Source organism: Hephaestia mangrovi, assembly GCF_019880555.1.
GTDB classification, from domain to species: Bacteria; Pseudomonadota; Alphaproteobacteria; order Sphingomonadales; family Sphingomonadaceae; genus Sphingomonas; species Sphingomonas mangrovi.
In genome coordinates this window covers 226,855-337,354 of the sequence record NZ_JAINVU010000004.1, presented here as the reverse complement: position 1 = coordinate 337,354, position 110,500 = coordinate 226,855, and the positions used below count along the sequence as shown (strand labels likewise).

General features: G+C 65.8%; 112 protein-coding genes, 1 tRNA gene, 1 other RNA gene and 1 riboswitch (1 of these 115 cut by a window edge). Of the genes, 57 read left to right on the top strand and 57 right to left on the bottom strand.

What is annotated here, in order from left to right:
- The 3 genes from K7G81_RS12025 to K7G81_RS12015 all read right to left on the bottom strand — a co-directional run.
- Positions 1-874: HEPN domain-containing protein (locus tag K7G81_RS12025; RefSeq protein ID WP_223031029.1), on the bottom strand; the 874-nt coding region annotated here is incomplete at its 3' end.
- 70 nt (positions 875-944) lie between these two features.
- The gene (locus tag K7G81_RS12020) at positions 945-1,214 is read right to left on the bottom strand and encodes a sigma-70 region 4 domain-containing protein (RefSeq protein ID WP_223031028.1); all 270 of its coding nucleotides are present in this window, start codon (positions 1,212-1,214) and stop codon (positions 945-947) included.
- A complete protein-coding gene (locus K7G81_RS12015; RefSeq protein ID WP_223031027.1) occupies positions 1,211-2,101 on the bottom strand; it encodes an ArdC family protein in 891 nt (296 codons plus the stop codon). Before K7G81_RS12015 ends, K7G81_RS12020 begins: the two co-directional genes overlap by 4 nt.
- Before the next feature lie 503 nt (positions 2,102-2,604).
- Between K7G81_RS12015 and K7G81_RS12010 the strand changes: the two genes are divergently transcribed.
- A complete protein-coding gene (locus K7G81_RS12010; protein ID WP_223031026.1) occupies positions 2,605-2,808 on the top strand; it encodes a helix-turn-helix transcriptional regulator in 204 nt (67 codons plus the stop codon).
- A gap of 142 nt (positions 2,809-2,950) precedes the next feature.
- Positions 2,951-3,487: a hypothetical protein gene (locus K7G81_RS12005; RefSeq protein WP_223031025.1), complete on the top strand. Its 537-nt coding sequence runs from the start codon at positions 2,951-2,953 to the stop codon at positions 3,485-3,487.
- Positions 3,488-3,647: 160 nt separating this feature from the next.
- On the opposite strand, the gene K7G81_RS12000 is transcribed toward K7G81_RS12005, so the two are convergent.
- From K7G81_RS12000 to K7G81_RS11970, 7 genes are all read right to left on the bottom strand, one after another.
- The gene (locus K7G81_RS12000) at positions 3,648-3,944 is read right to left on the bottom strand and encodes a hypothetical protein (RefSeq protein ID WP_223031024.1); all 297 of its coding nucleotides are present in this window, start codon (positions 3,942-3,944) and stop codon (positions 3,648-3,650) included.
- Positions 3,945-5,008: 1,064 nt separating this feature from the next.
- Complete coding sequence (locus tag K7G81_RS11995) at positions 5,009-6,238, bottom strand: tyrosine-type recombinase/integrase (protein WP_369412098.1); 1,230 nt, start codon at positions 6,236-6,238, stop codon at positions 5,009-5,011.
- 353 nt (positions 6,239-6,591) lie between these two features.
- Positions 6,592-6,873: a terminase small subunit gene (locus K7G81_RS11990; protein WP_223031023.1), complete on the bottom strand. Its 282-nt coding sequence runs from the start codon at positions 6,871-6,873 to the stop codon at positions 6,592-6,594.
- 58 nt (positions 6,874-6,931) lie between these two features.
- Positions 6,932-7,330: a DUF1801 domain-containing protein gene (locus K7G81_RS11985; protein ID WP_223031022.1), complete on the bottom strand. Its 399-nt coding sequence runs from the start codon at positions 7,328-7,330 to the stop codon at positions 6,932-6,934.
- 10 nt (positions 7,331-7,340) lie between these two features.
- Complete coding sequence (locus K7G81_RS11980) at positions 7,341-7,850, bottom strand: 2'-5' RNA ligase family protein (protein ID WP_223031021.1); 510 nt, start codon at positions 7,848-7,850, stop codon at positions 7,341-7,343.
- A gap of 78 nt (positions 7,851-7,928) precedes the next feature.
- Positions 7,929-8,339 carry an NAD(+)--rifampin ADP-ribosyltransferase gene (gene arr / locus K7G81_RS11975; protein ID WP_223031020.1) on the bottom strand — a complete coding sequence of 137 codons (411 nt, stop codon included), beginning with the start codon at positions 8,337-8,339 and terminating at the stop codon, positions 7,929-7,931.
- Positions 8,340-8,406: 67 nt separating this feature from the next.
- Positions 8,407-8,607, bottom strand: coding sequence for a dodecin family protein (locus tag K7G81_RS11970; RefSeq protein ID WP_223031019.1), 201 nt, complete (start codon positions 8,605-8,607; stop codon positions 8,407-8,409).
- On the opposite strand from K7G81_RS11970, the gene K7G81_RS11965 reads away from it, so the two are divergent.
- The gene (locus tag K7G81_RS11965) at positions 8,600-8,968 is read left to right on the top strand and encodes a type II toxin-antitoxin system Phd/YefM family antitoxin (protein WP_255586960.1); all 369 of its coding nucleotides are present in this window, start codon (positions 8,600-8,602) and stop codon (positions 8,966-8,968) included. The genes K7G81_RS11970 and K7G81_RS11965 overlap by 8 nt on opposite strands.
- On the top strand, positions 8,965-9,231 hold the full coding sequence (locus tag K7G81_RS11960) for a Txe/YoeB family addiction module toxin (protein WP_223031018.1): 267 nt from the start codon (positions 8,965-8,967) through the stop codon (positions 9,229-9,231). Before K7G81_RS11965 ends, K7G81_RS11960 begins: the two co-directional genes overlap by 4 nt.
- Before the next feature lie 34 nt (positions 9,232-9,265).
- Here K7G81_RS11960 and K7G81_RS11955 read toward each other — a convergent pair whose 3' ends face one another.
- Positions 9,266-10,204, bottom strand: a complete 939-nt coding sequence (locus K7G81_RS11955) for a hypothetical protein (protein ID WP_223031017.1) — start codon at positions 10,202-10,204, stop codon at positions 9,266-9,268.
- Positions 10,205-10,354: 150 nt separating this feature from the next.
- Between K7G81_RS11955 and K7G81_RS11950 the strand changes: the two genes are divergently transcribed.
- Positions 10,355-10,696 carry a helix-turn-helix domain-containing protein gene (locus tag K7G81_RS11950; RefSeq protein WP_223031016.1) on the top strand — a complete coding sequence of 114 codons (342 nt, stop codon included), beginning with the start codon at positions 10,355-10,357 and terminating at the stop codon, positions 10,694-10,696.
- Positions 10,697-10,700: 4 nt separating this feature from the next.
- Positions 10,701-11,231, top strand: coding sequence for an ImmA/IrrE family metallo-endopeptidase (locus K7G81_RS11945; protein WP_223031015.1), 531 nt, complete (start codon positions 10,701-10,703; stop codon positions 11,229-11,231).
- A 48-nt stretch (positions 11,232-11,279) separates the two neighbouring features.
- On the opposite strand, the gene thiC is transcribed toward K7G81_RS11945, so the two are convergent.
- From thiC to K7G81_RS11905, 8 genes are all read right to left on the bottom strand, one after another.
- Positions 11,280-13,154 (bottom strand): phosphomethylpyrimidine synthase ThiC, encoded by a 1,875-nt coding sequence (gene thiC / locus K7G81_RS11940; protein WP_223031014.1) that lies wholly within the window; start codon positions 13,152-13,154, stop codon positions 11,280-11,282.
- A 46-nt stretch (positions 13,155-13,200) separates the two neighbouring features.
- A riboswitch (TPP riboswitch) is annotated at positions 13,201-13,310 on the bottom strand.
- 36 nt (positions 13,311-13,346) lie between these two features.
- Positions 13,347-13,538 (bottom strand): hypothetical protein, encoded by a 192-nt coding sequence (locus tag K7G81_RS11935; protein WP_223031013.1) that lies wholly within the window; start codon positions 13,536-13,538, stop codon positions 13,347-13,349.
- 94 nt (positions 13,539-13,632) lie between these two features.
- Positions 13,633-14,640, bottom strand: a complete 1,008-nt coding sequence (locus K7G81_RS11930) for a ferritin-like domain-containing protein (RefSeq protein WP_223031012.1) — start codon at positions 14,638-14,640, stop codon at positions 13,633-13,635.
- A 28-nt stretch (positions 14,641-14,668) separates the two neighbouring features.
- Positions 14,669-15,628 carry a ferritin-like domain-containing protein gene (locus tag K7G81_RS11925; RefSeq protein WP_223031011.1) on the bottom strand — a complete coding sequence of 320 codons (960 nt, stop codon included), beginning with the start codon at positions 15,626-15,628 and terminating at the stop codon, positions 14,669-14,671.
- Between the two features lie 119 nt (positions 15,629-15,747).
- Positions 15,748-16,893 carry a GGDEF domain-containing protein gene (locus K7G81_RS11920; protein WP_223031010.1) on the bottom strand — a complete coding sequence of 382 codons (1,146 nt, stop codon included), beginning with the start codon at positions 16,891-16,893 and terminating at the stop codon, positions 15,748-15,750.
- A 120-nt stretch (positions 16,894-17,013) separates the two neighbouring features.
- Entirely contained in the window at positions 17,014-17,874 is an 861-nt protein-coding gene (locus K7G81_RS11915) for a MipA/OmpV family protein (RefSeq protein ID WP_223031009.1), read from the bottom strand.
- Between the two features lie 60 nt (positions 17,875-17,934).
- On the bottom strand, positions 17,935-18,348 hold the full coding sequence (locus K7G81_RS11910) for a DUF2141 domain-containing protein (protein ID WP_255586958.1): 414 nt from the start codon (positions 18,346-18,348) through the stop codon (positions 17,935-17,937).
- A complete protein-coding gene (locus K7G81_RS11905; protein ID WP_223031007.1) occupies positions 18,296-19,075 on the bottom strand; it encodes a sterol desaturase family protein in 780 nt (259 codons plus the stop codon). Before K7G81_RS11905 ends, K7G81_RS11910 begins: the two co-directional genes overlap by 53 nt.
- 184 nt (positions 19,076-19,259) lie before the next feature.
- Here K7G81_RS11905 and crtY point away from each other — a divergent pair, with 184 nt between their 5' ends.
- From crtY to K7G81_RS11885, 4 genes are all read left to right on the top strand, one after another.
- Complete coding sequence (crtY, locus tag K7G81_RS11900) at positions 19,260-20,420, top strand: lycopene beta-cyclase CrtY (protein ID WP_223031006.1); 1,161 nt, start codon at positions 19,260-19,262, stop codon at positions 20,418-20,420.
- Positions 20,417-21,892, top strand: coding sequence for a phytoene desaturase (locus K7G81_RS11895; protein ID WP_223031005.1), 1,476 nt, complete (start codon positions 20,417-20,419; stop codon positions 21,890-21,892). Before crtY ends, K7G81_RS11895 begins: the two co-directional genes overlap by 4 nt.
- A gap of 147 nt (positions 21,893-22,039) precedes the next feature.
- A complete protein-coding gene (locus K7G81_RS11890; RefSeq protein WP_223031004.1) occupies positions 22,040-22,624 on the top strand; it encodes an LOG family protein in 585 nt (194 codons plus the stop codon).
- 46 nt (positions 22,625-22,670) lie between these two features.
- A complete protein-coding gene (locus K7G81_RS11885; RefSeq protein WP_223031003.1) occupies positions 22,671-23,633 on the top strand; it encodes a phytoene/squalene synthase family protein in 963 nt (320 codons plus the stop codon).
- A 131-nt stretch (positions 23,634-23,764) separates the two neighbouring features.
- Here the strand turns inward: K7G81_RS11885 and K7G81_RS11880 are convergent, their stop codons facing one another.
- Positions 23,765-24,028: a hypothetical protein gene (locus K7G81_RS11880; protein ID WP_255586957.1), complete on the bottom strand. Its 264-nt coding sequence runs from the start codon at positions 24,026-24,028 to the stop codon at positions 23,765-23,767.
- 80 nt (positions 24,029-24,108) lie between these two features.
- Between K7G81_RS11880 and K7G81_RS11875 the strand changes: the two genes are divergently transcribed.
- Positions 24,109-25,932, top strand: coding sequence for an ABCB family ABC transporter ATP-binding protein/permease (locus K7G81_RS11875; RefSeq protein WP_223031053.1), 1,824 nt, complete (start codon positions 24,109-24,111; stop codon positions 25,930-25,932).
- A gap of 66 nt (positions 25,933-25,998) precedes the next feature.
- Here the strand turns inward: K7G81_RS11875 and K7G81_RS11870 are convergent, their stop codons facing one another.
- Positions 25,999-26,283: a GNAT family N-acetyltransferase gene (locus K7G81_RS11870; protein ID WP_223031002.1), complete on the bottom strand. Its 285-nt coding sequence runs from the start codon at positions 26,281-26,283 to the stop codon at positions 25,999-26,001.
- A gap of 62 nt (positions 26,284-26,345) precedes the next feature.
- Between K7G81_RS11870 and K7G81_RS11865 the strand changes: the two genes are divergently transcribed.
- Genes K7G81_RS11865 through K7G81_RS11835 form a run of 7 tightly spaced genes read left to right on the top strand, consistent with a single transcriptional unit; the run spans position 26,346 to position 32,579 of the window.
- Positions 26,346-27,287 (top strand): hypothetical protein, encoded by a 942-nt coding sequence (locus K7G81_RS11865; RefSeq protein ID WP_223031001.1) that lies wholly within the window; start codon positions 26,346-26,348, stop codon positions 27,285-27,287.
- Positions 27,284-29,056, top strand: a complete 1,773-nt coding sequence (gene recQ / locus K7G81_RS11860) for a DNA helicase RecQ (RefSeq protein WP_223031000.1) — start codon at positions 27,284-27,286, stop codon at positions 29,054-29,056. The genes K7G81_RS11865 and recQ overlap by 4 nt, the downstream gene beginning before the upstream one ends.
- The gene (locus tag K7G81_RS11855; RefSeq protein ID WP_223030999.1) at positions 29,053-29,481 is read left to right on the top strand and encodes a protein tyrosine phosphatase family protein; all 429 of its coding nucleotides are present in this window, start codon (positions 29,053-29,055) and stop codon (positions 29,479-29,481) included. Before recQ ends, K7G81_RS11855 begins: the two co-directional genes overlap by 4 nt.
- A 10-nt stretch (positions 29,482-29,491) precedes the next feature.
- Positions 29,492-29,893, top strand: coding sequence for a hypothetical protein (locus K7G81_RS11850; protein WP_223030998.1), 402 nt, complete (start codon positions 29,492-29,494; stop codon positions 29,891-29,893).
- Between the two features lie 10 nt (positions 29,894-29,903).
- A complete protein-coding gene (locus K7G81_RS11845; protein WP_223030997.1) occupies positions 29,904-30,866 on the top strand; it encodes a sterol desaturase family protein in 963 nt (320 codons plus the stop codon).
- A complete protein-coding gene (locus K7G81_RS11840; protein ID WP_223030996.1) occupies positions 30,800-32,386 on the top strand; it encodes a GMC family oxidoreductase in 1,587 nt (528 codons plus the stop codon). The genes K7G81_RS11845 and K7G81_RS11840 overlap by 67 nt, the downstream gene beginning before the upstream one ends.
- Before the next feature lie 43 nt (positions 32,387-32,429).
- The gene (locus tag K7G81_RS11835; protein WP_223030995.1) at positions 32,430-32,579 is read left to right on the top strand and encodes a hypothetical protein; all 150 of its coding nucleotides are present in this window, start codon (positions 32,430-32,432) and stop codon (positions 32,577-32,579) included.
- A gap of 115 nt (positions 32,580-32,694) precedes the next feature.
- Here K7G81_RS11835 and K7G81_RS11830 read toward each other — a convergent pair whose 3' ends face one another.
- From K7G81_RS11830 to K7G81_RS11820, 3 genes are all read right to left on the bottom strand, one after another.
- Entirely contained in the window at positions 32,695-34,032 is a 1,338-nt protein-coding gene (locus K7G81_RS11830; protein ID WP_223030994.1) for an ammonium transporter, read from the bottom strand.
- Positions 34,033-34,048: 16 nt separating this feature from the next.
- Complete coding sequence (locus tag K7G81_RS11825) at positions 34,049-34,387, bottom strand: P-II family nitrogen regulator (protein ID WP_223030993.1); 339 nt, start codon at positions 34,385-34,387, stop codon at positions 34,049-34,051.
- Positions 34,388-34,577: 190 nt separating this feature from the next.
- On the bottom strand, positions 34,578-35,447 hold the full coding sequence (locus tag K7G81_RS11820; RefSeq protein ID WP_223031052.1) for a 3-hydroxybutyryl-CoA dehydrogenase: 870 nt from the start codon (positions 35,445-35,447) through the stop codon (positions 34,578-34,580).
- Between the two features lie 55 nt (positions 35,448-35,502).
- Between K7G81_RS11820 and K7G81_RS11815 the strand changes: the two genes are divergently transcribed.
- Entirely contained in the window at positions 35,503-36,624 is a 1,122-nt protein-coding gene (locus K7G81_RS11815; RefSeq protein WP_223030992.1) for a DUF1176 domain-containing protein, read from the top strand.
- A gap of 146 nt (positions 36,625-36,770) precedes the next feature.
- On the opposite strand, the gene egtD is transcribed toward K7G81_RS11815, so the two are convergent.
- From egtD to gluQRS, 5 genes are all read right to left on the bottom strand, one after another.
- Positions 36,771-37,748 carry an L-histidine N(alpha)-methyltransferase gene (egtD, locus tag K7G81_RS11810; protein ID WP_223030991.1) on the bottom strand — a complete coding sequence of 326 codons (978 nt, stop codon included), beginning with the start codon at positions 37,746-37,748 and terminating at the stop codon, positions 36,771-36,773.
- A 58-nt stretch (positions 37,749-37,806) separates the two neighbouring features.
- Complete coding sequence (egtB, locus tag K7G81_RS11805; RefSeq protein WP_223030990.1) at positions 37,807-39,066, bottom strand: ergothioneine biosynthesis protein EgtB; 1,260 nt, start codon at positions 39,064-39,066, stop codon at positions 37,807-37,809.
- A 67-nt stretch (positions 39,067-39,133) separates the two neighbouring features.
- On the bottom strand, positions 39,134-39,694 hold the full coding sequence (locus K7G81_RS11800; RefSeq protein ID WP_223031051.1) for a cob(I)yrinic acid a,c-diamide adenosyltransferase: 561 nt from the start codon (positions 39,692-39,694) through the stop codon (positions 39,134-39,136).
- A gap of 52 nt (positions 39,695-39,746) precedes the next feature.
- The gene (locus tag K7G81_RS11795) at positions 39,747-39,977 is read right to left on the bottom strand and encodes a twin transmembrane helix small protein (RefSeq protein WP_223030989.1); all 231 of its coding nucleotides are present in this window, start codon (positions 39,975-39,977) and stop codon (positions 39,747-39,749) included.
- A gap of 9 nt (positions 39,978-39,986) precedes the next feature.
- Positions 39,987-40,856 carry a tRNA glutamyl-Q(34) synthetase GluQRS gene (gene gluQRS, locus K7G81_RS11790; protein WP_439649545.1) on the bottom strand — a complete coding sequence of 290 codons (870 nt, stop codon included), beginning with the start codon at positions 40,854-40,856 and terminating at the stop codon, positions 39,987-39,989.
- Positions 40,857-40,964: 108 nt separating this feature from the next.
- On the opposite strand from gluQRS, the gene K7G81_RS11785 reads away from it, so the two are divergent.
- The 3 genes from K7G81_RS11785 (at position 40,965) to ppc (ending at position 44,799) form a co-directional block, all read left to right on the top strand.
- A complete protein-coding gene (locus K7G81_RS11785) occupies positions 40,965-41,531 on the top strand; it encodes an HNH endonuclease (protein WP_223030987.1) in 567 nt (188 codons plus the stop codon).
- A gap of 83 nt (positions 41,532-41,614) precedes the next feature.
- A complete protein-coding gene (locus K7G81_RS11780) occupies positions 41,615-42,052 on the top strand; it encodes an EF-hand domain-containing protein (protein WP_223030986.1) in 438 nt (145 codons plus the stop codon).
- Between the two features lie 71 nt (positions 42,053-42,123).
- On the top strand, positions 42,124-44,799 hold the full coding sequence (ppc, locus tag K7G81_RS11775; RefSeq protein ID WP_223030985.1) for a phosphoenolpyruvate carboxylase: 2,676 nt from the start codon (positions 42,124-42,126) through the stop codon (positions 44,797-44,799).
- Between the two features lie 103 nt (positions 44,800-44,902).
- Here ppc and K7G81_RS11770 read toward each other — a convergent pair whose 3' ends face one another.
- The 4 genes from K7G81_RS11770 to K7G81_RS11755 are packed head-to-tail and all read right to left on the bottom strand — an operon-like array spanning position 44,903 to position 48,471.
- Positions 44,903-45,391 (bottom strand): methylated-DNA--[protein]-cysteine S-methyltransferase, encoded by a 489-nt coding sequence (locus K7G81_RS11770; protein ID WP_223030984.1) that lies wholly within the window; start codon positions 45,389-45,391, stop codon positions 44,903-44,905.
- Between the two features lie 49 nt (positions 45,392-45,440).
- On the bottom strand, positions 45,441-45,833 hold the full coding sequence (locus K7G81_RS11765) for an acyl-CoA thioesterase (RefSeq protein ID WP_223030983.1): 393 nt from the start codon (positions 45,831-45,833) through the stop codon (positions 45,441-45,443).
- Positions 45,833-46,402 carry a DedA family protein gene (locus tag K7G81_RS11760; RefSeq protein WP_223030982.1) on the bottom strand — a complete coding sequence of 190 codons (570 nt, stop codon included), beginning with the start codon at positions 46,400-46,402 and terminating at the stop codon, positions 45,833-45,835. Before K7G81_RS11760 ends, K7G81_RS11765 begins: the two co-directional genes overlap by 1 nt.
- Positions 46,403-46,410: 8 nt before the next feature.
- A complete protein-coding gene (locus K7G81_RS11755; protein ID WP_223030981.1) occupies positions 46,411-48,471 on the bottom strand; it encodes a S9 family peptidase in 2,061 nt (686 codons plus the stop codon).
- A 435-nt stretch (positions 48,472-48,906) separates the two neighbouring features.
- Here K7G81_RS11755 and rplJ point away from each other — a divergent pair, with 435 nt between their 5' ends.
- Complete coding sequence (rplJ, locus tag K7G81_RS11750) at positions 48,907-49,422, top strand: 50S ribosomal protein L10 (protein ID WP_223030980.1); 516 nt, start codon at positions 48,907-48,909, stop codon at positions 49,420-49,422.
- A gap of 72 nt (positions 49,423-49,494) precedes the next feature.
- Positions 49,495-49,878, top strand: coding sequence for a 50S ribosomal protein L7/L12 (rplL, locus tag K7G81_RS11745; RefSeq protein WP_223030979.1), 384 nt, complete (start codon positions 49,495-49,497; stop codon positions 49,876-49,878).
- A gap of 317 nt (positions 49,879-50,195) precedes the next feature.
- On the opposite strand, the gene K7G81_RS11740 is transcribed toward rplL, so the two are convergent.
- Positions 50,196-51,371, bottom strand: a complete 1,176-nt coding sequence (locus K7G81_RS11740) for a hypothetical protein (protein WP_223030978.1) — start codon at positions 51,369-51,371, stop codon at positions 50,196-50,198.
- A 345-nt stretch (positions 51,372-51,716) separates the two neighbouring features.
- On the opposite strand from K7G81_RS11740, the gene rpoB reads away from it, so the two are divergent.
- From rpoB to dcd, 6 genes are all read left to right on the top strand, one after another.
- Entirely contained in the window at positions 51,717-55,865 is a 4,149-nt protein-coding gene (gene rpoB / locus K7G81_RS11735) for a DNA-directed RNA polymerase subunit beta (protein ID WP_223030977.1), read from the top strand.
- A 75-nt stretch (positions 55,866-55,940) separates the two neighbouring features.
- The gene (rpoC, locus tag K7G81_RS11730) at positions 55,941-60,215 is read left to right on the top strand and encodes a DNA-directed RNA polymerase subunit beta' (RefSeq protein ID WP_223030976.1); all 4,275 of its coding nucleotides are present in this window, start codon (positions 55,941-55,943) and stop codon (positions 60,213-60,215) included.
- Between the two features lie 268 nt (positions 60,216-60,483).
- A complete protein-coding gene (locus K7G81_RS11725) occupies positions 60,484-60,717 on the top strand; it encodes an HP1242/YdcH family protein (protein ID WP_223030975.1) in 234 nt (77 codons plus the stop codon).
- Between the two features lie 4 nt (positions 60,718-60,721).
- Complete coding sequence (locus K7G81_RS11720; RefSeq protein ID WP_255586949.1) at positions 60,722-61,423, top strand: Bax inhibitor-1/YccA family protein; 702 nt, start codon at positions 60,722-60,724, stop codon at positions 61,421-61,423.
- 152 nt (positions 61,424-61,575) lie between these two features.
- Positions 61,576-63,828, top strand: a complete 2,253-nt coding sequence (locus K7G81_RS11715; protein WP_223030974.1) for a glycoside hydrolase family 3 N-terminal domain-containing protein — start codon at positions 61,576-61,578, stop codon at positions 63,826-63,828.
- A gap of 69 nt (positions 63,829-63,897) precedes the next feature.
- Positions 63,898-64,452: a dCTP deaminase gene (gene dcd / locus K7G81_RS11710; RefSeq protein WP_223030973.1), complete on the top strand. Its 555-nt coding sequence runs from the start codon at positions 63,898-63,900 to the stop codon at positions 64,450-64,452.
- A gap of 200 nt (positions 64,453-64,652) precedes the next feature.
- Here dcd and K7G81_RS11705 read toward each other — a convergent pair whose 3' ends face one another.
- The 5 genes from K7G81_RS11705 to K7G81_RS11685 form a co-directional block, all read right to left on the bottom strand.
- Positions 64,653-65,021: a tetratricopeptide repeat protein gene (locus K7G81_RS11705; protein WP_255586945.1), complete on the bottom strand. Its 369-nt coding sequence runs from the start codon at positions 65,019-65,021 to the stop codon at positions 64,653-64,655.
- A 156-nt stretch (positions 65,022-65,177) separates the two neighbouring features.
- Complete coding sequence (locus K7G81_RS11700) at positions 65,178-65,600, bottom strand: ExbD/TolR family protein (RefSeq protein ID WP_223030972.1); 423 nt, start codon at positions 65,598-65,600, stop codon at positions 65,178-65,180.
- Between the two features lie 30 nt (positions 65,601-65,630).
- Positions 65,631-66,107 carry an ExbD/TolR family protein gene (locus tag K7G81_RS11695; RefSeq protein WP_223030971.1) on the bottom strand — a complete coding sequence of 159 codons (477 nt, stop codon included), beginning with the start codon at positions 66,105-66,107 and terminating at the stop codon, positions 65,631-65,633.
- Positions 66,108-66,189: 82 nt separating this feature from the next.
- Complete coding sequence (locus K7G81_RS11690; RefSeq protein ID WP_223030970.1) at positions 66,190-66,984, bottom strand: MotA/TolQ/ExbB proton channel family protein; 795 nt, start codon at positions 66,982-66,984, stop codon at positions 66,190-66,192.
- A 48-nt stretch (positions 66,985-67,032) separates the two neighbouring features.
- Positions 67,033-67,692, bottom strand: a complete 660-nt coding sequence (locus K7G81_RS11685) for an energy transducer TonB (protein ID WP_223030969.1) — start codon at positions 67,690-67,692, stop codon at positions 67,033-67,035.
- A gap of 224 nt (positions 67,693-67,916) precedes the next feature.
- Here K7G81_RS11685 and K7G81_RS11680 point away from each other — a divergent pair, with 224 nt between their 5' ends.
- On the top strand, positions 67,917-68,786 hold the full coding sequence (locus K7G81_RS11680) for a hypothetical protein (protein WP_369412096.1): 870 nt from the start codon (positions 67,917-67,919) through the stop codon (positions 68,784-68,786).
- Between the two features lie 53 nt (positions 68,787-68,839).
- Here the strand turns inward: K7G81_RS11680 and K7G81_RS11675 are convergent, their stop codons facing one another.
- Complete coding sequence (locus K7G81_RS11675) at positions 68,840-69,214, bottom strand: dihydroneopterin aldolase (RefSeq protein ID WP_223030968.1); 375 nt, start codon at positions 69,212-69,214, stop codon at positions 68,840-68,842.
- A 74-nt stretch (positions 69,215-69,288) separates the two neighbouring features.
- Positions 69,289-69,918 carry a glutathione S-transferase family protein gene (locus tag K7G81_RS11670; protein WP_223030967.1) on the bottom strand — a complete coding sequence of 210 codons (630 nt, stop codon included), beginning with the start codon at positions 69,916-69,918 and terminating at the stop codon, positions 69,289-69,291.
- Positions 69,919-70,022: 104 nt separating this feature from the next.
- Between K7G81_RS11670 and K7G81_RS11665 the strand changes: the two genes are divergently transcribed.
- Positions 70,023-70,568, top strand: coding sequence for a GNAT family N-acetyltransferase (locus tag K7G81_RS11665; RefSeq protein WP_223030966.1), 546 nt, complete (start codon positions 70,023-70,025; stop codon positions 70,566-70,568).
- On the opposite strand, the gene K7G81_RS11660 is transcribed toward K7G81_RS11665, so the two are convergent.
- The 4 genes from K7G81_RS11660 to K7G81_RS11645 form a co-directional block, all read right to left on the bottom strand.
- A complete protein-coding gene (locus K7G81_RS11660; protein WP_255586941.1) occupies positions 70,538-71,287 on the bottom strand; it encodes a ZIP family metal transporter in 750 nt (249 codons plus the stop codon). The two genes, K7G81_RS11665 and K7G81_RS11660, sit on opposite strands and share 31 nt — an antisense overlap.
- A gap of 263 nt (positions 71,288-71,550) precedes the next feature.
- A complete protein-coding gene (locus K7G81_RS11655) occupies positions 71,551-72,378 on the bottom strand; it encodes a class I SAM-dependent methyltransferase (protein ID WP_223030965.1) in 828 nt (275 codons plus the stop codon).
- Between the two features lie 339 nt (positions 72,379-72,717).
- The gene (locus K7G81_RS11650) at positions 72,718-74,703 is read right to left on the bottom strand and encodes a TonB-dependent receptor (RefSeq protein WP_223030964.1); all 1,986 of its coding nucleotides are present in this window, start codon (positions 74,701-74,703) and stop codon (positions 72,718-72,720) included.
- 96 nt (positions 74,704-74,799) lie between these two features.
- Entirely contained in the window at positions 74,800-75,258 is a 459-nt protein-coding gene (locus tag K7G81_RS11645) for a hypothetical protein (protein WP_223030963.1), read from the bottom strand.
- Positions 75,259-75,404: 146 nt separating this feature from the next.
- Here K7G81_RS11645 and K7G81_RS11640 point away from each other — a divergent pair, with 146 nt between their 5' ends.
- Genes K7G81_RS11640 through K7G81_RS11630 form a run of 3 tightly spaced genes read left to right on the top strand, consistent with a single transcriptional unit; the run spans position 75,405 to position 77,745 of the window.
- On the top strand, positions 75,405-75,959 hold the full coding sequence (locus K7G81_RS11640) for a DUF1285 domain-containing protein (RefSeq protein ID WP_223030962.1): 555 nt from the start codon (positions 75,405-75,407) through the stop codon (positions 75,957-75,959).
- Positions 75,956-76,552, top strand: a complete 597-nt coding sequence (locus K7G81_RS11635; protein WP_223030961.1) for a CoA pyrophosphatase — start codon at positions 75,956-75,958, stop codon at positions 76,550-76,552. Before K7G81_RS11640 ends, K7G81_RS11635 begins: the two co-directional genes overlap by 4 nt.
- The gene (locus tag K7G81_RS11630; protein ID WP_369412094.1) at positions 76,540-77,745 is read left to right on the top strand and encodes a CCA tRNA nucleotidyltransferase; all 1,206 of its coding nucleotides are present in this window, start codon (positions 76,540-76,542) and stop codon (positions 77,743-77,745) included. The genes K7G81_RS11635 and K7G81_RS11630 overlap by 13 nt, the downstream gene beginning before the upstream one ends.
- Here K7G81_RS11630 and K7G81_RS11625 read toward each other — a convergent pair.
- Both K7G81_RS11625 and K7G81_RS11620 read right to left on the bottom strand, forming a co-directional pair.
- Positions 77,709-79,430: a putative bifunctional diguanylate cyclase/phosphodiesterase gene (locus K7G81_RS11625; RefSeq protein ID WP_223030959.1), complete on the bottom strand. Its 1,722-nt coding sequence runs from the start codon at positions 79,428-79,430 to the stop codon at positions 77,709-77,711. The two genes, K7G81_RS11630 and K7G81_RS11625, sit on opposite strands and share 37 nt — an antisense overlap.
- 130 nt (positions 79,431-79,560) lie before the next feature.
- Positions 79,561-79,746 (bottom strand): hypothetical protein, encoded by a 186-nt coding sequence (locus K7G81_RS11620; protein ID WP_223030958.1) that lies wholly within the window; start codon positions 79,744-79,746, stop codon positions 79,561-79,563.
- Between the two features lie 106 nt (positions 79,747-79,852).
- Here K7G81_RS11620 and gcvA point away from each other — a divergent pair, with 106 nt between their 5' ends.
- Both gcvA and parC read left to right on the top strand, forming a co-directional pair.
- Entirely contained in the window at positions 79,853-80,749 is an 897-nt protein-coding gene (gene gcvA, locus K7G81_RS11615) for a transcriptional regulator GcvA (protein ID WP_223030957.1), read from the top strand.
- Between the two features lie 574 nt (positions 80,750-81,323).
- A complete protein-coding gene (gene parC / locus K7G81_RS11610; RefSeq protein WP_223030956.1) occupies positions 81,324-83,585 on the top strand; it encodes a DNA topoisomerase IV subunit A in 2,262 nt (753 codons plus the stop codon).
- Between the two features lie 49 nt (positions 83,586-83,634).
- Here parC and K7G81_RS11605 read toward each other — a convergent pair whose 3' ends face one another.
- A complete protein-coding gene (locus tag K7G81_RS11605; protein WP_223030955.1) occupies positions 83,635-83,907 on the bottom strand; it encodes a hypothetical protein in 273 nt (90 codons plus the stop codon).
- A 287-nt stretch (positions 83,908-84,194) separates the two neighbouring features.
- Here K7G81_RS11605 and purC point away from each other — a divergent pair, with 287 nt between their 5' ends.
- Positions 84,195-84,974, top strand: a complete 780-nt coding sequence (gene purC, locus K7G81_RS11600; protein ID WP_223030954.1) for a phosphoribosylaminoimidazolesuccinocarboxamide synthase — start codon at positions 84,195-84,197, stop codon at positions 84,972-84,974.
- 7 nt (positions 84,975-84,981) lie between these two features.
- Here the strand turns inward: purC and K7G81_RS11595 are convergent, their stop codons facing one another.
- Positions 84,982-85,131 (bottom strand): hypothetical protein, encoded by a 150-nt coding sequence (locus K7G81_RS11595; protein ID WP_223030953.1) that lies wholly within the window; start codon positions 85,129-85,131, stop codon positions 84,982-84,984.
- Positions 85,132-85,254: 123 nt separating this feature from the next.
- Here K7G81_RS11595 and purS point away from each other — a divergent pair, with 123 nt between their 5' ends.
- The 6 genes from purS (at position 85,255) to K7G81_RS11565 (ending at position 90,085) form a co-directional block, all read left to right on the top strand.
- On the top strand, positions 85,255-85,485 hold the full coding sequence (gene purS / locus K7G81_RS11590) for a phosphoribosylformylglycinamidine synthase subunit PurS (protein WP_223030952.1): 231 nt from the start codon (positions 85,255-85,257) through the stop codon (positions 85,483-85,485).
- Positions 85,482-86,150: a phosphoribosylformylglycinamidine synthase subunit PurQ gene (gene purQ / locus K7G81_RS11585; RefSeq protein WP_223030951.1), complete on the top strand. Its 669-nt coding sequence runs from the start codon at positions 85,482-85,484 to the stop codon at positions 86,148-86,150. The genes purS and purQ overlap by 4 nt, the downstream gene beginning before the upstream one ends.
- 259 nt (positions 86,151-86,409) lie before the next feature.
- Positions 86,410-88,131 (top strand): 30S ribosomal protein S1, encoded by a 1,722-nt coding sequence (gene rpsA, locus K7G81_RS11580; RefSeq protein ID WP_223030950.1) that lies wholly within the window; start codon positions 86,410-86,412, stop codon positions 88,129-88,131.
- A gap of 237 nt (positions 88,132-88,368) precedes the next feature.
- Positions 88,369-88,647, top strand: a complete 279-nt coding sequence (locus tag K7G81_RS11575; protein WP_223030949.1) for an integration host factor subunit beta — start codon at positions 88,369-88,371, stop codon at positions 88,645-88,647.
- A gap of 176 nt (positions 88,648-88,823) precedes the next feature.
- A tRNA-Leu gene (locus K7G81_RS11570) sits at positions 88,824-88,909 on the top strand.
- Between the two features lie 81 nt (positions 88,910-88,990).
- A complete protein-coding gene (locus K7G81_RS11565) occupies positions 88,991-90,085 on the top strand; it encodes a transporter substrate-binding domain-containing protein (RefSeq protein ID WP_255586938.1) in 1,095 nt (364 codons plus the stop codon).
- A gap of 57 nt (positions 90,086-90,142) precedes the next feature.
- Here K7G81_RS11565 and ssrA read toward each other — a convergent pair.
- Positions 90,143-90,491: a transfer-messenger RNA gene (gene ssrA / locus K7G81_RS11560) on the bottom strand.
- A gap of 47 nt (positions 90,492-90,538) precedes the next feature.
- Positions 90,539-90,997, bottom strand: a complete 459-nt coding sequence (gene mscL / locus K7G81_RS11555) for a large conductance mechanosensitive channel protein MscL (RefSeq protein WP_223030947.1) — start codon at positions 90,995-90,997, stop codon at positions 90,539-90,541.
- A 94-nt stretch (positions 90,998-91,091) separates the two neighbouring features.
- Between mscL and K7G81_RS11550 the strand changes: the two genes are divergently transcribed.
- The 5 genes from K7G81_RS11550 to topA all read left to right on the top strand — a co-directional run bounded on the left by K7G81_RS11550 (position 91,092) and on the right by topA (position 96,343).
- Complete coding sequence (locus tag K7G81_RS11550; protein WP_223030946.1) at positions 91,092-91,685, top strand: LemA family protein; 594 nt, start codon at positions 91,092-91,094, stop codon at positions 91,683-91,685.
- A gap of 10 nt (positions 91,686-91,695) precedes the next feature.
- Positions 91,696-92,526: a TPM domain-containing protein gene (locus tag K7G81_RS11545; protein ID WP_223030945.1), complete on the top strand. Its 831-nt coding sequence runs from the start codon at positions 91,696-91,698 to the stop codon at positions 92,524-92,526.
- Complete coding sequence (locus tag K7G81_RS11540) at positions 92,526-93,200, top strand: TPM domain-containing protein (protein WP_223030944.1); 675 nt, start codon at positions 92,526-92,528, stop codon at positions 93,198-93,200. Before K7G81_RS11545 ends, K7G81_RS11540 begins: the two co-directional genes overlap by 1 nt.
- 11 nt (positions 93,201-93,211) lie before the next feature.
- Complete coding sequence (locus K7G81_RS11535) at positions 93,212-93,727, top strand: NUDIX hydrolase (protein WP_223030943.1); 516 nt, start codon at positions 93,212-93,214, stop codon at positions 93,725-93,727.
- A gap of 87 nt (positions 93,728-93,814) precedes the next feature.
- Positions 93,815-96,343: a type I DNA topoisomerase gene (topA, locus tag K7G81_RS11530; RefSeq protein WP_223030942.1), complete on the top strand. Its 2,529-nt coding sequence runs from the start codon at positions 93,815-93,817 to the stop codon at positions 96,341-96,343.
- A gap of 245 nt (positions 96,344-96,588) precedes the next feature.
- Here topA and K7G81_RS11525 read toward each other — a convergent pair whose 3' ends face one another.
- Positions 96,589-96,885: an SEL1-like repeat protein gene (locus tag K7G81_RS11525; RefSeq protein ID WP_223030941.1), complete on the bottom strand. Its 297-nt coding sequence runs from the start codon at positions 96,883-96,885 to the stop codon at positions 96,589-96,591.
- A gap of 75 nt (positions 96,886-96,960) precedes the next feature.
- Positions 96,961-97,815, bottom strand: a complete 855-nt coding sequence (gene panC / locus K7G81_RS11520; protein ID WP_223030940.1) for a pantoate--beta-alanine ligase — start codon at positions 97,813-97,815, stop codon at positions 96,961-96,963.
- A 76-nt stretch (positions 97,816-97,891) separates the two neighbouring features.
- Between panC and K7G81_RS11515 the strand changes: the two genes are divergently transcribed.
- The 7 genes from K7G81_RS11515 to K7G81_RS11485 all read left to right on the top strand — a co-directional run bounded on the left by K7G81_RS11515 (position 97,892) and on the right by K7G81_RS11485 (position 104,327).
- Complete coding sequence (locus K7G81_RS11515; protein ID WP_223030939.1) at positions 97,892-98,692, top strand: division plane positioning ATPase MipZ; 801 nt, start codon at positions 97,892-97,894, stop codon at positions 98,690-98,692.
- Complete coding sequence (locus K7G81_RS11510; protein WP_223030938.1) at positions 98,692-98,955, top strand: J domain-containing protein; 264 nt, start codon at positions 98,692-98,694, stop codon at positions 98,953-98,955. The genes K7G81_RS11515 and K7G81_RS11510 overlap by 1 nt, the downstream gene beginning before the upstream one ends.
- A gap of 52 nt (positions 98,956-99,007) precedes the next feature.
- Positions 99,008-100,390, top strand: a complete 1,383-nt coding sequence (pgmG, locus tag K7G81_RS11505; protein ID WP_223030937.1) for a phosphoglucomutase/phosphomannomutase PgmG — start codon at positions 99,008-99,010, stop codon at positions 100,388-100,390.
- 113 nt (positions 100,391-100,503) lie between these two features.
- Entirely contained in the window at positions 100,504-101,259 is a 756-nt protein-coding gene (locus K7G81_RS11500) for an exonuclease domain-containing protein (protein ID WP_223030936.1), read from the top strand.
- A gap of 87 nt (positions 101,260-101,346) precedes the next feature.
- Positions 101,347-102,846, top strand: a complete 1,500-nt coding sequence (locus K7G81_RS11495) for a sensor histidine kinase (protein ID WP_255586935.1) — start codon at positions 101,347-101,349, stop codon at positions 102,844-102,846.
- Positions 102,843-103,283 carry a response regulator gene (locus K7G81_RS11490; protein ID WP_223030934.1) on the top strand — a complete coding sequence of 147 codons (441 nt, stop codon included), beginning with the start codon at positions 102,843-102,845 and terminating at the stop codon, positions 103,281-103,283. Before K7G81_RS11495 ends, K7G81_RS11490 begins: the two co-directional genes overlap by 4 nt.
- Positions 103,284-103,298: 15 nt before the next feature.
- The gene (locus K7G81_RS11485) at positions 103,299-104,327 is read left to right on the top strand and encodes a sensor histidine kinase (protein WP_223030933.1); all 1,029 of its coding nucleotides are present in this window, start codon (positions 103,299-103,301) and stop codon (positions 104,325-104,327) included.
- Between the two features lie 59 nt (positions 104,328-104,386).
- On the opposite strand, the gene K7G81_RS11480 is transcribed toward K7G81_RS11485, so the two are convergent.
- Together K7G81_RS11480 and msrB are read right to left on the bottom strand one after the other, a co-directional pair.
- Entirely contained in the window at positions 104,387-106,648 is a 2,262-nt protein-coding gene (locus K7G81_RS11480; protein ID WP_223030932.1) for a transglycosylase domain-containing protein, read from the bottom strand.
- A gap of 82 nt (positions 106,649-106,730) precedes the next feature.
- The gene (msrB, locus tag K7G81_RS11475; RefSeq protein WP_223030931.1) at positions 106,731-107,144 is read right to left on the bottom strand and encodes a peptide-methionine (R)-S-oxide reductase MsrB; all 414 of its coding nucleotides are present in this window, start codon (positions 107,142-107,144) and stop codon (positions 106,731-106,733) included.
- A 171-nt stretch (positions 107,145-107,315) separates the two neighbouring features.
- Here msrB and acs point away from each other — a divergent pair, with 171 nt between their 5' ends.
- Positions 107,316-109,259, top strand: a complete 1,944-nt coding sequence (acs, locus tag K7G81_RS11470; RefSeq protein WP_223030930.1) for an acetate--CoA ligase — start codon at positions 107,316-107,318, stop codon at positions 109,257-109,259.
- A 14-nt stretch (positions 109,260-109,273) separates the two neighbouring features.
- On the opposite strand, the gene K7G81_RS11465 is transcribed toward acs, so the two are convergent.
- Both K7G81_RS11465 and ada read right to left on the bottom strand, forming a co-directional pair.
- On the bottom strand, positions 109,274-109,741 hold the full coding sequence (locus K7G81_RS11465) for a DUF1203 domain-containing protein (RefSeq protein ID WP_223030929.1): 468 nt from the start codon (positions 109,739-109,741) through the stop codon (positions 109,274-109,276).
- Positions 109,738-110,500, bottom strand: partial view of a bifunctional DNA-binding transcriptional regulator/O6-methylguanine-DNA methyltransferase Ada gene (gene ada / locus K7G81_RS11460; RefSeq protein WP_223030928.1) — the 3' portion only. The gene runs 278 nt beyond the window's last position; 763 of the gene's 1,041 nt are visible here — the last part of the coding sequence; its start codon lies beyond the right edge, outside the window; the stop codon is at positions 109,738-109,740. Before ada ends, K7G81_RS11465 begins: the two co-directional genes overlap by 4 nt.

Below are 110,500 nucleotides of genomic sequence, written 5' to 3'. Positions count from 1 at the left end.
CTTCCTGCACCGCGCGGCCGAGTTCCTCGACGCGCTCGCCGAGCCACGTAAGCTCTTCCTCGGTGATGCGATAGTGCTTGGAGTAGCGCGCTTTCACATAGGCGTCCTTGAGCTTCTCGAACCGCGCGCGATCCTGGCGCGTGGTGCGCGGCCAGACGTGCACCAGCCGCGCGTCGAGCTTGTCGGCCTGGGTGCGCAGGAAGCCGATATTGTGGACGTGCGGCGTGTAGAAGGTGCTGACGAGCAGGACGCAATGATAGAGCCGCTCGACGGCTTGGTGGAGGATGAAAGCCGCGTCCTTCGTCCATCCTCGCGCTAGATCTTCGCCGAAGTTGACGTAGCAACGCATCGCGCTCGGAAACCACTCCTCGAAATACTCCCGCGCCATCTCCAGCGCCTGCTCGGGCGTCTTGGGGCGCGGAGTGTGAAATGGCTTGTCGTCCGCCTGATAGAGCGCGACGCCGTCACGCGCGATGTCCATGAAGAAGAACCGGCCGTGCGCGAGCGCGTCGTTCACTTCCTGAAGCGTGTGGACGATAAAGTTGACCGGCGTGCGCAGCGTCCTGGTGATCGTCATCTCACGCATCAGCCGCTCGTCGGCGCGGTACCAATAGGTGGCGCGATCGGTGAGCTCGGCCTGATTGACGATGATCAGCAGGTCGTAGTCGGACTGATAGCCCTTTTCGGTATGCGGCTCGTCGACCCAGCCGCCGCGTGCGTAGCTGCCGAACAGGATGATCTTGAGAATGCGCCCGACTTTGCGCTTGCCGGTGGCGAGCTTGGTCGCGTCGCCGAACTCTTCGAACAAGATCTCGACGACGCGCTCGAGCTCGCGCTGCTTGGCGGGCGGCAGATGGTCGAGATCGGTGCGCATCGGCAATGATCCTAACGGCATGACAGCGCAGCGAACAGCCTCGCCAGCAATGCGGGCGAGGCGGTTACAGTCATTTTGACCCTTTCCGGCCGATCCAGCGAGCAAGCCGGTACCGCCACAGCGTCGCCGGCTTGTCGATCGCCTCGGCGAGCGTCGCCAGCGCGGCGGCGAAATCGCGTTCGATCTCGTCAGCACCAACGCCAAGCCGTTCGGCAAGCGCTTCATAGGTCAGCCCGTCGCGGGCAAGCGCAACGTAAACCGCGCGTTGCCGCTCGGGCAGCTGCGCCAGCGCCGTGACCAGTCGGCGGCGAACGCGGGCATTGCCCGCCCGCGCGCTCACGCTTCCCCCTCCGGTGCGAACGCGAGCAGGTAATCCGCCGCCTTGCTGGCCGCGCTCGCTGCGCGGAAAATCGCGCGCTCGTCGTCGCGCAGCACCTTCAGCCAGCTGGCGATGTAATCGGCATGCCGCACGGTCGGCCGGATCGCCAGCGAAGCGCAAGCGAACGCGCTCGCCATCTCCGCCACAAGCTCCTCACGCGCATAATCGGCGCTGCCGAACCGTCCGCGTTGGTCACGGTCGAGCCGAGTTGCATGTCCGGTCCAATGGCCAAGCTCGTGAAGCGCGGTGCGATACCAGTTGATCGGCTCGCCGAACGCTGCTTGCGGCGGCACCGCGACATAGTCGCCACCCGGCGAATAATAGGCCTCGCCGCCGCCGATCCTAAAATCTGCGCCGCTCGCTTCGATCAGCGTCTGCACGTCCGGCAGGATATCCTCCTCGGCCGGAAGCTCGGGCAGTTCGGTCAACCGCTCGGGCAGACCCTCGCACTGCGCAACATTGAACACGGTGAACCGCTTCAAGAATGCCCGCTGCCGCGCCTCGCGATCCTCGTCGCGCGCGCGTTCCGCCTCAATCCTCGGCGTGAAGCGATCTGCATAACAGACCGTCGTTCCCCGCTCGCCCTTGCGGACATTGCCGCCCGCCTTCTGCGCCTGTCGGTAGGTCAACCAGCGCTGAGACGCATAACGTCCTTCGATGACCGCCGCCCACAGGATCAGCACGTTGATCCCCGAATAGCGCCGCCCGGTTACCGCATTGGCAGGCATGGCGCACCCGCACGCCGCCGCATCCCAAGGCTGAACCCAGGGGAGCCGCCCTTGCTCCAGCTCGGCGATTACCCGCGCGGTCACTTCGGCATAGAGGCTTTGCCGCTCGCTCTTTTCCATCTTCCTTACTCCCAACCGCAACCGGCGCCGGAATGGCGAGGGGGGCGGCAGGAGCGGACCGGCGATCCCGCCGACTAAGGCGGGCCGCACCCGAAGGGCCGAAATGCAATGGAGGACCCCGGCGCAGCCGGGGTTGCGGCACGTCGCGGCGGGTTCAAAGGGTAGCGACGCCCCCCTCGCCAGATCGACGCGCGGTCAGCGCCAGACGCCACCCGCCAAGCGGGTGTCCCCATGCCGGGGCGCAGCACCGGCCACAGCGTCATGCGATCGTCATCCGAACGGACCGAGACGCGCCAGCGGCCCGGCGGCGCGCACAGGGACGTAGAGCGCGGTCACGCCATCGGCGGGAGACGCCGAAGCTACCTCGGTCGGAAAGCCAAGGGTACGTTTGTGGTGCAGCCCGGTACCCGTCGGGTGCCACTCAGCTTCCGCCCTCTTGCACTGAGAGCTGATGAGCCAATTCTGCCTGTCAAACCTCACCACAGACTAGATAGGACCACGCCATGAACGACACCCCCGACCGCATCCTCAGGCTCAACACAGTGCTCGACCGTACTGGGCTCAGCCGCTCGACTCTTTATCGGAAGATCGAGGCTGGGACGTTCCCTCGCCAGGTGCGGATCGCGGTGCGATGTGCAGGATGGCGTGAGTCCGCAATTCGCGAATGGCTCCAGAACCCGATGTCCTATCGGGCTGGCGATTGCTGACGGACCGGTCGAAGGCAGCGCCGCTAGACAGCCGCCGTAGATCCGCGCAGCCGCGCGCTCAAGCCACAGCATGGTATTGTAGCAAGGAAATGAGTCAGACTTTAGCTCGACAAGCTGCCAGTCGTTCGCATAGCGTGTAACCATGAGCAGCGGTGCGGTTGAAGATTTGGTGGTCCAAGTAAGAGATCACTACGTCGATCAGTTTCGGGTTTTCGTTGCGCAGCAACGAAAAACCTGCCGGACGGGATGTCCCGAAGTAAAGTTCAGCCTTCCGGAGGATAATGCTGCGTTTCAACGCCTGGTAGTTGTAGATTTCGTGCGCAACGACGCCGGACCAGAAGCCGTTTTCTTTGAGCCGAAAAATGCGCTGGCGTTCAATGCGATCGAATGCAACATCGAAACAACAAAGCTGGTTGTAGAGGAACTGCAGTGGGATCAAGTTCTGATAAAGCACGATGCGCCGCAAGTTGAAGATATTATAAGAAATTGGTTTGATAAGTGGTTTGACGTTGAGGAACGCCGTTTCGATAGTTCTTCGGACATATCTAATTGTATCCACTCGATATATATCGAACCTGGCGAACTTCAGGTCGATCTCGGAACAGCACCTCCCGAAGCGTTCTGGGAGCTATTGCACGGCTTGGCTGCGGGGAACGCGAACCGCATTACCGTCCGCTAGCGGGCTTAAGATAACGCCGACATTTTGGCTGACATTGGGGCGCTTGCTGACCGGCCGCTGCTGGCACCGGCTTGCCCGGTCGCAAATGGCGGCCATTGGGTGGTTAGCTGATGGTCGGCCTTCGGACGATGGCCACGGGAAAGTCGACATGAGCGTCAACCTATCGAAGCATCATCGAATCTGGGCCTCTCACCTCAACCCACTCACTAACGCCCAGGGTCTCTGACATCATCTTTAGCAATTTCGCTGCGTTGATGTTTGCGTCGTCCGGCAGAACGATATTCATACCGGTCACTCCGCTGTCCCAGCGCACGCCATTTCGGACACCGATGAGTTTGATACCTTTGGCCTTGTGAGCCGTGATAACTTGCCAATCTTCTCCTTGAAGCCGGTAGCAGCCTTCCGCGAAAGCCATGTCTTCCGACATGACCAAATCCCATGTGATTTCTGCAATCATTTCAATAGCGCCGCATGGCGATGCACAGTTGCAAATGGCTATTTGCCTCATCGTCGCAATGTCAGCAGTCAGACTTCGCACGGTTTCGCCGGAATGGCTGGGTTTGGGGCGTTAGCCGTCGTCCGATCCATCTCGGTCCCTTGTGCGAATGTGAGCCGCAAGTTGGACGAGGCCGCCGATAGAAGCGCAGACGGCAATAACCACCGCCAAGTTTAGTAACTTCATCCAGCCCCAACTGACGGTGCAAGGTGGGCCAATGTGCATGTCGCAGGAGCGCTCGCCCAGCATCATGACAGCGAGAATTGGGATACCTAGAAATACGAATAGAAGAGCCGATACGGCACATCCGGAATAGCTCGATGGTCTGTAAGCCATCCTGTCATTTTGACGGAGACTATGCGCTTCCGCAACGTCCGCTGTCAGGCGATCGGTATCGCCTCGCCATCGGCTGATTATGGGGCGGGCGCGGACCGGCAGCTGTTGGCTGCCACTCGCTTGGCCGCCAAAGGCCAAGCCGTGGGTGGATTTGAAAATGTCCAGTCTTGGCGACCGCCAAAAGCAAGTGGACTATAAAGGATTGCCCCGATCGGCATGCCACGCCAGCAATGTTCCAGCTAGCGCAATTAGTCCACCGACGGCCATTGCGATCCCAACGGCATTCTCAATGCGCGTGTGATCCGAACCGATGAAGAGGCTTGCGCTCAGCAACACTATGCCGACTGATGGGAAAAGGACAGCAAGGCGACGGTTCCGGACAGGCACCTTCTCAGATTGGCTATGCTAGCAGCGAGGGTCAAGCGGCCATTCCAAAAGCATTCGTGATGACTCGTCGTGACCACTTCACTTACACCGCGGGGTCGATTGTCCGCCCGCTGTCGGGATTAGGGAGACGAGCGTCTGATGACGGATGTGGGGCGACTGCCGACTAACCGCTTTAACGAGCCTAAGATCTTGCGGGTTGTTGCCGCGCCGGGCCAACAGCCTCAGCGAGGAGGTAGCCGCTGTGGAGGCGTCGTCTTTATCCAGCTTGTAGAGCATGTTCGCGATCGGCACGTCTCGGTTGATCACAGTGCAAGGCCAGCAAGCGCTTCGGCGGCCGCGTGACGGCTAAGATGCCCGTAATGTCGTTCGATCATGTCCGCGCTCGTGTCGCTGATTTGAGCAACGGTCAGCAACGGTAGTCCTCCATTCACCAAGTCGGTGATCGTACTGTGTCTCAGCGTGTAGGCGGTCGTACCAGCTGGCAATTGAGCCTTTGCGACGGCCGCGGCGATCGGCTTCTTCCAAGCATCCTTGTTCCAAGCCTTGCCGTTCGCCTGCCTCAATAGAGCCGCGCCAGGGAGCTGCCCCTTTGCCTGTTCAGTGAATAACTTGACGGCAGCGGCGGGAATGAGGATTCGGCGAGGCTTGCCGCTCTTGTCTTTGCCAATACTCAGCTCGGAAGTCCGCTTGTCGAAGTCCGCAACCGTGAGATTGGCAACTGCGCCCGGTCGAAGTGGAAGCAGACATAGCGCTTGTAGAAACGGCACCGCGTCAGCGTCGACAGCGGCGAGCAGCTCGCGGCGCTGCTCGCGATCGAGGTAAAGCGTTCGCTGCCGATCCGCGTTCCGGATTGGCCGCAAAGCTTCCTGCCAGGCAGCTTCTGTATCGGGGGCACCGGGCGCAAGTATCTTGTTCAGCGCTGCCCGCAGCATTGCCATGTCACGGTTGATCGAAGCTGGCGCACGGGGCCGAGTGACCTGATTTCCCTTCTTGCGCCGGCTAACCAAGGCCGGTTTCGCCTCCAGCCGGTCACGCCACTGCTTTAAATGTTGACGGCGCAATCTTGTGAGCTTTACCTTTGCAATAGGGTCCGAATACACGTGCCTTATGAAACGTCCCGCGGCTTCGGTATTCGCCTCGGCATAGCGGCGGCACGCTTCCTCGACCGTTTCGATCTTTTCTTCGGCATGACCGCCCGACTCAATTAGCTCGACGAAGGCCTCAACTTCTTTCTTCGCGGCGGCAAAGCGGTCCCGGCCTGGCAGAGCTCCAAAATCCCCAAGTGCCTTCAGCCGATAAGCGCGCTGATCTTCGTCATAAGCGCGCCCAATCCACGTCCCCGCGCCTTCACGAACCGACGGACGGTAACCTAGAAAGCAACCGGGTCGAATCCGCTGCCAGTGCGGCTCGCGCTGTGGACGGAGCGCCTCTCGTTCCTTCACCTTGCTCAAGTCCAGCGCCATCGCCGATCCCCGTAAAAAATTCCGTACGGAAAAAGTACGGAAAACATAGTCGGAGATTGCTGAACTCATTGAGACAGGAAATCAAGCTTTTCTGCGGGTTTCTGAATTCCAAAAGGTCCGAAGGAACCCCATTTCTCTGCCTTCGGGAGGCAGGGGCCGGAGGTTCGAATCCTCTCTCCCCGACCATCGCATCGCGCCGCCGCTCGTGCGGGCGAAGTTGACGAAAATGACGGCGCGGAGCCCCTTCCCCACGACATGCGCCGGCGACGCGACGGCGCGGCACCGCGAGGCGCCATGACCGCGACACCGGCGCGTCACTGACGCGACATTCCGGCGACATGCGTGCGCCCAGCCCGCGCGCCTTTGCGACGGAGTCGCTCCGGGGTCGCGACGGAACCGCACCGGCACGCGTCCACCGCGCATCAGCCGCGCGACGGCGGTGGTGCGGACCGCGCGAAGGGATCGGCGAGCTGGCGGGCGTGGAGCGCGAGCGCCTGATCCCAGGCGCGATCGAACGGCGTGCCCGCCAGCCGCGCGCGGAGGCGATGCGCGCTCGATCGCGACATGCCGGCGGCACGGGCCGCGCGGGCGATGCTGCCGGTCTCGACCAGGGCGGCAAGGAAGATGCGCTGCCTGGCCGGCGTCCATTGCGCGCGGAGCGGCGGCTCGGCCGGCGCAGCGGCGGGGATACGATCCTGTTCCATCGGACAGGGTAGATCAGATGAAATCCAACATTGAAAGGGGGTTGCGACCGCCCCCACCTCACCCAGAGGCGCGCCGGGCGGCGTGATAGGCGGCGTGGATCAGCGCGGCCAGCGCGGCGTCGTCGCGCGGTTCGCCGAGGCGCAGCTTGACGTGGCGCATCCGCACGCCGCTGCCTTCGAGCAGGCGCGCGGGATCGGGCAGCCAGGCGCCGTGAAAGAAGCCGATCGCGGCATGGGCGCGATAGGCGGCGACATAAGCGAAGGCGGCCGCGCCGGCGCAAGCGGTGGGGCAGCGATCGTGAATGATCTCGCGCACGTCGTCCCCGCAGGCGCGCATCCGGGCAAACCAGTCGGCGAGCATGGGGCGGAACGGATCGGCGACATCGAACCACGTCGCGACGGCGGGATCGTGGCGGACGGCACCGGGGAGGAGAAAGGGCGCGTCGGAGGCGAGCATGGGCGGCTCCTCAATCGGCAGGGCGCAGCGGCCAGCGGCCGTGCTCGATATGCGCGGCCTTGCCGACTAGGCTTTCGACCAGCAGGATTTCGGTGACCGTCCAGCCGATCGGCGCGGTCTTTTCCGCGCGCAGACGGTCGCCATGATAATTGATGGTGAGGTGCGGCTCGGGCGTGGTGCCGAGCATCATCGGCGCGCGCGCCTCCAGCAAATGGCGGACGAGCGCGGCCTGGAAAGCGCGGGCTTGCGCGAGCGGATCGCGGGTGCGCAGCGTCACCGCCTTGCGGTTCTCGATGCGATCGAAGGCGAGCGGGAAGGCGGCGCCGTCGAAACTGTCGAGCGCGGCGATCACTTTGGCGAGCCAGTCAGGCGGAGCGCGGTGGAGATCGAACAGCGACAGCAGGGTGACGTGGAGCAGATCGGGCGCGCGGCCGGGATCGTTGCGCGGCAGGGCGGCGATGGCGGCGGCGACCGCCGGCGGCGGCTTGGCCATGACGTAGAGCGGATTGCGCGCGCGCATCGCCTCACGCCCGTCACCAGGGGGCGGGCGCGACTCCCGCCGCGGGGCGGACGATCGCGGCGACAGGCGCGCGCGGCCTCAATCGATGATCCCCATGTCGCCGGTGGCCGCGCGGCGGGCGAGCATGTCCTTCATCTCCTGCAACCGCTCGGGCGGATGCCCTTCCCATTCGGCGACCTCGCCGACGATGCGCAAGGGATCGCGCGAGCGATAGGAGCAGGTGATGTTGCCGGGGAACTTCTTGTCGGTGAGGTTGGGATCGTCCTCGAAAGCGCCGGTCGGCTCGACGATGTAGATGCGCTCGCGGCCCGCGCCGCGCGCCAGCTCGCAACCCCAGATCGCCGCGTCGAGCGTGGCGGTGAAATAGATCCAGCTGAGCTTCTGCGCCTGAAAATTGGACGCAAAGCCGGGGGCGAGCAGATCGCCCGGCTGCAGATCGGCGCGGGTGCCGTGGTAGAAGGGCGGTTCGGCGTCGCGGGCGTAGGTCATCGAGGGCGGGCTTAGCGGCTTGCGGCCACCGGGTCATCCCTGGCGTGGCCGGGCGCGGCGCGCCGGATCAGGCTACGATGAACGTCACCGCCAGGATGACGCGCCATTCGGTGACCTTGTTGTCGCGAACCACGCCCTTGATGTCCTTCACCCAGAAGCCTTCGATCCGGCTGACTGTTTCTCCGGCCTTGGCGATGCCCTGCTTCACCGCATCCTCGACGCCGGTGGCCGACGCGGCGATGATCTCGATCGTCTTGGCAATGGCCATGATGGTCTCTCCTTTGCTCGAGGATATGAGTGCACCGCATCGGGCGGCGGGAGTCAATGTCGGGGCGTTGACAATTGTACGAAACATTGTACATATTCGCAGCATGAACGCGCTCAGCTTTTCCGAGACCCGCGCCAATCTGAAGGCGGTGATGGACCGTGTGGTGGCCGACAAGGTGCCCATCGCAATCACGCGCCAGCGCGGGCAGGAAGGCGTGGTGATGATTTCCGAAAGCGAATGGGCGTCGATCGAGGAGACGCTCTATCTGCTGCAATCGCCGAAGAACGCCGAGCGGCTGCTCGAGGCGATCCGCGGACTGGAGGCGGGCAAGGGTGAAGAGCACGAGCTGATCGAGCCATGAAGCTGACGTTCTGGCCGACCGCCTGGGAGGATTATCTCTACTGGCAGGCCGAGGACGCCAAGATGCTCGATCGCGTCAACGCGCTGATCAAGGAATGTTCGCGTGATCCGTTTCGCGGCACAGGCAAGCCCGAGCCGCTGAGCGGCAATCTGGCGGGCTGGTGGTCGCGCCGGATCAATCGCGAGCATCGGCTGGTCTATCGCGTCACCGGCAAGGGCGAGGCACAGGCGCTCGAAGTGGCGCAGTGCCGGTATCATTATTAACATTAGCGAGATACTAGAATAGGCTACCGCTTGATTAACGGACCGGATCAATTGGCCGGAACGAATAGGCCGCTCTCATATCTGGCCAAATTCTCCACCTGTTTTGCGCGGCGTTCAAGACTACAGCGGGCACATTTCGATTGCTGTAATTTGTCCTGAATAAGCGTTTAAATTCTGCCTGAGCTGCTTGTTCATCGACCAATAGGTCTGAAGCAAGGTGGCAGTCGCGATAACGCTTACCAGACGAACAGCCACAAAACTCGTTCGGCTGAAATTCCGTTTTTCGATAAAGCGCACCTAAACCCAGTTGTGGCCCCGGCCACCACCCGAAAACCTCGTTGTGCAATTGCCTAAGCGCCCAAACGGAATAGATATCAACGAGAGCGACCAGCCCATCAGAATAATCCCAAGTGCGATCCTCTTTTACAAAAGCGCATATAGAAGCGTCAGGGAAATTTGTGTGCCGCAAGCCAAGCGGTTTGGAACCGTTTCCGATTCCAGCAAAACACCAAGATCGCGGCATAATCTCTTGATTGAAAGGTAGAGCGATCAGGAAATGCACTGAGGGGCCGCGGCTACCGAGTGGTCGGCTTTTTGCCGCGACCCAAATGCCCAATTGCGTTTCGGCACAGTTAATATCGTACTCTTGAGCTAGAGATCGAGTTTCAGCTGCGTAAAGCGATCGGGCCTGCTCGGAGCTGAACGCCCCGGGTTCACCGGCCGGCCGCCGCCGTGCCCATGCCCCCCGTGACCATGACCCCCCTGACCGTGACCATGATCGTTGTCCTTGCCGTGACCCGGCTGAGGATCCTTGTGTTGCTTCTGATGTGACATTTTTCACTACCTCGTTGCGATCGGCGTCCGTGATACGAATCCGACCGCCGCCGTACGCGGAAACGGATTGCTCGATGTCGAGCGCTCGCCCCAACTCTTCCAATCGTTCCACGAGATCAGGAGGCAGCGATTCGATCATCGACTCGCCTTGTAGGATTTGGAGGTACTGCAGTCAACTGCCAACACGCCTTTTTTTGTTTGTTTTACAAACATCGTGTCCGGCGGTTTGCATTCAGTAGAATGTTTGTGAGATTGACACGAACGGACGGATGGGCCTATGCCACGCTCCGTGGCCATCGACAGTTTCTATCAGCGGTTTGGCGAGGCGGTCGCTCGCCATCGGAACGTCAAAGCTATGACCCAAGCGGATTTGGCGCGGAAACTAGGTATGTCGCGCGCCTCGCTCGCCAATATCGAGCGCGGCGAGCAGCGCGTGTATTTGCACCAGGCTATCCAAATGGCGGGTGAGCTGGATTTGGAAGATATGTCTGAATTGATACCACATAACAAGCGATTAGAGGCCCCGCCCCTCGCCGACGTATCGCACTCCGGTGATCGCGTGAACAGGACGCAGGAGAGGGTCATTAAGCAATTAGTGTCATCGATTACATCTTCGACAAGGAAACAATGACGTAATGTCAGTAACTTTAAGCACTATACCGCAGGAAGCTGCTAAGTTGGCCCGACGCGGATTCAATAGTCAGTTTCCCGTGCCGGTCGAAGCAATCATCAAGCGGCATAAAATCAAGATCGAGTTAGCGTCTCTTCCTGACGATCTGTCAGGAATGTCCTTTGTAAAGGACGGCGTGGCCGCGATTGTCGTCAACTTATCTCATCACATTAATCGACGTCGGTTCACGTTAGCCCATGAACTTGGGCATCACCTGCTTCACGCTAGCTATCTAAACGATAATGTACATGTAGACCGGCTAGTTTTGAACCGGGACAAAATGTCTGCCACTGGTGAAGATCAGAAAGAGCGTGACGCAAATGCTTTTGCAGCAGAACTACTGATGCCTCTCGCAGAGATAAAGAAAATTTGTCACATTGATATCAACGATGATGAGATTATCGCGCAATATGCTAAGCGTTTTAAGGTCAGCGCGTCTGCATTGACCTATCGCATAATGAATGTAAGCGATACGATTATAGAGAAGGCGATGTGATCCGGTTGCACGATACCGCCCTCCCCAAATTGCCGATATAATGAAGCGTCAGTCCTCCGCTGGCATGTAGAGGTCACCGCCCCCGCGATATTTCTCCGCCATCTCCTCCATGCCCGCGTCCGCGCCCTCGGCCTTCCCCGGATTGGCGGCGAGGAAGCTGTCGGCGCCCTGGTTCTGCTTGGCGGCGAAGTCGCGGACTTCCTGCGTGATCTTCATCGAGCAGAATTTGGGGCCGCACATGCTGCAGAAGTGCGCGGTCTTGGCGCCTTCGGCCGGGAGCGTCTGGTCGTGATATTGCTCGGCGGTGTCGGGGTCCAAGCTTAGGTTGAACTGGTCGCGCCAGCGGAACTCGAAGCGGGCGCGGCTCAGCGCGTCGTCGCGCAGCTTGGCGGCGGGGTGGCCCTTGGCGAGATCGGCGGCGTGGGCGGCGAGCTTGTAGGTCACCACGCCGACCTTCACGTCGTCACGGTCGGGCAGGCCGAGATGCTCCTTCGGCGTGACGTAGCAGAGCATCGCGGTGCCGTACCAACCGATCATCGCCGCGCCGATGCCGCTGGTGATGTGATCGTATCCCGGCGCGATGTCGGTGGTGAGCGGCCCGAGCGTGTAGAACGGCGCCTCGCCGCACGCCTCGAGCTGCTTGTCCATATTCTCCTTGATCTTGTGCATCGGCACGTGGCCGGGGCCCTCGATCATCACCTGCACGTCCTGCGCCCAGGCGCGTCTGGTGAGCTCGCCCAGCGTGTAGAGCTCGGCGAACTGGGCTTCGTCATTGGCGTCGGCGATCGAGCCGGGGCGCAGGCCGTCGCCCAGCGAATAGGCGATGTCATAGGCCTTCATGATCTCGGTGATGTCGTCGAAATGCTCGTAGAGGAAGCTCTCCTTGTGGTGCGCGAGGCACCATTTCGCCATGATTGAGCCGCCGCGCGACACGATGCCGGTGACCCTTTTTGCTGTCATGGGAACATACGGAAGCCTTACGCCGGCGTGGATGGTGAAATAGTCGACGCCCTGTTCGGCCTGCTCGATGAGGGTGTCGCGGAAGATTTCCCACGTCAGGTCCTCGGCGATGCCGCCGACCTTTTCGAGCGCCTGATAGATCGGGACGGTGCCGATCGGCACGGGGGAATTGCGCAGGATCCATTCGCGGGTGTCGTGGATGTTGCGGCCCGTCGAGAGGTCCATCACCGTGTCGGCGCCCCAGCGGATCGACCAGACCATCTTGTCGACCTCGTTCGCGACGTCGGAGGCGACGGCGGAGTTGCCGATATTGGCGTTGATCTTGACGAGGAAGTTGCGGCCGATCGCCATCGGCTCGGTTTCGGGGTGGTTGATGTTGTTGGGGATGATCGCGCGGCCGCGGGCGACCTCGTCGCGGACGAATTCGGGGGTGACGAAATCGGGGATGGCGGCGCCCCAGTCGTTGCCGTCGCGGATTGCGTCGCGGGCGATCTCGCGGCCGAGATTCTCGCGTTCGGCGACATATTCCATCTCGGGGGTGATGATGCCGCGGCGGGCGTAGTGCATCTGGCTGACGTTGTGGCCGGATTTGGCGCGCAACGGGCGCTTCACGACGTTGGGGAATTGCGGCACGCCGGCAGAGCGGTCGGGGCCGGTGAGGCCGTTATCCTCGGGCCGGATTTCGCGGGCGTCGTAGGATTCGACGTCGCCGCGCGCGAGAATCCAGTCGCGGCGCAGCGCGGGGAGGCCGGCCATGATGTCGATGCGGGCGTTGGGATCGGTGTAGGGGCCGGAGGTGTCGTAGACGCGCAAGGGCGGTTCGCCGGAGGAGGGCTCGAGATCGATCTCGCGCATCGCGACGCGGACGCCGCTACCGGTGCGCGCGGGCACGTGAACCTTGCGGCTGCCGCGGATCGGGCCGGTGGTGACGCCGATTTCGGTCTTGGCGGGGATGTCGGCCATGGGATGTCGCTCCTTTACGTGCCGGAGCGAGGCCACGGATTTCGCGAGTGAAAGCCGCTTCCCTCCCTCCGCCGGCGCTAACCGGATCAGGTTCGGCGGGTCGCGGGCTCGTGCCCGCCTCTCAGCTGCCGCTCAGCAGCCCCCCGGGGATGTGAACAGAGTCTAGTGCGTCCGGGCGCCGGATGCAAAGCGTCAATCGTCGGCCGGGCGCGCCCTGCCCCGCCACGCGACCGCATAACCGGCAATCGTCGCCAGCACGCCGCCGAGGACGATCCAGCCGGCGATCTGCGGCACGCGCTCGGGACGGGCGATGTTGTGGATCGCGAGCAGCGCGATCACGGTCTGCAACGGGATCAGGGCGACGAGGCGGCGGCGCGTATCCATCGAGCGAGCCTAGGCAGGTGGCCCCGCCAACGCAAGCGGCCCGCCGGCACCATCGCGCCGGCGGGCCGCCCGAATGCGAAAGGGTGGCGCCGGATCAGGTGGTGGCGATCGTCCCGTTGATGCCGCTGGGGAAGAAGCCGCCCTTGGTCACCCCGGTCGACGCCGTCTGGAACAGGATGTTGAGCACCTGGTTGGGTAGCCGCCCGAACACGATGCCGTTGGCATCGTTCGGCGCGATCTGCGAGGCGCCGCCGGTGCCGTCAAGCCCGCGATCATCGTCGGTGGTGCCGTCAAGGCTGTCGCGCCAGTCCGAGATCTTGTTCGCGTTGGCGATCAGCGTGCTGTTTCCGGTGGCGTAGATCGTCGAGCGGACCAGCCCCGCGTGATAGGATTCGGTGGCAAGGATGCCGGCCAGCGCCTCGATCAGCACGCTGTTCGCCATATAGCCAAGGCCGCCGCGATAGGCGGTCGGGCCGATATCCTCGAGCAGGAAGGCGGCGAGCAGGAAATTGTCGTCCGACGCATAGGGATCGAACGTGCTGCTCGATCCGACCAGCCCGGCGGCACGCGCGAAAGCGGTGAACGCGCCGCTCGCGCTGCCATCGATGTTGATATCGGGCTGCGCGATCACCGCGGTGCCGAGCTGGGTGCGCAGGAAAGTGATGTGCGCGACCTGATCGGCCGCCATCTCGCGCGCATATTCGCCGATCGCACTGTCGGTGAAGGTCATCTTCTTGCCGCCGGTGACGGTGCCGACCGCATCGGTATCCGCCGCGCCCTTGGTGAGATCGGCGTCGAGGCCGGCGCCGGACACCGCCTGCAGATAGAAATTGGCCTGCAGATATTCGATGTTGAGCGCCATGGCGAGCACGTCGGCATCGTCGTAGCTCACCGTCGCGGAGGGCGTCGGCGTGGGCGAGCTGCTGCTCGACGGCGTCGGCGTCGGCGCCTTGTTCTTGTTGCCGCTGCCGCACGCGGCGAGCAGCGAGGAGCCGCCGATCGCGAGCCCGGCGACGCTGGCCGAACGCAGGAAGCGGCGGCGTTCGAGGCGGCGCTGTTCGGCCGCGTCGAGCACCCGGGCGATGGTGTCAGGATCAGTCATCGATACTCTCCGTCGAATACGCGCCGGGTCAGGCGTTGTCGCTGCTGGTGGTGACGGTGCCGTTGAGCCCGTTCGGGAAGAACCCGCCCTTGGTCGCGGCCGCCTTGTTGAGGAAGGCGATGTTGAGCACCTGGCCGGTCGAGCGGCTGTAGCAGATGCCGTTGGCATCGGTCGGCGTGATGTTCGACGCCGTGCCGTAATCGTTCGTCGTCGGCGAGATGCCCTGATCGTCGTCGCTGGTCCCGTCGAGCGCGTCGCGCGCGTCGGAAATCTTGTCGGCATTGGTGCGGAGCGCCGGGGTGGCGATGCCCTTGCGATAAAGCGTGCCGCGGATCAGCGAGGCATGATAGGCCTCGCTTGCCAGGATGCCGGCCGCGGCCTGCATGTAGACGGTGGTGCTGATCGCCGCGACTGCGCCCTTGTACGCGCTGACGCCGACGTCTTCGAAAATGAACGCGCCGAGCAGGAAATTCTCGTCGCTGGCATAGGGATCGAACGTGCCCGAGCTGATCACCCCGGCCGCCATCGCCGCCGCAGTGAACGCGCCCGAGGGGCTGAGATCGATCGTCGGCTGGGCGACCCCGCTCGAGCCCAATACGCCGCGCAGGAAGTTGACATGCTGCAGCTCGTCCTGCGCGATTTCCAGCGCATAGGCTTTCACCACCGGATCGGTGAAGCTGACCGCGCGGCCGCCGGTCGCCTGGCCGAGCGTGCCGGTGCCCGAGATCGAATCCGACGAGATCGCGCTGCCGGTGGTCGCGAACGAATAGAAATTCGCCTCGAGATATTCGAGATTGAGCGCGAAATTGAAAATGTCGGCATCGGTGACGCTGGCTGCGCCGGCCGATTCGGCGAGACCGATCGCGGCCGCACCCGCCGCGGCGATCGCAGTGGCGCCGAGCGCGGTCTTGAAGAACTCGCGCCGCTCGTTGCGCCGGGCGACGCGTGCGTCGAGCGCCTCGATAAGCTCCTGGCTGGTATCGGTCATCGGTTACGAACTCCTGCAACGAATGCTGCGACGCTCGATAGGACGGCGAGGGCCGCGCTGTCGATGGCGAAAGCGCCTATTCCGCTCGATTTTGCGCAAAAAAGCGCGGCGGCCACGCCTCAGGCGGCGACGAAGCGTGCATTCGCCACGGCGACCGCCTCTCGCCCGCCGCCCGCCCGCTTGGCGAGATATAGCGCGGCATCGGCATCTGCGAGGATACGCTCAGGATCGTCATAGACCGACGAGCCGAGCGCGATGCCGACGCTGGCGCCGGCAACGATCGCCTCTTCGGCAAGACCAGTAACCGGTTCGGCGAGGACGTCCGCGATCCGCCGCGCCATCGGCGATGCCGCGGCAACCGCGGCGCCTTCGACCATCACGACGAACTCGTCACCGCCCAGGCGGCAGACGAAGTGTGGCGCCGCGACCTCGCCCAGCCGCCGGGCCAAGGCGACGAGGATGCGATCGCCCACGGTGTGGCCGTAGCGATCGTTGATTGCCTTGAACCGATCGAGATCGACGAACAGCAGGGCCATGCCCGAATCGGTGCCCGGCGCAACGGTCGCCCGGCGCGTGGCGAGCCGATCGAACAGCGCGGCGCGATTGGGCAATCCGGTGAGCGCGTCGGTCATGGCGAGCTCGCGGGCATGATGGCCGGCGCGCCATGACGCGACGAGCGTGCGATGGTTTTGCAGTGCAAGCGTCGCGGTGCCCGCGGCGACCATGCCGAACTGCACCGCGCCGATCGCGAACGCGCCGTGATCGGTCAGCGCGATCGCGACGCAAAACGGAATCGAGACCGCGGTGATCGCCGGAATCGCCAGCCGGGGCAGCGCAGCCCAGCGAGTCGCCAGCCCCGCTATCAGCGCCATCATCGACGTGGTGGCGAGCATCGGCATCGGCCTGAGACCCGTAAGAAAGCTGGCACAGCAGCCGAAACCGAACAGGACGAACGTAATCCCCGCCAGGCTGATGGTGAGCCGGGCAATCCGTTCGGGCATGACCACGCCGCGCTGGAACCGCCAGGCAACCCAGAAGCGCAGCGACATCAAGAAGAGATCGGCAGCGAACCAGGCGATCGCCCAGGGCGCAGCCAGAAACAGCGCAGCCGTGCCGCTCATCAACAGAATACCGCAGCTCGACAGCAATAGCGGCACGGGGCGCAGCATCACCGAGTTCACGATTTCCCGGCGGTGACGGACGGCTTCGGCACGCGGCAATCCCGAAAACCAGTCGAACAACGCCGGCAGCCAATCCGTCGCCATTCTCTCGTTCCCAGCACCCATTGCCGCCCTACGTCCCTTCCCTTTTGCAAGGACTTAAGAGGACAGGGTTACCAAAAGCCTGAAGCGGGAAAATTTATTGCCGAGGCCGCGGGTTCGGGATCAGAAGGTGTAAGCGAGGCCGACCGCGCCGAACCATTGGCTGGGCGAGCCGGCGACGCGCGTCACCGGACTGTATGACGCGCTGTTGAGCAGCCGCTTGTAGGTGCCGCCCGCAAACACCTTGACGCCGTGAAGCAGATCGCCGGTCAACGAATAGGTAACCGCCGCGCCGAGCGTGTAATCGTGCCACCCGCCGTGCGCCGAATAGGCCGGCAGGCCCGACGCGATCGCATCATCCGGCGTGATGCCGAAATAGGTCTGGTTATAGCCGCGCCCGACGTGCTGCATCGATCCGAACAGCGCGACCGCCGCCTTGGTGCTGAGCGGGGTGATATAGCTGACCGACGGCTGCCAAATGCCGCTGTCATGCACCCCGGAAACGTCATGGCGATAGCTGACCGAGACCGATAGCTTGTCGTAGGGGCTGGTGATCACCCCGGTCTTGCCGATACCGACATAGCCGCCGAGCTCGACCGCGGTATCGCGTTCGGGCAATGCCGCGACGCGATCGTCATCAATGCTCTTGTGATTGGTGCGGTTGAAATTGACCACCGCGATCGGGCCGAGCTGCAGGTCGAAATTGGGCCCGGGCTTGTTGGGAATGAGATCGATGCTGGCGCGATTGCCGAGCACCGCGAAGCTGAAGCCCTTGATCGACCCGATCGCAGCTGGGCCGACCGCGAAATGGCTGTCGTTCGAGCCTTCGTAATCGGGCAGATAGGCGCCGGCGATGCCGACGGTTACGGTATCACGATAAAGATCGGAGGGATCGCCCCCCGCCGGGGAATTACCGTCCTGCGCAAAAGCGGGGGTGGCGAGCGCCGCGGCCGGGGCGGCGAGAAGAAGCGTAAGAGGACGCACACATGGCTCCGATGATATTGGTTACAGGGGCGAAACGCAGCTGCGCGGTTTTAGGTCCAGTCACAGCAGGTAACGCAGCCGCACCTGTTGCATCGCAGCATCACCGTCGACCGGGAAGCGCGCGGCGCTGAATCGCGGCGGGCCGAAACCGAGCGGCGGATTGCGCGAGAAGCCGAACCCCTCCCGCGGAATCCCCGCGAAACGATCGAGTCGCGCATTGTCGTTTTCGTCGTGGATCACCGCCACGGCATAGTCGCCGCTCGGCAGGCCCTCGAACCGGACCGTTCTGACGCTCGCCGCCACGGTGCGCGTCACCGCCCGCGCGTCATCGGTGCAGTTCGGGAAATTGTCCGGATCGGAGGTCACGCACAGCCGCAGCACGCCACGATCCGAGCGGACATTGGCAAGCGTGACGGAAAGATCAGTGATCGGCGCCGCGCCCGGCAGGACGGCGAGCAGCAGAGCGGCCAGCAACGGCCGGCGCAAACGTGCCGAGGCCATCATCGGTGCCGCAGAGACGATCCCAGAACCGGAAATAAAGCCCATAATTACACCTGTACCGATCGTGATGACGTTGATGATGGCTGGCGGTGATGAGAATCCGGCCCAGCGGCCCGTTCCAGACGAAGCGGGGGAAGATTTCCCAGCCCATATGGTTGGTCACCCCCATCACCGTCATGATCGCCAGAACCAGCGCCAGCGCGGCGACGTGGATCGGCACGAGCAGCACCAGCGCGGGGATCACCACGGCGCCGGTCAGCGATTCCAGCGGCGAGAACGCCATTGCCGCCCAGGCGGTCGGCGGGCGGCTGGCGTGATGCACGGCATGCGCGAGGCGAAACCAGCGCGGCCGGTGCATCAAGCGGTGCGTCCAGTAGAACCAGCTATCGTGCAGCACGAGGTAGATCAGCACCGACAGCGGCCAATACCATAAGGGCCAGGCGTGGAGATCGGTGTAGATCCGCGTCCAGCCGCGATTGGCCCAGCCCCAGGCCACGATCCCCGCGGGCACGCCGTAGATTGCCGCCGCCGCCAGGCTCCAGCCGATCTCCCGGCGCATCTGCCGGTCGAGGCCGGCATAGAGGCCGGGGTGCCGCAGCCGCGTCGCCAGCGCGAAGCCGCCCGAGGCGACGAGATAGCGCAGCCCGACGATCGCCGTCATCGCGGCGGCGGAGGCAAGGATGGCGAGCGCGACCGGCATGGTCGTGGCTTACGCGTTCGCCGGGGCGGAAGCCAGCGGCCGAATGCGGGCAGGATCATGGATCAACAGCTGTCGGGAGCGGCGCAAGCGTTGCGCCATGGATGCTGACACGAGTTCAGCATGACGAAGGGAGACATGCGAAAGCGGTTTCGTTCGCGCGGCGCATCGTCTAGCGCTGACGGCGATGGCGACGACGATCCGATGTGACATGGCGATCGTCGGCGGCGGGCTCGCCGGCGGGCTGATCGCGCTGGCGATGGCGGAGATGCGGCCCGCGCTCGACGTCCGGCTGATCGAAGGCGGCGCCGCGGTCGGCGGCAATCACCTCTGGTCGTTCTTCGCCAGCGACGTCGGCCCCGGCGACCAGTGGATCGTCGAGCCGCTGATCACACATCGCTGGCCGCGCTATCAGGTCGCCTTTCCCGGCCATGCGCGGGTGATCGATACCGGCTATCGCTCGATCGATTCGCGGCGGCTCGATGCGGTCTGCCGCGGCGTGCTCGGCGCGCGGCTGATGCTCGGGCGCAAGGCGCTGGCGGCGAGCCCGACCGCGGTGGTGCTCGACGACGGCACCCGGATCGAGGCGACCGGCGTGATCGATGCGCGCGGCACCGGCGACCTGTCGCTGCTCGAGCTCGGCTGGCAGAAATTCCTCGGGCAGGAGCTGGCACTTGCCGCCCCCGCCGACGACCCGCCGCCGATGGTGATGGACGCCACCGTGGCGCAGCATGACGGCTATCGCTTCGTCTATGCCCTGCCCTTCGCGGCGACGCGGATGTTCGTCGAGGATACCTATTACAGCGACGGGCGCACGCTCGATCACGCGGTGCTGCGCGAACGGATCGCCGCTTATGCCGCCGCGCGCGGCTGGCAGGTGGCCGCGGTGGCGCGCGAGGAAGCGGGCGCGCTGCCGGTTGCGCTCGACGGCGATTTCGCGGGCTATTGGCACTCCGGCGGCAGGCATGTCGCCAAGGCAGGGATGCGCGCCGGGCTATTCCACCCGACCACCGGCTATTCGCTGCCCGACGCGGTGCGCACCGCCGCGCTGATCGCCCGGCAGCGCGATTATTCGGGCGCCGCGCTGCACGACCTGCTGCACGATTTCGCAGCCAAGGCATGGAAAGAACGGCGCTTCTACCGAATGCTCGACCGCATGCTGTTCCGCGCCGCCGAGCCCGATGAACGCTATCGCATACTCGAACGGTTTTACCGGCTCGATTCGCGACTTATAGGGCGGTTCTATGCAGCCCGTTCTTCCTATCGAGACCAAGCGCGGATTCTGGCCGGCAAGCCGCCGGTGCCCATCACTCGCGCGATCCGCGCGATCGTGAGGCGCCCGGCATGAGCAGCGCGATCGTCATCGGATCGGGGTTCGGCGGGCTGGCGCTCGGCATCCGGCTGCAATCGGCGGGCGTCGCCACGACGATCGTCGAGGCGCGCGACAAGCCCGGCGGCCGCGCTTATTATTGGCAGAAGGACGGCTATACGTTCGATGCCGGGCCGACGGTCATCACCGATCCGAACTGCCTGAAGGAGCTATGGGCGCTGTCTGGCGCGGACATGGCCGAGGATGTGACGCTGGAGCCGGTGACGCCGTTCTACCGGCTCAACTGGATCGACGGCACGACCTTCGATTACACCAATGACGACGCGCAGCTGATCGCCGAGATCGCCAAGCTGGAGCCGGGGGACGTCGCGGGATATCGCGATTTCCTCGATTATTCGGCCGGGGTCTATGCCGAGGGCTATGAGAAGCTCGGCCAGGTCGCCTTCCTCGATTTCGCGTCGATGGTGAAGGCGGCGCCGGCGCTGGCGAAATACGAGGCATGGCGATCGGTCTATTCGATCGTCTCGAAATTCGTGAAGAACGAGAAGCTGCGCGAGGCCTTCTCGTTCCACACGCTGCTGGTCGGCGGCAATCCGATGACGACCAGCGCGATCTACGCCCTGATCCACAAGCTGGAGCGCGACGGCGGGGTGTGGTTCGCGAAGGGCGGTACCAACCGACTGGTCGCGGCGATGGTCACGCAGTTCGAGCGACTGGGCGGGACGATCCGGCTGAGCGACCCCGCCGTGCGGATCGAGACGCTGGGCGACCGCGCGACCGGCGTCACGACGGCAAGCGGCTGGCACGGCGAGGCCGAGATGATCGCGACCAATGCCGACATCATGCACGCCTATCGCGACCTTCTGGCGGGATCGCGCAGCGCGCAGCGGATCCGGGCACGGCTCGAGCGCAAGAAATATTCGCCCTCGCTGTTCGTGGTGCATTTCGGGATCAAGGGCACGTGGCCGGGCATCCCGCATCATTCGATCCTGTTCGGCCCGCGCTACAAGGGGCTGCTCGACGACATTTACGACCATGGCGTGCTGCCGCGCGATTTCTCGCTCTATTTGCACCACCCGACCGTCACCGATCCGAGCATGGCGCCGGAGGGGCATTCGACCTTCTACGCGCTGGCGCCGGTGCCTCATCTCGGCAAGTTCCCGGTCGACTGGGATCAGATCGGGCCGATCCTCGAACGCCGCATCCTCGACGAGATCGGCCGCCGCCTGATCCCCGACATCCACGAGCGAATCACGACCAAGTTCAGCTACGCGCCGAGCGACTTCGCGCATGACCTGAACGCGCATCTGGGCAGCGCCTTCAGCCTGGAGCCGGTGCTGACGCAAAGCGCCTGGTTCCGCGTCCACAACCGCGATCCGAACATCCCCAACCTCTATTTTGTCGGCGCCGGCACGCATCCCGGCGCGGGGATTCCCGGCGTGGTGGGAAGCGCCAAGGCAACCGCGGCGCTGATGCTTGAGCAGCGGTGATCATCCACCTCGTCATGCCTGACTTATTCCGACATCCAAGGTGCCGCGGGCTGCAGCGCTCGTAGAGGGTTGGACCCCGGAACAAGTCCGGGGTGACGATGCGTGTGGTGCTGGCAATTCGCCTCCGCTTCGCCTAGCCCGGCGGGCATGAATCGTATTGCTGTTTATTGTGGCTCCGCCACGCCTGCCGACCCCGTTTATATCGACACCGCGCGCGCGGTGGGGCGCGGGCTGGCGGAGCGCGGGATCGGGGTCGTTTATGGGGGCGGCAAGCTCGGCCTGATGGGTGCGGTTGCCGATAGCGCGCTCGAGGCGGGCGGCGAGGTGATCGGGGTGATCCCCGATGCGCTGGTCGAGGCCGAGGTGGCGCATCGCGGGTTGACCGAGCTGCATCCGGTGCGGACCATGCACCAGCGCAAGCAGCTGTTCACCGATCTTTCCGACGGATTCATGACGATCCCCGGCGGCACCGGCACGATGGACGAATTGTGGGAAGCGATGAGCTGGGCGCAGCTCGGCTATCACGCCAAGCCGGTCGGGCTGCTCAACGCCGCGGGCTATTACGATCATCTGATCGCATTCGTCGCGAAGATGGCCGAGGTGGGCTTCCTGAGGCCGCAGCATCGCGCGCTGCTGATCGTCGACGATACGATCGACGGGCTGCTCGCCAAGATGGCGGCGCACCGGCCGCTGGAGGCGACGATCACCCGGATGAGCCAGGCGGATTTGTGAGACGCGCTATTTTGATCCCGCGCCACCCTTCATCGTCATTCCAGCGATGAGGCCGAAGCGCGCCGATCTCGTCGCCCATGCGCGCGCATCGATCATGCGGGGATCGAAGAGTTTCGGCGCGGCATCGCGATTGTTCGATCGGGTCACGCGCGAGCGGGCCTGGCTGCTCTATGCCTGGTGCCGGCGCTGCGACGATCTCGCCGATGGGCAGGATCACGGGCGCGACACGCGCGCGGTCGCCGATCCGGCAGCGCGGATCGCCGAGATCACCGCCAAGACCGAGACCGCACTGGCCGGCGGGACGGTGGGCGATCCGGCGTTCGACGCGCTGGGGCAGGTTGCCGAGGAGGTGGGGCTGCCGCACGGCTTCGCCCGCGACCTGATCGCCGGCTTCGCGCTCGACGCCGAGGAATGGCGTCCGCGCAGCGAGAACGACCTGCTGCGCTATTGCTATCACGTCGCCGGCGTGGTCGGCTGCATGATGGCGGTGGTGATGGGGGTCGCCCCCGACGACGAAGCGACGCTGGACCGGGCGTGCGACCTCGGCTTCGCGTTCCAGCTCGGCAACATCATGCGCGACCTGGAAGAGGACGACCGGGCCGATCGCTGCTACCTGCCGCTCGAATGGCTCGCCGAAATGGATATCCCGCCGGGCGAGCATATGAAACCATGGTGCCGCGAACGGCTGGTGGTGCTGGTCGGACGGCTCGGGCGGCTGGCCGAAGCGCATGAAGCGAGCGCGCGGCTCGGCACGCCGGCCCTGGCGTTCCGATCGGCCTGGGCGGTGCTGGCGGCGGCGGACATCTATGGCGGGATCGCGCGCAAGGTGGTGGCGCTCGGCCCGCACGCCTGGGACCATCGCGTGACGACATCGGCGGCCCAGAAGCTGGCGGCGATCGCCCGCGCCGCCGGGCAGGCATCGGCGCGCTCGCGGCTCTATCCGCCGGCGCCGCGCGATGGGGCGTTATGGACGCGGCCGAGGCACGCTAGCCCGACGGCCACTTGGTGAGGGTCATGCTGAACTTGGTTCAGCATCCGTGGAGTAACGCCGGCCGCCGCGCTCGAGGGCGATGGAGCACCATGGACCCTGAAACGAGTTCAGGGTGACGATTCATGTGTGGCGAACGGTGCGTCCGGCAGTTAGCCGCGCTGCTGGGCCTTGCTGCCGTTATCGACCATGATGTTGCCGCTCGCCCGGCAAGCGGCCTCGATGGTCGGATAATCGAGATCGGTATTGCGGCCGAGCGCATCGGGCACGGCGGCCTGGCATGCCGCCGGGGTGACATAATGGATCCGCTCGACACGCTGCTGCTGGCAGGCCTGCCCGCCATCGGTGCAGCCCATGATCGCGATGACGTAAAAGATCGGGTGCATCAATTGTCTCCAGTCAAGCCGATCAACCATCGGACCGCCGCGGCGGTTCCACGGCTCGTCGTTCCGGCGGCAATGGCGAAGTCGTGGTGCAGCGCCTATATTCGGCGGCGATGCCACCCGATCAGATCACCAAAACCCGCGCCGATCAGCCGCTGTGGCCGACGCTGCGCCGCTTCCTGCCCTATCTCTGGCCGGCCGGAGAGACGCGGCTGAAAGCGCGGATCGTCGGCGCGATGCTGTTCGTGCTGGCGTCCAAACTGGTCCAGGTTTTCGGCGCCGCCTATACGTTGAAATACGCGGTCGACCGGATGGCGAGCGGCGATCGATCGCTGGGGCTGCTGGTGATGCTGCTGGTGGTGGGCTACGCCGCCTCGCGCTTCTCGACCACGCTGTTCGACAATCTGCGCAACGTGACCTTCGAGCGTGTGGGGCAGGACGCGACGCGGCGGCTGGCGGCGACAGTGTTCCGTCACCTGCATCAATTGAGCCTGCGCTTCCACCTCGAGCGGCGCACGGGCGCCGTGACCAAGGTGGTCGAGCGCGGCACCAAGAGCATCGATACGATGCTCTATTTCATGCTGTTCAACATCGCGCCGACGGTGTTCGAACTGGCGCTGGTACTCGGCATCTTCTGGACCAATTTCGGGCTGTGGCTGGTCGGATCGACGGTGGTGATGGTGGCGGCCTACATCACCTTCACGCGGATCGTGACCGATTGGCGCAACGCATTGCGCGCGCGGATGAACGACCTCGATACCGGCGCCGTGGCGCACGCGGTCGATTCGCTGCTCAATTTCGAGACGGTGAAATATTTCGGCGCCGAAGCGCGCGAGGGCCGACGCTACGAGCGCGCGATGGAAGCCTATGCCGACGCCGCGGTGAAGAGCGAGAACTCGCTGGCGTGGCTCAATATCGGCCAAGCGCTGATTACCAACGCGATGCTGGGCGGCGGGATGGCGTTCGTCGCCTGGGGCTGGAGCCAGGGGCGCTTCTCGGCGGGCGACGTGGTGTTCGTTTCGACGCTGTTGTCGCAATTGTTCCGGCCGCTGGACCTGCTCGGCATGGTCTATCGCACCATCCGCCAGGGCGTGATCGACATGGCGGCGATGTTCGACCTGATCGATACGCCGAGCGAGGTGGTCGACGTGGCGGGCGCCAAGCCACTCGACGTGAGCGACGGGCACGTGCGGTTCGAGGACGTGCGGTTCGGCTATGAGGACGGGCAGCCGATCCTGAAGGGAATCGATCTCGATATTCCCGCCGGGCACACCGTGGCAGTGGTCGGGCCGTCGGGCGCGGGCAAGTCGACGCTGGCGCGGCTGATGTACCGTTTCTACGATTTGACCGGCGGGCGGATCACGATCGACGGGCAGGACATTTCGCAGGTGACGCAAGCGAGCCTGCGCGCCGCGATCGGCATCGTGCCGCAGGACACCGTGCTGTTCAACGACACGATCGGCTATAACATCGCCTACGGCCGCGAGGGCGCGACGCATGACGAGATCGTGCGCGCGGCGCGCGGCGCGGCGATCGCGGGGTTCATCGAGCGCCAGCCCGAGGGTTATGAGACGCGCGTCGGCGAGCGCGGGCTGAAGCTGTCGGGCGGCGAGAAGCAGCGCGTGGCGATCGCGCGAACGCTGCTGAAAGACCCGCCGATCCTGATCCTCGACGAAGCGACCAGCGCGCTCGACAGCCGCACCGAGGCGGAAATCCAGACCACGCTGCAATCGATCGAGCGCGGGCGAACGACGATCGTCATCGCGCATCGCCTGTCGACAGTGGTCGAGGCCGACGAGATCGTCGTGCTGGAGGCCGGCGCGGTCGCCGAGCGCGGGACGCACGCCGATCTGCTGCGCAAGGGCGGCCTTTATGCCGAGATGTGGAACCGGCAAGCGCAGGAGCGCGAGGACGGCGAGGCGCTGGCGGCGGAATAGCCCGCGCCTTCGCTACTTCCGTTCGCCCTCCGACAGGCTCGGGGCGAACGGAAACCGGGCAGGCGGTCAGCTTGCGGCCAGCAGGTCGCGATATTCGGGGTGGCGCTCGATATAGGCGGCGACGAACGGGCATTGCGGCACGACCTTGAGGTGCTGGTCGCGCGCCGAATCGAGCGCGGCGCGGATCAGCCTGCTCCCCACCCCGCGCCCCTCGATCGCGCGCGGCACGAGCGTGTGGGTGAAGACGATGCGGTCGTCCTCAAGCTGATAGGCGGCGATGGCGCGGTGGCCGTCGACCTCGAGTTCGAATTCCTGCTCGGCGCGATTGTCGCGGACGGTGCCTGCGGCCATGGACGTGGTTCCTTTCGGGCGGGGGCTTGCCCTCGGCGGGCGATCGGACGCAAGAGGAGATCATGCGCCAGCGATCGAAATTCATCCGCCGTGCGGTGGCTTGCCTGTTGGTGGCGGTCGTCGCCGGCGCCGCCGCGCCGCCGCCGCAGACGGCCACGCCCGGCCAGTTCATCGACTGGTCGCGCAAGGACGGGCCGAAGACGATCGCGATCGGCGATACCAAGGCGACGATCAGCGCGGCCCCCTGCGACGACGGCGGCGATGTCGGCGAGGATTGCTATCGCGCCAGCGTGGCCGTCACCAGCGGCGGCCGGCCGTCGATCACGCTGCAGGGCGAGCCGGGAATCGCCTATCGCGTCGCGATCGGGCGGCTGAATGCGGCGGCCCCGGGCGCATCGGTAATGCTCGACAGCTTCACCGGCGGGGCGCATTGCTGCGATGTGTTCGCGATCGCCGAGCCGGCGGGCGACGCCATGCGCATCGTGCCGGTGTCGTGGCAGGCGCCGGGCAGCGACGGCGGCGATCCGCAGACCATGTTCGACACCGGCAGCATCCCCTTTCCCGCCGACCTTTCGGGCGACGGCCATGCCGATATCGTGCTGCGCGACGATCGCTTCCTTTACGAGTTCGCCAGCTATGCCGGCAGCATGGCACCGCCGGTGGTGCTCAGCGTGATCGACGGCAAGACGGTCGATCGCTCGGCCGATCCGGCGTTCGCATCGCTGTTCGCGGACGCCATGCGGCAGGCGAAAACTTATTGCGCGGCGGCGAAATACGAGCGCAACGGGGCATGCGCCGCTTATGTCGCCGATGCCGCGCGGATCGGGCAATTGGATGCGGCGTGGCGCTTCATGCTCACGCATTACGACCGCAAGTCGATCGCGGGGCTGACCCGCTGCACCACCGCCTATGTCGGCGATAGCTGCCCGCACGAGGAGCATTTCGCCGATTATCCCGCCGCGCTGCGCGCCTTCCTGATCCGGACGGGCTATATCGCCGGATGACCGCAGCCGATCCCCGGACAATATTGCGCGAGACGTTCGGCTTTGCCGATTTCCGCGGCGTGCAGGAGCGCGTGGTGCGCCGCGTGCTGGCTGGTGAGCGCACGCTGGCGGTGATGCCGACCGGCGCGGGCAAATCGCTATGCTATCAATTGCCGGCGGTGATGATGGCGGGAACGTGCGTCGTCGTCAGCCCGCTGATCGCGCTGATGCACGATCAGTTGCGCGCGGCCGAGGCGGTGGGCATCCGCGCGGCGACGCTGACCAGCGTCGACGATAATCGCGCCGAGACGATCGCGCGGTTCCGCGATGGCGCGCTCGACCTGCTGTATGTCGCGCCCGAGCGGGCGTCATCGGCGCATTTCCGCGAGCTGCTCGGCCGCGCGCCGCTGTCCTTGTTCGCGATCGACGAAGCGCATTGCGTGTCCGAATGGGGGCATGATTTCCGGCCCGATTACCGGCTGCTGCGGCCGCTGCTCGACAGCTTTCCGCAAGTGCCGCGCCTCGCGCTGACCGCGACCGCCGACGCGCATACGCGCGCCGACGTGCTGGAGCAGCTCGGCATTCCGCAGGACGGGCTGATCGTCGCCGGATTCGATCGGCCCAACATCCGCTATGCGATCAGCCCCAAGGCAGGGACGACGCAGCAGATCGCCGATCTGATCCGCGCCACGCCCGGCCCCGGCATCGTCTATGCGCCGACCCGCGCGGCGACCGAGAAACTGGCCGAGGCGCTCGCGCGAACCGGGCGGCCGACGCGAGCCTATCATGCCGGGCTCGATGCCGGCATTCGCGCGAAGAACCAGGCCGATTTCGTCGCCTCCGAGGATATGGTGATCTGCGCGACGGTGGCGTTCGGGATGGGGATCGACAAGCCCGACGTGCGCTTCGTGGCGCATGCCGCTTTGCCCAAATCGATCGAGGGCTATTATCAGGAAACCGGCCGCGCGGGGCGCGACGGCGATCCGGCGGTGGCGCATCTGTTCTGGGGGGCGGAGGATTTCGCCAAGGCACGGCAGCGGATCGGCGAGGTCGAGCCCGAGCGACAGGCGGGCGAACGCGCGCGCTTGACCGCGCTGGGCGCGCTGGTCGAGACGGCGGGATGCCGGCGCGCGATCCTGCTCAGGCATTTCGGCGAGGATCCGCCCGAGCGATGCGGCAATTGCGACAATTGCCTCAACCCGCCCGCCGCGATCGACGCGACCGAGACGGCGCGCAAATTCCTGTCCGCCGTGTTCCGCACCGGGCAGATGTTCGGGGTGGGCTATATCGAAGAGGTGCTGACCGGGCGATCGAGCGAGCGCAGCCTGATGAACGGGCACGAGCGGCTGTCGGTGTGGGGAATCGTCGAAGGTGAGGAGACCGCGCTGCTCAAGCCGGTGGCGCGGGCGCTGCTGCTGCGCGACGCGTTGCGCACCAATGCGCATGGCGGGCTGGAGTTCGGCCCCGGCGCGCGCGCGCTGATCAAGGGCGAGGCCGAATTGCGGCTGGTGCTGCCGCCGAAGCGCGAGCGCCGGCGACGCGGCGGCTCGGGAGCGACAGCCAATCCGGTCGGCGATCCGCTGTTCGAGGCGCTGCGCGAGAAGCGCCGCGACCTCGCTCGCGAGGCGCAGGTGCCGCCCTATATTGTCTTCGCCGACGCGGTGCTGCGCGAGATGGCGACGCTGAAACCGGCCAGTCTGGCACAGATGAGCAATATTTCGGGTGTTGGCGCGAAGAAGCTGGAGGCCTATGGCGACGCTTTCCTGCAAGTGATCCGAGACGCGGCATGATGGACATTCGAAAGATCGACGACACGATTTCGGTCTCCCCGCAGATCGATCCGGCCGATGTTACCGAAGCCGCGCGGCAGGGCTTCGCGGCGATCATCAACAACCGGCCCGATCATGAGGAAGCCGGCCAGCCCGAAGGTGAGCCGATCCAGCGCGTCGCCGATACGCGGGGCCTCGCTTACACAGCGATTCCCGTCTCGGGCGGCTTCTCGCATGAACAGATCGATGCGATGCGCGCGGCGCTGGATGCCGCGAAGGGCCCGGTGCTCGCTTTCTGCCGCACCGGCACGCGCTCGACCAATTTGTGGGCGCTGGCCGAAGCCAAGGCGGGCGGCGATCCCGACGCGATCGTCGCCAAGGCGGCCGCCGCGGGCTACGACCTCGCCGGCCTGCGGCCGACGCTAGAGGCGCTGGCGAAGGCTTGAGCGCATTCCCATGACCTGGCTGCAACTGGCGGGCTCGCTCGCCGCGATCCTGATTCTCGCCGGGCTGGCCTGGCTGCTCAAGCTCGGCCGCGCCGGGCATGAAGGCACGATCGACGAGCCCGATCAAGCCGCCGAGGCCGCCGAGCAATCGCTTGCCGGGTTCCGCACGATCGGCGCGTTGGTGGGCGACGATCGCGCCGCCGCGCTGGTCGCGGGCGAGCATGGCCGCGTTGCCGTCATCAAGCGCCACGGCGCGCGGCTGGCGGTGCGCGAGGTGCGCTGGGAGCAGGTCCGCGCCACCCATGAAGGCATGCTGGTCGAAACCGGCGACCGGCGGTTCGGCGCGGTGACCGTCACCGGCATCAATGTGCTCGATGTGAGACGGCTGGCGCCCTCGCTGACATCAGTGTAAACAAGCGGGCATGGAATTGCCCGATCCGGTCACTTACGCGATTCCCGCTTTCGTGCTGCTGGTGGCGGCCGAGATGCTGGTCGCGTGGGCGAAGGACCGGCGGCGCTACGAACCCAAGGACACGCTGACCTCGCTGGCGCTCGGCACCGGCAGCACGGTGGCCGGGGTGATTACCGGCGGCGCGGTGTTCGCACTGGCGATGTGGGTGTGGCAATTCCGCCTGTTCAATATCGGCTGGCAATGGTGGTGGTTCGTCGTCGCGTTCGTGCTCGACGATTTCGCTTATTACCTGTTTCATCGCTCGGCGCACCGCGTGCGGTGGTTCTGGGCGAGCCACGTCATCCACCATTCGAGCCAGCATTATAACCTGTCGACCGCGCTGCGGCAGACCTGGACCGGGTTCATCAGCCTCGCCTTCCTGTTCCGCCTGCCGCTATTCCTGATCGGCTTTCCGCCGGCGATGATCTTCTTCGTCGCAGGCGTGAACCTGATCTACCAGTTCTGGATCCATACCGAGGTGATCGGTCGCATGCCGCGCTGGTTCGAAGCGGTGATGAACACGCCCTCTCACCACCGCGTCCACCACGCCACCAACGCGCGCTATCTGGACCGCAATTATGCCGGGGTATTCATCGTCTGGGACAAGCTGCTGGGCACCTTCGAGCCCGAGCGCGACGATGACGCGCCGCGCTATGGCATTGTCAAGAACCTCGGCAGCTTCAACCTGATCTGGGCGGCGGTGCACGAATGGGTGGGGATCGCCAGGGACGTCTGGACGGCACCGGGAATCGCCAACAAGATCAACTACATGATCCGCGAGCCGGGCTGGAGCCATGACGGCAGCCGCGACACGAGCGCAACGATACGAGCACGCTGGCAGCAGCGGCTGGAATTAGGAGAGCATGCGTGGAAGAAGCCGACATCGTCGTCGTCGGAGGCGGATCGGGAGGCAGCGCCGCCGCGGGCCGCCTGAGCGAAGGCGGGAAATATATTGTCGCATTGCTGGAAGCAGGCGGGCCGAACCGATCGATCCGCACGCATTGCCCCGGCTTCATGGCGTTCCAGACGCCGGCGACCAATTACCAGTTCGAAACGGTGCCCCAGCCCGGGCTCGGCGGGCGGCGCGGCTATCAGCCGCGGGGCAAGGGGATGGGCGGATCGTCGGCGATCAACGCGATGCTCTATATCCGCGGCAATCCGTGGGATTACGACAATTGGCAGCGGCTCGGCGCGAGCGGCTGGGGGTGGCGCGACGTGCTGCCCTATTTCATCCGATCCGAGCATAACGAACGCGGCGGGGATGCGTATCACGGCGCCAACGGGCCGCTGTGGGTCAGCGACCAGAAATGGGCGAACCAGGGCGGCCGCGATTTCATCGAGGCGGGGCGGCAACTCCAGATCCCCGAGAATGACGATTTCAACGGCGCGCGACAGGAAGGGCTCGGTCTCTATCAGGTGACGCAGAAAGGCGGTGAGCGCTGGACCGCGGCGCGCGCCTATCTGGGCGACGGCAAGCCGCCCGCCAACGTCAACATCATGACCGACGTGCTGGCGGAGCGCGTGCTGTTCGACGACGGCCGCGCGTGGGGCGTCGCTTATGCGCGCGGCGGCCAGGCGCACGTCATCCGCGCGCGGCGCGCGGTCGTGCTGGCGGGCGGGGTGTTCGGCACGCCGCAATTGCTGATGCTGTCGGGCGTCGGGCCAGGCGCGCATCTTGCCGAACATGGCATTCCGGTGCGGCTCGAGCGCGACGGCGTGGGCAAGAACCTGCAGGACCATATCGATTACGTCGCGAGCTTCGAAACGCCGGGGAAGGATTTCATGGGGCGCTCGCTGGCCGGCACCGTCGGCGTCGCCAGGGCGATCGGGCGCTGGATCAAGTCGCGATCGGGCATGATGACGACGCCTTATGCCGAGGCCGGCGGCTTCCTGACGGTGATGCCCGACAGCCCGGCGCCCGACGTACAGTTCCACTTCGTCATCGCCCCGCTGGAAGATCATGGCCGCGCGCCGGTCAAGGCGCATGGTTATTCGTGCCACGTCTGCGTGCTCAGGCCCGAAAGCCATGGCACGGTGACGCTGGCCTCGAACGACCCACGCGCGGCGCCGCTGATCGATCCGGGATTCCTGACCGACGATCGCGATATGGCGGTGCTCAAGGCAGGCGTGCGGGCGATGTATCGCATCCTCGAGACGCCGCCGATGACGCGGCACCAGGGGCGCGACCGCTATCCGATCGACCTTGCCGACGATGCCGCGCTCGAGCGGCTGATCCGGGCGCGAGCGGACACAGTCTACCACCCCGTCGGCACGGCGCGGATGGGATCGGACGAGGAGGCGGTGTGCGACCCGCATCTGCGGGTGCGCGGGATCGACGGGCTGTATGTCGCCGATGCCTCGGTGATGCCCAAACTGGTTTCGGGCAACACCAATGCGCCGTCGATCATGATCGGCGAGCGCTGCGCCGATTTCGTCCGCGCCGATCTGGGCTGAGCCGAGCAAGGCGCGGTTCAGGTCGACCGGCTAGACCGCGCCGATGGACCGCAAGACCCTGAACCGCGTCGGCATCGCCGCGCTTATCCTGCTCGCGCCGGGCGGGTTCGTGCTCGGCGCCAGCCTTGCCGCGCGGGCGTGGCGCAAGCGCCAGGCGGGCGAGCCCCCTGCCCCCGGCGCCGAGCAACCGTGACGATTGCGGACCGGGCCGCATAAAAATCGGCCGGTGCGTCGCCGCACCGGCCTTAGGTGGTCCGCAGGAGGAACCTCAGGTGGAGCGCCGCCGTCGCGTCGGCGCCCCGATCTCGTCAATAATTGTACGCACGCTCGCCATGCTCGCCGAGGTCGAGGCCTTCGCGCTCGACTTCGGGGCTGACGCGCAGGCCGGTAACCAGCTTGGCGATGAAGATCGCGATCGCGGTGCCGACCGCGGCCCAGACGATCGTCGTCACCACGGTCTGCAACTGCACCCAGAGCTGATGGCCCATCTGCCAATCGGCGCCGCCCGGGCCGCCGAGATAGGGTGCATAGACCACGCCGGTGCCGAGCGCGCCGATCATCCCGCCGATGCCGTGGACGCCGAACGCGTCGAGCGCATCGTCATAGCCGAGCTTCGGCTTCACCACCGAGACGGCATAGTAGCAGATGATGCTGGCGATCGCGCCGAGCACGATCGCACCGAACGGGCCCGAATTGCCCGCCGCCGGCGTCACAGCGACGAGGCCGGCGATGATGCCCGAGCAGAAGCCCAGCGCCGAGCCCTTGTGGCCGTTGACCCGTTCGGCAAGCATCCAGAACAGACCGGCCGACGCGGTGGCGACGAAGGTGTTGATCATGGCCAGCGCGGCCGAGCCATTGGCTTCGAGCGCCGAACCGGCGTTGAAGCCGAACCAGCCGACCCACAGCAGGCCGGTGCCGATCCCGGTCATCGTCAGCGAGTGCGGCGCCATATATTCGGTCGGGTAGCCGATCCGCTTACCGAGGATCAGCGCGGCGACCAGCGCCGAGACGCCGGCATTGATGTGCACCACGGTGCCGCCGGCGAAATCGAGCGCGCCCTTGGTGAAGAACAGGCCGTTGCCCGCCCACACCATGTGCGCGACCGGGAAATAGACGATCGTCAGCCAGACCAGGGCGAAGACCATCGCAGCGGAGAATTTCATCCGCTCGACGACCGACCCCAGCACCAGCGCGACGGTGATCGCGGCGAAGGTCATCTGGAAGCAGATGAAGACATATTCGGGGATCGCGACGCCTTCGGTGAAGGTCGCCGCCGTGCTTGCCGGCGTCACGCCCGCAAGAAACGCCTTGCCGAATCCGGCGATGATCGCGTTGCCGCCGTCACCGAACGCTTCGGTATAGCCCCACATCACCCAGATCAGCATCGCGAAGGCCGCGATCGCGCCGATCTGCGTCATCACCGACAGCATGTTCTTGGTGCGCACCAGGCCGCCGTAGAACAGCGCGAGGCCGGGGACGATCATCATCAGCACGAGGATCGTCGAGGTCATCATCCAGGCGGTGTCGCCCTTGTCGACCGTCGGTGCCGCGGCAGCCGCGGCGTCCTGCGCCCAGGCGGGCACGGTAGCGAAGAGCGCGAGGCCGGTCGCGGCGGTGGCGCTGGAAAGTCGGGTCAATAGCGTCATCTGTTCCCCCCTCAGCTCAAATTGCGTTATTGTCGGTTTCGCCGGTGCGGATGCGCACCGCCTCGCCGACGTCGAGGACGAAGATCTTGCCGTCGCCGATCGCGCCGGTGTTGGCCGAGGACTGGATCGCCTCGACGACACGCGGCGCCAGGCTGGAATCGCAGACGATCTCGATCTTGATCTTGGGCACCATGTTGGTGCTGTATTCGGCACCCCGGTAGATCTCGGTCTGCCCCTTTTGCCGACCGAAGCCCTTGACCTCGGTGACCGTCATGCCGGCGACGCCGACCTCGGTCAGCGCTTCACGCACCTCGTCGAGCTTGAACGGTTTGATAATCGCGATGATCAGCTTCATGCGCGCCCCCTTGCTAAGTGCAAATGCGAACGACGCAAGGCGCGTGCCAAACAAGAAACGGCGCAGAAACGCGCCGCTTCACGACAGCAAATATTAGCGAAGGGTAAAAATTTGTGCAGCCGCGAATGTCTGCCCAAATTTTGGGCAGACGATATGCCGGAACACGCGCGGCGTGACGACTGTCGGCCGCCTACCGTGTCGGGACGGGTTCCTCGCCGGTGTAATCGTAGAAGCCGCGCCTGGTCTTGCGGCCGTACCAGCCGGCTTCGACATATTTGACCAGCAGGGGCGCGGGGCGGAACTTGGGATCGCCGGTGCCTTCGAACAGCACGCGGGTGATCTCCAGGCAGGTGTCGAGCCCGATGAAATCGGCGAGCGTGAACGGGCCCATCGGATGATTGAGGCCAAGCTGGCAGGCGGCGTCGATATCCGGGATCGTCGCCACCCCCTCGCCGAGCGCGAAGCACGCCTCGTTGAGCATCGGCATCAGCACGCGATTGACGATGAAGCCGGGCGCATCGTTGGCGTGGACGACGCGCTTGCCGAGCTTTTGTGCATAAGCCTCGACCGCGGCGACCGTCGCGTCCGAGGTGGCGAGGCCGCGGATCAGCTCGATCAGCCCCATGACGGGAACCGGATTGAAAAAATGCACCCCGACGAAGCGCGCCGGATCGGGCGTCGCCTGGGCGAGCCGGGTGATCGGGATCGACGAGGTGTTCGAGGCGAGGATGGCATCCTCGCGCAGCACCTTGCCGACATCGGCGAAGATCGCGCGCTTGATCTCCTCGCGCTCGGTCGCGGCCTCGATGACGAGATCGCACGGCGCCATCGCGGACACGTCGCCGACGCATTCGATGCGCCTGAGCGTGGCGTCGCGCGTCGCGGCGTCGATCTTCTCCTTTTCGACCGCGCGGGCGAGCTGCTTGGCGATCCCCGCCTTGCCGGCCTCGGCGCGCTCGTAGGAGACGTCGCCGAGCAGCACGCGATAGCCCGCCGCGGCCGAAACCTGGGCGATGCCCGCGCCCATCTGGCCAGCGCCGATCACGCCAACAATCTGCATCATTTCTCTCCGTCGATTGGGTTTCGGTGCGCCGCGTAGCACGTTAGGATGGGCTATGCACCGATCGATCCTGCTCGCCGCTCCGCTGGCGCTCGCCGCCTGCTCGTCCTCGACGCCCGAGGGCAATGCCGCGGCGGCCCCGGCGCCGAGCGCGACTGCCGCCGCCGCGCCCGATGCGGTCGCCGCTGCCGCGCCGGCCGACACGCATAGCGCGCCCAAGCCCGGCGCGCTCAAGACCTTCGGCGACTGGGCGGTCGGCTGCGACAACGTCAATAACTGCGAGATGGCCTCGCTCGGCCCCGATGGCGGCGACTTTCCGGCGATCAACATGATGGTTTCGCGCGCTGCCGGGCCGCAGGGCGGCATTACCGTGACGCTGCTGCCCAATGACGGGCTGGCGCCCAAGGCAACCCCCGCGGCGGTGGCGGTCGATGGCCATGCGATCGGCGGCAGCTTCGCCGCGGGTGACACGCCGGAAGCCACCGGCGACGCGGCGATGGCAATCGCATCGGCGATGGCCAACGCGCACACGCTCGATATCCGCGACGCCGGCGGCAAGACGCTGGCGACGCTGTCGCTCAAGGGCGCTTCGGCTGCGCTGCGCTATATCGATGCGCAGCAGGGCCGCGCCGGGACGACGACGGCGATCGTCGCCACCGGCGACAAGCCCGCCACCGCCGTTCCTGCCGCGCCGGCAGCGCCGCAGATCATTGCGCTGACGCCCGCCGGCACGCCGTTCACGCCCGACGCAGCGGCGATCGCCGCGATGAAGAAACAGGCCGACTGCGACGACAGCGCAGAAGGCGATGTCGAGACGCGGGCGCTGGGCGGCGGCGCGACCGTCGTGCTGGTGCCGTGTGGATCGGGCGCGTACAACGTCATCTCGGCGGTGTTCGTCGCGCGCGACGGCAAGGTAGCGCCGGCGAAGATGGACGCCGTATCGGGGTTCACCGAGGATGGCGAACCCGAAGCGGTGCCCTCGATCGTCACCGGCGATTTCGACAAGGGCGTGCTGACCAGCTACGCCCGGGGCCGCGGGCTCGGCGATTGCGGCGTGATCCAGAACTTCGTGTGGGACGGCACGATGTTCCGCCTGAGCGAGCAGCAGGAAATGGGCGAATGCCGCGGCGATCCCAATTATATCACGACGTGGACGGCGAACGTCTCGCGGCGCTGACATGACGGGAATCGACGTTCGCGGCGTCAGGATCGACCCCTAGCCGGCGACCTTGTTTCGAGGGCCGTGCTGCTCCATCGCCGCCGCGCGCGCGGCGGTTGAGAGGCGCTATGGATGCTGAACCAAGTTCAGCATGACGATGTTTATTACGGCGCCGGGCGTTCCTCCTGCGCTTCGGCGAGGTAGAGCGCGAAGCGGTCTTTCGCGTCGGTCCATTCGGCGATCGGGGTCCAGCCGCCCGAGCGCAACAGGATGCGCGCGTCGCGGGGGCCGTATTTATGGCTGTTTTCGGTGTGGATCGTCTCGCCCTCGGCAATCGAGAAAGCGCGGCCGTCGACCGTGAAATCGGCCTTCTCGGTCGCTTCGAGGTGCATCTCGATCCGCGCGCGGTCGTCGTTCCAGATCGCGCGGTGGCGGAAAGCCTCCAGCGGGATCGTGCCGTCGAGCTCGCGATTGATGCGATCGAGCAGGTTCATGTTGAACGCGGCCGTCACGCCGGCGGCGTCGTCATAGGCAGGCACGAGCACGCCCGGATCCTTGATCCGGTCCATGCCGATCAGCAGCATCGCGCCGACGCCGAGCGAGGCCCGCATTGTCCGCAACAGATCGACCGCCATCAGCGGGATCATGTTGCCGATCGTCGAACCGGGGAAGAAGCCGAGCTTGGGCGTGTCGACGATCGTGCGCGGCAAGGTGAGCGGGCGCATGAAATCAGCCTCGAACGGGAGGACGAGGAGATCGGGGAAAGCGTGGCTCAGCTGCTTCGACGAGGCGCGCAGGAAATCGCCCGAAATGTCGATCGGCACATAGGCGGAGGGCGATGCCGCGCGCAGCAGGATCGGCGTCTTGGTCGACGAGCCCGAGCCGAACTCGACCACCGCGCGGCCCGTGCCGGCGATCTCGGCGACCTCGGGACAGGCTTGTTCGAGAATCGCCATCTCGGTGCGCGTGGGATAATATTCGGGCAGCTCGGTGATCTGCTCGAACAGCTCCGAGCCGCGCCGGTCGTAGAACCAGCGCGCCGGGATCGCGCGCGGGCGGCGCGCGAGCCCGTTCAGCACATCGGCGCGGAAATGCGGGTCGGCGAGGCTGGTCTGGCCGTCTTCGGCTTCCTGCTTGAGCATCGATAATCTCCGTTTGCAGTGCCGGCCCGCTCCACACGAGCAGGCCGATGCCACTCCATCAAAGGTCCTTGGCGAGGCGTACGCCGGTGAACTGCCAGCGCTGGTGCGGATAGAAGAAGTTGCGATAGCTGGCGCGGACGTGCCCGCGCGGCGTGGCGCAGGAGCCGCCCTTGAGGACGAACTGCCCGCTCATGAACTTGCCGTTATATTCGCCGACCGCGCCTTCGGCGGGGCGGAAGCCGGGATAGGGGCGATAGGCGCTGCCGGTCCATTCCCAGACGTTGCCGAACAGCGCGGGCGCGTCACGCGCCGGCCGCGGCTCGACCGCCCGGGCGGCATCGAGCTGGTTGCCGGCTTCGGGATCGTGGCCGGCGGCCGCGGCTTCCCATTCGGCCTCGGTCGGCAGGCGCGCGCCGGCCCAGCCGGCATAGGCATCCGCCTCGAAGAAGCTGACATGGGTGACGGGCGCGGCGGGATCGATCGCGCGGCGGCCGTCCAGCCCGAAGCGGGTCCAGCCCTTCGCCTCCTTCTCCCAGTAAAGCGGGGCGCAGACACCCTCGCGCTGCACCCAGGACCAGCCGTCGGACAGCCAGTGGCGCGGATCGGCATAGCCGCCATCCTCGATGAACGCGATCCATTCGCCGTTGGTGACGGTACGGTCGGCGACCGCATGGGGGTGAAGCAGGGCGGCATGGCGCGGGCCTTCGCAATCGAAGGCGAAGCCGGTGCCGTCATGCCCGAGCTCGATCGTCCCGCCGGAATGCTCGATCCAGCCGATGTCGCCGGGCATCTCGACCGGCACCTTGCGCTCGGGCGGCCAGATCGCCGGCTCGATCGGGTTGCGGCTGAACAGGTGGAGGATATCGGTGAGCAGCAGTTCCTGATGCTGTTCCTCGTGATGGCAGCCGAGCTCGACCAGCGCCAGCGCAGCGGGCGGCAGATCGCGGAGCGCCGGGACCAGCGCCTGATCGACATGGTGGCGATAGGCGCTGACCTCATCGAGGCTCGGCCGCGTTACCATGCCGCGATGATGGCGCGCGTGGCGCCGCCCCTCGGCCTCGTAATAACTGTTGAACAGGAACGGAAATCGCTCGTCATACAAGCGATAGCCGGGGACGTGATCGCGCAGCACGAAGGTTTCGAAGAACCAGGTGGTGTGCGCGAGGTGCCATTTCGCCGGCGAGGCGTCTTCCATCGACTGCACCGTGGCATCGGCATCGCTGAGCCGGCCGGCGAGCGCGAGCGTCAGCCCGCGCACCGCCGAAAAGCGGCCGGACAGCGCGGAAAGGTCGCCGTTCGTGGCTCGGTTGGGTTGCATCGTCGGCCTCTCCTTGTCGAGGCGACGGCCTCTCGACCGCCCGTTCGGCGCACCAAACTGATCGCGATTAGCCCGCGGGCGTGCGCGTCACCCCCGGTTGCCATAGAACGTCGCCAGTGCCGCTTTTGTTCACATGCCGCGCGGCGACGAAGAGAAGATCGGAAAGGCGATTGAGATATGCAAGCACCGCGTCGCTCGCCGGCCCGGCCGCGACCGCCGATCGCTCCGCGCGACGCGTGATCGCGCGCGCGAGATGCAACGCCGCTGCGGCCGGATCGCCGCCGGGCAGGATGAAACTTTCCAGCGGATCGAGATCGGCGTTGAGCCGGTCGATCGCCGCCTCCAGCCGGGCAACCTGATCGGCGGTGATGCGCAGCGCGCCGTCGATGCCCTGGGGCGTCGCGAGATCGGCGCCGAGATCGAACAATTCGTTCTGGATCAGGCCGAGATCGGCGGCGAGCGGCGCGCCACCGAGCGCGGCGATGGCGACGCCGATCGCGCTGTTCGCTTCATCGACGTCACCGATCGCGACCATCAGCGGATCGGCCTTGGACACGCGGCTGCCGTCGACCAGCCCGGTGGTGCCGGCGTCGCCGGTGCGCGTGTAGATCTTGTTGAGCTTGACCAGTTTCCTGCTCCCTCGGGATTGCCGCACCGGGACGCGCGTCAGCGCATCGACCTCAGCCGTTATGGCCGGCGGCGAACAGGATCAGCACGACGATCAGGATGGCGATTGCCTGAAAGAAGATGCGCGCCTGCATCAGCTTGTTCGAGCGGATGCTCGCCTCGCTCGGCCCGGTGCCGCGCACTTCGGCATCGGCGTTGCGCATGAAATTGACCACGCCGCGCACGAGCGCGACCACCGTGGCGATCATCGCGGCAACCAGCAGAATGACGAGAAACGTGTTCACGTCTCCAACCTAGTCCTTTCTCGCCAGGAATCCAGTGGGCAGTCGCCCCGCGCGCAGATCGTCGGCCAGCGCGCGACCGTCCGCCCCGGCGAGGCGCAGCGACTCCAGCGTCGGCGCACCATGACGTTTGGCGAGGCGATTGCCATCGGCATCGATGAGCAACGGATGGTGGCGATATACTGGAGTCGGCAGTCCGAGCAGCGCCTGCAGCACGCGATGGACATGCGTCGCGGCGAACAGATCGGCGCCGCGGACGATATGGGTCACGCCCTGCGCCGCATCATCCACGGTAACCGCGAGGTGATAGCTCGACGGCGCATCCTTGCGCGCGAGCACGACGTCGCCGAACACCGCCGGATCGGCGACCTGTTCGCCGGCGATTTCGTCATGCCAGGGGAGCAGGCCGGCCTGACGCACGGCGCGCGCCATGTCGAGCCGCCAGGCGTGCGGCTCGGCGAGCCGCGCGACGCGCTCGGCCGCGCTCACCGCCCGGCACGTCCCCGGATAGACGGGGCCATCGGGCCCATGCGGCGCCGATCCGGCAGCGGCGATCTCGCGCGCGATCCCGGCGCGGGTGCAGAAGCAGGGATAGACGAGCCCCCTCGCCTTCAGCGCATCGAGCGCGGCCTGGTAGCGATCGAGCCGTTCGGACTGGAACACCACATCGCCGTCCCAGGCCAGCCCGAGCCATGCGAGATCGGCGAGGATCGTCTCGACATGCTCGGGCCGGCTGCGCGTGCCGTCGATATCCTCGATCCGCAGCAAGAAGCGTCCGCCGCGAGTTCGCGCATAATCATCGGCCGCGATCGCCGAGAAGGCATGGCCGAGATGGAGGCGTCCCGTCGGGCTCGGCGCGAAGCGGGTAACAACTCGGTTCATCGCATCCATGACTCACGCTGACTCTTGACGGCGATTCATCGCTTGTGCTGTCATCATCGCGTCATCCGGATGCGCGAAAGCGCGGCCGAACAAGGCGGGGGAGAAGGCGTGTACCATCCCGATCTGATCCGACATCCGGACGGCTGTCCCGCACTCGTGCTCAACGCCGATTATACCCCGCTCAGTTATTATCCGCTGAGCGTGTGGCCGTGGCAGACCGCGGTCAAGGCGGTGTTCCTCGATCGCGTCGATATCGTCGACCATTACGAGCGCGAAGTGCGAAGTCCCACCGCGAGGCTGAAGCTCCCTTCGGTCATCGCGCTCAAACAATATGTCAAACCGTCCCAATTCCCCGCCTTCACCCGTTTCAATCTGTTCCTGCGCGACAAGTTCGCTTGCCAATATTGCGGATCGCCCCGCGACCTCACCTTCGATCACGTCGTCCCCCGCGCCCAGCGCGGCCGCACCACCTGGGAAAATGTCGTGACCGCCTGCGCGCCATGCAACCTGAAGAAAGGCGGCCGGACGCCGCAACAAGCGCATATGCCGCTCCGCGTGCCGCCGATCCGCCCGACCAGCTGGCAATTGCAGGAGCATGGCCGCTCGTTCCCGCCCAATTTCCTGCACGAGACGTGGCGGGATTGGCTTTATTGGGACATCGAACTCGAAGCCTGATTGATTTCGTGATGCGGTTTCAGCCTATTGAATCCGTCCAAGCGTGCGCCACATGAGGCGAAACCAGTCAAGGACTCCCCCCGATGCGCCGCGTTTCGATCATCGCCATTACACTGGCCCTGGGCGTCGCCACCGCGGCCTGCTCCAGCCACAAGGAAGAGAAAGCCGCTGCGAACAGCACCGTGGCACCCGCCGGGTTCGTCCCGCCGACCGCGCTCAACCGCACCGATTTCGTCGACTTGCTCGACAAGCGCTTCACCCAGCTCGATCTCAATCACGATTCGATCCTCGAGGCGAGCGAGGTGCCGGAACGGCACCATGACCAGATCCTGGCTGCCGATGCCAATCACGACGGCAAGATCACGCTCGACGAATTCGAAAAACACGGCCTCGCCCGTTTCGACGCGGCGGATAGCAATCAGGACCAGGTGCTGACCGGCGAGGAACGCCGCGCCGCGCTGGGTTCCGAGATGAACAACGACGCCGCCGCAGCCAACGATAGCGCCGCGAACGCCGACTAAACCGTAATTGGGGCCGGCCTAAACACCTGCTGCGGTTGACGCTCGCGCTGGTGCAGTGCAGCAAGGCGCGCATGGCTGAACTTCCCCCCATCACGAACAATCCCGACATCCGTTTTCTCGGCGCACTGCTGGGTGACGTCATCCGCGCCTATGGCGGCGACGCACTGTTCAGCCGAATCGAATATATACGATCGACCTCGGTCGATCGCGCGCGCGGCGTGGCCACCGCGGATGCCATCGATCCGGGGCTCGATCGCCTCTCGCTCGACGAGACGCTGGATTTCACGCGCGGTTTCATGCTGTTTTCGATGCTCGCCAATCTGGCCGAGGATCGTCAGGGCGTCAGTGCCGAGAAGGGCGCCGACGTCGCCGCAGCAATCGCCCGGCTGGAAGGCCAGGGCATCGATCGCGCCGCGATCGTCGACCTGTTCGCGCACGGGCTGATCGCGCCGGTACTGACCGCGCACCCCACCGAAGTCCGCCGCAAATCGATGATCGACCACCGCAACCGCATCGCCGAGCTGATGGCGATGAAGGATCGCGGGCTGGCGACGACGCCCGATGGCGACGATGTCGACCAGGCGATCGTCCGTCAGATCGCCTTGTTGTGGCAGACCCGCGTGCTGCGCCGTGAAAAGCTCTATGTCACCGACGAGATCGAGACCGCGCTGAGCTATTTTCGCGACGTTTTCCTGGTCGCCCTCCCGGCGCTCTACCAGCGTTGGGACCGCGCGATCGGCGAGCGGCTGCCGAGCTTCCTCAAGCCCGGTAGCTGGATCGGCGGCGACCGCGACGGCAATCCCTTCGTCACCGCCGATTCGATGCGGACCGCGCTGGCCCGCGCCTGCGAGACGGTGTTGACCGCTTATATGGCCGGCGTCCACGCGCTGGGCGCGGAGCTATCGATCTCGGCGCGATATGCCACCGTCACCGATGATATCCTGGCGCTGGCCGAGGCAAGCCACGACGATGCCGAGAGCCGCTCCGACGAGCCCTATCGCCGCGCGCTGACCGGGATTTACGCCCGGCTGGCGGCGACCTTCACCCATTTCACCGGCAAGGCCCCGCCCCGCCACGTCGCGCACGAGGCCGAGCCCTATGCGACGCCGCAGGACTTGCGCGCCGATCTCGCCGCGATCGCGCACGGGCTGGCCGCGAGCGGGCACGGCACCTTGGGATCGGGCGGCTCGCTGGGACGGCTGATCCGATCTGTCGAAACCTTCGGCTTCCACCTCCACACGCTCGACATGCGGCAGAATTCGGCGGTTCACGAGCGCGTCGTCGCCGAGCTGCTGAAGGTCGCCGGCGTCGAAAGCGATTATGCCGCGCTCAGCGAGGGCGCGCGGCTGACCTTGCTGCGCCAGGAACTCGCCTCGCCGCGCCCGCTGATGAGCCGGTTCAGCGACTATAGCGACGAGACGCGATCGGAACTCGCCATCCTCGAAGCGGCGGCGGAAGCGCACAAGCGCTACGGCAAGGCCGCGATCGTCAATTACATCGTGTCGATGGCGACCTCGGTCTCCGACCTGCTCGAGGTCAATCTGCTGCTGCGCGAAGTCGGGCTTTATCGCCCCGGCGACACGCCGGAAGCCGACATCATGGCGGTGCCGTTGTTCGAGACGGTCGGCGATCTCGAAGCCGCGCCGGAAGTGATGGCGGACTGGTTCGCGCTGCCCGAGGTCAAGACGATCACCGCCGCGCGCGGCTATCAGGAAGTGATGATCGGCTATTCGGACTCGAACAAGGACGGCGGCTATCTCACCTCGACCTGGCAGCTTTCCAAGGCATCGAGCGCGCTGGCGCCGGTGTTCGAGGAAGCGGGCGTGCGCATGCAGCTGTTCCACGGCCGCGGCGGCGCGGTGGGGCGCGGCGGCGGCTCGGCCTTCGCGGCGATCCGCGCGCAGCCGCCGGGCACGGTGCAGGGCCGCATCCGCATCACCGAGCAGGGCGAAGTGATCGCGGGCAAATACGGCACGCCCGAAACGGCGATGACCAATCTGGAGGCGATGGCATCGGCGACACTGCTCGCCAGCCTCGAGCCGGAGCGGCTATCCGACCGTGATTACGCGCGCTTTTCCGGCGCGATGGACGCGCTGTCCGACACCGCGTTCAAAACCTATCGCGATCTGGTTTACGGCACCGAGGGCTTCACCACCTTCTTCCGCCAGATGACCCCGATCGCCGAGATCGCGGGCCTGAAGATCGGCTCGCGGCCCGCCAGCCGCAAGAAATCGGACGCGATCGAGGATCTGCGCGCGATCCCCTGGGTGTTCTCATGGAGCCAGGCGCGCGTAATGCTGCCCGGCTGGTTCGGCGTCGGCCATGCGATCGCGGCGTTCGACGACAAGGCGCTGCTCGCCGATATGGCGCAAGGTTGGCCACTGTTCGCCGCGACGCTCGCCAACATGGAGCAGGTGCTCGCCAAATCGGACATGGGTATCGCTGCGCGCTACGCGACGCTGGTCGAGGACGCCGGGTTGCGCGACGGCGTGTTCAGCCGCATTCGCGACGGCTGGCAGAAAACGCATGACGGGCTGCTGGAAATCACCGGCCAATCGCGGCTGCTGGAAAAGCACCCGGGCCTGCAGAATTCGATCCGCCTGCGCCTGCCCTATATCGAGCCGCTCAACCTGCTGCAGATCGAACTGATGAAGCGCCACCGCGCCGGCGAGACCGACGAGCGGATCGGCGAGGGCATCCTGCTGTCGATCAACGCGATCGCGACAGCGCTGCGGAACAGCGGCTAACAGATACGCGTCATTGAGAGCGAAGCGAAGCAATCCAAGGCAGCGCAGAGTCGCTAGATTGCTTCATCGCTCCGTTCCTCGCGATGACGAGGCCGGACGCTGGTCACAGCAATCGCGGCGCTTGCTCCAGATCGAGCAGGAAGGCCTTGTTCTCGAGCCCGCCGCCGAAGCCGGTGAGACTGCCGTTGGCGCCGATCACGCGGTGGCAGGGCGCGACGATCGGGATCGGATTGCGGCCGTTCGCCGCGCCGACCGCGCGCGTCGCGCTCGGCTGGCCGAGCTGGACCGCGATGTCGCGATAGCTGCGCGTTTCGCCGAACGGGATCGTCAGCAGCGCGTGCCACACCCGCCGCTGGAAATCGGTGCCGCGGAAATCGAGCGGCAGATCGAAATCCTGCCGCTCGCCGGCGAAATAGGCGGCGAGCTGACGTTCGGTCTGGTCGAGCACGGGATGCGGCGCGGTTTCGGGCGCTGCGCCGAACGGCGGCGCCGCGGCGTCGTCCTGCCAGGCGATGGCGACGAGGTGACGGTCGCTGGCCACCAGCGTCAACCGGCCGACGGGGGATTCGATGCGGCGATAGACGTCAGTCATGGCGCCTTCCTGCCACATCGCCGCGCCCTCGACATCCCGCCGCTTGCGCTCAACGCTCGAGGAACGGCGCGGCGATATCGTCGCGCACGCGCAGCAGCCGGCCGCTGGCACGATCGAGCAGCGCCCAGGTCGTCACCGCCTCGACCATCACCTTGCCGTTGGCGCCGACGAAGCGGACATGGCGATCGAACCGCGCGCCCCTGGGCGGATCGGGCACCCAGGTCTCGGCGGTGACCGTCTCGCCCTCGCGCAGATTGCCGCGATAATCGATCTCGTGCCGCGTTACGACCCAGATATAGGCGTCGCGATGCGCCGCCGGCGCCACCGCCTGCCAGTGCGCGACCGCGATCTCCTGGATCCACTGCACCCACACCGCATTGTTGACGTGGCCGAGCTCGTCGATGTCTGCCGGGGTCGCGGTGAACGAGCGGGTGAAGCGCATCACTCGGTCTCCCGCATTCGCCACCTGCGGATCGTCTGCACCGCACCGATCGCGATCACCGCCGCGACGATCGCGAGCAGCACGACATGGCGCACGCCATGGACGTGGCCGAATGCCGCCTCGATCGCATGCCCAAACAGAAAGCCGAGTCCGACGAACAACGCCCCCCACACCGCAGCAGCGACCGCGTTCATCGCGATGAAGGTTCGCGTCGGGACGTTGCTGGTGCCGATCGCGACGGGGCTGACGGTGCGAATGCCGTAGATGAAGCGGAACGCGAAGACGAACGCGCGCGGATAGCGTTCCAGCAGACCAAGAGCGCGGGCAAATGCCGGGCGTTGCTGCGCCTTGCGAACCCAACGCCGCTCCCGGAAGCGGCGACCGAGCAGGAAGAACAGCTGATCCGCGACGAACGATCCCAGGGCAGCCGCCGCCATCGCCGCCGGCAGCGTGAAATAGCCCTGGTGCGCCAGCAGCCCGCCGGCAATCGCCGCAGTCTCGCCCTCGAAGCCCGCGCCGGCGAACACCGCAACGATGCCGTAGCGCGCGATGATCGCCTCGATCGGCATCGGTGACGTCAGCCCTCCACCCCCAGCTGCCATAGGACGAAGGCATGTTCCTCGGCCGCCTCGCGCAGGCTTTCGAAGCGACCGGACTTGCCACCGTGGCCGGCGCCCATGTTGGTTTTCAAAAGCAGCACATTGTCGTCGGTCTTGGTCGCGCGGAGTTTGGCGGCCCATTTGGCGGGCTCCCAATAGGTCACGCGCGGATCGTTGAGGCCTCCGCTGATGAACAGCGGCGGGTAAGCCTGCGCCGTCACATTGTCGTAGGGCGAATAGCTGCGGATCAGCTCGAACGCCGCCTTGTCGGTGATCGGATTGCCCCATTCGGGCCATTCGCCGGGGGTGAGCGGCAGATCGGGATCGAGCATCGTGTTGAGCACGTCGACGAACGGTACGTCGGCGATTACCGCGCCCCATAGTTCGGGGTCCGAATTGACGATGGCGCCCATCAGCTCGCCGCCGGCCGAGCGGCCCGCCGTCGCGATGCGCCCGGCGCTGGTCCAGCCCTGTGCGATCAGGCCACGCGCGACGTCGACGAAATCGTTGAAGGTGTTGGTGCGCTTGTCGAGCTTGCCCTGGTGATACCAGTCTTGCCCGAGGTCGTCGCCGCCGCGGATGTGCGCGATGGCATAGGCGAAGCCGCGGTCGAGCAGGCTCAGCCGGCCGGTGGAGAAGCCCGGCGGGATCGCCATGCCATAAGCGCCATAGGCATAGAGGAACAGCGGGCGCGACCCATCCTTGGGAAAGCCGTTCGGATAGACGATCGAGACGGGCACCTGCGTCCCGTCGCGCACGGTGATCTTGAGCCGCTCGGTGGCGTATTTCGAGGCGTCGTAGCCGCTCGGGATTTCCTGCACCTTGAGCGTTTCGAGCTCGCCGGTAGCGAGGTGATAATCGAACACCGTTCCAGGCGTGACCATCGATTCATAGCCCATCCGCAGGCTCGTCACGGCATATTCGGGATTGCTGCCGAGGCCGGCGGCGTAGCTCGCTTCGGGGAACAGCACGCGGCGCGGCGCGATCGTCGGGTCATACGAGTGGATGTCGACCTGATCGAGCCCGTCCTCGCGGCCCTCGACGACGAAGAAATCGGCGAAGCAAGCGACGCCGGTCATGTAGAAATGCTTCGACGGCGCGATCAGCTCGCGCCACTCGCCGGGCGTGTCGATCGACGCGATGCACAGGCGCCACATCGGATCGGTGTCGTTGGTGTGGATGAACAATGTGCCGTCATGCTCGTCGACATCATATTCGCGGCCCGGTTCGCGCGGCGCGACGAGGATCGGCTCGGCGGTGGGATCACTCGCCGGGACGAGGCGGACCTCGCTCGTGACATGATCGCCGGTGGCGATGATGATCCACTTGCGCGACTGGGTTTCGGAAACGCCGACGCGATAGCCCTCGTCATCCTCGTGATAGAGCTCGATATCGTCCTCGACAGGGGTGCCGAGGCGGTGGAGGCGGGCATTGTCGGTGCGCCATTGCGCGTTGGCGAGGCCGTAGAGGAAGGCCGAATCGTCGGCGGTCCAGACGATCTCCGACAGCATGCCGGGGATCACCTCGGGCAGATGCTCGCCGGTCTCGAGATTCTTGACGTGAATGGTGAAGCGTTCGGAGCCGTTGTCGTCGATCGCATAGGCAAGCAGCGTGCCGTCGTTCGACACCGAGAAGGCGCCGAGGCGGAAATACTCCTTGCCCTCGGCCAGCGCCGGCTCGTCGAGCAGCAACTGGTCCGCGCCGCCAGCAACCGGCTTGCGCCACCATTTGCGATATTGGCCGCCGGTCTCATAGGCCGTCCAGTAGAGCCAGTCACCGTCCTGCTGCGGCACGCTCGAATCGTCTTCCTTGATGCGGCCCTTCATCTCTTCGTAGAGCCGGTCGACGAGCGGCTGGTGCGGCTTCATCGCCGCCTCGAAATAGGCGTTTTCGGCTTCGAGATAGGCGAGCACGTCCTTGTCGGAGACGTCCGGATAGTTCGGGTCCTTGAGCCACGCCCAGGGGTCGTGGATCGTGTGGCCATGGGCAGTGAAGCTGTGGGGGCGAGTCGCCGCGACGGGCGGTTTGAGGTCGATCATGGCTGGCAGCCCTATCGCGAGGCTGGTGGCCTAGTCGAGGGGTATCAATACCACTCGTCACCCTGAACTCGTTTCAGGGGCCATGGCCCAACATCAGCGACGCCCACGGCGCCAGCGTTGCACCATGGATGATGAAACAAGTCCAGCATGACGGGGAAGGAAGGCGCGCGGTTGACTTTTCCGCGCACGCCTGTAGAGTGCCGGCCACCTCGTCCTGCGCGTGCGTGGGCCGAGTCTCGTCCGAGACAGCGAGTGGGCCTTGCGCCCTTGATTTCTCGCCGAGACGGGGAAAAGGATTTCAAGGCCGGCGCTTGCCGGTCTGCCGCGTCCATGCGGCGCCCTTCCCCATCGCAAGGACAAAACCGGGTGCGGCGTTCGCGCCTTGCCCGGCGTGTAACCGGCGGTTCTTCGGAGCCGCCAAACGTGGAGAATGGCATGGATCGTGCTCAAAAGACCGAGGCCGTTGCCGAGCTGAACCGCACCTTCAACGAGGTCGGCGTGGTGGTCGTCACCCGCAACCTCGGGCTCACTGTCGCGCAGTCGACCGAGCTTCGGATCAAAATGCGGGAAGCCGGCGCGACCTACAAGGTCTCGAAGAACAAGCTTGCCAAGATCGCGCTCAAGGACACCGATTATGCCGGGCTCAGCGACCTGCTGACCGGGCCGGTGGCCCTGGCTACCTCGACCGATCCGGTCGCCGCCGCCAAGGTGGTGTCGGATTTCGCGAAGACCAACGACAAGTTGGAAATCGTCGGCGGTGGCATGGGAACGACCGTTCTCGACGTCAAAGGTGTGAACGCACTCGCGTCGCTGCCGTCGCTCGACGAGCTGCGGGCCAAGATCGTGGGCCTCGTCCAGGCGCCCGCGACCAAGCTCGCCCAGCTTTCGAATGCGCCTGCCGCGAAGCTCGCGCGCGTGTTCGGTGCCTATGGCGCCAAGGATGCCGCCTGACAGCGATCGTCAAGCGAACAGCTTTTGTTTTGAACCGATTGGGGCAGTTGAGCCCCGCATGGAGACTTAAAAATGGCAGACCTGAACGCGCTGGTTGACCAGCTTTCCGAACTGACCGTCCTCGAGGCGGCTGACCTTGCCAAGCTTCTCGAAGAGAAGTGGGGCGTCTCGGCTGCTGCGGCCGTCGCCGTCGCCGGCCCGGCCGCCGGCGGTGCCGGTGGTGGCGCCGCGGCCGAAGAGGCCAAGGACGAGTTCGACGTGATCCTCACCGGCGACGGTGGCAAGAAGATCAACGTCATCAAGGAAGTCCGCGCCATCACCCAGCTCGGCCTGACCGAGGCGAAGGCCCTCGTCGAGGGCGCGCCGAAGGCCGTCAAGGAAGGCGTGAACAAGGAAGAGGCCGAGAAGATCAAGGCCCAGCTCGAAGCCGCCGGCGCGACCGTCGAGCTGAAGTAAGCCGCAAGGCTTGCGTGGCCTCGGTGCAAGCCGGGGCCGAGAGCAAAAGAAGGGGCGGCTCCCGCGCGGGGGCCGCCCTTTTTTGTGCCCGTCATACTGAACGTGTTTCAGCATCCATGGCGCATCAGTCGCGTCGCGCGTGTCGCCGGCGTTGGTCCGTGGACCCTGAAACAAGTTCGCCGGTGACGATGTGTGGAGACACGTTATCAACCAACCCGTCATGCCGGACTTGTTCCGGCATCCAACCATCCACGAACGATATAGCTTGAGGCGCATTGGACCCCCGGAACGAGTCCGGAGTGACGGTCAGCTCGGGGCTATCGCCTCACCCCCACCGCATGCGGGCGCGCCGTCACCGCGTCATACATGCGCGGTGCGCCGTCGAGCCAGAACGGGCGCATCCGCTCGCCTGCCTTCGGCGCGATGCCGATGACGAAGCTCCCGGCGGTCTGGGCCTCGCCGCCGGGCCAGCGGTATCGCAGGTCGACGGCGACGATCGGCACGAACATCGGCCGCCCCTGCACCGCCACGACGTTGATTGCGGCCTTGGGCAATTGCGCGAGCGCGCGAATCGGGCGGGCCTGGCCGGCAGCGAGTGTGAACGGCGCGATCATCGGCTTTTCGATCGGGGCATCGAGCCGCGCCTGCAACTCGGCATCGTGGCTGTTCCCCGCCGTGACCAGCTCGACGCGCATCTGCACGCCCTCCGCCGCGGCATTGCCGGTGTTCCTGACGACGAGATCGTAATCGACCGCGGCGCGACCGCCATCGGTGCCCGCGCTGCGTGGGGTGAAGCCGATTTCGAGGCGCGGCCGCGTCGCGGTGCCGGGGGGCTGGCGCGGCGGGACAACCGGACGCGGCGCGGGCGCCGGGACAAGCTGATCGGGCGCGATCCAATCCTCGTCATCCTCGTCCCATGCCGCGTCGGCCGGCACGGCACCGGCCGGGCTGCGGCGCAGGAACCACAAGACGACGCCAAGCGCAGGCAGCAGCAACAGGACGATGAACAGCGCGATCCACAACAAGGAATGGCCCGGTGCGGCGGCGGGCGCGGGCGCCGGGACCGCCGCGGGCGTCGCGGTTTCAGCGGGAACCGGCGTTGCGGCCGCGGACGGCGTGGCACTTGACGTTGCGCCAGGGGTAGCGGTCGGGGTGGCAGCCGGCGTCGGTGATGGCTTTGGCACAGGCGCCGGACTGCGGGCCGCGCGAGAAGGCGCAGCACGCGGGGTCGGCGTCGGGCTCGGCAGCGGCTGGACGGTCAGCGGCGCCGCCGGACTGGGCGTGGGCGTCGGGGTGGGAACCGGCATCGGCATCGGCGTGCGCGGCGCGATCGAGAAATTGTCGAGGCCGGGAAGCGTCTGCGGCGCCTGGCTGTTGGCCGGCGGCTGCGCCGGCGTGGTCTGGGCGGCGACCGGCGCGGCGCCGGCGGCGAGCGCGATCAGCGCCGGGCGGCGGCGCGGTCGTGGCGTGTTGAACGGCGGGAAACGCATCATCTGTCCGACAGGAAACAATCAGCCGCCCTAATCGCCGCAAGCTGAACGCTTGCCAACCGGCGAATGGGCCGACACGCGCCAGGACGCATTTCACGCGCGAGGTGTCGCACAATTGACACGCGTGCCCCGCGATCCTATATCGCCGTCCATATCCACGACATCCGGGAAATGATGCGTCGTCGCGCAACGCATCGGGCGAATGGGATGGCGATGGTTTCACGACGCTGCAAGCTGCGGTTTTCCTCCCCGAAGGAGGCGAACACGCGGCTTTTTGCGTCGTCTTGCGCGCCCCCTTCCGGTGGCATCCGGATGCGACATTCTGATCGACGAGGGCGAATCTAAAACATGGCGACCAAGGCAATCGAGGGCGGCACGCGCAAGCGCCGCATCCGCAAGATCTTCGGCAACATCCACGAAGTGGTGCAGATGCCGAACCTGATCGAGGTTCAGCGCGAATCCTACGAACAGTTCCTGCGGAGCGACCCGTCGATCGGCTACGTTTCGGGCCTGGAAAAGACGCTGCGCAGCGTGTTCCCGATCCGCGACTTCGCCGGCACCGCCGAGCTCGATTTCGTCAATTACGAGCTCGAGCCGCCCAAGTTCGATACCGATGAGTGCCGCCAGCGCGGCATCACCTATGCCGCGCCGATGCGCGTCACGCTGCGCCTGATCGTGTTCGAGGTCGATCCCGATACCGAAGCCCGTTCGGTGCTCGATATCAAGGAGCAGGACGTCTACATGGGCGACATGCCGCTCATGACCGAGAACGGCACCTTCCTGATCAACGGCACCGAGCGTGTCATCGTCTCGCAGATGCACCGCTCGCCGGGCGTGCTGTTCGACCATGACCGCGGCAAGACGCACTCGTCGGGCAAGTATCTCTTCGCTGCCCGCGTAATCCCCTATCGCGGCTCGTGGCTCGATTTCGAGTTCGACGCCAAGGACATCGTCAACGTCCGTATCGACCGCAAGCGCAAGCTACCGGTCACCGCGCTGCTCTACGCGCTGGGCCTGAACAGCGAGGACATCCTCAACCAGTTCTACAACCGCGTCACTTATGTGCGCGGCGAAGGCGGCTGGCAGATCCCGTTCGCAGCCGAGAACTGGCGCGGGGTGAAGCCGATGTTCGACATCGTCGACGCCGCGTCGGGCGAGGTGGTGTTCGCCGCCGGCCAGAAGATCAGCCCGCGCGCCGCCAACAAGGCGGCCAAGGACGGCCTCGAGACCCTGCTGATCCCGACCGAGGAAATCTTCGGCCGCTATTCGGCCTATGACCTCATCAACGAGAAGACCGGCGAGATCTATATCGAGGCGGGCGACGAAGTGTCGGCCGAGAATCTCGAAAAGCTCGACAAGGCCGGGATCGATCGCGTCGAACTGCTCGACATCGATCACGTTTCGACCGGCCCGTGGATCCGCAACACGCTGAAGGCCGACAAGGCCGAGGATCGCGAGCAGGCGTTGAGCGACATCTATCGCGTGATGCGCCCCGGCGAGCCGCCGACGCTGGAGACGGCCGAGGCGCTGTTCGCCGGCCTGTTCTTCGATCCCGATCGCTACGATCTGTCGGCGGTCGGCCGCGTCAAGCTCAACATGCGCCTCGGCCTCGACGCCGAGGACACGGTGACGACGCTGCGCACCGAGGATATCCTCGCGGTGGTCAAGGAACTGGTCGACCTCAAGGACGGCAAGGGCGAGGTCGATGATATCGACAACCTCGGCAACCGCCGCGTCCGCTCGGTCGGCGAGTTGCTCGAGAACCAGTATCGCGTCGGCTTGCTGCGCATGGAGCGCGCGGTGAAGGAGCGCATGTCGTCGATCGACGTGTCGACCGTCATGCCGAACGACCTGATCAACGCCAAGCCCGCGGTCGCCGCGGTGCGCGAGTTCTTCGGCTCGTCGCAGCTTTCGCAGTTCATGGACCAGACCAACCCGCTCTCCGAAGTGACGCATAAGCGTCGCGTTTCGGCGCTCGGGCCGGGCGGTCTCACCCGCGAGCGCGCGGGCTTCGAGGTCCGCGACGTCCATCCGACGCATTATGGCCGCATCTGCCCGATCGAGACGCCGGAAGGCCCGAACATCGGCCTGATCAACAGCCTCGCGACCTTCAGCCGCGTCAACAAATACGGCTTCATCGAGACGCCGTACCGCAAGGTGGTCGACCACAAGGTGACCAACGAGGTGATCTACCTGTCGGCGATGGAGGAGCAGAAGCACACCATCGCGCAGGCCAATGCCGAGCTCAATGAGGACGGCAGCTTCGTCGAGGAAATCGTCTCGTCGCGTCAGGCGGGCGAATTCCTGATGGCGATGCGCGACACGATCACGCTGATGGACGTCAGCCCCAAGCAGCTCGTGTCGGTCGCCGCGTCGCTCATTCCGTTCCTGGAAAACGACGATGCCAACCGCGCGCTGATGGGTTCGAACATGCAGCGCCAGGCGGTGCCGCTGGTTCGCGCCGAGGCGCCGTTCGTCGGCACCGGCATGGAAGAGACCGTCGCGCGCGATTCGGGCGCGGCGATCGCGGCCAAGCGCGCCGGCGTGGTCGATCAGGTCGATGCGACGCGTATCGTCATCCGCGCGACCGGCGACATTGATCCGACCGAGCCGGGCGTCGACATCTACACGCTGATGAAGTTCCAGCGTTCGAACCAGTCGACCTGCATCAACCAGCGTCCGCTGGTGAAGGTGGGCGACGTGGTCGAGGCCGGCGACGTGCTCGCCGACGGCCCGTCGACCGAGTTCGGCGAGCTGGCGCTGGGCCGCAACGCGCTGGTCGCGTTCATGCCTTGGAACGGCTACAACTATGAGGATTCGATCCTGCTTTCCGAGCGGATCGTGAAGGATGACGTCTTCACCTCGATCCACATCGACGAGTTCGAGGTGATGGCCCGCGACACCAAGCTCGGGCCGGAGGACATCACCCGCGACATCCCCAATGTCGGCGAGGAAGCGCTGCGCAACCTCGACGAGGCGGGCATCGTCTATGTCGGCGCCGAAGTGGAGCCGGGCGACATCCTGGTCGGCAAGATCACGCCGAAGGGCGAAAGCCCGATGACGCCGGAAGAAAAGCTGCTCCGCGCGATCTTCGGCGAAAAGGCGTCGGACGTGCGCGATACCTCGCTGCGTCTGCCGCCGGGCGTCGCCGGCACGATCGTCGAGGTCCGCGTGTTCAACCGTCACGGCATCGACAAGGACGAGCGCGCGCTGGCGATCGAACGCGAGGAGATCGAGCTCCTCAAGAAGGACGCCGACGACGAACGCTCGATCCTCAACCGCGCCACCTGGTCGCGGCTGAAGGAAATGCTGCTCGGCCAGGTCGCTACGGCCGCGCCGAAGGGTGTCAAGAAGGGCTCCGAGATCACCGACGAGCTGCTCGACGGCGTCGATCGTCACGAATGGTGGAAGTTCGCCGTTCAGGACGATGCGGTGCAGTCGGCGCTCGAAGCGGTCAAGGCGCAGTATGACGAGGCCGCCAAGAAGATCACCGACAAGTTCCACGATCGGCGCGAGAAGCTGGAGCGTGGCGACGAGCTGCCGCCGGGCGTGCTCAAGATGGTCAAGGTGTTCGTCGCGGTGAAGCGCAAGATGCAGCCGGGCGACAAGATGGCTGGCCGCCACGGCAACAAGGGTGTGGTCAGCCGCATCCTGCCGCAGGAGGACATGCCGTTCCTCGAGGACGGCACGCCTGTCGACATCGTCTTGAACCCGCTGGGCGTGCCTTCGCGCATGAACGTCGGGCAGATCTTCGAGACGCATCTCGGCTGGGCGGCGCGCAACCTGGGCATGCAGGTCAACCGCCAGCTCGAAGAGTGGCGCGAGGCCAATCCCGATCCGAAGCCGGGCGCGATGCCCGACGCGGTGAAGGCGCGGCTCAAGGAGATCTACGGCGAGTCCTACGCGGCCGAGATCGACGCGCGTGACGACGAGCAGGTGACCGAGCTGGTCAAGAACGTCGCCACTGGCGTTCCGATGGGCACCCCGGTGTTCGACGGCGCCCGCGAAGCCGACGTCTCGGCGATGCTGGAGCTGGCGGGTCTCGATACCTCGGGCCAGTCGGTGCTGTTCGACGGCCGCACGGGCGATCAGTTCGACCGCAAGGTGACGGTGGGCATCATCTATATGCTCAAGCTGCACCACCTGGTCGACGACAAGATCCACGCGCGCTCGATCGGGCCGTACAGCCTCGTCACCCAGCAGCCGCTGGGCGGCAAGGCGCAGTTCGGCGGCCAGCGCTTCGGCGAGATGGAGGTGTGGGCCTTGCAGGCTTACGGCGCCGCCTACACGCTGCAGGAGATGCTGACGGTGAAGTCCGACGACGTGGTCGGCCGCACCAAGGTCTATGAGGCGATCGTCAAGGGCGACGACACCTTCGAGGCCGGCATCCCCGAGAGCTTCAACGTGCTCGTCAAGGAAATGCGCTCGCTGGGTCTCAACGTCGAACTCAAGAACGACGAGGACGACGACGACGCGCCGGCATTGGCAGCGGAGTGATCAGGCGGGGCGTCGCTTCGGCGGCGCCCTTCCCCGCCCCCTGCCCCAAGATTTTCCCTCAGAGGAAACTGAATTATGAACGAGATGACTCCCTTCGCGAACCCGGTGCAGAAGCCGGAGACGTTCGACCAGATCCAGATCGGCATCGCCTCGCCTGACAAGATCCGCTCGTGGTCGTTCGGCGAGATCAAGAAGCCCGAGACGATCAATTATCGCACGTTCAAGCCCGAGCGTGACGGCCTGTTCTGCGCGCGCATCTTCGGTCCGATCAAGGACTACGAGTGCCTGTGCGGCAAGTACAAGCGGATGAAGTACAAGGGCATCGTCTGCGAAAAGTGCGGTGTCGAAGTCACCGTGTCCAAGGTCCGCCGCGAGCGGATGGGCCATATCGAGCTTGCCGCCCCGGTCGCGCACATCTGGTTCCTGAAGTCGCTCCCCTCGCGCATCGGCCTGCTGCTCGACATGCAGCTCAAGCAGCTCGAGCGCGTGCTCTATTTCGAAGCCTATATCGTCATCGAGCCGGGCCTGACCCCGCTGGAGAAGTATCAGCTTCTTACTGAGGACGAACTGCTCGAAGCGCAGGACGAATATGGCGAGGACGCCTTCTCCGCCGGGATCGGCGCGGAAGCCGTGCGCATCATGCTCGAAAGCCTCGACCTCGAGGGCGAGAAGGTGCAGCTCATGGAAGAGCTCGCCACCACCAAGTCGGAGCTCAAGCCCAAGAAGATCATCAAGCGGCTGAAGGTCGTCGAGAGCTTCATCGAATCGGGCAACCGCCCCGAATGGATGATCCTCGAGGTGATCCCGGTCATCCCGCCCGAGCTGCGCCCGCTGGTGCCGCTGGACGGTGGCCGCTTCGCGACGTCGGATCTGAACGACCTGTATCGCCGCGTGATCAATCGTAACAACCGCCTGAAGCGCCTGATGGAGCTGCGCGCGCCGGACATCATCGTCCGCAACGAAAAGCGCATGCTGCAAGAAGCCGTCGATGCGCTGTTCGACAACGGCCGCCGCGGCCGGACGATCACCGGCGCCAACAAGCGTCCGCTGAAGTCGCTTTCGGACATGCTCAAGGGCAAGCAGGGCCGCTTCCGCCAGAACCTGCTCGGCAAGCGCGTGGATTATTCGGGCCGCTCGGTCATCGTGACCGGTCCGGAGCTCAAGCTGCACCAGTGCGGCCTGCCCAAGAAGATGGCGCTCGAGCTGTTCAAGCCGTTCATCTACGCCCGCCTCGACGCCAAGGGTCTCTCCATGACCTTGAAGCAGGCCAAGAAGTGGGTCGAGAAGGAGCGCAAGGAAGTCTGGGACATTCTCGACGAAGTCATTCGCGAGCACCCGGTCATGCTCAACCGCGCGCCGACGCTCCACCGTCTCGGCATCCAGGCGTTCGAGCCGGTGCTGATCGAAGGTAAGGCGATCCAGCTTCACCCGCTGGTCTGCTCGGCGTTCAACGCCGACTTCGACGGCGACCAGATGGCCGTGCACGTCCCGCTGAGCCTCGAAGCGCAGCTGGAAGCGCGCGTGCTGATGATGTCGACCAACAACATCCTGTCGCCGGCGAACGGCAAGCCGATCATCGTGCCGTCGCAGGACATGGTGCTGGGCCTCTATTACATCTCGACGATGAAGGAGGGTGAACCCGGCGAAGGCATGGTGCTGGGCGACATGCAGGAAGTCCACCAGGCGCTCTATGCCGGCGCGGTGACGCTGCACACCAAGATCACCAGCCGCGTGCCGCAGACCGACGAGGACGGTAACACCTACCTCAAGCGGTATGAAACTACCCCTGGCCGCATGCTGCTTGGCGAGTGCCTGCCGAAGAGCCACAAGGTGCCGTTCGACATCGTCAACCGCCAGCTGACCAAGAAGGACGTCGGCGACGTGATCGACGAGGTCTATCGCCACACCGGCCAGAAGGACACGGTGCTGTTCGCCGACGCGATCATGGCGCTGGGGTTCCGCCACGCCTTCCGCGCCGGCATCTCGTTCGGCAAGGACGACATGATCATCCCGGCCGCCAAGGACGGGCTGGTCGAGGAGACCCGTGCGCTGGTGAAGGATTACGAGCAGCAATATCAGGACGGCCTGATCACCCAGCAGGAAAAGTACAACAAGGTGATCGACGCCTGGTCGCGCTGCGGTGACCAGGTCGCCGCGGCGATGATGGACGAGATCAAGGCGATCCGTAAGGACCCGGAAACGGGCCGCGAGAAGGACGCCAACGCGATCTACATGATGGCGCATTCGGGTGCGCGTGGTTCGCCGGCGCAGATCAAGCAGCTCGCCGGCATGCGCGGCCTGATGGCCAAGCCCTCGGGCGAGATCATCGAGACGCCGATCATCTCGAACTTCAAGGAAGGCCTGACCGTCCTTGAATATTTCAACTCGAGCCACGGCGCCCGCAAGGGTCTGGCCGATACGGCGCTCAAGACGGCGAACTCGGGTTACCTGACCCGCCGTCTGGTCGACGTGTCGCAGGATTGCACGATCGTCGAGGAAGATTGCGGCACCGAACGCGCGCTGGAGATGAAGGCGATCGTTCAGGGTGGTTCGACCATCGCGTCGCTCGCCGAGCGCGTGCTGGGCCGCACCACCGCCGAGGACATCGTCGATGCCAAGACCAACGAGGTCGTGATCCCGACGGGCACTTTGCTCGACGAGCCGATGGTCGCCCAGCTCGAGGAGATCGGCGTCCAGGGCGTCAAGATCCGTTCGCCGCTGGTCTGCGAATCGAAGATCGGCGTGTGCGCCAAGTGCTACGGGCGTGATCTCGCCCGCGGGACGCCGGTGAACATCGGCGAGGCGGTCGGCGTCATCGCGGCGCAGTCGATCGGTGAGCCGGGCACCCAGCTCACGATGCGGACCTTCCACATCGGCGGCGCGGCGCAGCTCAACGAGCAGTCGAACCTCGAGGCGCCGGCCGACGGCACCGTCGAGTTCCGCGACATGCGCGTGATCGAGGATCAGCGCGGTCGCCGCGTGGTGCTCAGCCGTTCGGCGGAGCTCGCGATCCTCGACGACGAGGGCCGCGAGCGTGCGGTGCATCGCATTCCGTACGGCGCCTATGTGATGTTCGATGACGGCCATATCGTCTCCAAGGGCGATCGCATGGCCGAATGGGATCCGTTCACCGCGCCGGTGATCACGGAAAACCCCGGCATCGTGAAGTATCAGGACCTGATCGACGGCAAGACGCTGACCGAGCAGGCCGACGAAGCCACCGGCATCACGCAGCGCGTGGTCACCGAATATCGCGCCTCGGCGCGGTCGAAGGAGGACTTGCGTCCTCGCCTCACCCTGCTCGACGGGGATTCGGGCGAGGCCGGGCGCTACATGCTGACCCCGGGCGCGGTGATCTCGGTCGAGGACGGCGCGGAAGTGAAGGCGGGCGACGTGCTTGCCCGTGTTGCTCGCGAGTCTGCGAAGACCCGTGACATCACCGGCGGTCTGCCGCGAGTCGCCGAGCTGTTCGAGGCGCGCAAGCCGAAGGAAAATGCGATCATCGCCAAGGTCTCGGGCCGTGTCGTGTTCGGCAAGGACTACAAGGCCAAGCGCAAGATCGGCATTCAGCCGGAGGATGGCGGCGAGGTCGTCGAGTATCTGGTGCCCAAGTCGAAGGTGATCGACGTCCAGGAAGGCGACTACGTCAAGCGTGGCGACAACCTGATCGGCGGCTCGCCCGATCCGCACGACATTCTGGAAGTCCTCGGCATCGAGGCCTTGTCGGAATACATGGTCGCGGAAATCCAGGAGGTCTATCGTCTCCAGGGCGTGAAGATCAACGACAAGCACATCGAGACGATCGTTCGCCAGATGCTGCAGAAGGTCGAGATCACCGACGGCGGCGACACCACGTTGCTCGCCGGCGAGCAGGTCGATCGCGAGGAGATGGACGCGATCAACGCCAAGCTCGACAAGAAGCAGGCCCCTGCGCAGGGCAAGCCGATCCTGCTCGGCATCACCAAGGCGTCGCTGCAGACCCGCAGCTTCATCTCGGCGGCGTCGTTCCAGGAGACGACGCGTGTGCTCACCGAGGCTTCGGTCCAGGGCAAGAAGGACACGCTGATCGGCCTCAAGGAGAATGTGATCGTCGGCCGGCTGATCCCGGCGGGGACCGGCGCGGGCATGAACCGCGTCCGCATCGCCGCCAACAGCCGCGACGCCGCGCTCCGCGCGCAGCAGAAGAAGCTGCAGGAGGCCCTCGTCGCCGCCAATTCGGCGGAAGAGGAGCGTGCCGCCGAGCGCCAGCGTGACGCGCTGGACGATACCGGCAGCGATGCGCTGTCGCGGGTCGTGCCGTCGGGCCACGGCACCGATGCCGATGCCGGCGAGTATCTCAACGAGGAGTGATCCCCGGCTGAGACGCTGACACGAAAAAGAACCGCCGTCCGGGCAACCGGGCGGCGGTTTCTTTTTGGCCGCAACGGCCCCCAACCTGTCATCCCCCGTTCAGCTTCGCCGCGTTATCACGATGGAGCGGACCGGGCCCCTCTGGCGGCGGCTTCTCACAAGCCTCCGTGATGTCGGACCGCATCGAGCGTGCTCGGTGCAGTTCGGACGTACCTGTCCCTCTTCCACCGACGCCCTCGATTTCGAATGCAACTTCGATTTGGAGGACATGATGAATTCGCTGATCGAGCGTCTGATCGCTACCCACCGCCACCTCAACCGCGAAATCCGGCGCGAGGCCGCGCGCGGCGTGCCCGACCATTTCCGCCTGCGCCACCTCAAGAAGCAGCGCCTCGCGGTCAAGGATCGGCTGGTGCGCCACATCCCGGAGGCCTCCGAGTTCCGCCGTGCCGCGTGCCGGCTGCTCGCGCGGGTGCGCGGCCCCCGGCAGGCGGAGGGCTGACGCCATGGATCGCGTGCTCTTCGCCCCCGCCGCCCGCCCGAATTTCGATGCCGGGCTGCGCCGTCACATGGTCGGCGTCTATCGCACGATGGCGATCGGCCTGATCGTCACCGCCGCGGTTGCCGCCGCGATCGCCGCTTCGCCGGTGGCAACCGCGCTGATCTTCGGCACACCGCTCAAATGGGTGGCGATGTTCGCGCCGCTCGCCTTCGTGTTCTTCCTCAGCTTCCGTATCGACCGGATGACACTGGGCGCCGCACGCGCCGCCTTTTACGGCTTCGCCGCGGTGATGGGGGTATCGCTGGCCAGCATCTTCCTGGTGTTCACCGGCGCCAGCATCGCCCAGATGTTCCTGGTCGCGGCGATCATGTTCGCCGGGGTCAGCCTGTGGGGATACACTACCAAGCGCGACCTGTCGCGCTGGTCCAGCTTCCTGATGATGGGGCTGATCGGCGTGGTCGCTGCGTCGCTGGTCAATCTGCTGCTCGCCTCCAGCGCGCTGCAGACCGCGATCTCGCTGGTCGGCGTGGCGGTATTCACCGGGCTCGCCGCCTGGGATACGCAGCGGGCGAAATCCGAATATCTTGCTTATGGCGGCACCGAGCGGGCCGAGAAGCTCGCACTGATGAGCGCGCTCGGCCTCTATCTCAATCTGGTCAACCTCTTCCAGTTGCTGCTCAACCTCGGCGGCCAGCGGCAGCAATAATCACCTGCGAACCGAGCCGCCGTCGCCTCTTACGACGACGGCGGCTCCCCAAACCAGGCCGACACCAATCGCGACTTTGACCGCCGGGGGTTCCGTTCATCGCGACAATCGGCGATAGAAGGCGTGTAACCGTTTCCACGAGAGGATGCCCGATGACGTCGCCAACTCGCCGCACGCTGCTCAAGGCCGGCGGCGCGATCGCCGGATTCGCGCTCGCTCCGCGCATCGCCTTTGCCCAGAGCGACCGGATCGAGAGCCTGATCGCGAAGATGACGCTCGCCGAAAAGGCCGGGCAGCTCTCCTGCTTCGGTGACGCGATCCGGCCGCCGCGTATCCCGTTCAATCCCAATGCGGTGAGCAGCAATGCGGCAAAACAGCTCGCCGACATCAAGGCGGGCCGGATCGGGATGCTGTTCAACGGCGTCGGCGTGTCGGGGGCGCGGCGGGCGCAGAAGACCGCGATCGAGCAGAGCCGGCTCAAGATTCCGCTGGTCTTTGCCGGCGACGTGATCCACGGGCTCGCCACCGTCTTCCCGATTCCGATCGCCGAGGCGGGCTCGTTCGATCCCGACCTCGCGATGCGCACCGCGCGCGCCGCCGCGCTGGAAACCACCGCGGTCGGGATGCACTGGACCTTCGCGCCGATGGTCGATGTCGCGCGCGACGAGCGCTGGGGGCGCGTCGCCGAAGGCTCCGGCGAGGACACCTATCTCGGCCAGCAGATGGCGATCGCCCGCGTGCGCGGCTTCCAGGGCAGCGACCCCACCGATCCGAGCCGCGTCGCCGCCTGCCCCAAGCATTTCGCGGCCTATGGCGCGGTCGCGGCGGGGATGGAATACAATACCGTCGACATCTCGATGGAGACGTTGCGCGAAATCCACCTGCCGCCATTCAAGGCCGCGTTCGACGCCGGCGCGCTGACCACCATGTCGGCGTTCAACGATCTCGATGGCGTACCCGCCAGCGGCAACCATTGGCTGCTCACCGAATTGCTGCGCGATCAATGGCATTTCCGCGGCCTCGTCGTGTCCGATTATACCGCCGATGAGGAACTGATCGCGCACGGCTATGCCGCCGACGGCCGCGATGCGGCGAAGAAGGCGTTCACCGCCGGCGTCGACATGTCGATGCAGAGCGGGCTCTACAACAAATGGCTGCCCGATCTGGTCGAAAAGGGCGAGGTGGCCGAGGCGCTGGTCGATGCCTCGGTGCGGCGCGTGCTGACCCTGAAGGAGCAACTCGGGCTGTTCGACAATCCCTATCGCTCGATGGACTATGCCCGCGAGAAGACGCAGGTGGCGATGCCCGCGACGCGCGCCTTGTCCCGCGAATCGGGCGCGCGCTCGATCGTGCTGCTCAAGAATGACGGCGACCTGCTGCCGCTCGGCAAGGCGCCGGGCAAAATCGCGCTGATCGGCCCGTTCGGCGACGACAAGGCCAATCTCGCCGGCCCCTGGGCGTTCATGGCGGACGAGACGATCGGCGTCGATATCGCCAGCGGCATTCGCGCCCGGCTCGCCGATCCGGCCGCGCTCACCGTCGTCAAGGGCTCGGAGGTCGAAAAGCCGATCGCCGGCGGGATCGACGCCGCGGTTGCGGCGGCGAAAGCGGTCGATCTCGTCATCCTCGCGATCGGCGAGGATCAGGGCATGTCGGGCGAGGACCAGTCGCGCGTGGCGATCGTCGTGCCGCCGGCGCAGCAAGCGCTTGCCGAGGCCGTCGCGGCGGCCGGCAAGCCCGTGATCGTGCTGCTCAAGCACGGCCGCGCGCTGGCGCTGAGCGGCGCCGTCAAGCAAGCGCCGGCGATCCTCGCCTGCTGGTTCCTCGGCAGCGAGACGGGCAATGCGGTGGCCGACGTGCTGTTCGGCGCGGTCAACCCCTCGGCCAAGCTGTCGGCGAGCTTCCCCAATTATTCGGGCCAGGAGCCCTATTTCTACGATCACCGCCCGACCGGCCGGCCCGCACCCGACGAGGGCGATCAGGCCTATAAGGCGCGTTATCGCGAGACGAAGAACGAGGCGATGTATCCGTTCGGCCACGGGCTGAGCTACACCCGGTTCACGCTCAGCGATCTCCAAGTCGATCGCGAACTGGCGTGGGACGGCAGCCTTGCCGCGTCGGCGCTGCTCACCAACGTGGGCAAGCGCGCCGGGACCGAGGTCGTCCAGCTCTACATCCACGATCGCGTCGCCAGCCGCACGCGGCCGGTACGCGAATTGAAGGGCTTCCAGCGCGTGACCCTCGCGCCCGGCGGTACGCAGCGGGTGCGCTTCACGCTCAAGCGGCAAGACCTGCAATTCTGGGGCGAGCACGGCTGGACGGTCGAGCCCGGCGCTTTCGATCTGTGGATCGCCACATCCTCAGTCGGCGGCCTGCGCGGCAGCTTCGATTTGGCCAGGGCGTAATCGCGACCCCTTGCCTCGCGGCGCCATTCCCGCGAAAGCTGCCGCCTCGTCCAACAAGGGGAATCACGCATGGCGATCCTGTCCGACCGCTGGATCCGCGAACAGGCGCTTTCGCACCAGATGATCGAGCCGTTCGAGGATGGCCAGCGGCGCGCCGGCTGCATCAGCTACGGCCTGTCATCCTATGGCTATGACGCGCGCGTATCGGACGAATTCAAGATCTTCACCAATGTCGACAACGCCGTGGTCGATCCGAAGGATTTCGCGTCGAACAGCTTCGTCGATCGCAAGACCGATGTGTGCATCATCCCGCCCAACAGCTTCGCGCTGGCCCGCACGGTCGAATATTTCCGGGTGCCGCGCGACGTGCTGGTGATCTGCCTCGGCAAATCGACTTATGCGCGGTGCGGAATCATCGTCAACGTGACGCCGCTGGAGCCCGGCTGGGAAGGCCATGTGACGCTGGAATTTTCGAACACCACGCCGCTGCCGGCAAAGATCTACGCCAATGAGGGCGCGTGCCAGTTTCTCTTCCTGCAGGGCAACGAGCCGTGCGAGACGAGCTATGCCGATCGCGCCGGCAAATATATGGGCCAGCGCGGCGTCACCCTGCCGCGGCTCTGACCGGCGCGGTTCGGCCACAATCACCTGGATCGGAACCCCGCGTCATCCATATCGTCATGCCGAACTTGGTTCAGCATCCATGGCACAACGCCAGCCGGTGCACCTGACGGCGATGAAGCACCACGGCCCCCGAAACAAGTTCACCGGTGGCGGTTCGATCCCGATGCGGCGACCGTCGATTCCACCATGCCAGCGCGGCGCTAGATCTCGGTCGGCGCCGATACTGTCGTGTCGAGCGCCTGCAGGCCCAGTGCCGCCAGCGCGTGCGACGAGGCCGTGCGCTCGGGCGTCACGTCCATCAACTGATCCGGCGCCGCCAGAACCCGCTGGTAGAGCGCCCGCGCCTCGGCCGTCCGCCCCTGATGGCGATACACATTGGCGAGGTTGAGCATCAGCGCGGGACGATCCGGGTGAATCCGCCGCTCGCGCACCAGCACGCGCTCCGCCTTGGCGTAATCGCCCGCGTTGATTGCCTTGTAACCGGTGCGGTCCTGCGCCGCCGCCGGGACGGTCGCGAGCAGCGCCGCCATGAGCGCCGATCCTGCCGCGTACCACATCGCCTGTTTCATGGGTACATATCCTCTCATTATCCCATCGAAACATTTCAGTTTCGTGACATCAGTATGTCATATCGATGACTCCAGGACAAGGAGCGGCCGGATCGGGCACAAAAAAAGGGCGGCCCGAGGGCCGCCCGCTTTCGTGCCGTCGCTGGCGCGAAGTGGTTAGAAGTCGTCGCGATACTGCTCGTTGCCGATGAAGCCGAGCTTGGTCACCCCCGAACGCTTGATGATCGCCAGAACCTGATCGACCTTCTCGTAGCGCGCGTTGGGATCGGGCTGGAAATGCAATTCCGGCTCGGTCGGCAGCGCCAGCGAGGCATCGAGATACTGACGCAGCGTGACGTCATCGACCGGGGTGCCGTTCCACGCGACCTGCCCGGTGGGATCGATCGAGATCGTATTCTTGTCCGGTTGCACGATCTGCTGGTTCTGCGTGTTCTGCGGAAGATCCACCTTCACCGCGTGCGTCTGGGGCGGGATGGTGATGATGAACATGATGAGGAGCACGAGCATGACGTCGATCAGCGGCGTCGTGTTCATTTCCATCATCGGTTCGCCGTCGTCGCGGCCGCCGCTCATTGCCATGTGTTATAACTCCTGACTTGTCGCCGCGGATCAGCGCGTAAGGGCGCCGAGTTTGGTCGGCTGCGAGATGAAGCCCACGCGCGCGAAACCCGCCGACTGCATCGTGTAGATCGCACCGCCAATGCACTTGTACGGCGTGTTGACGTCGCCGCGGATGTGCACCTCCGGCAGGTCATCGGGCGTGATGTTGCTGCCCAACTTGTCGACCACGGCCTTCAGCTTGGCGACCGCCATATCCTGCAGCTCCTGGTGGCCGACCGGGGTCATGCCCCAATAGACCTGGCAGGTCTGCCCGTCCTCGGAGCGGATCGAGAGCATCACGTTCTCGGGCTTGGTCTGCGTGGGATCGTATTGCACGTCGGGAAGCTTGACCGGCACGGTCTGCAACACGACGGGCACCGCGATCAGGAAGATGATGAGGAGCACCAGCATAACGTCCACGAGGGGCGTCGTGTTGATGTCCGACATCGGGGTTTCGGTGGAGTCCCCACCAACGCTCATCGCCATTTGCGCAACTTCCTCTGCATTCTCTCGGGCCGCCTCGCGGCGGCGATGGGCGGGGCCGCGATCCTACGCGGCCCCGGCACCATTACTTGCGCGTCTGGACGCCACCGGCCTGGCCGGCGGTCGCCGTCGCCGGCTTGGCGGCGGGGGCAACCTTCTTGGCTTCCGGACGAACCGCACCGTTCGAGGCGAGATAGCCGAGCACGTCGTTCGAGAACGCGCTCAGATCCTCGGCAATCGCCTTGTTGCGACGCTGCAGCCAGTTGTAGGCAAGCACGGCCGGCACGGCGGTAACCAGGCCGAGCGCGGTCATGATCAGCGCTTCACCGACCGGACCGGCGACCTTGTCGATCGAGGCCTGGCCCGACGCACCGATCTTGATCAGCGCGCGGTAGATGCCGATGACGGTACCGAACAGACCGATGAACGGCGCGGTGGCGCCGACCGTGGCGAGGAACGCGAGACCCGAATTGAGGTCCGAGTTGATCGTCGCTTCCGAGCGCGCCAGCGAACCGTGCAGCCAGTCATGCGCCTCGACCGGATCGGTCAGCTTGCTGAACTGGTCCTGCGCGTTGAGGCCGTCGTCGACGAGCTGGCGATAGGCGCCGTTCTTGTCGAGCTTGGCCGCGCCTTCGCGCAGATTGGCCGAATTCCAGAAGCCGGCGCGGACGCGCTTGGCTTCGTTGCGCACCTTCTGCTGCTCGAACAGCTTGGTGAACATGATGTAGAGCGAAACGACGAGCATCAGCACCAGGATGGTGAAGACGGTCACGGAGATGATGCCGCCCTGCTGCAGCATCGGGATCAGACCATAGGGGTTATCGCCCCCGGCGGTCGACGTATCGGCGGCGGTGCCGGCGGCGAGAAGCATGGTGATCATGTGTTCATTGTCCTTCAATATCGGTGAATTGGGTCAATCAAGCCGATCTCAATAGCCGTCTTCGAGTTGCCACCGGACAGCCAGCGGATAAGTCGAAACCATCGGATTGCCATCGGCGTCCTGTGCCGGGGTAAAACGAACGCGGCGCTTCGCGATGCTGCAGGTCGTTTCGTCGAGATCCGAATTGCCGCTCGACGAGGTCACCACACAGTCGGTCACGCGGCCGTCGGTGCCGACCGTGAGGCGCGCAGTAACGCGCCCCTCGGCACCCGCGCGGCGGGCGGCCGGCGGATAATTGTCGGACCCGAAGAAACGGCCAGGATTCCCCTTCAGGCCAGCCGCCTTCGAAATCTTGGGCGGCGGCGGCGGTGCCGGCGGCGCAGGCGGTGCAAGACTGATCGCGGGCGGCGCAACCGCCTGCGTCTGGATCTGCACCGGCGGCGCGACGGTGCGCACGATCGGCGGCGGCGACACCACCGGCGGCGGCGTCATCGGCTGGTCGGGCGGCGGTGGCGGCGGCGGCACGTCGGGCGGCGGCGGCGGTGGGGGCGGCGCCACGTCGAACGTGTCCATCTTGTTCGCCACCTTCTTGACGTATTGATACGCCAGGCCGGTGACGAAGGCATATCCGAGCGCCGCCAGCAGGACGGCGACGATCACGATCGCCACCATGCGGTTGCTGCCCTGACTCCTATCAGCGTAGGCCATTCAGAATTTTCACTCCTCAAATCCCTATGGGCGGTCGAACAAGCATCTTAACCATGCAAGCGAACCCGCTTGCCGCTACAGCTAGCGCAACCTACGGCAGAGCGCGAGTCTCTAACGTCACGATTTGAACGACGCAACGCCCTGTCTTGCGCAATAAACGTACAATCGCGCTTTTGCAGAATTATTTCTGTATAAATTCGATGCCGTCGCGTAACGCAGACGACATGTCGACCGTTCCCAAGATGCTGTTCGCGGGGGCCGCTTTGGCCTTCGGTGTCACCCCATTTGCGGCGGATGCGCAACAATTTCCGCCCGATCAACGCCCTGAAATGGCCACAGAGGTTGCGGCACCGCATTATGCCGATCTGGCCCCGTTGGTCATCGCTGCGCCGTTGATCCTCGATGCGACGATCCGAAGCACCGTCACGATAAACGGACCGGAGGCGGCCGGGGTCGATCCGGGATTTATCCGACTTTACGTTCAGGCCGATGTCAACGCGCTGATTCGCGGCACCACCGGGGTGCCGCCGCGGATCGGTTATCTGGTCGATCTGCCGGCCGACGCGCGGGGCCGCGCGCCACGGCTGAAGAAGGTGCGCGTGCTGCTGTTCGCGCGTCCCGTCGCGGGACGGCCGGCGCAGCTCCAGCTCGTCGCCAAGGACGCCCAGCGCCGCTGGACGCCTGCCGCCGAACAGCTCACCCGGCGAATCGCCCAGGAAACGGTGCAGCCCGATCAGCCGCCCGAAATCACCGGCATCGGCAATGCCTTCCATGTCGCCGGATCGCTGCCCGGCGAGGGCGAGACGCAGATTTTCCTGACCACAAAGGACAACCGCCCGGTGTCGCTCGATATCCTGCGCCGCCCCGGCCAGCAGCCGCGCTGGTCGGTCGCGTTGAGCGACGTCACCGATGCCGCGGCACAGGCGCCGCAGCGCGATACGCTGCTGTGGTATCGCCTCGCCTGCTTCCTGCCGCGGCAATTGCCCGATTCGAGCGTGGCCGGATCGGCCCCACAGGACGCTGACGCGGCGCGCGCGGATTATCAGTTCGTGCTACAGTCGCTCGGCCCCTGCGATACCCGCAAGGCCTATTGAACCGGGCCTGGATTCAGCCAGGCTGAATCGGCTCGGCAGCCCTCTCCGCCAAATCAGGGGCGCGAACGGGTCAAGGTCATGCCGATCGCTTCGCCGCCTTCGGCGATCGCCAGCTTGACGATCTTCACGGCGACGCGGCGCACGCGCTTGTCCTGCAGGAACAGCGTCTCGATGATGTGATCGGCGACCGCTTCGATCAAAGTGAAGTGCAGCCCTTCGGGAAAGATCGTCGCCGCGCGCTTCAGGTCGAGATAATTCTTCGATGCCGCCAGCGGCGTATCCGGCGCGTAGCGATCGGCGCAATCGAGCTCGGCCGTCACCGAGATGCGCAACGGCTGCGGCAGGTGCGTCTCTTCGGAATAGATGCCGGTCAGCACCATCACTTCGAGGTCGTGGACCTCGAGCTCAAGGGTATCGCGCTCGATCATCGCCGCGCCATAGCAGATCGCGCGCGATCGGCCAGTTGAGAAAGCGCCGGCTTCTGCGACGCTCGACCGTCGTTCTACGCGCTCGCGCTCGGCCGCGCGGAGGCCGCCTTGTGCCACCGCCCGATATGGCTGCACCCGTCGATATCAAGCTTCGCCCGCGCCGCGAAATCGACCGTCACCAGCGCTGTGATGTCGGCGAAGCTGTAATCATTGCCGGCGATCCACTGGCGATCGGCGAGGTGGCCGTCGAGCCCCTCGACAAAGGCTTTCCACATCACCGCGCCGCGCGTCGCCAGCTCGGGAATCTGCGGGATCGGCGGCCATTTCCCCGGCATCCCGCGATCCTTGAGCGCGGGCAGCGAATTGCGGAACGCGTAAACGGCGGCGAAATAGCCGTCGCCCTCGATCCGCCGCGTCCACGATTCGATCCGGGCGATCTCGATCGGGCTGGCGCCGAACAGTGGCGGCTCGGGCGTCGTCGCCTCGAAATAGCGGCAGATCGCTGCCGATTCCGTGATCACCTCGCCGTCGTCGAGCTCCAGCGCGGGCACGGCGCCGCGCGGGTTGATCGCCAGATAGGCATCGCTGAACTGCTCGTCGGCGCGCAGATCGACCGGCACGCGTTCGACCTCGATCCCCTTCTCGGCCAGATAGATGCGCACCCGTCGCGGGCTCGGCGCCCAGGCCGCGTCATAGAGCTTCATCGCGCGATCCTCATTCCGCTTGCGTTCACGCATGATGACGGTAAAGCGCCCCGCCCCGGCCGTCCATATCGGGGCGTTGCATTTCACCGCCCACAGGGGATGTCATGTTGCGGTTCGTCGCCCTTGCCGAGATCGCGCCCGATCGGGTCGAGCAGCTGCTCGACCGCGCTTTCGGCAGCGACCGTCATGGCCGTACCGCTTACTCAATACGCGCGGGCACCGATCCGATTCCGGCATTGAGCTTCGCCGCGCTCGACGGCGAGGCGCTGGTCGGCACGATCCAATGCTGGCCGGTCGCGCTGATCCATGACGACGGGCGCCGCACCGCGATGGTGATGGTCGGCCCGGTCGCGGTCGATCCGCCGCGCCAGCAACACGGCATCGGCCACGCCTTGATGGGGCACATGCTGGACGCCGCCCGCGACACCGGCAACGACGCCGCGCTGATGCTGATCGGCGATCCCGAATATTACGGCCGTTTCTTCGCGTTCTCGGCCGAGCGGACCGGCGGCTGGCGGCTGCCGGGACCGGTCGAACGGCGCCGGCTGCTCGCGCGCGGCGCCGGCGTGCCCGCCGCGCCGGGCCGGCTCGGACCCGACGATGGCGCCGCGGCGCCCGCTCAGCCGTTGGCGAGCCGAACGACGCCGTAGGTCAGCACCAGCCCGCCGACCGTCGCGGCCTGGCCCAGCCCCCGCTGGCTGCCGAGCCGGCTGCGCGGGATCAGCTCGCACGCGCCGATATAGAGGAACGCACCGGCGAATCCCGCCAGCACCAGCGCCAGCACATCGTTGCGCAATTCGATCACCGTCCCGGCGAACGCGCCGAACAGCGGCGCTGCCGAATCGGCGATCAGCCAGCGATGGGCGATGTCGCGGCGATTGCCGGCCAGGCTCAGCCCCACGGTGTTGATCCCGTCGGCGAAATCATGCACCAGCACCGCGATCGCGATGACCAGCCCCGCCGCCACCGAGACGTGGAAGGCCAGCCCGATCCCCAACCCGTCGATGAAGCTGTGCACGGTGAGGCTCGCCGGCCCGAGATGGGCGCGTAACCCGATCGGCGCGCGCACCGAATCGAGCAGGCGATCGAGCAGGAGATAGAGGACGAACCCGCCGGCCAGCGCCCCGAACAGCGTGCGCGGCGCATAGGAGCCATGGCCCAGCCCCAGCGCCTCGGGCAGCAGGTCGAACAAGGCGATGCCCAGCACCACGCCGGCGGTGAGCCCGAACAGCAACTCCAGACGCCCGCCGAGCCGCAACGCGACCCGGCCGCCGAGATAGGTCATGGCGGCGGCACCGACAGCGAGGACGATCGGCAGCAACTCGGGGAAAGCCTTCATCGCGCCGCCACCGGGGAGGAACAGAACCATATCACGCGATGATACAATATATCATTGTTGAGGGAATTCAAGGGGCCATGGTGCTCCATAGCCACCAGGCGCACCGGCTGGCGTTGCGCCATGGATGCTGAAACACGTTCAGCATGACGACCCTCATGACGCGACCCCTGGATTCAGGCGATCAGGGCCAGCCCCCTCAAACGCCATCGATCGGCAAGCGCCCCAACCAAGGCCACGCCGCCATGCCGGCTTGGATCTTCAAAGCTGGCCCTGCCAACCCGGCCCCGCGCCCATCAGGCGGCGGCAGTGATGATTTCCACCCGCGCCGGCATCCAGACGGTGCCATCGCGCACATTCGCTTCGCAAATCGCGGCCAATCGATCACGCGCCTCGGCCTGCTCGCGGGCTCCGGCGTCAGCCAGCGGCGCGGCCGCGGATGACGCCGCCAGCAGGAATTGAGCTGCCGCAATCGGCGACATGCCGCCGCCGACTTGCAGGTCGCCGCGCCAGGTGGAGGCTGCGCAATCGCGAAATCCGGCGGCTTCCAGCAGCGCGAGCAGTCGGGACGGATCGCCATAGCGGCAAGGGCCGGGCGCATCCGGATCGGGCTGCGGCAGATCGATTACCGCCGCCACCGCTTCCCGCACGCTGGCCATGAATGCGACATCCTTGCCCGGCCCCCAGACCGCGAAGGCCAATTTTCCGCCCGGCCGCAGCCATTGGTGCAAATTGGCGAAGGCATGATCCGGCTTGTCGAAGAACATCACCCCAAAGCGCGATGCCAAGCGATCGAAACGCTCTGCCGGCCGGAAATGGGCGACATCGGCAAGGGTGAAGTGCGCGACACCGCCAGCCCGCGCGTTGGCGGCCTCGATCAGGTCGGGCGAGATGTCGAAACCCTCGATGGTGCTGCCCGGCGCGGCCGCGGCAATGGCGCGGGTGGCGCCGCCGCCCCCGGCGCCGATCTCCGCGATCCGCAAGCGAGCGGTAAGGTCCAGCGCGGCGATCAGCGGGGCATCGATCGGCGAAAGCATCGCCTCCATCGGATCGAGCTGATCGCGCCATTTCGCACCGCGCGTTTCGGCCCAGGTCTGACTGGACGGAGATTGGGTGGCCGCCATCGAACTTCCTCGTCGGAGATCGCCCGCGTAATACGTCCGTGGCCGCAGTCAGTCCATGCCGATGCTCGCCCTGAGCAACAAACCAGCCGCTCGGCTGCTATGTCTATGCCGTCCTTCATGAGTTCGCGACTTGGTGAGACCGCACGCCACGCAACATCATCCCCGCTTCCGCGGGGATGACGCATGGGCCTTTGTCCGAAGGGGACAATTGCCGGCATCGTCATGCCGGACGTGTTCCGACATCCAACCATCCACGAACGCCAGCGCTCGAGGCACGGTGGTGTTGCCGTAACACGTTCAGCGTGAGGACGCTGCCGCGCGGCCTTCAGATCAAGGCGATCAGAAGGTCGCCAGCCGGACGACGACGCGCACGCTGCGCCCCGGCATCACCACCAGATCCTTGTTGAGCGCGGCGGCATCGCGCTGCACGTCGTCGGTCAGGTTCTGGCCGACCACCGAGAATTCGATCCCCGGTGCCGCGGTGAACGGCCGCACCGAAACATGCGCGGAAAGGTCGTTGTAGCTCGGTGTCGGCGTGTCGAACGCGCCGTATTTGTCTTGCCGCCCATCATGGATGAACAGGAAGCCGGCATCGATCTGCTTGCCCTTCCAGTCGAGCCCGCCGCCGAAACGGTAGGGCGGGATGCGCGGCACGTTGCTGCCGTCATCGAGCGTGGCGCGGACGTAATCGGCCAGTGCCTGCGCTCTCAGCCCGCCGCTCGCGGTTTTGACCAGGTCGACGCTCGCCTTGCCCTCCAGCCCGCGGAAATGCGCGCCCTGCTGGCGGTAGAACAATTCCTTGAGGTCGCCATCGGGCGAGGTGGTGCAGACGCCGCTGTCGTCGCAGGTCCGGCCGGTGAGATCGCCATAGATATAATTGTGGAACCACGTGCTGTAGACGCTGCCCTCGAAGCGGAACCGGCCGCTGTCGACGCGCACCGTGCCTTCCAGCGAATTGGCGCGCTCGACCTTCAGCGTCGGATCGCCCGTCTCGAACGTGTTGGGCCCGTCATGCCCGCCGCGCGCGAACAATTCGGTGATCGCGGGCGCGCGGCCGGTGCTCGACGCGGTGAACCCCAGCTTGATCGCGCCGCCGATATCGTAGAGCGCGCCGATCGCGCCGCTGACCGGCGTGTAATCGCGCGTGGTGAACACGTCCGACGCCGGCGTGCCGGTGACGTGGACGTGCTCGACACGACCGCTCGCCTGCAGCTTGAAGGCCTGCGTGATCGGTGCCTCGGTGAACAGATAGCCCGCCTCGCTCGCGGTCACCGTCGGAAACAGGTACGAACTGTCCTCGCCCAGCGCCTGGAACTTGCGGTGCTGCACCTCGACGCCCAGCGCGGTGTTGGTCAGCGGCCCGATCGGGCCGAACAGCAGCTCCGCGTGGCTATCGATCTCCTTGTTCTTGAAGGTCGTCAGCACGGCGCCGCCGGGATCGTTTTCGCTATGCTGGTAATTCGCCCAGCTGCCGTCGATGTTGAGCGTCTTTAGCAGGCCCGAGCCGAGCGCGAACGAGTTCTTGGTCAGCACCTTGGTCTGGTGCATGTCGATATAGGTGGTGTCGCTGGGGATGCCGTATTGCGCGTCATATTGCTCGATCGCCGCGCCGATATGGCTGTCCTTGTTCGCGCCGAAGAAATAGGACGCGCCCGCCGTCTCGCCATAGCCATGGAAGAACGAATTCTGCTGCAGGCCCAGCGGCGTGTCGTAATCGCTGGCGTGGCGGTAGAAGCCGTCGACATGCACCGCGAGATCGCCGGTTCGGCCGTCCATCATCGCCGATCCCTGGCCGCTGTCGTCGACCGAGCCGAACTCGCCGGTCAGTTCGCCCGACAGGTCCTCGGTCGGCAGCGACCTCGGCACGCGGTTGTTGATCGCGTTGACCACGCCGCCGATCGCCTGGCTGCCGTAGCGCAGCGTGCCGGCGCCGCGCACCACCTCGATGCTCTGCGCCGACAAGGGATCGATCGGCACGCCGTGATCGGGGCCGATGTCCGATACGTCCGAACTGCTGAGACCGTCCTCGAGGATGCGCACGCGAGTCGAATCCATGCCGCGGATGATCGGCCGGCTGGCGCCCGCGGCGAATCCGCTGGCGGCGATGCCGGGCACGTCCTTCAGCGAATCGGCGATGCTCGCGCCGCCCGATTCGAGGATCTGGCTGCGATCGACCTTGGCGGTGATGCTCGGCGTCGCGGTGGCGAACGGCGAAGCGGTGACGACGATGTCCTGCGGCTTCGACGTGGTGGACGAACTCTGGGCCATCGCGGCATGGGGAAGAAACGCGGCCGCGGCCACGCCAACGAACAATGCTGGGCGCATCGGAAACTCCGAAAAATGGTGGGGCGGATCGATATCCCGCCCGAAAGGCGGCACGGCGGCGCGGTGCCCGCGCCGATGCCGGTCAAATAGCGAACGTCAGATGCGCGGGCGCGGCGGCGCGCGGCTGCGCCAGGCGTGCGAGCGCGCGTGGCGGCTCGGCGCCGAGGCGGTGGGCGCAAACAGCCACAGCGTCGCGCCGATCGCCGCCAGCACCATGACGGGCCCCGGCGACAGATAATGCCCGGCGATCGCGCCATCGTGGCAGATCGGGCAATCGATCGGCCGGTCGGGCGCGGGCTGCGTCCCCGACACCTGTGTGCTTGCGGCCCTTGCCGTCGCCACCGGGCCGTCGGAAAGATGGATATGCGTCTGGGTGACGAAGCTCTGCCAGGCAAAGGCAATGAGCGCCGCCAGCAGCAAAGCGACGAACCCCGCGCTCATCCGCCGGCTTGCCGAGCGGATGCGCGCGGTCAGCGGCGACGCGGCGGGCGCATGGCCGCGGCGCGCCATGCCGCGCGGCCGCCGTTGCGCCTGCCTGTCCACCGGGTACGTCATCTCGCCGCCGGTATGATACAACGTCACCAATAGCAAGCACTGGCTCGGCAACCGGCGGAAACCGCCTTCCGCTGCGTCCTTCGAGCAACACCGTCGCGCACGCCTTTACGCCGTCGCCCGCCTCGCCTACCTCGCCAATCGTGCCGATGACCGCCGCCCCCGATTTCGCCGGCCTGCCGCTTGCCGAGCTCGCGCGTCTCGCTGCCGAGCGCCGATTGCCGCCGGTCGATCGCTGGCACCCGGCACATTGCGGCGACAGCGAGATGCGGATCGCGCGCGACGGCACCTGGTTTCACCAGGGCAGCCCGATCGGCCGCGCCGAGATGGTCCGCCTGTTCTCCACCATCCTGCGCCGCGAGGCCGACGGCAGCTTCGTCCTCGTCACGCCGGTCGAAAAGCTGGCCATCGCCGTGGAGGACGCGCCGTTCGTCGCGGTCGAGCTCAAGCGCGAGGGCGAGGGCGAGCGGGCGCGCCTCGCCTTCCGTCTCAACACCGGCGACGTGATCGTCGCCGGCCGCGATCACCCGCTGCGCTTCGCAGAGGATGGCGCCGGCCCCCGCCCCTATCTCGCGGTTCGCGACGGCCTCGACGCGCTGGTCGCGCGGCCGCTTTATTACGAACTGGCCGAGATCGCGCTCGCCGAAGGCGGGCTGCCGGGCGTGTGGAGCGACGGCGCATTCTTCGCGATGGCGGCGGCATGACGCTCGCCGAGCGGCTCCATCGCGCGCTCCACGCGCCCGCGCCCGAGATCGTCCTGCTCGCCGGCGACGAGCGCGATGCCGCGCTCGCCAGCCAGCCCGGCGTCGATGCCGCGGTGCTCGTCCCGGTGACGAACCGCGACGATCCCGGCGTGATCCTCACCCGCCGCACCAATACGCTCAAGCGCCATCCCGGACAGGTCGCCTTTCCCGGCGGCCGCGTCGATCCCGGCGACGCCGATCTTGCCGCCGCCGCGCTGCGCGAGGCGAACGAGGAGATCGGCCTCGATCCCGCGCTGGTCGAGGTGGTCGGCCTTGCCGATCGCTACCGCACCGTCACCGGTTTCCAGGTCACCCCGGTGATCGGCGTGGTGCCGCCGGGCCTTGCCTACGAACGCCGCGAGGCGGAGGTCGCAGATATCTTCGAAGTCCCCCTCGCCTTCCTGCTCGATACCGCCAACCATGTCGAAGCGAGCGTCGAATGGCAGGGCCGCGAGCGCCATTATTACGAGATCATATGGGGCGATTTCCGCATCTGGGGCGCGACCGCCGCGATGATCGTCAACCTCTCGCGGAGGCTCAGGTGGACCGGCTGATCCTGCCCGATGCCGAATGGCGCCATCGCGACGGCCTGGCCGCGCTCGCCGCGCTGCTGGCGGCGGATGGCGGCGGCGCGCGGTTCGTCGGCGGCGCGGTGCGCGACACGCTGCTCGGCCTGCCCGTCACCGATGTCGATATCGCCACCCCGCTCGACCCGCAGACGGTGATGCGCCGCCTCCAGGCCGCCGGGATTCGCGCGGTGCCGACCGGCATCGCCCATGGCACGATCACCGCGGTGCTGCCCGGCAGCCCGATCGAGGTGACGACGCTGCGCCACGATATCGAGACCGACGGCCGCCACGCCACCGTCGCCTTCACCGCCGACTGGCAAGCCGATGCGGCGCGGCGCGATTTCACCATGAACGCGCTCTACGCCGATCCCGCGACCGGCGAGATTTTCGATTATTTCGACGGCCTCGATGACCTGAAGGCCGGCCGCGTCCGCTTCATCGGCGATCCCTTGCAGCGCATCGCCGAGGACCATCTGCGCATCCTGCGCTTCTTTCGCTTTCACGCGCGCTTCGGCGACACGCCCGATTCCGTCGGCCTGGAGGCCTGCGCGGCGCGCGCCAACGACCTGATGGCCTTGTCGCGCGAGCGTATCGCCGCCGAGCTGCTAAAGCTACTGGTCGCCCGGGGCGCGGCCGAGACCGCCGCGCTGATGCTCTCGCGCGGCATCTTCGCACCGGTGCTGCCCGAGATCGACCAGCCCGGCGTCGCCCGGCTCGCCCGCGTTGTCGATGCCGAGCGACGCGCCGGCCTGACACCCAACCCGATCCGCCGCCTCGCCGCGCTGCTGCCCGATGATCCGGCGGTGGGCGAAGCGGTCGGCGCCCGGCTCAAGCTCTCCAATGCCGATCGCAAGCGGCTGATTTCCGCGCTCGTGGACGAGACCGGCGCGCCGCAGCCGCTGGCCTATCGGCTCGGCGCCGAGCTGGCGATCGACCGCTGGCTGCTTCACGCCGCCGATCCGATCGCAACCGTGCGCGCCATCGCCGCCTGGCCCATTCCGCGTTTCCCGCTGACCGGCGGCGCGATCGTCGCGCGCGGCGTGGCCAAGGGGCCGGAGGTCGCGCGGCTGCTGCGCGCGGTGGAAGACCAGTGGATCGCGGAGGGCTTTCCCGATGCCGCGCGCGCCGACGCGATCGCCGATCAGGCGGTCGCCAGCTGGTTGCGCTCGGCGAGATAAGCGAACGCCGCCTCGGGATCGAGCGGGCGCGCATAGGCATAGCCCTGCCCGTGCGTGCAGCCCAGCGCCGCCAGCGTCTGGCCCAGCTCGTGAGTCTCGATCCCCTCGGCGGTGGTGCGCATGCCCAGCGTCTGCGCGAGGCTGAGGATCGCGCGCACGATCGCCACCTTGTCGCGATCGGCCAGCATGTCGGTGACGAACGACTGATCGATCTTGAGCACGTCGATCGGCAGCTTCTGCAAATGGCCGAGGTTCGAATAGCCGGTGCCGAAATCGTCCATCGCCAGCGTGGTGCCGAGCGCGCGCAGCGCATGCAGCGTCGCCGCGGCGCGATCGGGATCGGTGACGATCGCGCTCTCGGTAAGCTCGAGCGTCAGCCGCTCGCCCGCCAGCCCCGCCGCGGCGAGCGCCTGCTCGACCACCGGCGCGATCGTATCGCGCTGGATCTGGATCGCCGAGATGTTGACCGCGATGCCGATGCCGCAATTGCCCCCGGCCCGCACATCCCACCCCGCCAGTGTGCGTGCCGCGTGGCCCAACGCCCAGCGCCCCAGCGGCACGATCAGCCCCGATTCCTCGGCCACCGGGATGAACTCCGCCGGGCTGCGCGCGGTGCCGCCGGCATCGGTCCACCGCGCCAGCGCCTCGAACGACGCCACCCGGCCGGTGGCGAGATCGACGATCGGCTGGAATTGCAGGCTCAGCGCCTCGTCGTCGATCGCGCGGCGCAGCGCGGTCTCGGTCGCGAATTGCTCGCGCGCGATGACGAAGGCGCCGGAATGATAGACTTCGGCGATGCCGCTTTTCTTGGCGCGGTTGACGGCAAACTGGGCGTGACGGATCAGCGCCTCGGCATCGCGCTCGTCCTCGCCGGAGAACGCGACGCCGATCGAGCAGGCGACGCGGAATTCGAGGTCGGACAGCCGGAACGGCGTCGACAGCGCGGCCTGAATGCGCTGCGCGGCGCGGGTCGCCTCTTCGCGGCCTTCGTCGAGCGTGAGCAGGATGGCGAATTCATCGCCGCCGATCCGCGCCAGCGTGTCGCGCGCGCGCAGCGATCCCTTGAGCCGCCGCGCGACGGTGATCAGCAGCTCGTCGCCGGCGAGCGAGCCGAGACATGCATTGACCCGGCTGAAGCGATCGAGATCGACGACCATCACCGCGCAGCCGGCGCTCGGCGCGGCATCGCCCTCGATCAGCTCCTCGAGCCGATCGGAAAAGCCGGCGCGGTTCGGCAGCCCGGTCAGGCTGTCGGTCAGCATCTCGCGGCGCAGGCTGTATTCGGTACGCACCTCGGACGTCTGATCGACCAGGGTGACGAGGCAGCGATGCACCGGATCGATCCGCGATCGCGCCAGCATCACGCGATAATGCCGGCAATCGACCGCATCGCCGACCTGCCAGGGGAATTGCTCGCTATCGCGATCGGAGCCGAGAAAGCTGCGCACGCGGCCGCCCAATAGATGCGCCAGCGGCGAACGCGCGGCGCTGGTGCCGAGCCCGGTCTGCCGGAACGGCGTGTTGATCTCTTCGAAGCGGAAGGTGCCGTCGGCGATCGTGACCATCACTGCCGGAATCGGCAGCAGCTCGAGCGCGCCGGCCCGGACCTCCAGAGGGTGCGCGTCATTGCCCGCCGGCAAGGTCGGCGCGATACGCTCAGCGGTCTCGTGCTTCGACGCCACCATCGCCGCCTTCTCTAGAAGCCAAGATGTTAAAAGCTCCTGAAGGTTGGGCCGTTTAGGTAAGCGTTGTCAATCTCGCGGCGAAGGGAGCGCCCAGGCGGCTTCGCGACGGCGCCCCCCACGCCGCCGGCTTTCACCGCTCGGCCCGGATTCTGATGCGGCGCGCCGGCCGCCGCCACGGCGCATCATATTGATAAGCGTGCAGGCGATCGAACGCCGCGGCAACCGCCTTCGAAACCATGCCGAAGAAGCGTGTGAACTCCTCGCCGAGCCTGGCGTGATTGTCCGCCCAGGCCGGCCCGTAGAAATCGTGATTCATGGTCCTGTTCCCTATGCTGTCCCGGTGATCCTCAGATCGGCTTTCCGGCGCCCGCTCGCCAACAAATCGTTGGACGGTGATGACAAGTTGGGCTTATGGATGCGCGATGCGCCACCTGCCTCCGCTCGCCGCCGTCCGCGTGTTCGAGGCCGCGGCGCGCCACGAGAATTTCACCGCCGCTGCGGCCGAGCTCGGCATGACGCAGGCGGCGGTCAGCTATCAGATCAAATTGCTCGAGGAGCGATTGGGCGTGCCCCTGTTCCGCCGCGAGAAGCGCCGCGTCATGCTCACCGACGCCGGGCGCCGCGCCGCCGCGCCGGTTTCGCGCGCCTTCGATGCGATCGACGGCGCCTTCGCCGATCTCCGCGCCGAGGACGAAGGCCTGCTCACCGTCTCCACCTCGAACACCTTCGCCAACACCTGGCTGGCGTGGCGGCTCGGCGCCTTCCAGCTCGCCAATCCGGCGACCGCGGTGCGCTTGTTGACCAGCGACGCGCTCGCCGATTTCGTCAGCGACGATGTCGATTGCGCGATCCGCGCCGGCCGCGGCCCGTGGGAGGGCGTTGCGCAGGAGCTGCTGGTGCCCATAGACTTCACCCCGATGTGCAGCCCCGGCTTCCTCGCCGAACATGGCGGCACGCTGACGCTCGACGATCTGCTGCGCCTGCCCGTCGTCAGTGCGCACGATCCCTGGTGGCCGCACTGGCTGCGCGAGGCCGGCATCGACGTGCCCGCCGGCCCGCCGCGCGCCGGCGTCCGCCTCGATTCACAGGCGCATGAAGGGCACGCTGCGATGGCCGGCCAGGGGATCGCGATGCTCACCCCGTTCTTCTGGCGCAACGACCTCGCCGAGGGCCGGCTGGTGCGCCCCTTCGACCAGGTCTCGACACGCGGCTATGCCTATTGGCTGGTCTATCCCGACCACCGCCGCAACGTGCCCAAGATCAAGCGGTTTCGGGAGTGGTTGCACGCCGAGGTGGAACGCGATCTGGCGGGGGTTTAGCCGACTATTTCGGACGCGGACATCCTCTCCCCTCGCGGGATCCTCTCCCCTTGCGGGAGAGGATACGGAGCCTTGGCAGCTTGCTGCCTAGGCGCAGTTGGCGCGGCTGTGCCGCGCGCGAGGCGGCGCCTCGCATCCCCCGCACTAAGCTCTGCTAGGCGGCAGAGCCGCCAAGCGCCGCTATTCTCTCCCGCAAGGGGAGAGAAATCCATAGCCGCAACCGCAGCGCATTCCCTCAAGCCTTCCAATGTTGGAAAATGTCTGAGACACGGTGCCATCGCCGCGAGGCCGCCGCTCTTTGACACCTACATCATCCCGATCGCCCACCCGTCGCGTCACTGTCGCTTCGCCGTGCGGCAGGGTCGCGCCATTGTCGCGCTGTGGATCGCAACCGGCGCGCGCGTGTCGCGCCACTGTCGCGCGGATGCGGCGAACCCGCCGCTTCGCAGGCGCGTCCCCGCGCAAGACTCGCGAAAATCCCGCGACGGTCTCCACTTTCTCCACTTCACGTCGTTTCGTTTAGGCTTCGCCCCCCAGTAGCGCCCTCCCCCTCACCCTGCTAACTCATCGCGCAATGGCTACCGACACCACTTCCGATCCGCTCGACAATCCGCCGATCGGCATCCTCGACGCCCCGTTCGATACCGCGCTCAGCGATCGCTATCTCGTCTATGCGCTGTCGACGATCACCGCGCGCTCGCTGCCCGACGTGCGCGACGGGTTGAAGCCGGTCCACCGCCGCCTGCTCTGGGCGATGCGGCTGCTGCGCCTCGATCCCAGCCAGGGCTACAAGAAATGCGCCCGCGTCGTCGGCGACGTGATCGGCAAATACCATCCGCATGGCGACCAGTCGGTCTATGACGCGATGGTGCGGCTCGCGCAGGATTTTGCGCTGCGCTATCCGCTGGTCGACGGCCAGGGCAATTTCGGCAATATCGACGGCGATAACGCCGCCGCCTATCGCTACACCGAGGCGCGGCTGACCCAGGTCGCGATCGACCTGATGGACGGCCTCGACGAGAACGCTACCGATTTCCGCCCGACCTACAACGGCGAGGATGAAGAGCCCGAGCTGTTCCCCGGCGCCTTCCCCAACCTGCTGGCCAACGGCGCGGCGGGGATCGCGGTCGGCATGGCGACCAGCATCCCGCCGCACAACGCAGCCGAATTGCTCGACGCCGCGATCATGCTGATCGACACGCCCAGAGCCGACGACGCGGCGGTGCTCGAGCATGTGAAGGGCCCCGATTTCCCGACCGGCGGCCAGCTCGTCGATGCGCCCGAGATCATCGCGGAGGCCTATCGCACCGGCCGCGGCAGTTTCCGCACCCGCGCCCGCTGGCACATCGAGGATCAGGGCCGCGGCACCTGGATCGCGGTGGTCGATCAGATCCCCTACGGCGTCCAGAAGGGCAAATTGATCGAGGCGATCGCGAGCCTCATCAACGACAAGAAGCTGCCGATCCTCGCCGACGTGCGCGACGAATCCGCCGCCGACATCCGCATCGTCCTCGAACCGCGCGCCCGCACCGTCGATGCCGACATGCTGATGGATTCGCTGTTCCGCCTGAGCGACCTCGAAAGCCGCTTCTCGCTCAACCTCAACGTGCTCGACAAGGATCGCACCCCACGCGTGATGTCCTTGCGCGAGGCGCTGCTGGCCTGGGTCGAGCATCAGTTCATCGTGCTGCAGCGCCGCTCGCAGCACCGACTCGACAAGATCGCCGATCGATTGGAACTGGTCGGCGGCTACATCATCGCCTTCCTCAACCTCGACCGCGTGATCGAGATCATTCGCACCGAGGACGAGCCCAAGCCGGTAATGATCGCCGAGTTCGGCCTCACCGACCGCCAGGCCGAGGCGATCCTCAATATGCGGCTGCGAAGCTTGCGCAAGCTCGAGGAAATGGAGCTGCGCAAGGAAAAGGACGCGCTCGAAAAGGAGCGCGGCGAGCTCGAACAATTGCTCGGCAGCGAGGCGCGCCAGCGCACCCGCCTCAAGCGCGACCTCGGCAAGATTCGCGACCGCTACGGCCCCGAAACCGCGCTCGGCAAGCGCCGCACGCTGATCGAGGAAGCCGGCCCGGCGCGCGACATTCCGCTGGAGGCGATGATCGAGCGCGAGCCGATCACCGTCATCATGTCGCAGCGCGGCTGGATCCGCGCGATGAAGGGTCATGTCGATCTCGCCGCCGCCGACACGCTCAAGTTCAAGGAGGGCGACGGCCCCGCCTTCGCCTTCCACGCCCAGACCACCGACAAGCTGCTGCTCGCGGTCGAAAGCGGGCGGTTCTATACGCTGGGCGCCGACAAGCTCCCCGGCGGCCGCGGGTTTGGCGAGCCCGTCCGCCTGATGATCGACATTGACGGCGAGCAGGACATCGTCGGGCTGTTGCCGGCAAGCGTAACCGAAAAACTGCTGGTCGCCGCCAGCGACGGCCGCGGCTTCGTCGTCAAGACCGCCGACGTCACGGCGGAAACGCGCAAGGGCAAGACCGTCGTCACACCCAAGAAGGGCGCCAAGCTCAAGCTGGTCAAGCCGGTCGATCCCGCCCACGATTACGTCGCGGCGATCGGCGACAACCGCAAGCTGCTGGTCTTCCCGCTGACCGAACTTGCCGAGCTCGCCCGCGGCCAGGGCGTCCAGTTGCAGCGCTACCGCGACGGCGGTCTCTCGGACGCCACCACCTTCAAATTCGAGGACGGCCTAAGCTGGGCGATGGGCGGCGACACCGGCCGCACCCGCACCGAAAGCGACATGAACCCCTGGCGCACCGCGCGCGGCGCCGCCGGCCGCATGCCGCCGACCGGCTTCCCGAGGGACAATCGGTTCTAGACGGCGGGCCCGCGACGCACCGTGGCGCCGCGGGCACGGCTTGGCTACGTTATTGCTGGACGTTCAGCTCGACGCCGACGTCCTTCCACTGTTCCAGCGTCTTGCAGACGGTCGAGCCGATTCGCGACCCGGTGACGGGCCCTTCGTTGGTGCAATAGAGCGTCTTGCCCGATTTGGTCTTCTTCACCACGTATTTCTGCGTGGCATTGGCATCATCCTGGCGCCCTTCCGTCGCGTGCGCCGCCGATGCGACCGCGATCGGCGCCGCGATCACCGCCAGCGCGAGACCCAGGCGACGAAACGAATTGCGATCAACAGACATGGCATCCTCCGAAAAATGGCGTCGTCCAATCGACGACGGACCCAGAGGTGCATTATCCGTGCCATACACTTATCTATCTGTAATTAAACAATTTTTACTGCAGGCGACGCGAGCCCAACGCGACATCCGCCCAAGAGTTGGCGCGAGGCGCGAAGAATTGGCAAGGCGGGAAGCGATGACGCCGTCATTGCACCTTCCCAACCCTTACTCTATAGCGCGCCCGATCCCGCCCCGGCCCGCGCGAGTCCGCCTCGCGCCGCCGGGGCCGCTCATTTCAGGGGACCGCGATGGCACGCCGCCGGCAGATCTACGAGGGCAAGGCCAAGATTCTCTACGAAGGCCCGGAGCCCGGCACGTTGATCCAGTATTTCAAGGACGACGCGACCGCGTTCAACGCCCAGAAAAAGGGCACGATCAACGGCAAGGGCGTGCTCAACAACCGCATTTCCGAGCATGTCTTCACATTGCTCGGCCAGATCGGCGTGCCGACGCACTTCATCCGCCGCCTCAACATGCGCGAGCAGCTGATCCGCCAGGTCGAGATCGTGCCGATCGAGGTGGTAGTGCGCAATGTTGCCGCCGGATCGCTATCGAAACGGCTGGGGATCGAGGAAGGCACCCAGTTGCCGCGCACGATCCTGGAATATTATTATAAGGACGATGCGCTCGGCGATCCGATGATCACCGACGAGCATATCGCCTGCTTCGGCTGGGCGAGCCAGGAGGAGATGCACGACATCGCCGACCTGGCGATCCGGGTGAACGATTTCATGACCGGGCTGTTCGCCGGCGTCGGCATCCGGCTGGTCGACTTCAAGCTCGAGTTCGGCCGCATCTGGGACAATGATTACGGCCGCATCATCCTGGCCGACGAGATCAGCCCCGACGGCTGCCGGCTGTGGGACATGGAATCGGGCGAGAAGCTCGACAAGGACCGCTTCCGCCGCGATCTCGGCGGCGAGGTCGAGGCCTATCAGGAAGTCGCGCGACGGCTGGGGCTGCTGCCCGAGGGCGAATCGGGCGCCGTGCTCGATCTCGAAAAGCACCGCAAACGCCGGGACAAATGACGCTCGCTCAATCCTTGACGCGGAATCCGCAAATGATTCCGAACAGGAATGCGCTGAACAATGCCATCTGGATATGCCCGTTGGGATCATCCCAGCCGAAATACTGCCGCCCGAAGGCGAACAGCCCGATGAACAGCAGAACCGCAACGGCAGCCATGACCAATACCCTGCTCCCAGCACGCGACTCGTACGCATGCTACCTTACTATCGCCGCCAAGCGTAAAGGATCGGTGAAGCACCTGTTCGCCCTCCCCGCCGCAGCCACGAGGAAGATCAACCCATGAAAGTCCGTGTCGTCGTCACCTTGAAGCCCGGCGTGCTCGATCCGCAGGGCAAGGCGGTCCACAAGGCGCTGGGCGGGCTCGGCTTTGCCGGCGTCGAAGACGTGCGCACCGGCAAGCTGGTCGAGCTCGACGTCGCCGACGATACCAGCGACACGGCGATCGACGAGATGTGCCGCCGGCTGCTCGCCAATACGGTGATCGAGAATTACCGGGTGGAACGGCTGTGAAGACCGCGGTCATCGTCTTCCCCGGCTCCAATTGCGACCGCGATCTCGCGGTGGCGCTGGAGGCGGTCACCGGCAAGGCGCCGGCGATGGTGTGGCACGGCGAGAACCAGCTTCCCGATGGGCTGGGCCTGATCGCGCTGCCCGGCGGCTTTTCCTATGGCGATTACCTGCGCTGCGGCGCGATCGCGGCGCGATCGCCGATCGTGCGGGCGGTGGTCGAAGCGGCCGAGCGCGGCACGCCGGTGTTCGGCGTGTGCAACGGTTTCCAGGTGCTGACCGAGACCGGGCTGCTGCCCGGCGCGCTGATGCGCAACGAGGCGCTCGATTTCGTCTGCCGCGATGTCGCGCTGACCGTCGAGAACGCACAATCGGCATTCACCAGCCGCTACGAGGCCGGCGAGACGATCCGCATCCCGGTCGCGCATCATGACGGCAATTACAATGCCGATAGCGAGACGCTAGACCGGCTCGAAGGCGAAGGCCGCGTCGCCTTCCGTTATGCCGAGACGGTCAATGGCTCGGCGCGCAACATTGCCGGCGTGCTCAATGCCGCAGGCAACGTGCTGGGCATGATGCCGCACCCCGAGCGCCGCATCGAGGCGGCGCACGGCGGCGACGATGGCCGTCGGTTGTTCGAAGGCCTGCTCGAGACCGTCGGCGCCTAGGGCTTTCGCCTGATCTTGCCTCTTGGCGGGCGAGCGGCTATGTGCGCGCCCGTCCGGCGAGTCCGTGCTCGCGGCAGGAAGGCCGGTAGGCGTGCGCGCCTCGGGCCGCTTTCGCTCTCATCCAGCGTCTCTTCCTTCCGCATGACCGAGCCCGCCCGGATGCCGCGTCCCGCATGGGGCGGCCGCGGCAGTTCGGCCAAAAGACCACCGGATACAACCGGTTGGCCGGAATAACGTCAGTATCAGGAATTCATCCTTTATGGCCACTACGGCAAACCCCACCCGCGACGATTTCGCCGCGATGCTCGACCAGACGTTGGGCGGCCTCGACAGCTTCGAAGGCCACGTCGTCAAGGGCACCGTCACTGCAATCGAAAACGACCTCGCCGTCATCGACGTCGGCCTGAAGTCGGAAGGCCGCGTGCCGCTGCGCGAATTCGCAGCCCCCGGCCAGAAGGCCGATCTCAAGGTCGGTGACGAAGTCGAAGTCTATGTCGATCGCGTCGAGAACGTGAACGGCGAAGCGATGCTGAGCCGCGACCGCGCCCGCCGCGAAGCCGCCTGGGACAAGCTGGAAGCCGAGTTCACCGAGAACAACCGCGTCGAGGGCGTGATCTTCGGCCGCGTCAAGGGCGGCTTCACCGTCGATCTTAATGGCGCCGTGGCGTTCCTCCCCGGCTCGCAGGTCGATATCCGCCCGGTTCGCGACGTGACGCCCTTGATGGACATGCCGCAGCCGTTCCAGATCCTGAAGATGGACCGCAAGCGCGGCAACATCGTCGTCTCGCGCCGCGCCGTCCTTGAAGAGACCCGCGCCGAGCAGCGTTCGGGCCTGATCCAGTCGCTGCACGAAGGCCAGGTGATCGACGGCGTCGTCAAGAACATCACCGATTACGGTGCGTTCGTCGACCTGGGCGGCATCGACGGTCTGCTCCATGTCACCGATCTCAGCTACAAGCGCGTCGGCCATCCGTCGGAGATGCTCAACATCGGCGACACGGTGAAGGTGCAGATCATCCGCATCAATCGCGACACGCAGCGCATCTCGCTAGGCATGAAGCAGCTCGAGAGCGATCCGTGGGACGGCGCCTCGGCCAAGTATCCGGTCGGCGCCAAGCTATCGGGCCGCGTGACCAACATCACCGAGTACGGTGCGTTCGTCGAGCTCGAGCCGGGGATCGAGGGCCTCGTCCACGTCTCCGAGATGAGCTGGACCAAGAAGAACGTGCATCCGGGCAAGATCGTCTCGACCAGCCAGGAAGTCGAAGTCGTCATCCTCGAGGTCGACGAAGAGAAGCGTCGCATCTCGCTCGGCCTCAAGCAGGCGCAGTCCAACCCGTGGGAAGCCTTCGCCGAGAAGCACCCGGTCGGCTCGACTGTCGAGGGCGAAGTCAAGAACGCCACCGAGTTCGGCCTGTTCATCGGCCTCGACGGCGATGTCGACGGCATGGTCCACATGTCGGATATCGCCTGGGGCATCTCGGGCGAGGACGCGCTCAACCTGCATCGCAAGGGCGAGATGGTTCAGGCCGTCGTGCTCGACGTCGATGCCGAGAAGGAGCGCATCTCGCTCGGCATGAAGCAGCTCGAGCGCGGTGCTCCCGCGGTCGGCGGCGCGCCGACGGCGGCCGGCGGCAAGGTCAACAAGGGCGCGATCGTCACCGTTACCGTGCTCGAAGTCCGCGACGCCGGCCTCGAGGTGCAGGCGGGCGAGGATGGCGCCACCGGCTTCATCAAGCGCACCGACCTTGGCCGCGACCGCGACGAGCAGCGCCCTGAGCGCTTCCAGGTCGGCCAGAAGTTCGACGCGATGGTCACCGGCTTCGATCGTTCGAAGAAGCCGACCTTCTCGATCAAGGCGATGCAGATCGCCGAAGAGAAGCAGGCGGTCGCGCAATACGGCTCGTCCGATTCGGGGGCATCTCTGGGTGACATTCTCGGCGAGGCGCTGAAGGCGCGCGAAGGCGCCGACAAGAAGTGACCCAAAATGGGCCGGACAACGCGAATGACGTTGCCCGGCCCAGCCTTTTTTTAGCGATATCTGTCGTTTCCGTGCTATCGCTTGATCTGGATCAGATGTAGCAAAGTTTCCGGGTCGATCGTTTGTGGAGCCGGGCTTTTCGTCCGGTTCGTGGTGTCGTTCGGTCCGAATTCGCGCAAACCCTGCGGCGTCGAGCGCCACGCTCGTTCGTCGCGATGATGAGGATGGATGGCGCCCATGATTCGCTCCGAGCTCGTACAGTTGATTGCGCAGGACAATCCCGGCCTTTCCCAACGCGATGTCGAGGCGATCGTATCGACCTTCTTCGATGAGATCACCGCGCGGCTGGCGGCTGACGGCAGGGTGGAGCTTCGCGGCTTCGGCGCCTTTTCCACGCGCGCTCGCGACGCGCGTACTGGCCGCAACCCGCGCACCGGAGAGACGGTTGCGGTGCAGGCCAAGCGCGTTCCCTATTTCAAGCCGGGCAAGGAGATGCGCGCTCGCCTTAACGTATAGGGTGTGCGGGTATTCCGCCCGGGGCAAGCCGCAAATCTTGGCGGCGACGAAGCGTCCTGGCCCCCGAAACAAATTCGCCGGTGACGGTTCGATACGGACGCCGCGACTGCCAATTGCGCCCTGCGCCACCGCCGCGCTTGACCGCTGCATCTAATTCGGCTTCGTCTCGCGCTCACGCGGACGTGGCGAAATCGGTAGACGCAGCGGACTTAAAATCCGCTTGCCCCAGGCAGTGCGGGTTCGAGTCCCGCCGTCCGCACCAGCCACTTGGCTTGACCTGACCGCCCTTTCCGGCCGAGTCTTCCCCTGTATGCGCAAACCATCAGGGAGGAATCGCGCCGTCATGACGAAGGGCCACCGCGCCGCCATCTTCTTTGCAACCATGCTGGCCGTGCTGAGCTGGCCCTTCGCCGCAGCGCTCGCTGCCCCCGCCCCGGCCGCTTCGGCTCCGATACTGGTGGCAACGCACGAGGCACCGCCTTTCGCCGTCCGCAACGCCGATGGCAGCTGGGGCGGCCTCGCGATCGACCTGTGGCGCGATGTCGCCAAGGATGAGGGCCTGCGCTACCGCCTGGTCGGCACCGATCTCGACGGCATGGTTTCCGGCGTTGCCTCAGGCCAATATGGCGCCAGCGTCGGCGCGCTGACGGTGACGCCGAAACGCGAGACGCAGATCGATTTCACCCATCCTTTCTACACGACTGGATTCGGCATCGTGACCGGCAAGGCGCCGCCAAGCTGGCTGGTGCTGTTGCGCAACTTCTTCACCTGGCAATTCCTTTCGGCGGTGCTGCTGCTCGGCGGGTTGCTGCTGATCGTCGGCTTGCTGTTCTGGCTGATCGAGCGCCGCACCAACCACGACGAATTTGATCCCAGCTGGAAAGGCATCGGATCGGGATTCTGGTTTTCCGCGGTGACGATGACGACCGTCGGCTATGGCGACAAGGCGCCGCGAACCGCCGCTGGCAAGATCATCGCGCTGATCTGGATGTTCGCCGCGATCATCATCATTTCCACCTTCACCGGATTGATCGCCTCGTCGCTGACCGAAAGCCGGATGGGCGGCACGATCCGCGGCCTGGACGATCTGAAGAACGCGTCGGTCGGCTCGATCAACGGCGCCGCGGCCGATGTGTGGCTGGACGAGAACGGCATCGGCTTCACCAATTTCCCGACGATCCAGGCCGGGCTCGACGCCGTCGCCGCGGGCAAGATCGATGCCTTCGTCTACGATCGTCCGCTGCTGCGCTACCTCGTCCATCAGAATTACGGCGGGGAACTGCGCTTGCTGCCCGGCGTGTTCGGGCGACAGGACTATGCCTTCGCGCTGGCGCAGGACGATCCGCGGCGCGAATCGATCAACGTCTCGCTGCTGCGCCATATCGACAGCCCCGAATGGACCGATCTCGTGCGCGCGACACTGGGCAAGGATGATTGAGGTCGCTGAAACGGCAAAGAAGTGGGGGGTTCTGTTGCCCGGCCCCCCCGGGCCGCTGGAATCCGCTTCTGTTGCCCGGTGCGGTCCAACCGCGCTTTTGTCCTTAGTAATCCAGACCGTTAGGTCCGAAATTACGCGGCAATCGCGAGCGCCTCGTTATCGTTGGCACTTATGGTTTTGAGCCTTTAACGGGTTACTCAGCCCGGACGAAAACAGCGCCGTTCAACACACGTCGATCCTGGTTCGGCCCCGTCAACTGCCCCCGCGTGCAATTAGGGGCAAATGGTGGAGCCGCCGGGTACTGCCCCCGGGTCCGCTGCGCATACTAATACGCCGCAATTTATCGTCATAGCCGGGCGAACCCGGCACGTTCCTATATAAGCGGCAATCCGGGCGTGAAAAGGGCCGCCGCACACGCCCGGCACGAAATCGCCGGAAAGGCCGCGATACACATTATTTCGCGGCGTTTTGGCCTTTCAATTCGGCGAGAATCTCGCGCAGAAGTACGACGTCGGCGGGATCGGCGGGCGCCGGCGTCTCGACGACTTCCTTGTGCTTTTCCATGCTTGTCATCATCCGGTTCACGCCGCGCACGAGCAGGAAGACGATGAAGGCGAGGATCAGGAAGTTGATTAGCACGGTGATGAACTCGCCATAGCCGAACAGCGACGCCCCCGCTTCCTTGAGCGCGGCATAATTGTTGAGCGAGCCCTTATAGGTATCGGGCACCTTGCCGAGGATAACGAAATAGCTCGAGAAATCGAACCCACCGAACAGCCAGCCGACCACCGGCATGATGATGTCGTCGGTAAGCGATTTGGTGATGCCGGCGAACGCGCCGCCGATGATCACCGCCACGGCCAGGTCCATCACGTTGCCGCGCATGATGAAGGTCTTGAATTCCTTGAACATGCTCTCGCCCTTCCCTCAAAAATTTCCGATTTCGGTTTCGCCTTATAGCGTGTTGCCCTAGAATGGGCAGTGCAAGGGTTGGAGGGACCATTAGATGAAGTTTCGCACCCCCGTCATCATCGCCTCGGCGATGGCCGTCAGCGCCTGCGGCATCAATTCGGTGCCGACCGCCGACGAGAATGTGAAGGCAAAATGGGCCGACGTGCAGGCCGATTACCAGCGCCGTGCCGATCTGATCCCCAATCTCGTCGCGACGGTGAAGGGATCGGTTCAGGGCGAGGACAAGATTCTGACCGACGTGATCAATGCGCGCGCCAAGGCGACCTCGATCAACATCACCGCCGACGATCTGAGCGACGCCAGCAAGATGCAGCAGTTCCAGCAGGCGCAGGGCAATCTCAACGGCTCGCTGTCGCGGCTGCTGGCGAATGTCGAGGCCTATCCGCAGCTCAAGAGCCAGGACAACTTTCAGACGCTGATGAGTCAGCTGGAAGGCACCGAGAACCGCATCACCATCGCGATCCGCGACTACAATCAAGCTGTGCAGGCGTATAACACCCGCATCCGCACCTTCCCCGATGCGATCGGCGCCAAGGTGTTCTACGGCGCCAAGCCCAAAGTGCCCTATCAGGCGACCACGCCGGGCGCCGAGAACGCACCGACAGTCGATTTCGGGAACATGAGCTAAGGGGACGATCATGGTTCCCCTGTTCGCTCGTCGCCAGCATCATCGCTGGCTGATCCTGCTTGCCCTCGTTGCCGCGTTCTTCGCGGTGACGGCGGCGCAGGCGCAGACCTTTCCCAAGCTGACCGGGCGGGTGGTGGATGACGCGCACCTGCTGAACCAGCAGCAGGTCGAGGCGCTAACCCAGCTTTCGCAGGAAACCGAGCAGGCATCATCGCGGCAACTGGTGATCGCAACGGTGCCCGACCTGCAGGGCTATCCCATCGAGGATTACGGCTACAAATTGGGCCGGGCCTGGGCGATCGGGCAGAAGGAGATCGACAACGGCATCATCCTGCTGGTGGCGCCGAACGAGCGAAAGGTGCGCATCGAGGTCGGTTACGGGCTCGAACCGATCATGACCGACGCCTTGTCGAACATGATTATCCGCGACGACATCCTGCCCAAGTTCCGCGACGGCGACATGGCCGGCGGCATCATCGCCGGCGCGCAGGCGATCGCCGACCAGTTGAAGGCACCGCCCGACGAGGCCGAGCAGAAGGTCGCCGCGGCGGCGCAGAGCCAGCAACAGGCCGCGCATGACGACAATGGCGGGGTGCCCTGGGCGCTGATCTTCTGGCTGATTGTGATCGGCTTCATGATTGTCTCGCGCTTTTCGCACGGCGGACGCGGGCGGCGGTATCGCGGCGGCATGTGGCCGATCTTCCTGTGGGGATCGGGCTTCGGCGGCGGCGGAAGCTCCGGCTGGGGCGGCGGTGGCGGCGGCTCGAACTGGGGCGGCGGCGGGGGCTTTTCGGGCGGCGGCGGATCGTTCGGCGGCGGCGGCGCATCGGGGAGCTGGTGATGCGAATCGACGCACAAGACAGGGAGCGTGTCGGCGCAGCGGTGAAGGCCGCCGAAGCGACGACCGACGGCGAGATCGTCGCGATCGCCGCGAGGCAATCCGACGCCTATCATGACGTCGCGCTGCACTGGGCGGTGCTGGGCATCTTCCTGGTGTTGGCGGTGCAGGCTGCGGTGCCGGGCCATTTCGTGCCGGTGCTCGACTGGGCGTTGCGCGGCGGCTGGGGTGAGCAATGGCCGATATGGTTCCTGCTGACCGCGCAGCTCGTGGTGCTGGCGGCGGTGTTCCTGGCGCTGACACTCGTCTTTCGATCGACGCGGCTGCGGATGGCGCTAACCCCCGGCACGACCAAATCGCGCCGCGTCCGCGCACGCGCGGTGCTGTTGTTCCGCGCGAGCATCGAATCGCGCACCGCGACGCGTACCGGCGTGCTGCTCTATCTTTCCGAGGCCGAGCATCGCGCCGAAATCGTCGCCGACGCAGCGATCCATGCCAAGGTGCCCGACAGCGAATGGGGCGAGGCGATGGCGCTGCTGCTCGACGCGATTCGCGACGATCGGCCCGGCGACGGGATGGTCACCGCGATCGCCGCGATCGGCCGCGTGCTCGCCGATCACTTCCCGCACACCGGCACCGATCCCAACGAACTGCCCGACCGGCTGATCGAATTGTGACGCCCCCCGCCATGGACGAGCCCGTGGAGACCGTCTGGTCGGGCAAATATCTGATCGCCAAGAAACGCGGCACCTGGGAATATGTCTCGCGCAGCCGCGGCATCCGCGCCGCGGTGATCCTGGCGGTCGACGCCGGCGACGTGATCCTGGTCGAACAATATCGCGTGCCGCTGGGCCGGGCTTGCCTGGAATTGCCGGCCGGACTGGTCGGCGACATCGACGCCGGCGAGACGGTCGAGCAGTCGGCGCAACGCGAGCTCGAGGAGGAAACCGGCTATCGCGCCGACAATATCGAGAACTTAGGCGAATTCTATTCCTCGCCCGGCATGGCCTCGGAAAGTTTCACGCTGGTTCGCGCGACCGAGCTCACCAAGGCCAGTGACGGCGGCGGCGACGGTGACGAGAATATCGTCGTCCATCGCGTGCCGATCACGGACATCGCCGCATTCGTCGCCGCCAAGCGCGCCGAGGGGCTCGGCATAGACGTCAAATTGCTGCTGTTGCTCGCCGGCTCGATCCTCGGCTAACCGGCACCGTTTCATTGCGCCGCTTGACGACCTTCGATCGCGGCCCCCATTTTCACGCGTATACGCGTAAGGACACTCACCTCACCCATGCAGCTCGTCATTGTTGAATCGCCGGCCAAGGCGAAAACCATCGAGAAATATCTCGGCCCCGATTACCGCGTGCTCGCCTCTTATGGGCACGTCCGCGATCTGCCGCCCAAGGACGGATCGGTCGATCCCGATCACGGCTTCGCGATGGATTGGGAGAATTATGCCGACAAGGCCAAGCAGCTCAAGGCGATCGCCGACGCGGCCAAGGGCGCCGACCGCCTGATCCTCGCCACCGACCCCGATCGCGAGGGCGAAGCGATTTCGTGGCACGTGCAGGAGGTGCTGGCGAAGAGGAAGGCACTGCCCAAGGAGGTCGAGCGCGTTACCTTCAACGCGATCACCAAGGCGACCGTGACCGAGGCGATGAAGCATCCGCGCGGTCTCGATACCGATCTGATCGACGCTTATCGAGCACGCCGTGCGCTCGATTATCTGGTCGGCTTCACGCTGTCGCCGGTCTTGTGGCGCAAGTTGCCGGGCGCGAAATCGGCGGGGCGCGTGCAATCGGTGGCGCTGCGCCTGATCGTCGAGCGCGAACGCGAGATCGAAGCGTTCGTCGCGCAGGAATATTGGTCGGTCACCGCGCACATGGAGGCCGACGGCCAGGGCTTTGATGCGCGGCTGGTGCGGTGGAAGGGCGACAAGCTCGACCGCCTCTCGATCGGCAACGAAGGCGACGCGCAGGCGGCCAAGAAGGCGGTCGAGGACGGCCGCTTCGCGGTCGATTCGGTGGAGACCAAGCCGGCGACGCGCAACCCGCCGCCACCCTTCACCACCTCGACGCTGCAGCAGGAAGCGGCGCGCAAGCTGGGCTTTTCGGCGAGCCACACGATGCGGATCGCGCAGGGCCTCTACGAGGACGGCGCGATCACCTACATGCGGACCGACGGCGTGCAGATGGATTCGAGCGCTATTTCGGCGGCGCGCAAGGCGGTCGCCGATCGCTATGACGGCAGCTACGTGCCGGACAAGCCGCGCATGTATCAGACCAAGGCGAAAAACGCGCAGGAAGCGCACGAGGCAATTCGCCCGACCGATTTTGCGAAGGACCGCGCCGGCTCGGGCGATCACGCCCGCCTTTATGACCTGATCTGGAAGCGCGCGCTGGCCAGCCAGATGGCGTCGGCGCGGATGGAGCGCACGACGATCGAGCTGGTCGATGCGACCGGGCAACACGCTCTCCGCGCGACCGGCCAGGTGGTACTGTTCCCCGGCTATCTCGCGCTTTACGAAGAGGGTCAGGACGACAGCGCCGACGAGGATTCGAAGCGCCTCCCGCGCCTGCGCGAGGGCGATTCGCCGGCCAAGAAGGGCGTCGACGCCGAGCAGCATTTCACCCAGCCGCCGCCGCGCTTCTCGGAGGCGTCGCTGGTCAAGCGGCTGGAGGAATTGGGAATCGGCCGGCCCTCGACCTATGCCTCGACGATCCAGGTGCTCAAGGATCGCGATTACGTCCGCGTCGAGAAGAACCGCTTCTTCGCCGAGGAGAGCGGGCGGCTGGTGACGGCGTTCCTCGAACGCTTCTTCGAGAAATATGTCGAATATGGCTACACTGCCGAGCTGGAGGACGAGCTCGACGAGATTTCGGGCGGCCGCGCGCAATGGCAGGCGGTGCTCGACGCCTTCTGGCGCGACTTCAAGCCGCGTACGACGGAGGTGATGGAGTTCAAGCCGTCCGAAGTGACAGCCGAGCTCGACCAGTTCCTCGAACCCTATCTGTTTCCGGCAAAGGCCGATGGCAGCGACCCGCGGCTGTGCCCCAATTGCGGCACGGGGCGGCTGGCGCTGCGCGGCGGCAAGTTCGGCGCGTTCGTCGCCTGCTCCAACTATCCGGAGTGCAAATACACCCGCGCCTTCGCCCAGCCGGGCGGGCTGGGGGCGGAGGATTCGGGGCCGGAGACGCTCGGTACCGATCCCGAAAGCGGCTTGCCGGTTGAGCGCAAATCGGGGCGGTTCGGCCCCTATATCCAGCTCGGCGAGGGCAAGGACGCCAAGCGCGCGTCGATCCCCAAGGATATCGGCGAGCTCGATCTGGAATGGGCGTTGAAGCTGCTCAGCCTGCCGCGCGAGATCGGCAATCACCCCGAAACCGGCCAGCCGATCGAGGCAGCGATCGGGCGCTATGGGCCGTATCTCAAGCACGACGGCAAATATGCGCGCCTGTCATCAACCGCCGAGGTGTTCGAGACGGGGATGAACGCGGCGGTGGTCAAGCTCGCCGAAGCAGCGGCGAACGGTGGCCGGCCGGCACGCGGCGCCGCTCGCGAGCCGCTCAAGGTGCTGGGCAAGCATCCGCGCACCGAGGCTGAGGTGAAGCTGATGGACGGCCGCTACGGCGCCTATGTCACCGACGGCACCACCAACGCGACGCTACCCAAATCAATCGACAAGGACCAACTGACACTGGAGGAGGCCGCGCAGTTGATCGACGCCAAGGCCGCCGCCGGGCCGGCCAAGAAAAAGGGCCGCAAGCCTGCTGCGAAGAAGGCGCCCGCGAAGAAGAAGGCCGCGGCGAAGAAGGGCTAAACGTCATGCCGAGTTTGTTCCGGCATCCAACGAGCCTCAGGCGATAGCGCCCGCGGAGGGTTGGACCCCGGAACAAGTCCGGGGTGACGGATGATGCCGATGTCGCGGCGCGCCAGCAGGGTTCGTCACCCTGACCTTGGCTCAGCGCCCATGGACCGACAGCAGCGTTACGCGAGACGGCGATTGGTGCGCCATGGATGCTGAACCAAGTTCAGCATGGCGGCGGTAATAGTGCGATCCGGCGGTTAAGCCGCCCGTCGCGCCGAGAGGCTCAGCCAGTCGCGCGCTGCGCGCTGGGCGACAGCGATTTCGCGGGCGGACATGTCCTCGGCGATCTCGGCGCGGCAATGCTGCGCTTCCTCGCTACCCGCGACCGCCGCCAGGTTGAACCATTTGTGGGCCTCTACCAGATCGATCGTGCCCCCGCCCGAGCCGGTCGAATAGATCATCCCGAGATCGTAGAGCGCGCGCATGTCTCCACGCGCAGCGTCTCGCAGTCGGCTCTCGATCAGGAATTGCGCACTCTTCAGACTGTTGGCCATGATGGTTCCCCCCGTTGATACTCCTTTCAACGAGACGGGTTTTGCCGGCATGGTTTCAACAAATGGTTAACGCGGTTAACCGTGCTCGAGCGGCTCGACGGGAATTGTGTCGATCAGGCGCGTGCCGGCGATCCGGGCCGCGGCGAGCAGGCGGCGCGGACGATCGGCGGCGGGCATTTCGGCCAGCGTCTCGGCATCGACCATCGCGACGTAATCAACCGAATCGAATCCAGCCGTCAGCAACGACGCCTTCGCCGCCTCCAGCGCGTCGTTTGCGTCGTCACCCCGCGCGATCGCCCGAGCCGCGACGCCCAGCGCCCGCGGCAGCGCGACGGCGCGGCCGCGATCCTCATCGGAGAGGTAGAGGTTGCGCGAGGACAGGGCGAGGCCGTCATCATCGCGTTGCGTCTGCACGCCGACGATCTCGATATCGAAATCCATGTCGGCGACCATGCGGCGAATCACGGCGAGCTGCTGGAAATCCTTGTTGCCGAACAGGGCGACGTCGGGCCCTACCTGATTGAACAGCTTGGCGACCACCGTGGCGACGCCATCGAAATGCCCCGGCCGAGCGGCGCCATCCAGCACCGCGCTGATGCCCGCGACCGAAACCGTCGTCGCGAATCCTTCCGGATACATCGTCTCGATCGTCGGCATCCACAGGATGTCGCAGCCGGCCTCGTTCAGCATCCGCGCATCGGCGCCTTCGCGGCGCGGATATTGATCGAGGTCCTCGTTCGGCCCGAACTGCCTGGGATTGACGAAGATCGACGCGACGGTCCGCTGCGCATGGCGCTTCGCTTCCTCGACCAGCGCCATGTGGCCGGCATGAAGCGCGCCCATCGTCGGCACCAGTGCGATTCGCTCGCCCGCGGCGCGGAAACCGGCGATCGCTTCCCTCAACGCCGCCAGATCACGGATGGTTTGCACGCTTCGACCCCCTTCGATACAGAACGCCGGGCCTTCTATGGGGGGCGGGTGAAGCGATCAACAGGGATGAGACGACTTGTCGCAGGGGCAGGCAACAACGCACGTCATCGTGTTCGCCAACGAAAAGGGCGGGACGGGGAAATCGACCACCGCGGTGCATGTCGCGATCGCGCTGGCTGCGAAGGGCGCGCGAGTCGCGGCGCTCGATCTCGATCACCGGCAACGCACGCTGGGGCGTTATCTCGATAATCGCGAAGCGACGATCAAGCGCACCGGCCACGCGCTGCCGATGCCGCGCCACGCCACGCATGACGGCGAAACCGATGCGCGCTTCGAGGAACTCTACCTCACCTTGTCCGAAGGCGCCGATTTCCTGGTGATCGACACGCCCGGCCGCGACGATGCCTTCGCGCGCGCCGCCGCGACTCGCGCCGATACGCTCGTCACCCCGATGAACGACAGCTTCGTCGATTTCGACCTGATCGGGCAGGTCGATCCCGACAGTTTCAAGGTGACGCGGCCGAGCTTCTATTCAGAGCTGATCTGGGACGCCCGCAAGGCCCGCGCCAAGGCCGACGGCTCGACGATCGACTGGGTAGTGCTGCGCAATCGCCTGCAGCATATCGAGGCGCGCAACATGCGCCGCGTATCCTCCGCGCTCGATCAACTTGCCAAGCGCGTCGGCTTCCGCATCATCCCGGGGCTGGGCGAGCGCGTGATCTATCGCGAGCTGTTTCCCAAGGGCCTGACGATGATCGATTCGAAGGATTTCGGCGAGATGGGCCTCTCCCACGTCGCGGCACGGCAGGAACTGCGCGAGATGATGAACGGCCTGGCTCTGCCCGAACGCACCGCCATGCCGCTGTTCGCCGCCTGATGGAAAAGTTCGTCTTCCTCGCGGTGGTCGCCGTCGCCGCCTGGTATTGGCTCAAGCCGAGGCGCAAACCCCGCCCCGTGCCCCGCCTCGACGAAACCGAGGCGCGGGCGATCCTGGGCGTATCGGCGAGCGACGACGACGAGGCCGTCCGTGCCGCGCATCGCAGACTCATCACCGCGGTGCATCCCGATCGTGGCGGCTCGGCCGAACTCGCCCGGCGCATCAACCTGGCGCGCGACACCTTGCTTGCGCGACGCGATTGAACTTTCGGGGTAGCAACAAGTTGGCCAAGTCGATCCCCTTCAGGAGCCATAGATGACCCATCGCTTCGACCCCACGTCCCTCCGCGAATACGATATCCGCGGCATTGTCGGCAAAACGCTCGGTCCCGCCGATGCCGAGGCGATCGGTCGCGGTTTCGCAACCTGCGTGCGGCGTGCCGGCGGCACGCGCGTCGCGGTCGGTTATGACGGCCGCTCGTCGTCGCCTCAGCTGGAAAAGGCGCTGATCGCCGGGCTGACCGCATCGGGCGTCGATGTCGTGCGGATCGGCATGGGGCCGACGCCGATGCTCTATTATGCCGAGGCGACCCTAGAGGTGGACGGCGGCATACAGATAACCGGCAGCCACAATCCCGCCGAGTATAACGGCTTCAAGATGGTCCTTCAGCACCGGCCCTTTTTCGGCGAGGACATCCAGAAGCTGGGGCGCATGGCGGCGGACGGCGACTGGGACGAAGGATCGGGCAGCGTCGCCGAGTACGACATCGTCGATACCTATGTCGATCGGCTGATGGTCGGCTATGCCGGCGGCGCCTACCGGATCGGCTGGGATGCGGGCAACGGCGCCGCCGGCCCGATCGTCGAGAAGCTCGTCAAGCTCTTGCCGGGTGAGCATTTCACGCTGTTCACCGATGTGGACGGCGATTTTCCGAACCATCACCCCGATCCTACCGAGGAGAAGAATCTCGCCGATCTGAAGGCGCTGGTCGCGGAGAAGAGGCTCGATTTCGGACTGGCGTTCGACGGTGACGGCGACCGGATCGGCGCGATTGACGGTGAAGGCCGCGTGATCTGGGGCGACCAGCTTCTCTCCATTCTGGCGGAACCTGTGCTGCGCGAAGAGCCCGGTGCGACGATCATCGCCGACGTGAAGGCGAGCCAGATGCTCTACGACCGCATTGCCGAACTGGGCGGCGAACCGGTGATGTGGAAGACCGGCCACTCGCTGATCAAGACCAAGATGAAGGAAACCCACGCACCGCTGGCCGGCGAGATGAGTGGCCACATCTTCTTCGCACACGATTATTACGGGTTCGACGACGCGCTTTATGCCGCCGTGCGGCTGATCCGCGCGGTACACATGATCGGCAAGTCGATGACCGAGATTCGCGGTAGCATGCCCGAACTGATCAACACGCCCGAGATGCGCTTCCAGGTCGATGAAAGCCGCAAGTTCGCGATCGTCGACGAGGTGCTCGATCGTCTCGAAGCCGACGGCGCCGAGGTCAATCGCACTGACGGCGCGCGCGTGAACACGGAGGACGGCTGGTGGCTGCTGCGTGCCTCGAACACGCAGGACGTGCTCGTCGCGCGTGCCGAATCGTCGAGCAAGGCCGGGCTCGACCGTCTTGTCGCGCAGATCGACGACCAACTCGCCGAGTCGGGCGTCGAGCGCGGGCCGCAAGCGGGGCATTGAACCCCTATCGGCGAACCTGCGCCAGCATGACGGCAGGGCGCAATCTCGCAGCTTTGTGAATTGGCCGATTCGGGGGGTGGCATTCTCGCGCCGAAGCGCCCACTTTGGCTGTCATGTCCTCTGAGCAGATTATTCGTGTCGTCGATCTGGAAACCACCGGATCGGCGCCACCGGCCCATGGCGTGTGCGAAGTCGGCTGGCAGGATGTCGCGCTGGGCGAGGACGGACGCTGGGATCTGAAGGGCGACGGCGGATCGATCCTCGTCAATCCCGGCCGCCCGCTGCCGCCGATCACCCAAGCCATCCACCATATTCTGGAGGAGCAGCTGGCCGACGCGCCGTGGTGGCACGACGTCGCGCGCCAGGTACTCGATCCGTGGCCGCGCCGGCTCGCACTCGCCGCGCATCATGCCGATTTCGAGCAGAAATTCTGCACACCGCCGCTCACCCACGGCGCCGACTGGATCTGCACATGGAAATGCGCGCTGCGGCTGTGGCCCGACTCGCCGAGCTTTTCGAACCAGGTGCTGCGCTATTGGCGCAAGCCCGCGGGCCTCGAGCATGAACGGGGGCTGCCGGCGCACCGCGCCTTTCCCGATGCCTATGTGACGGCGTTTCACTTGCGCGACATGCTCAACGAGGCGAGCGTCGCGCAACTCATCGAATGGTCGACGCTGCCGGGGTTGCTGCCCCGCGTTCGATCCGGGCCGCACCGCGGCCGCGACTGGCGCGAGCTCGATGAGGAAACGCTGGTCGATTTCGTTCACGATCGCGATCCCGACGTCCGTTACTCGGCGGAGCAGGAAATGGCGCGCCGCCACGGCGGCGGCCAAGTTGGCCGGCAGACGCTGCAGGGAGCGTTGCTCTAACTGCGCCAAACTTAACTTGGCTCAACCCCATTGAGCTTTGCAACGGACGTGAAATGACTTAGGCGCAGGCAAATGGTCGCGCCTGGATTGGATCGAAAAATCGCATCGGGCGCACCGGTCCGCCGTCTGCTTTTCGGGGCGATGGTGGTCGGGTTTCTCGCCCTGATCGCGGCCGGGATCGCCGTGGCTTGGGTGATGTCGGTCAACCAGCAGCACATCGCCGCGATCACCCACACCTATCAGGTAGAGCAACATATCGCGCAACTGCGCCTGACCGTGGAGCGGGCCGAAACCGCGCGGCGAGGGTATATCGTCGATTCCACGCCGCGCTTTTCGGCGACCTACAGCGCGGTGTCCTCGCAGATCCGCCCGCAGCTCGACGAGATCGAACGGCTGACCGCCGACAATCCGGCGCAGACGCGTAGGATCGCCGCATTGCGCGGCCTCATCAACCATGTCGAGGAGCTCAGCAGCCACTCCAACGCGCTCGTCGCCAGCCGTCAGCTCGGCACCGCCGCGCGGATCTTTCACGATGATGACAGCGTCGAGACATTGCAGCGGATTCGCGCGCTCACCACGGCGATGTCGGATAACGAGCACCAGCTTCTAACGATACGCGACGCGCATCAGCGATCGAGCGTTCGGACCTTCTATATCGTGCTCAGCGCCGCCGGCGCCCTGCTCGTCCTGCTGGCGCTGATCTCGGTGCTCACCGTGCTGCGCTACACGCGCGACCTGACCGCCGCATCCGAGGAATTGCGCACACTCAACGAATCGCTCGAGGACGCGGTTGAAGAACGCACCGCCGACCTGGTGCGCGCCAATGAGGAAATCCAGCGCTTTGCCTATATCGTCAGCCACGATCTGCGATCGCCGCTGGTCAACGTGATGGGCTTCACAGCCGAGCTGGACGCCGCGACGCACACCGTTCGCGAGCTGATCGAGCGCGCCGATCGGGCCGCCCCCGATATCGTCACCGAGGACGCGCGCCTCGCCGCCACCGAGGATCTGCCCGAGGCGATCGGCTTCATCCGCAGTTCGACGCAGAAAATGGATGCGCTGATCAACGCGATCCTCAAACTGTCCCGCGAGGGTCGTCGCGTGCTCGCGCCCGAACGGATCGAGATGGACGCGCTGGTCGGCAACATCCGCGATACGATCCAGCATCGCCTTGACGATCGTGACGCGGCGATGGTGATCGACAGTCCGCTGCCCGCGATCGTCAGCGACCGGCTGGCGATCGATCAGGTCTTTTCGAACCTTATCGACAACGCGGTGAAGTATCTCAAACCCGGGGAGCCGGGACGTATCGAGGTACGCGGCCATATCGAAAACAAACGCGCGATCTTCGAGGTCGCCGACAATGGCCGCGGTATCGACACCCGCGATCACGCGCGCGTGTTCGACCTGTTCCGTCGTTCGGGCCCGCAGGATCAGCCCGGCGACGGCATCGGCCTCGCCCATGTCCGCGCGCTGGTTCAGCGGCTCGGCGGATTCATCACCGTTTCGTCGGAACTTGGCAAAGGCGCCACATTCCGATTATCGCTACCCGAAACCTTCATCCAGCCGCAGGATGCGCAGAAATGAACGACCATCGCTCCGTATCGATCGTGATGATCGAAGATGACGAGGGCCACGCCCGCCTGATCGAGAAGAATATCCGCCGCGCGGGCATCCTGAACGATATCCAGCATTTCACCGATGGACATTCGGCGCTCGACTATCTCTATAACTCACCACACGGCCCGGCACTCAATGGTCCCGCGCTGGTGCTGCTGGACCTCAACCTGCCCGACATGAGCGGCACCGACATCCTGGCCAGGATCAAGGGCGAAGGATCGCTGAAGCGGACGCCTGTCGTCGTGCTGACTACCACCGACGACAAGGTCGAGATCCAGCGTTGTTATGATCTCGGCTGCAACGTCTACATCACCAAGCCGGTGAACTACGAGAATTTCGCCCAGGCGATCCGCCAGCTGGGCCTGTTCCTTTCGGTGATCCAGGTCCCCGAAATCGAAGCCTGAAAGTACCCCCCCCGTTTGTCACGCGTATTGTACATCGACGACGACGCCGGTTTGCGGCGACTGGCGGAACGCTCGCTCAAGCGCCGCGGCTATGACGTGACGCTCGCCGAGCGCGGCGCCGACGGCGTGGCGCTCGCCGCTGCCGAGCGCTTCGATCTCGTCGCGGTGGATCATTATATGCCCGGCATGGACGGGCTCGAGACGCTCGAGCAGCTCCGCGCCCTGCCCCATCCGCCGCCGGTAGTCTATGTGACCGGCTCCGAAGAAGGCAGCGTCGCGGTTTCGGCGTTGAAGGCGGGGGCGGCGGATTACGTCGTCAAGTCGGTCGGCAAGGACTTTTTCGACCTGCTGGCCAATGCGTTCGATCAGGTGCTCGCGCGCACCTCGCTGGAGGCCGCCGCGCGCGAGGCCGAGGAGAAGCTGCGGGGGAGCAACGCCCGGCTCGAGGCGCTGCTGCGCGAGGTCAACCATCGCGTCGCCAACAGCCTTCAGCTCGTCTCCGCGCTGGTGCAGATGCAATCGGCCAACCTGACCGACGAAGGCGCCAAGCTCGCACTGCAGGATACCCAGCGCCGCATCGCCGCGATCGGCCAGGTCCATCGCCGGCTCTATACGGCGGACAATGTCGAATCGGTCGACATGCAGGAGTATCTCGCCGCGCTGGTCGACGAGCTCGCCCAAACCTGGTCGAGCCAGGAGTCGCCGCGCGCGCTCAAGCTCGCCGCCGATCCGGTGCTGCTGCCGACCGACCGTGCCGTCTCGCTGGGCGTGATCGTCAACGAACTGGTGTCGAATGCCTGCAAATACGCTTATGCGCCCAATGTGGCGGGCGAAATCCGCATCGAGCTGACGCGTGACGGCGACAATTTCTTCGTCCTCGCGGTCGAGGACGATGGCTGCGGGATGACCGAGAATGCCGGGCCCCGCGGCACCGGCCTGGGCACGCGCGTGATCCGCGCGATGGCGCAAAGCCTGCAAAGCGCGGTGGAATACGATCCCGCCCATCGCGGCGTGCGGGCGATATTGCGCGCCGCGATCGCCTGACAAGGCAGGTTTTCACCCACCAACCTGCGACAGGCTCGGGGCAAACGGGTCAGATTCGACTAATGGCCCTGTCCGGCGGCGGCGGGCGGCGGCTGGTCATCGTTGGCGGGGCGGCGGCCGGAGGGCGTGCGGCCGAGCACCCGGTTCATCCAGTCCTGATCGAGCCGCTGGTGCTGCCGCGGCGGCGCATCGTCGGACGCCGGCGGCACCGAACCGCCGGGCGCGGGGGCGCCACCAGGGGTGGTTCCGCGATGCACCTGCGGCGGTGGATAGCTGCCGGCGGGATATTGCGGGGCCTGATATTGCGGCTGTTGATATTGCGGCTGCTGCACCGCGCCGGGCGGATAGCCCTGCGTATCGGGCGGGATCATGTCGGGCTGATCGCCGGGATAGCCGGTATCGGGGCCGATCGGATTGCCGTTCTCGTCAACGAACAGGCCGTTGTCGGGCTCGCCGAAATAGGCGTTTTCGGCATTTTCCATGTCCCAATCGGGCAGCGGCGCCGCCGATTTGAACTGCTCGACCGGGCGATCGGCGACGGCGGGCTTCATGAACGCGGCGAAGGCACGCGCCGGGCCGGTGCCGCCGAACAGGCCGGGGATCGGTTTGTCGTCGTCGCGCCCCATCCACACGCCGGTGGTCAGCCCGCTCGACGTGCCGATGAACCAGCCGTCCTTGTTCGATTGCGTGGTGCCGGTCTTGCCCGCGACTGGCCGGCCGATGTCTGCCGCGCGACCAGTGCCGACGTTGACGGTGCTGGCCATCACATCGATCATCTCGTCTGCGACATAGGGTGCGATCAGCACATGGCTGCGATCGACCTGATGTTCGTAGATCGTGACGCCGTCCGCCGTCACCTTGGTGATGCCATAGGGCGACACCGCAACGCCTTCGTTGGCGACAGAAGCATAAGCGCGCGTCATGTCGATCAGACGCACCTCATTGGTGCCGAGCACCATCGAGGGATAGGCGGAGATCTGCGTCGTCAGCCCCATCCGCCGCGCCATGTCCGCAACCGTATCGAAACCGACCTGAAGGCCGAGCTTCGCCGCCACGGTGTTGATCGAATAAGCGAAGGCCTGGCGCAGCGTGACCGTGCCGCGGAACACGCGATCGTCATTGCGCGGGCTCCAGCCCTTGATCGTCACCGGCTCGTCAACGATCGTGTCGTCGGGTTTCAGGCCGGATTCGAACGCGGCGAGATAGACGAACAGCTTGAAGGCCGAGCCCGGCTGGCGTTCGGCCTGGGTGGCGCGATTGTAGATCGAGGCGACATAATCCTTGCCGCCGACCATCGCCCGCACCGAGCCATCGTTATCGAGCGCGACCAATGCGCCCTGCGCGCCCTTCGGCACGTTCTGATTGACCGCGCGGGTGGCATCGCGCTGCATGTTGAGATCGAGCGTCGTGTAGACCTCTAGCGGGCGCGTCTTCTCGTCGATCAGGGTATCGAGCTGCGGCAGCGCCCAATCGGTGAAATAGCGCACGCTGTTCTGCTTCGGCTCCGGGGCCAGCTTGATCGCGGCGACATCGGCCTGGGCCGCCTGGTCGGACGTGATCGCGCCGGTTTCCTGCATCAATTGCAGCACCACCCCGGCACGCCCGATCGCCGCATCGGCATCGGCGGTCGGCGAATAATGCGACGGCGCCTTGACCAGGCCGGCGATCACCGCGGCCTCGCCGAGCGTCAGGTGCGTCGCCGAATGGCCGAAAAACTTGCGCGACGCCGCATCGACGCCATAGGCGCCGCCGCCATAGTAGACCTTGTTCATATAGAGCTCGAGGATCTGGTCCTTCGAGAACTTGCGCTCGAGCGCGAGCGCGATGATCGCTTCCTTGAACTTGCGGCGGATGTCGTAGCGGTTCGACAGGAAAATCGTCCGCGCGACCTGCTGGGTGATCGTCGAGGCACCCTGGAAGCGGCGATCGGTGTTGCGGTTGACGAACGCGAACTTGAGCGCGCGCAGCACGCCGATCGGATCGATGCCGATGTGATCCCGGAAGCGGCGATCCTCCGTGGAGATGGTAGCGTCGCGCATCACCTTGGGAATCTGATCGTAACTCAGCCATTCGCCGTAACTCGGGCCGAGCGTCATGATGACGGTGCCGTCGGCGGCGTGAACGCGGATCATCTGCCCGTTGGGCGACGATTTGAGCTCCTCGAAGCTCGGGAGTTGCTGCGCCGTCGCAAACACCGCCACCGTCAGCGCGATCAGCCCGACCAGCGCCAGGCCGCCGCACGCGATGAGCGCACGTTTCATCCACAGCCGCCATCGCGGCTGGGAGGGACGTTTCTTTCGGGAAGAGGACGCGCGGGCCATGAACTGTCGACGGATTAGCCGCTAACGATGCGGCTCACAAGCGATCGTGCGATGGAATCGCCGTGCAGACGCGCCGAACGGGTTAACCGTTCGCCATGTCGGATGCCCGCGGACGGAAATCGAGGCTCAGCGAATTCATGCAATAGCGCAGGCCGGTGGGCGGCGGGCCATCGGGAAAGACGTGGCCGAGGTGGCCGTCGCACCGCGCGCACCGCGCCTCGGTCCGCACCATGCCGTGGCTGGTGTCGCCATGCTCGGTCACGCGATCGGGCGCGATCGGCTGAGTGAAGCTCGGCCAGCCCGAGCCCGAATCATATTTGTCGGCGCTGTCGAACAGCTCGTTACCGCAGGCCGCGCAGCGATAGATGCCATCCGCCTTGTTGTCGTTGTAGCGGCCCGAGAAAGCGGGTTCGGTGCCCGCTTCGCGCAGCACGTGATATTGCGCCGGGCTGAGCTTCTTGCGCCATTCGGCTTCGGACAGGTTGACGGTATCCATCGTTTGCCTCTTCCCGGACCAGACCGTCCTTCCATCGGGTAATGCCCGATTCGAGTCAAACGCCCGCACACCACCCCCGTCTGCATTCCCGGTTGCAGTTATTGCAACCGTACCGCCTTGCCGAATCGGCTATCGCCGCGTCATTCAGGGCAACAAGCCGAGGAGAGGTCGATGAGCGACACCAGTGTCTATCCGGTGCCAGAACAATGGGCACGCACCGCACGCGTTGATGCCGACACCTATGAGCAGATGTACGGCCGCTCGGTTTCCGATCCGGGCGATTTCTGGCTCGAACAGGCACGGCGGCTCGACTGGATCAAGCGGCCGGAGATCGCCGGCGACTGGTCGTTCGACGAAGAGGACTTTCACATCGGCTGGTTCACCGACGGCGTGCTCAACGTCTCGGAAAACTGCCTCGATCGCCATCTCGAGAAGAACGGCGATACGATTGCGCTGATCTGGGAGCCTGACAGCCCCGATGCCGACGTGCGGCGCTTCACCTATCGCGAGCTTCATGCCGAAGTGTGCCGCTTCGCCAACGTGCTCAAGGCCGAGGGCGTGAGCAAGGGCGATCGCGTCACCATCTACATGCCGATGATCCCGGAGGCGGCGTTCGCGCTGCTCGCCTGCGCGCGGATCGGGGCGATCCATTCGGTGGTGTTCGGCGGCTTCTCGCCCGAGGCGCTGGCCGGGCGGATCACCGATTGCGATTCGAGCGTCCTGATCACCGCCGACGAGGGCCTGCGCGGCGGCAAGGCGATCCCGCTCAAGGCCAATGCCGACGCCGCGGCGGGCCATGCGCCGGCGCTCGAAAAGATGATCGTCGTCAAGGCGACCGGCGGCGAGGTGGCGATGACCGCGGGTCGCGATATCTGGTACCACGAGGCCGCCGCGGCGGTTCCGTTCGAATGTCCGCCCGAGCCGATGAAGGCGGAAGATCCGCTGTTCATCCTCTACACCTCGGGTTCGACCGGCAAGCCCAAGGGCGTGCTGCACACCACCGCAGGCTATCTGCTGTGGGTCAGCCTCACGCACGAGGTGACGTTCGATTACCGCACAGGCGAGACCTATTGGTGCGCCGCCGATATCGGCTGGGTAACGGGGCACAGCTACATCGTCTACGGACCGCTCGCCAACGGCGCGACGACGGTGATGTACGAAGGCCTGCCCAACTGGCCCGACGCCAGCCGCATCTGGCAGATCTGCGACAAGCATGACGTGTCGATCCTGTACACCGCCCCCACCGCGCTGCGCGCGCTGATGCGCGAGGGCGACGATTACGTGGCAAAGACGTCGCGAAAATCGCTGCGGCTGCTCGGCACGGTCGGTGAGCCGATCAACCCCGAGGCCTGGCGCTGGTATCATGAGGTTGTCGGCGAGGGGCGCTGCCCGATCGTCGATACCTGGTGGCAGACCGAGACCGGCGGGCACATGATCACGCCGCTGCCCGGCGCGCATGCGCTCAAGCCCGGATCGGCAACCAAGCCGTTCTTCGGGATCGATCCGCAGATCGTCGACGCCGAGGGAACGGTGCTGACCGGCAATCCGGTGGAAGGCAATCTGTGCATCGCCAAGAGCTGGCCGGGCCAGATGCGCACCGTATGGGGCGATCACGACCGCTTCTTCCAGACCTATTTCTCGACCTATCCCGGCAAGTATTTCACCGGCGACGGCTGCCGGCGGGACGAGGACGGCTATTACTGGATCACCGGCCGCGTTGACGACGTGATCAACGTCTCGGGCCATCGCATGGGCACCGCCGAGGTGGAGAGCGCGCTGGTGCTCCACCCGCACGTCGCCGAAGCCGCGGTGGTCGGCATGCCGCACGATATCAAGGGGCAAGGCATCTATGCCTATGTGACGCTGAACAGTGGCGTCGCCGCCGACGACGAGCTGCGCAAGACGCTGGTGCAATGGGTGCGCACCGAGATCGGGCCGATCGCGACGCCCGACGCGATCCAGTTCGCGCCCGGGCTGCCCAAGACGCGGAGTGGCAAGATCATGCGCCGCATCCTGCGCAAGATCGCGGAGGGCGACACGTCCAGCCTTGGCGACACCTCGACGCTGGCCGATCCGGCGGTGGTCGACGATCTGGTGGCGAACCGGGTGGGATGACGCTGGGGCGGTAATCAGCCGCGATCGACGCGGGCAGCGAAGCAGCCGCGCTTCGCGTTGTGGACGTGGAGATAGGCAACCAACGGATCGGCGAAGAACCCGTCGATTCGCGTCGCCAGATCGCCGCCGTCGAACACGTCGGCGTCGGTCATCATTCCCGCATCGTCGAACGCGCGGACCGAGAGCAGGCGGACGCGGAGCTGCTCGGGCACCCGATCGACGTAGCGCGCCGCGCGATCGGCGCCGTCGTGAACGAAGATCGCGTGGCGCGAGCGATACGGCGTCGCGACCGGCAGATGCTCGTAATTGACCAGCAGCACGTCGGCGCCCGGCTCGACATCCTCCAGCGTCACGCGGCAGGGGAAGCCGGGCCTGGCGTCGGCGCGCATGCGGAGCGCGCCCACGCGCGCCAGCGCCTCGTCGGACAGGCCATAGAGATGCTCGAACGGCGCCGGATCGAGCCCGGTGATGACGAAGCTCATTCATCCACTCCTTCACGATGGCGCAGCACGCGCTTGCGATCGAGGCCATAGGCATAGCCGCCGATGCCGCCGTCGCTGCGCTGGGCGCGGTGGCAGGGCACGATCACGGCGACCGGATTGGCGCCGCATGCGGTGCCCGCGGCGCGCACGGCCCTGGGATTGCCGGCGGCGGCGGCAAGATCGGCATAAGTGCGCGTCTCGCCCGGTGGGGTCTGACGAAGCGCCTGCCACACCGCCTCCTGGAACGCTGTGCCGCGGACATCGAGCGGCAGGTTCTGATCGCGCTCTGGCGATTCGACCTGCGCCACGACGCGCGCCGCCAGTTCGGTGAGCGCTGACCCGCCGGGTACGATCTCCGCCTTGGGAAAGCGCGCGCGCAAGGCCGCCTCGTCCTCGTCGAACGACACGCGGCACAGGCCCTTGTCGGTCGCGGCGACCAACAGCGGGCCGAGACTAGTGTCGGCGACCGCCCAGCGGATCGTCACCCCTGCCCCGCCCCGCGCCCACACGCTGGGGCTCATGCCGAGGCGGCGCGCGCCGCCTTCGTAAAAGCGGCTCGGCGCCGAATAGCCAGCCTCGTAGATCGCATCTGTAACATTCGCCTCCTGCTTCAGCGCTTCGGCGACCGCGCGCGCCTTGAGCCCGCGGGCATAAGCCGCCGGCGTCACCCCGGTCGCGCGCTTGAACAGGCGATGGAAATGATGCGGCGCGTAACCGACCGCGGCGGCAAGCGCGTCGAGCGACATCGCCTCTTCGGCC

Bases quoted from the DNA above. Each gene is read 5' to 3' on its own strand.
- K7G81_RS12015 (WP_223031027.1), bottom strand. From the start codon at position 2,101: ATGGAAAAGAGCGAGCGGCAAAGCCTCTATGCCGAAGTGACCGCGCGG.
- K7G81_RS12010 (WP_223031026.1), top strand. From the start codon at position 2,605: ATGAACGACACCCCCGACCGCATCCTCAGGCTCAACACAGTGCTCGAC.
- K7G81_RS12005 (WP_223031025.1), top strand. From the start codon at position 2,951: ATGAGCAGCGGTGCGGTTGAAGATTTGGTGGTCCAAGTAAGAGATCAC.
- K7G81_RS12000 (WP_223031024.1), bottom strand. From the start codon at position 3,944: ATGATTGCAGAAATCACATGGGATTTGGTCATGTCGGAAGACATGGCT.
- K7G81_RS11995 (WP_369412098.1), bottom strand. From the start codon at position 6,238: ATGAGTTCAGCAATCTCCGACTATGTTTTCCGTACTTTTTCCGTACGG.
- K7G81_RS11990 (WP_223031023.1), bottom strand. From the start codon at position 6,873: ATGGAACAGGATCGTATCCCCGCCGCTGCGCCGGCCGAGCCGCCGCTC.
- K7G81_RS11985 (WP_223031022.1), bottom strand. From the start codon at position 7,330: ATGCTCGCCTCCGACGCGCCCTTTCTCCTCCCCGGTGCCGTCCGCCAC.
- K7G81_RS11980 (WP_223031021.1), bottom strand. From the start codon at position 7,850: ATGCGCGCGCGCAATCCGCTCTACGTCATGGCCAAGCCGCCGCCGGCG.
- arr (WP_223031020.1), bottom strand. From the start codon at position 8,339: ATGACCTACGCCCGCGACGCCGAACCGCCCTTCTACCACGGCACCCGC.
- K7G81_RS11965 (WP_255586960.1), top strand. From the start codon at position 8,600: ATGGCCATGATGGTCTCTCCTTTGCTCGAGGATATGAGTGCACCGCAT.
- K7G81_RS11970 (WP_223031019.1), bottom strand. From the start codon at position 8,607: ATGGCCATTGCCAAGACGATCGAGATCATCGCCGCGTCGGCCACCGGC.
- K7G81_RS11960 (WP_223031018.1), top strand. From the start codon at position 8,965: ATGAAGCTGACGTTCTGGCCGACCGCCTGGGAGGATTATCTCTACTGG.
- K7G81_RS11955 (WP_223031017.1), bottom strand. From the start codon at position 10,204: ATGATCGAATCGCTGCCTCCTGATCTCGTGGAACGATTGGAAGAGTTG.
- K7G81_RS11945 (WP_223031015.1), top strand. From the start codon at position 10,701: ATGTCAGTAACTTTAAGCACTATACCGCAGGAAGCTGCTAAGTTGGCC.
- thiC (WP_223031014.1), bottom strand. From the start codon at position 13,154: ATGGCCGACATCCCCGCCAAGACCGAAATCGGCGTCACCACCGGCCCG.
- K7G81_RS11935 (WP_223031013.1), bottom strand. From the start codon at position 13,538: ATGGATACGCGCCGCCGCCTCGTCGCCCTGATCCCGTTGCAGACCGTG.
- K7G81_RS11930 (WP_223031012.1), bottom strand. From the start codon at position 14,640: ATGACTGATCCTGACACCATCGCCCGGGTGCTCGACGCGGCCGAACAG.
- K7G81_RS11925 (WP_223031011.1), bottom strand. From the start codon at position 15,628: ATGACCGATACCAGCCAGGAGCTTATCGAGGCGCTCGACGCACGCGTC.
- K7G81_RS11920 (WP_223031010.1), bottom strand. From the start codon at position 16,893: ATGGCGACGGATTGGCTGCCGGCGTTGTTCGACTGGTTTTCGGGATTG.
- K7G81_RS11905 (WP_223031007.1), bottom strand. From the start codon at position 19,075: ATGCCGGTCGCGCTCGCCATCCTTGCCTCCGCCGCCGCGATGACGGCG.
- crtY (WP_223031006.1), top strand. From the start codon at position 19,260: ATGGCGACGACGATCCGATGTGACATGGCGATCGTCGGCGGCGGGCTC.
- K7G81_RS11895 (WP_223031005.1), top strand. From the start codon at position 20,417: ATGAGCAGCGCGATCGTCATCGGATCGGGGTTCGGCGGGCTGGCGCTC.
- K7G81_RS11890 (WP_223031004.1), top strand. From the start codon at position 22,040: ATGAATCGTATTGCTGTTTATTGTGGCTCCGCCACGCCTGCCGACCCC.
- K7G81_RS11885 (WP_223031003.1), top strand. From the start codon at position 22,671: ATGAGGCCGAAGCGCGCCGATCTCGTCGCCCATGCGCGCGCATCGATC.
- K7G81_RS11880 (WP_255586957.1), bottom strand. From the start codon at position 24,028: ATGGTTGATCGGCTTGACTGGAGACAATTGATGCACCCGATCTTTTAC.
- K7G81_RS11875 (WP_223031053.1), top strand. From the start codon at position 24,109: ATGCCACCCGATCAGATCACCAAAACCCGCGCCGATCAGCCGCTGTGG.
- K7G81_RS11870 (WP_223031002.1), bottom strand. From the start codon at position 26,283: ATGGCCGCAGGCACCGTCCGCGACAATCGCGCCGAGCAGGAATTCGAA.
- K7G81_RS11865 (WP_223031001.1), top strand. From the start codon at position 26,346: ATGCGCCAGCGATCGAAATTCATCCGCCGTGCGGTGGCTTGCCTGTTG.
- recQ (WP_223031000.1), top strand. From the start codon at position 27,284: ATGACCGCAGCCGATCCCCGGACAATATTGCGCGAGACGTTCGGCTTT.
- K7G81_RS11855 (WP_223030999.1), top strand. From the start codon at position 29,053: ATGATGGACATTCGAAAGATCGACGACACGATTTCGGTCTCCCCGCAG.
- K7G81_RS11850 (WP_223030998.1), top strand. From the start codon at position 29,492: ATGACCTGGCTGCAACTGGCGGGCTCGCTCGCCGCGATCCTGATTCTC.
- K7G81_RS11845 (WP_223030997.1), top strand. From the start codon at position 29,904: ATGGAATTGCCCGATCCGGTCACTTACGCGATTCCCGCTTTCGTGCTG.
- K7G81_RS11835 (WP_223030995.1), top strand. From the start codon at position 32,430: ATGGACCGCAAGACCCTGAACCGCGTCGGCATCGCCGCGCTTATCCTG.
- K7G81_RS11830 (WP_223030994.1), bottom strand. From the start codon at position 34,032: ATGACGCTATTGACCCGACTTTCCAGCGCCACCGCCGCGACCGGCCTC.
- K7G81_RS11825 (WP_223030993.1), bottom strand. From the start codon at position 34,387: ATGAAGCTGATCATCGCGATTATCAAACCGTTCAAGCTCGACGAGGTG.
- K7G81_RS11820 (WP_223031052.1), bottom strand. From the start codon at position 35,447: ATGCAGATTGTTGGCGTGATCGGCGCTGGCCAGATGGGCGCGGGCATC.
- K7G81_RS11815 (WP_223030992.1), top strand. From the start codon at position 35,503: ATGCACCGATCGATCCTGCTCGCCGCTCCGCTGGCGCTCGCCGCCTGC.
- egtD (WP_223030991.1), bottom strand. From the start codon at position 37,748: ATGCTCAAGCAGGAAGCCGAAGACGGCCAGACCAGCCTCGCCGACCCG.
- egtB (WP_223030990.1), bottom strand. From the start codon at position 39,066: ATGCAACCCAACCGAGCCACGAACGGCGACCTTTCCGCGCTGTCCGGC.
- gluQRS (WP_439649545.1), bottom strand. From the start codon at position 40,856: ATGAACCGAGTTGTTACCCGCTTCGCGCCGAGCCCGACGGGACGCCTC.
- K7G81_RS11780 (WP_223030986.1), top strand. From the start codon at position 41,615: ATGCGCCGCGTTTCGATCATCGCCATTACACTGGCCCTGGGCGTCGCC.
- ppc (WP_223030985.1), top strand. From the start codon at position 42,124: ATGGCTGAACTTCCCCCCATCACGAACAATCCCGACATCCGTTTTCTC.
- K7G81_RS11770 (WP_223030984.1), bottom strand. From the start codon at position 45,391: ATGACTGACGTCTATCGCCGCATCGAATCCCCCGTCGGCCGGTTGACG.
- K7G81_RS11765 (WP_223030983.1), bottom strand. From the start codon at position 45,833: ATGCGCTTCACCCGCTCGTTCACCGCGACCCCGGCAGACATCGACGAG.
- K7G81_RS11760 (WP_223030982.1), bottom strand. From the start codon at position 46,402: ATGCCGATCGAGGCGATCATCGCGCGCTACGGCATCGTTGCGGTGTTC.
- K7G81_RS11755 (WP_223030981.1), bottom strand. From the start codon at position 48,471: ATGATCGACCTCAAACCGCCCGTCGCGGCGACTCGCCCCCACAGCTTC.
- rplJ (WP_223030980.1), top strand. From the start codon at position 48,907: ATGGATCGTGCTCAAAAGACCGAGGCCGTTGCCGAGCTGAACCGCACC.
- rplL (WP_223030979.1), top strand. From the start codon at position 49,495: ATGGCAGACCTGAACGCGCTGGTTGACCAGCTTTCCGAACTGACCGTC.
- K7G81_RS11740 (WP_223030978.1), bottom strand. From the start codon at position 51,371: ATGATGCGTTTCCCGCCGTTCAACACGCCACGACCGCGCCGCCGCCCG.
- rpoB (WP_223030977.1), top strand. From the start codon at position 51,717: ATGGCGACCAAGGCAATCGAGGGCGGCACGCGCAAGCGCCGCATCCGC.
- rpoC (WP_223030976.1), top strand. From the start codon at position 55,941: ATGAACGAGATGACTCCCTTCGCGAACCCGGTGCAGAAGCCGGAGACG.
- K7G81_RS11725 (WP_223030975.1), top strand. From the start codon at position 60,484: ATGATGAATTCGCTGATCGAGCGTCTGATCGCTACCCACCGCCACCTC.
- K7G81_RS11720 (WP_255586949.1), top strand. From the start codon at position 60,722: ATGGATCGCGTGCTCTTCGCCCCCGCCGCCCGCCCGAATTTCGATGCC.
- K7G81_RS11715 (WP_223030974.1), top strand. From the start codon at position 61,576: ATGACGTCGCCAACTCGCCGCACGCTGCTCAAGGCCGGCGGCGCGATC.
- dcd (WP_223030973.1), top strand. From the start codon at position 63,898: ATGGCGATCCTGTCCGACCGCTGGATCCGCGAACAGGCGCTTTCGCAC.
- K7G81_RS11705 (WP_255586945.1), bottom strand. From the start codon at position 65,021: ATGAAACAGGCGATGTGGTACGCGGCAGGATCGGCGCTCATGGCGGCG.
- K7G81_RS11700 (WP_223030972.1), bottom strand. From the start codon at position 65,600: ATGGCAATGAGCGGCGGCCGCGACGACGGCGAACCGATGATGGAAATG.
- K7G81_RS11695 (WP_223030971.1), bottom strand. From the start codon at position 66,107: ATGGCGATGAGCGTTGGTGGGGACTCCACCGAAACCCCGATGTCGGAC.
- K7G81_RS11690 (WP_223030970.1), bottom strand. From the start codon at position 66,984: ATGATCACCATGCTTCTCGCCGCCGGCACCGCCGCCGATACGTCGACC.
- K7G81_RS11685 (WP_223030969.1), bottom strand. From the start codon at position 67,692: ATGGCCTACGCTGATAGGAGTCAGGGCAGCAACCGCATGGTGGCGATC.
- K7G81_RS11680 (WP_369412096.1), top strand. From the start codon at position 67,917: ATGTCGACCGTTCCCAAGATGCTGTTCGCGGGGGCCGCTTTGGCCTTC.
- K7G81_RS11675 (WP_223030968.1), bottom strand. From the start codon at position 69,214: ATGATCGAGCGCGATACCCTTGAGCTCGAGGTCCACGACCTCGAAGTG.
- K7G81_RS11670 (WP_223030967.1), bottom strand. From the start codon at position 69,918: ATGAAGCTCTATGACGCGGCCTGGGCGCCGAGCCCGCGACGGGTGCGC.
- K7G81_RS11665 (WP_223030966.1), top strand. From the start codon at position 70,023: ATGTTGCGGTTCGTCGCCCTTGCCGAGATCGCGCCCGATCGGGTCGAG.
- K7G81_RS11660 (WP_255586941.1), bottom strand. From the start codon at position 71,287: ATGGTTCTGTTCCTCCCCGGTGGCGGCGCGATGAAGGCTTTCCCCGAG.
- K7G81_RS11655 (WP_223030965.1), bottom strand. From the start codon at position 72,378: ATGGCGGCCACCCAATCTCCGTCCAGTCAGACCTGGGCCGAAACGCGC.
- K7G81_RS11650 (WP_223030964.1), bottom strand. From the start codon at position 74,703: ATGCGCCCAGCATTGTTCGTTGGCGTGGCCGCGGCCGCGTTTCTTCCC.
- K7G81_RS11645 (WP_223030963.1), bottom strand. From the start codon at position 75,258: ATGACGTACCCGGTGGACAGGCAGGCGCAACGGCGGCCGCGCGGCATG.
- K7G81_RS11640 (WP_223030962.1), top strand. From the start codon at position 75,405: ATGACCGCCGCCCCCGATTTCGCCGGCCTGCCGCTTGCCGAGCTCGCG.
- K7G81_RS11635 (WP_223030961.1), top strand. From the start codon at position 75,956: ATGACGCTCGCCGAGCGGCTCCATCGCGCGCTCCACGCGCCCGCGCCC.
- K7G81_RS11625 (WP_223030959.1), bottom strand. From the start codon at position 79,430: ATGGTGGCGTCGAAGCACGAGACCGCTGAGCGTATCGCGCCGACCTTG.
- K7G81_RS11620 (WP_223030958.1), bottom strand. From the start codon at position 79,746: ATGAATCACGATTTCTACGGGCCGGCCTGGGCGGACAATCACGCCAGG.
- gcvA (WP_223030957.1), top strand. From the start codon at position 79,853: ATGCGCCACCTGCCTCCGCTCGCCGCCGTCCGCGTGTTCGAGGCCGCG.
- parC (WP_223030956.1), top strand. From the start codon at position 81,324: ATGGCTACCGACACCACTTCCGATCCGCTCGACAATCCGCCGATCGGC.
- K7G81_RS11605 (WP_223030955.1), bottom strand. From the start codon at position 83,907: ATGTCTGTTGATCGCAATTCGTTTCGTCGCCTGGGTCTCGCGCTGGCG.
- purC (WP_223030954.1), top strand. From the start codon at position 84,195: ATGGCACGCCGCCGGCAGATCTACGAGGGCAAGGCCAAGATTCTCTAC.
- K7G81_RS11595 (WP_223030953.1), bottom strand. From the start codon at position 85,131: ATGGCTGCCGTTGCGGTTCTGCTGTTCATCGGGCTGTTCGCCTTCGGG.
- purS (WP_223030952.1), top strand. From the start codon at position 85,255: ATGAAAGTCCGTGTCGTCGTCACCTTGAAGCCCGGCGTGCTCGATCCG.
- rpsA (WP_223030950.1), top strand. From the start codon at position 86,410: ATGGCCACTACGGCAAACCCCACCCGCGACGATTTCGCCGCGATGCTC.
- K7G81_RS11575 (WP_223030949.1), top strand. From the start codon at position 88,369: ATGATTCGCTCCGAGCTCGTACAGTTGATTGCGCAGGACAATCCCGGC.
- K7G81_RS11565 (WP_255586938.1), top strand. From the start codon at position 88,991: ATGACGAAGGGCCACCGCGCCGCCATCTTCTTTGCAACCATGCTGGCC.
- mscL (WP_223030947.1), bottom strand. From the start codon at position 90,997: ATGTTCAAGGAATTCAAGACCTTCATCATGCGCGGCAACGTGATGGAC.
- K7G81_RS11550 (WP_223030946.1), top strand. From the start codon at position 91,092: ATGAAGTTTCGCACCCCCGTCATCATCGCCTCGGCGATGGCCGTCAGC.
- K7G81_RS11545 (WP_223030945.1), top strand. From the start codon at position 91,696: ATGGTTCCCCTGTTCGCTCGTCGCCAGCATCATCGCTGGCTGATCCTG.
- K7G81_RS11540 (WP_223030944.1), top strand. From the start codon at position 92,526: ATGCGAATCGACGCACAAGACAGGGAGCGTGTCGGCGCAGCGGTGAAG.
- K7G81_RS11535 (WP_223030943.1), top strand. From the start codon at position 93,212: ATGGACGAGCCCGTGGAGACCGTCTGGTCGGGCAAATATCTGATCGCC.
- topA (WP_223030942.1), top strand. From the start codon at position 93,815: ATGCAGCTCGTCATTGTTGAATCGCCGGCCAAGGCGAAAACCATCGAG.
- K7G81_RS11525 (WP_223030941.1), bottom strand. From the start codon at position 96,885: ATGGCCAACAGTCTGAAGAGTGCGCAATTCCTGATCGAGAGCCGACTG.
- K7G81_RS11510 (WP_223030938.1), top strand. From the start codon at position 98,692: ATGGAAAAGTTCGTCTTCCTCGCGGTGGTCGCCGTCGCCGCCTGGTAT.
- pgmG (WP_223030937.1), top strand. From the start codon at position 99,008: ATGACCCATCGCTTCGACCCCACGTCCCTCCGCGAATACGATATCCGC.
- K7G81_RS11500 (WP_223030936.1), top strand. From the start codon at position 100,504: ATGTCCTCTGAGCAGATTATTCGTGTCGTCGATCTGGAAACCACCGGA.
- K7G81_RS11490 (WP_223030934.1), top strand. From the start codon at position 102,843: ATGAACGACCATCGCTCCGTATCGATCGTGATGATCGAAGATGACGAG.
- K7G81_RS11480 (WP_223030932.1), bottom strand. From the start codon at position 106,648: ATGGCCCGCGCGTCCTCTTCCCGAAAGAAACGTCCCTCCCAGCCGCGA.
- msrB (WP_223030931.1), bottom strand. From the start codon at position 107,144: ATGGATACCGTCAACCTGTCCGAAGCCGAATGGCGCAAGAAGCTCAGC.
- acs (WP_223030930.1), top strand. From the start codon at position 107,316: ATGAGCGACACCAGTGTCTATCCGGTGCCAGAACAATGGGCACGCACC.
- K7G81_RS11465 (WP_223030929.1), bottom strand. From the start codon at position 109,741: ATGAGCTTCGTCATCACCGGGCTCGATCCGGCGCCGTTCGAGCATCTC.